Here is a 115,343-nt window from a genome sequence, read left to right as displayed (position 1 = left end):
GACGAAGAATGTCTACATGGCGAGCGTGTCGAGCTACTTCACATTCTATGTCATCGACAGATTCCAGCTCGATGTGCAGCAGGCCCAACTGATGCTGTTCCTCTTCCTCGGTTCGGTCGCTGTCGGCACCTTCCTCGGCGGGCCGATCGGCGATCGCTTCGGCTCCCGTTTCGTAATCTGGTTCTCGATCCTTGGGGTTATTCCCTTCGCGTTGCTGCTGCCTTATGCAAACCTCTTCTGGACTGGAATCCTCAGTGTCGTGATCGGCCTTGTCTTTGCCTCTGCGTTCTCGGCGATCGTCGTCTTCGCGCAGGAACTCGTGCCGGGTCGTGTCGGCCTGATCGCCGGCGTCTTCTTCGGCTTCGCCTTCGGGGCGGGGGGACTGGGCGCTGCCTTCCTCGGCGATTTCGCCGACAGTCACGGCATCGAGTTCGTCTACCGGATCTGCTCGTATTTGCCGCTGCTCGGCCTGCTCACGATTTTCCTGCCGCGCATCCCGAGGCACAAGGCCGTCTGATCCGGCCACCCCCAATCTCGACCGCAATGCTTTCCCGCCCCGGTGTGAAAGCCCTAGAGATTTAATTTCCCGGATCAAACCGTAATAGAATACTATTTCTATGGATTATAGTCATTGTTGTTAGGCTTTCCGGATCGCCATTGCCGAGGAGAGCAACATGACCGACATTCGCCGAGAGCTCAAACTTGGAGCCTTTCTCTATCCGACGGGCCACCATGTTGCTGCCTGGCGCCACCCGGACGCACAAGCCGATGCCGGCTCCAACTTCGCCCATTATGTTGCGCTTGCGCGGGCTGCCGAAGCTGCAAAATTCGATCTCATCTTCATGGCGGATGGTGTCGGTACCCGCGGCACGGACATCGAAGCGCTGAGCCGTACCGCCATCCGCTACGTCGCGCAGTTCGAACCGATCACCCTTCTTTCGGCACTTTCCGCCGTAACCACGAATATCGGTTTTGTGGCAACCGCCTCCACGTCCTACAACGAGCCTTATCATATTGCCCGCAAATTCGCCTCCCTCGATCACATCAGCGGCGGTCGGGCTGGCTGGAACCTCGTTACTTCGTCGAGTGAACATGAGGCCCATAATTTCGGTCGCGACGAGCACTATGCCCATGCCGAGCGCTACGAACGAGCCGAGGAATTCGCCGACGTGGTTCGCGGCCTTTGGGATACCTGGGAGGAAGATGCCTTTCCTCGCGACAAGGGAAGCGGCATCTATTTCGACCCCGACAAGCAGCATATCCTCAATCACAAGGGCAAGCATTTCAAAGTCCGCGGGCCGCTGAACGTTGCCCGTGCGCCACAGGGACATCCGGTGCTGGTTCAGGCAGGTTCCTCCGAGCCCGGCCAGGAACTTGCCGCCCGCACCGCGGACGTGGTCTTCACCGCCCACCAAACGACCGAGGATGCGCGCGCCTTCTATGCGGACCTCAAGGGCAGGCTCGCAAAATACGACCGCAACCGCGACGATCTGAAGGTCATGCCCGGCATCTTCCCAGTCGTCGGGCGTACCGAGCAGGAGGCGCAGGACAAGTTTCAACAGATCCAGAACCTCATCCACCCGGCCGTCGGGCTGTCGATGCTCGCTGGCATGGCAGGCTCGATCGATCTGTCGCAATACCCGCTGGACGGCCCAGTGCCGGAGCTTCCCGAAACCAACAGCAGCAAGAGCCGCCAGAAATTGCTGCTCGATCTTGCGCGCCGCGAGAACCTCACCATCCGCGACCTTTATCTTCGCATCGCCGGCGCCCGCGGTCATTACCAGGTCGTCGGAACGCCGGTGCAGATTGCCGACAAGATGGAGGAGTGGTTCACGACGGGTGCTGCCGACGGCTTCAACATCATGCCGCCGCATCTGCCGGTCGGCCTTTACGATTTCATCGAGCATGTTCTGCCGGAGCTTCGCCGCCGCGGCCTTTTCCGCAGCGACTACGAAGGCCGGACGCTTCGTGAAAATCTCGGGCTCGGCGTGCCGCACCATCCGGCCCGCGCCCAGATCGCTGCCGAATAAGGGGCAAACAACATGACCAGTTCGACCCATATCGAAATCCGCAGCGTCACCCGCGATTTCCAGGTGAACGGCAGCAAGCTCACCGCACTCGACGATATCAGCCTCGATGTCGCAGAGGGTGAATTCGTGACGATCGTCGGCGCCAGCGGCTGCGGAAAATCGACGCTGCTGCGCCTTGGCGCCGGACTCGATACGGCCTACGACGGCTCGATCGCCCATGCCGGAAAAAGAGTAACCGGTCCCAGCCTCGACCGCGGCATCGTCTTCCAGGAGCCACGGCTGTTTCCCTGGCTGACCGTCGGCCGCAATGTTGCGCTCGGGCTTGAGAACGCCGGCCTTGGCAAGGCCGAAAAGAAGCGTCTCGTCGAGGAGCATCTGGAGCTGGTCGGCCTGTCGGCCTTCGCCGATGCCTATCCGCACCAGCTGTCGGGCGGCATGGCCCAGCGCGCAGGCATTGCCCGCGGGCTTGTCAACCGGCCGAACGTGCTTTTCCTCGATGAGCCCTTTGGCGCACTCGACGCGATCACCAAGACGCGGCTGCAGGACGAGCTTCAGGACATCTGGGCGAGCGAGCGCATCACCATGATCCTCGTCACCCATGATGTGGAGGAGGCGGCCTATCTCGGCGACCGCGTCGTCGTGATGTCGCCACGTCCCGGCCGCATCCGCGAGATTGTGCCTGTCGATCTGCCGCGGCCGCGCGACCGGACCTCGGCAGCACTTTCTAAAATCCGCAACCGCGTGCTCGAAAGCCTCGGCACCACGACGAAGGCTGGCCCACAGCAGAGCCCCGGTGTTCCCTCGAAGGCCCGCAAGGTGGCTGGACTGCGTTCAGCCATTGCCGCTGCCGGCTAAATCTGTCGAAACGGAGAGAAATCATGAAACTTGCATCCCTTGCCGCAGGCATTGCGCTTGCACTTGGCCTCTTCACTGATGCGCTAGCTGAGGAACCGATCGTCATTCACGTCGGCTATGCGGCAATCGGCGTCGATAACCGGCCTTACTCGGAGGGCACATCGGCGGCTACGGCGCGTGCTGGTGAATACCTGGAGAAGGAGTTCGCAAACGATCCGAACATCAAGATCGAATGGACATTCTTCAAGGGCGCCGGCCCGGCGGTCAATGAGGGCTTTGCCAACGACCAGCTCGATTTCGCCTACCAGGGCGACCTGCCCTCGCTGATCGGGCGGGCAACCGGCTTGAAGACCAAGTACCTGCTGGCAAGCGGTGCGCGCAAGCCACTCTATCTTGCTGCCGCAAAAGCCTCCGGCATCAAGAGGATCGAGGACCTGAAGGGACGCAAGATCGCCCTGCAGCGCGGCACGAACGGTCATCTTGCCGCCATCAAGGTGCTTGCGGCTCACGGACTGAATGAGCGCGACGTGCAGGTCGTCAATCTCGACAGTGCCGGAACGGTCGCTGCGCTGACGAGCAAGGACATCGACGCAGCCTTTGGCGACACGCAGCTCATCAACCTGGCGGCCAAGGGTGCAGCCGACATCATCTACACGACCAAGGGCGATGATCCGCGCTTTGGTCGCAATGCCGGCGTGATCGGCCGCCAAGCCTTCATCGAGGCGCATCCGGAAATCACGCAGCGCGTCGTCGATGCCTTCGTCAAGGCGGCGAAATGGTCGTCCGACGAGCCAAATCGTCCCGCGCTTTTCGAACTCTGGCACAAATCCGGCACGCCGGTTCCGATCCTGGAGGAATATTTCAGCAACGACACGCTGGCTTACCGCAACTCACCGCTCATCGATGACCTGCTGGTGTCGCAGTACAAGGAGCAGGCGGTAAAGGGCAAGGAGTTCGGTCTCATCCGCCGCGATGTCGATCTCAACGGCTGGTTCGAGCCGAAATACTTGAACAGTGCGATCGAACGGCTCGGCCTCAAGGATTTCTGGCAATCTTACGGCGCAGATGGAAAACCTCACGCATCGTGAGCTGACGCAAACGGAGACGGGCATGGCTGCATTCTTCGAGGCCGCCGGCGATGCCGGCATTCGCATGGCGCGACGACGGCGAAGCCGCGTCGTCTTCGGCGTCGCCGGTCTGGTCCTGCCTGCCGCGCTTCTCGGCTTCTGGTGGGTGGCCTCGGCAAAGGGCTGGCTTGCAGAACAAATCCTGCCGCCGCCTTTCATCGTCTATGAGACGGCGCGCGACATGATCGCAAGTGGCGAACTACTCTTTCACGCCGGCGTCAGCCTTCGCCGTGTCATGATCGGCTTTGCAATCGGTTCCCTGGCCGGGCTTTGCCTCGGTATCGCGATCGGCCTGTCGCAGAAAATCGAAGACTATGTGAAGCCGCTCTTCCTTGCCTTTGCGCAAATCCCGACGCTCGGCTGGATCCCGTTGCTGATGCTTTTTGTCGGCATCGGCGAAACGCTGAAGATCATCATCATCGCCAAGGGAGCGCTCGTGCCGATGACGCTGAATACATGTTCGGGCATCCGTGGCGTACTGCCAAAATACGTCGAGGTCGGCGAAGCGCTGTGTTTCGGCCGCTGGCAAAGATTGCGGCTGATCGTGCTCCCGGGCGCCGTCCCCTCGATCTTTACGGGCGTCCGCTACGGTCTAACCCATTCCTGGACCTCGCTAGTCGGGGTCGAACTGCTCGCTTCGTCCGAAGGACTTGGCTATCTGCTCGTCTGGGGCCGGCAGATGTTCTGGCTCGATACGGTCATCGTCGCCATGATTGTCATCGGCCTCGTCGGCTTTGCCATGGACAAGGGCTTGGATCGCACCGAAATGCTGATCCAGCGCTGGAAACGTCAGGAGATATGACATGACCGTGGCACTCTCCGCCCGCTTCCGCCGCGGCGTCACACTGCCGGTCCTTCTTCTTGCTGCATGGGAGGTATCGGCCCGCACTGGCCTTGCCGACCCGCGGTTCCTGCCTTCTCTTAAAGATGTGGCGCTGACGGCCAAGCGTGAGATTTTCGACAACGGCCTCTTTGCCGAACTCGGCTTTTCTTTGATGCGCAATATCGCCGGTTTCTGGATCGGCACCGTCCTAGGCATCGCGTTGGCAACGCTGCTTGCGCTCTCGCGTCCCGCCGACCGGCTGATCTCACCCACCTTCAACGGCATGAAGCAGATTTCGCTGCTAGCCTGGATCCCGCTCATCTCCGTCTGGTTCGGCTTCGGCGAGCAGGCGAAGATCGTCTTCGTGGCACTTGCCGCCTTCATCCCGATTGTGCTCAACACCTATGAAGGAATGCGCAGCGCTCCCGCCGATCTCATTGAAGTCGGCCGGGCGCTGAAATTCACGACCCGCCAACGTATCTTGCGCATCCATCTGCCGTCGGCCATGCCGTCGATTGCCACCGGCGTGCATCTCGGGCTGATCTACTCCTGGCTTGCGACGGTGGGCGCTGAGTACTTCCTCGCCGTCGGCCCGGGCATCGGCGGCCTGGTCATCGCCGGCCGCGAGCGTTTCGACATGGCTCTTGTCATGGTCGGCGTGTTCGTCCTCGGCCTGGTCGGCTTCTCGCTCAACCGTCTCGCCTATGCGCTTGAATCCTACCTCCTGCGCTGGCGGCCGAGACGGACGTGATAGGCGCCACGCTGGACATGGAAATCGCCAGTTTCCTGCGTAAATTATCCGAAGGCCCTATCGCGCCGTATGCGGTTGGAGTGATAGCGTGCGGCCAAAAGGAAATGCCGGAGGAAAACATGGCCAAGAAGACGACCGCGGACTGGGCGGCATTGGCGGAGAAGGAGCTGCGCGCTCCGCCTGAGACGCTGACCTGGCACACCCCGGAAGGCATCGACGTCAAGCCGCTTTACACGGCCGCCGATATCGAAAGGGCGGGGCATCTCGACTCCCTTCCGGGATTTGCACCATTCGTCCGGGGTCCGCGTGCGACGATGTATGCCGGCAGGCCCTGGACAATCCGCCAGTATGCCGGTTTTTCGACGGCCGAGGAATCCAACGCCTTTTACCGTCGCAATCTCGCCGCCGGCCAGAAGGGCCTCTCCGTCGCCTTCGATCTCGCCACCCATCGCGGCTATGACAGCGACCATCCGCGCGTCGAGGGTGACGTCGGCAAGGCCGGTGTGGCAATCGACTCGGTCGAAGACATGAAGATCCTCTTTGACGGCATTCCGTTAAACGAGATGTCCGTGTCGATGACCATGAACGGCGCGGTCATTCCGATCCTTGCCTCTTTCATCGTCGCAGGCGAGGAGCAGGGCTGCGCAAGGGGCGAGCTTTCCGGCACCATACAGAATGACATTCTCAAGGAGTTCATGGTCCGCAACACCTATATCTATCCGCCCGAACCTTCGATGCGGATCGTTGCCGACATCATCGAATATACGGCGAAGGAAATGCCGAAGTTCAATTCGATCTCGATATCCGGCTACCACATGCAGGAGGCGGGTGCGACACTGGTTCAGGAGCTTGCCTTCACGCTGGCTGATGGCCGCGAATATGTGCGCGCCGCAATCGCCAAAGGTCTTAATGTCGACGACTTTGCCGGACGTCTTTCCTTCTTCTTCGGGATCGGCATGAACTTCTTCATGGAGGCGGCGAAGCTGCGCGCCGCCCGGCTGCTCTGGGCGCGGATCATGGAGGAGTTTTCGCCGAAGAAATCGTCCTCGTTGATGCTGCGCACCCATTGCCAGACCTCGGGTGTGTCGCTGGCCGAGCAGGATCCCTATAACAATATCATCCGCACTGCCTTTGAAGCGATGTCGGCGGTGCTGGGTGGCACGCAGTCGCTGCACACCAATTCTTTCGACGAGGCGATCGCGCTACCGACGGAATTTTCCGCGCGCATCGCCCGCAACACGCAACTCATCCTGAGCCATGAGACAGGTGTCACCAGGGTCGTCGACCCGCTCGCCGGCTCCTATTATGTCGAGAGCCTGACGCAGGAACTGGCAGACAAGGCATGGGCTCTGATCGAGGAGGTCGAGGCACTTGGCGGCATGACACGCGCAGTCAACGAAGGCCTGCCGAAGCGGTTGATCGAGGAAGCCGCCGCGCGGCGGCAAGCTGCGGTGGACAAGGGCGATGAGGTTATCGTTGGCGTTAACAAGTACCGCCTCGAAAACGAAGAGCCGATCGACATCCTGGAAATCGACAACAGCGCCGTAAGAGCCGCACAGATCAAGCGGATCGAAGAGACGAAGCGCCGGCGCGACAGCGCCGAGGTCGCCCAAACGCTCGCGTCGCTTGTCGATGTCGCTCGCAGTGGAAAAGGCAATCTCTTGGCTGCGGCCGTCGAAGCGGCCCGTGCGCGCGCCACCGTGGGCGAGATCTCCGATGCCATGCGGAAAGCCTTCGGCGATCACGCCGCGACGCCAAAGGTCATCAAGGATGTCTATGGCGAAGCCTATCGCGACGAGCCGGAGCTTGCGGTCTTGAAGAGCCGGATGTCGGACGTCAGCGCGGCGCTCGGCCGCAGGCCGAAGATCATGGTTGCCAAACTTGGCCAGGACGGCCATGACCGCGGCGCCAAGGTGATCGCATCGGCGTTCGGCGATATCGGTTTTGACGTGCTTGCCGGTCCGCTTTTCCAGACGCCGGAAGAGGCGGCACAAATGGCAATCGGCGAAAACGTCAACGTCATCGGTGTGTCGTCGCTTGCCGCCGGCCACAAGACGTTGCTGCCGCAGCTCGTCGATATCCTGAAAGCAAAGGGGGGCGGAGATGTCATCGTCATTTGTGGCGGCGTCATCCCGCGCCAGGACTATCAGTTTCTGGCTGATCACGGTGTGTCTGCCGTTTTCGGCCCCGGCACGCATGTGCTCGACGCGGCCAACTCCGTGCTGGATCTTATGCAGGGAATCCGGCGCAACCAGTAGTTCCTGCCCGGCATTTGCCCGCTGTTGCAGGCGATCGGCAGGATTTGACTTGCGTGATATTTTTATACGCGCAGGCCAAGCGGGAAGGGAAAATCGCCGAACCTACGTCGCCTGCCGGATGTTGCCGCGCCAATTTTTTTGCCGGCTGCCACCGCGGTGACCGCCAGATGGGGCGCAAAGCTTAGGCTTGCTGCATCGGTTTCGAGGAACCGATGGATCGGCGGCAAGTGGCGACTATCGCCAAGGCAAGAGCCGTTGCTGGACTGCCGGCAGGAGGTTAGCGAAGCAGCCCGGCTGCGCGTAGCGCGTCATTGATGATTTTGCCAACCCGACTGTCGCCGGGCTCCGGTTGAGGGCTTTGTCGCTTGCTCGCGCCAGCCAATTTCCGATCGCCAGATCCCTCGGCAGCGGCGAACTCTGTTGCTTCGACATCGGAATCAGAAGCGAGGCCCCAACTGCGCGCAATGCGTGCGGTTGACGAAATGCCCGCCTCAAGCATGTAGGGCCCCGGTCGGCCGAACGAGGAGCCGCCGTGGGTTGCAAGCGGAAGGCCATGCGCCATGCCTTTGATGGAATAGGTTTCGATGACCGTTCGCCCGTCGGCATCGAACCAGACCTTGTGCTGGTGCCCATTAGACACTTCCGTGCGATCCGGCTCTTTACGTGTCGTGTGAACGGCGCTCCACTGATCCACGATCTGATCTGCATTCCTCGGTCGCACTGTTTGATCATGCGTTCCATGCCACACGGATACAGTCGGCCACGGACCTGCGTGATGTCCGGCACGCCTCAACGCGGACCGCAGCTTCGGGGCGCTCGACGGATTTCGCCCCTGCATTTGTGCGAACGCTTCTGCAACATTGGCGGCCGCGCCATAGGGAAGACCCGCGATGATCGCGCCGCCGGCGAACATCTCAGGATAGGTCGACAGCATCGCGTTCGCCATGGCGCCACCTGCTGAAAGGCCCGTCACGAAAACCCGGTTGGGATCGATGCCCTGTGACTGAACGACATGTGCGACCATTTGGCTGATGGATGCGGCTTCGCCCGCACCGCGTCGTGCATCCCCGGGTTCAAACCAATTGAAACAGAGGTTCGGGTTGTTCGAGTGCTGTTGTTCGGGATAGAGAACCGCAAATCCCCGCCGCTCAGCGAGCTGCGACCATCCAGAACCCAGCGCGTATCCTTTAGCAGTCTGGGTGCAGCCATGAAGTGCTACGACGAGCGGGGTTCGCGTATCCATATGTGTCGGGAGGAACAGCCAAGCCTTGAGCGCGCCGGGATTGGGTCCGAATGCTGCGATCTCGACAAGGCGTTCGTCTGGTGAATCTCGAAAGGACACATGCTTCTCCTTGAGCCAACAAAGGCGCCGAGGATACATATAGGGATGATTGCTGCAGTGCACAAATGCAGGGGGCCAATTGCCGCAGATCCAGGCGGCCGAACTGGACGGAAGCGATGTCAGGCGTGAAGCAGCCCGCGGGCGGCGAGGTTTGCCATCAAAGCCGAAATGCCGAACGTCCATGGGGGGCATTCGGTGGAAAGGCGAACGGTATTGACAAGCGTGCCGAGCCCAGATGAGGAGATCTCGACCACATCCCCGACCTTGTGCGTAAAGCCCTGGTTGGGGGTGTCGCGGTCCTGCGTCGGGGCAAACAGCGTGCCGAGGAACAGCATGAAGCCATCCGGATACTGATGATGAGCCCCGCAGGTCTGCCGGACGAGATCGGTCGGGTCGCGGCTGATCTTCGACATTGAGCTCTTTCCGTTGAGAACGAAGCCGTCCTGGCCGGTGACTTTCAGGTCAAGTTCGGCCTTTCGGACCTCGTCGAGGTCGTACGTGGCGTCGAACAGGCGAACGAAAGGACCGATGGAGCAGGAGGCGTTGTTGTCCTTCGCCTTGCCGAGCAGCAGCGCCGAGCGGCCTTCGACATCGCGCAGATTGACGTCGTTGCCGAGGGTCGCGCCCTTGATTTCGCCGCGGCTGTTGACCGCAAGCACGATTTCCGGTTCCGGATTGTTCCAGGTCGAAATCGGATGCAGGCCAACATCGGCACCCCAGCCGACGGAGGAAAGAACCGGCGACTTGGTAAAGACCTCGGCATCCGGGCCGATGCCGACTTCGAGATATTGCGACCACATGCCTTCGTCAATCAACGCCTGCTTTACCTTTGCCGCTTCCGGAGAGCCTGCTTTGATGTTGGCGAGGCTGCCGCCGATCAGTGTGCCAACGAGGCTCCGGATCGAGGCTGCGCGATCCGGATTGCCGGCAGCTTTTTCCTCAATGACGCGTTCGATCATCGATTGGGCAAAGGTCACGCCGCAGGCCTTCACGGCCTGAAGGTCTGCTGGCGCCAAGAGATAAGGCCTGCCAGCATCCGGCCGGCCGGTGCTGTTTGCTGCCACTGTTTCGAGTGAAGCAAGCCGTTTGCCATCCGCTTCGCGCACGAAACCTGCCGGGTCGGCTTTCTCCAGAAGCGCGCTCAATGTCGGCACTTGCCTGGACGTTATGTCGACTATTTCTCCGTCGCGGATTGTGACAACCGCCGGACCGGCTGCCTGCGGATTCCAGACGCGGCCGACAAACAGGCCGCCCGATGAGGCGTCGTCGAGAAGCTGAGGCATGATGATCTTCCGTCGCAGTTTTTGCTCATGTGATTAGAAATTCGCCGCCCTCCAGCAGCGCCGGAAAATCGATCACATCTGTCGGGGCGGGGCAAGGTCAAAAATACGATCGCAAGCAGTTTGAGAAGTCTTTGGCAAACTGGTGAGGCAGCACATCATTCAGAACTGACCACTGCCCGCGCCGGACCGATACGGGTCTACCGGCGTGCAGCCCAGGCAAGGCCGCGGCGAAGAATGAGACGCATGTACGGATGGTCGAATTCGGCGGCGACATGGCCAAGTGCTGAATAAAAGACGCGGCCCGCGCCAAAATGGCGTTTGAAGACCACCGGCATGACGACATTGCGGGCCGCCTCGTCATATTCGCCGGTGAACGTGGTGGTCGCCAGAATTTCAACGGACGGATCGTAGTGCAGGTAATACTGCTCCGAGTGGTAGTCGAAGTCCGCAATGCCCTGCATCAGCGGATCGTTTTGTCGGCTCACGTTCACGCGAAAGTCGATGATATTGCCCGGATGAGAAACCCAGGTGACGCCCGAAACATAGCGGAACGGTGCACTTTCCTTGAAGGATGTCGCGAGTGCGCCATGATGACCGCCGAGGCCAAGGCCGTCACGAACAGCCATGACCAGCGCATTTGCGTGCGCCTTTTCCAACTGCTCCCCTGTGATGATCGGAACAAGCAGATCGGCTTTAGCAATCACCGGCGAGCCGAAGATGTCGAGATCGCCGGTAATCTCAACTGAAAAGCCGTCTTCCCGCAAAAGTTCGCCGACGACGCTTGCGCATGCTTCCGGTTCGTGGCCCTGCCAGCCGCCCCAAACGATAATCGCTTTGCGCATGCCCTGCCTCCCGGCTTTCGATGGTTAGATCGTGACGTCGTGGCTTTTCCAACCAGATAGCGCCCGATTTCATCGACCGCAAGCCAGGTCGCTTCGATTGCCATCACACGATTTAGTCTTGACGGCGGCGATGGACCGCAGTCAGCTCGAGCATTATCTGTGGGAGGAATTTCGAATGCTGAAATCCTTTGAGCATATCGGCATGACGGTCAGCGATATGGACCGTGCCGTCGCCTTTTATTGCGGTCTCCTCGGCCTTCGGCTGCATCTGCGCAAGACGATGCCGGATGGCTCGCACATTGCTTTTCTCGATGCCGGCGGTGGCATGCTGGAGGTCTTCGCGCCTGCAAGCGGCGCGGTGCGGGCAACCGACATACCCGAGGGTGCCGCCGGTCTGCGCCATCTTACGTTCCTGTTCGGCAGCGTCGCTGAAACCTTCGCAAAGCTCGAAGCGGCCGGAGTTGAGGTGAAGGAGCGCCCGCGTCTTGCTTACAACTCCGAGATTCTGCACAAGGTCGCTTTTCTGCGCGATCCCGACGGCATTCTCATCGAGCTCGCCGAGCGGACCGATTGAGGCAGTTGCTCGGCAACTCCAGTATCTGAGCGGTGCTGCTGTTTCCCGCGTGATACCGCGCTTCCGGTCTGAGGCGAAGTAACAACTCCGTAAGCGAAATCTGGCAACCTCCAGACGAATATTTTTCTCCATTTTAGTTGGGTGTCATGGTTTACAACAAGGAAGATTGGATCAGCCAGCGCGCATATGCCATATGGGAGGCGGAAGGACGCCCCTGCGGGCGCGAGGCCGAGAACTGGCAGCAGGCGGCGGCCGAGTTCGAACAGCTCCAAATGACCAAGGCGTCCGTCGATGGAACTGACCTGATCGAGATGCTGCGCGCCACCGGACGTCTTATGCGCACCAGCGACAATCACCAGGCTCGGATCATTGAAGAGCGCGCCACCATCGCCAAACGCTAGCGATACCAGCACCTATTTCGGGAACAAATTCCTGCTCCTTGCGTTTTGTGCAGTTCGGTTTGCACTCCTGGGAGGGTCATATCGGCAATGCGAGCCATCAGACTGCTGTCGACGATCCTTACCCTCTTCATCGTTTTCGGTCTCGCATTCTTTTTTCTTGCCTGGCGCCCCGAAATCAAGCCGCAAAACCCTTCAGAGGCCATGCGCTTCGATAACGCACTGATCGCCAGGGGATCCAGCCTCGCGGCGGTCGGAAACTGTATCGCCTGTCATACGGTCCCGGGAAAGGAAGCTTTTTCCGGGGGGCTTAAACTGCCGACGCCTTTCGGGATTATTTATTCGACGAACATCACGCCGGACGATGAAACCGGTATCGGACGCTGGAGCGAGGCGGCCTTCCAACGCGCCATGCGCGAAGGCGTGGATCGAAAGGGCGATCATCTTTATCCGGCATTTCCCTATGATCATTTTACCCGCGTCACCGACGAGGACAACAAGGCACTCTATGCCTTCTTGATGACGCGCACGCCCGTCAAGGCGACGGCACCAAAAAACGAGCTACCGTACCTCCTGCATGTCCGCCCGATCCTTGCCGCCTGGAAGCTGGTCTTCTTCGACAAGGGCGCTTTCGCGCCCGATCCGCAGAAAGGCGAGGAATGGAACCGCGGTGCCTATCTTGCCGAAGGCCTCGGCCACTGCGGCGCTTGCCACACCCCTCGCAACGCCTTTGGTGCCGAGGAGCGCGGCAGGCACTTCGGCGGCGGCGAGGCGGAAGGCTGGCAGGCTTATGCGATTAATGCGCAAAGCCCCTCGCCGATCCCGTGGGACAAGGGTTCGCTCGCGTTCTATCTGCGTCATGGCTACCACGCGTTCCACGGCGTCTCGCGTGGTCCGATGGCTGAAGTCACCGGCAATCTCAGTGCGCTTTCCGACAGCGATATCAATGCAATCGCAGCCTATGTCGCCTCGATCATGGGCGAACCGTCTGGCGAACGCGTTCAAAGAGGCGAGGAACTGAAGAAGCAGTTCGTTCCGGAACAGGATGGCGTGGTGACGGCTGCAATCGACGAGACCAAGGCGTCGGCCGAACTTGCGTCTCATCCGGGTGCAGCCATTTATGGCGCGGCTTGTGCGACCTGTCACGAGTCCGGCCGCGCCGCGCCGTTTGGAGGACTGAATTTCAATCTCAGCACCGCCGTCAACGCGCCCAATCCGCAAAATATTGTCAATGTCGTGCTTTTCGGCCTGCCACCGGCCGACGGTGAGCCAAGCGCCGTGATGCCCGGCTTTGCCGGGGCATTGAATGACCAGCAGCTCGCCGATCTGCTCGACTTCATGCGCCGGCGCTTTACGACGCGCGATCCTTGGCCCGATTTGCTGCAACGCGTCAACCGCACACGGTCCGGTGAATATTTTGTCGCCGTCCGCCCCTCGGAAGGAATTGAACGAGCGCCGTCCAATGTCGGCGCGAAGGAGCCGAGATGACAACGCTCAACGTCAACGGACACACTCACGAGGTCGCCAGCGAGCCCGACACACCATTGCTTTACGTGCTCCGCAACGAGCTTAATCTCAACGCCGCAAAATTTGGCTGCGGCCTTGGCCAATGCGGCGCCTGCACCGTCATGGTCGACGGCCAGGCGGTGCTTTCGTGCGTGACGCCGCTCATCGTCGTCGAAGGCAAGGAAATCGTGACCGTGGAAGGGCTTGGAACAGCTGAAAAGCCCGGACCGCTGCAGGCGGCTTTCATCGAGAAACAGGCGGCGCAATGCGGCTACTGCATTCCCGGCATGATGATGAGCGCAGCAGCGCTTCTGAAGCAGAATGCCACGCCGACTGACGAGGAAATCCGATCGGCGTTGCGGACCAATCTCTGTCGCTGCGGCACACATATGCGCATCCTTGCGGCCATCAGGCGTGCGAGTGAACTGATGGAAGCTGCCGGGCTTCCGGCCGCCAAAAGGAGTGCCGGATGATGGATATTCTCACCAGACATGAAATGAGCCGGCGCGGCCTGCTTGCCGGTACCGGCGCTCTTATCGTCAGCTTTTCCGTGATCCGTGCGCTGGCCCAAGAAATACCGACTGCGGCGCCCGAAAAGCCGAAGTTGCCGGGCAGCCTGGATAACGACGGCTATCTCGATAGCTGGATAAGGATCGAATCTGACGGCAAGATCACCGTGTTTACCGGCAAGGTGGAGCTTGGACAGGGGATCGGCACGGCCCTCATCCAGGTCGCCGCAGAGGAACTGGAAGTCGATCCCTCAGACATCACGCTCGTGACCGCCGATACGGGGCGCACCCCCGACGAAGGGTTCACGGCAGGTAGCCAGTCGATGCAGAACAGCGGTACTGCCATCCGCAATGCAGCCGCGCAGGTTCGCGAGCTGCTGATCGCCGAGGCAGCGCGCCGATTTAACCTGCCCCCGGACCAGCTCAGGGCGAAAAAGAAAAGCGTCTCCGGACCGGACGGCAGATCGGCGACCTATGGCGCGCTGGTGTCGGGCCAGTTCCTGCACGTCGAAGCCCAGCCGCAATCGAAACTGAAACAGCCCGACGCGCTGAGCATCATCGGTCGTGATGTGCAGCGCATCGACATCCCGGGCAAAGTCACCGGTGCTGCAGCCTATGTGCAGGACCTGCGCCTCGAAGGAATGGTGCACGCGCGCGTAATCCGTCCGCCGAGCTATGGTGCAACATTGAAAGACATCGACGCCACGGCGGCCGCCGCCATGGCTGGCGTCATCTCGGTCCTCCGCGACGGCAGCTACCTTGCCGTCGTGGCGGAGAAAGAATGGCAGGCGATCAAGGCCATGCGCGCCGTCGAAAAAGCGGCGCGGTGGGACGAACCTGCAACGCTACCGGAACAGAGCGATCTTGCCGGCGCTCTCACAGCTCTGGAAAGGGAGGTCGGCACAGTGGCCGAATCCGGCCATCCGAGCTTCCCGAACGGCGCGATCTACGAGGCAACCTTCACGCGGCCCTACCAGATGCACGGTTCGATCGGTCCTTCCTGTGCGGTCGCGCATCTGAAGGCCGACGGCAGCCTCGATATCTGGTCGCACACGCAGGGGGTTTTCCCCGATCGGAGTGCGATTGCCCAGATGCTGGCGATGCCGGAGGAGAAGGTGCGTGTCATCCACATGGAAGGGTCCGGCTGCTACGGGCACAACGGTGCTGACGACGCAGCTGCCGACGCAGCACTCATCGCCATGAAAATTCCCGGCCGTCCTGTGCGTGTCCAGTGGATGCGCGAACAGGAGCATATGTGGGAACCTTACGGGCCTGGCATGGTGTCCAAGGTCCGGGCATCGCTTGATGCAAGCGGCAGGATCGACAACTGGACCTATGATGTGTGGAGCAATAGCCATAGCACGCGCCCCGGCAATGCCGGCTCGTTGCTTGCCGGCCGCGCCAAGGAACAGCCGACGCCCTTAGAACCGTCGAAACTCAGCATCAGTCCCAATGGCAGCGGCGATCGGAATGCCGATCCTCTCTATGCGATCCCGAACCGCCGGGTGCTGTGGCATTTCCTGCCCGACATGCCGCTACGGGTTTCGGCGCTGCGCGGCCTTGGTGCTTATGCCAATGTCTTCTCGATCGAAAGCACCATGGACGAGCTGGCAATTGCCGCCAAAGCCGATCCTGTCGAATTCCGCCTGCGTCATCTGGAAGATGATCGTGCCAGCGACGTCGTGAAGCTCGCGGCCGACAAATTCGGCTGGGGGAGGGGCGAAGTGCCTTCCGGTCATGGTCGCGGCTTTGCTTTTGCGCGGTACAAGAATCGTGCCGCCTATCTGGCGGTCGCACTGGAAGCGAAGGTCGAGCGCGAAACCGGGCGCGTGCAGGTGCTGCGCGCCGTTGCCGCCATCGATGCCGGCCAGGCCGTCAATCCCGACGGGATCCGCAACCAGACGGAGGGCGGTATCCTGCAATCGATCAGTTGGACGCTCTATGAAGCCGTCACCTTCGATCGCACCCGCATTACCAGCACCGATTGGTCGAGCTATCCGATACTGCGCTTCGGGAGCGTTCCACAAAGCGTGGAAGTGCATATTCTCGATCGGCCCGGCCAGCCCTTCCTCGGCACAGGCGAGGCGGCGCAGGGACCGACCTGTGCAGCACTCGCCAACGCACTTCGCAATGCGACGGGAAAGCGCCTGGTCGATCTGCCATTATCGCGCAACAGGGTAAGAGAGGCGACCCGTCTCGGCTGATAAGAGCTTTAGCCGCTTCTGGTTGTACGGACTGCAGGACTGCATACCCTTCAGCCGCTGGCGATCGCTGGCTGGCGCCTGGAGGGTTTCAGCGACGTGGCCGGTGGTCTTGGTTTGAACCGGACCAGCACCTCGCGCCCGTCCACAGAAGCCTGCGTGCGCTCCAGCTCGTCGCGCTCTCGCACTGCCTGTGCCCAGTGCTCGGCATCGCGGCCATGTGGGCGCCCGGACGCTTCCCAAAGTGCATAGGCCCTCTTGGCGATCCATTCGTTCCTGTCGTGGCGGCTCATTGCTGGGCACCCTTGCTAGTGTAACGAGGCTGCTTCGGACGATTGCGTCTCGCCGAGCATTTCCAGAAGATGGTTGCGAGCGCGGCTCACCCGGCTCTTGATGGTGCCCACTTGGCAGTCGCAGATCGCAGCCGCTTCTTCGTAGCTTGTCCCGTTCACCACGAGCAGCAGTGCATGGCGGTGCGGTGCTCCAAGCTTGTCGATCGCTGCCTGAACGTCACGGGCTCTCAGCGACCATTCCTGCGTCGATTTGACCGGTATCTGATGGTCGGTCAGGTCGCCGACGCAACCGACAGGTTCGCGCTTGCGGCGCTTGTAGCTGCTGCAATAGGTATTGCGCATGATCGTGAAGAGCCAGGATTTGAGGCTCGTGCCGTCCTGGAACTGCTCGATATGACAAAGCGCCTTGGAGACCGTCTCTTGAACGAGATCGTCGGCGTCGCTTTCAACACGCTCGAAACGCCTCGCAAAGGCTTTGAGAGCTGGAAGAAGCGAGATGATTTCTGCCTGAGCGCTGCAAGGCTGTGCAACGGAGACTGTTGGCATGGCGTCCTCCTTCTACGGAGGAATTAATGCCCTCGCACTCGGTGGGGTTCCCGATAAACTTCATAGGTCCGCAATCGTACAATGGGGCCGTCTGGGCCTGAAGTTTGAGGCAGTCTCGTTACGCACATGCCTCAAGACTCAAGCATACTGCGTGGTCGCTCAAGTCGCTCGTATATGGTCTTTTTCCTCTTCAACACGCCATGATGGAAGATGCGGTCTTTAGAAGCACAGCTGCGGCCGTTGAAATCTTGAACCTTGGGGCACTTGCTCCATCATTCGAATTTATCAGGAGCGTTGAAACCCATAGCGGTCAAAACGCCAGCGCGGTCTTGCATGGGAGATCATCCATGAAGAAGATCATCATTGTCGTCCTTCTTCTCATCCTTGTTGCAGGCGGGTGGATATTCGTCTTTGAGCGTGAATCCGCCACCGTCCCGATCGAGCAGGGATACGGTCCCTCACCGATGCTACCCGCGCCGAACCCGACGTTGATCCCGACAGTCAATGTCGCGGAAGCGGCCAGCTGGCCAGAAGGAGCCACACCAAAAGCCGCAGAGGGGTTGAAGGTGGAAGCTTTTGCAAGGGGCCTCGACCACCCGCGCTGGATCCATGTCCTGCCGAACGGCGATGTCCTTGTTGCCGAAAGCAACAAGCCGCCAAAAGGTGAAGACGCCGGGTTCAGCATCCGCGGCTGGTTCGAAGGTGTGCTCATGAGGCGGGCCGGCGCCGAGGTCAAAAGTGCAAACCGCATCACCCTGCTGCGCGATGCCGACAAGGACGGTGCAGCCGAGACCAGCACCGTCTTCCTGAAGGATCTCAATTCGCCCTTCGGCATGGCATATTCCAAGGATACGCTCTACGTCGCCAATACCGATGCGGTCATGGCTTTTCCCTATAAGCAAGGTGAAACGGTGATCACCGCGCCGGGCGCAAAAATTGCCGATCTACCAGCAGGCCCGATCAATCAGCACTGGACGAAAGACCTGATCGCGAGCCCTGACGGCACCAAGCTCTATGCCACCGTGGGCTCCAACAGCAATGTCGGGGAAAACGGGATGGATGCGGAAAAAAACCGTGCCTCGATCCTCGAAATCGATCTTGCCACAAAGGGTGTTCGCGTCTTCGCAAGCGGCTTGCGCAATCCAAATGGTCTTGCCTGGCAGCCGCGGACGGGCGCACTTTGGGTGGCCGTCAACGAACGCGACGAGCTCGGCAGCGATCTCGTTCCCGACTATATGACCTCGGTGAAGGAAGGCGGCTTTTATGGCTGGCCCTACAGCTATTTCGGCCAGCATATCGATAGCCGGGCAAAGCCGCAAAACCCTGAAATGGTTGCGAGCGCCATCGTCCCCGATTATGCCCTTGGTCCGCATACCGCCTCGCTTGGCCTGACCTTCAACACGAGCAACCTGTTTGGTCCGGATTATGTCGGCGGTGCCTTCGTCGGCCAGCACGGCTCCTGGAACCGCAAGCCGCGCAGCGGCTACAAGGTGATCTTCGTGCCTTTCGTCGATGGCAAGCCCTCCGGCCCGCCGCGCGATGTCCTGACGGGTTTTGTCGGGGCGGACGACAAGGCCTTCGGCCGACCTGTCGGCGTCGCGATCGACATCAAGGGTGCGTTGCTTGTTGCCGATGACGTCGGCAACACGATATGGCGGGTCTCACCGGCTTCGGCACAGTGAGGGCGTCAGCGCCCAATCATTCAAAAGCGCCGAGCAAAAATCGCCGAAGCAAATGCAAGCCTTGCTTTCATTGTCGGCGCTTTGGCCCTATTTTGAGGCATCGCTGTCAATCTCAAAGGCTTCTTTTGTTTCTGGAAATCATAATCGTTGTGCTGCTCACTATCTTGAACGGTGTGCTCGCAATGTCCGAACTTGCCGTCGTTTCATCACGTCCCGCCCGTCTGAGGGTCCTGGCCGATCATGGGAGCGGCGGGGCTGCCCAAGCCATCAAACTTGCCGAACATCCCGGCCGCTTTCTCTCAACCGTTCAGATTGGGATTACACTCGTCGGCGTTCTCTCGGGTGCCTTTTCAGGCGCAACGCTGGGCGGCCGTCTTTCGGCCTGGCTTAGCGCACAGGGCGCTTCCCCCGCCGTCTCCGATGCGCTTGGCGTCGGCACGGTGGTCGTTGCCATTACCTATCTTTCGCTGATAATCGGCGAACTGGTTCCGAAGCAGATTGCGCTTCGCGAACCTGAAGTGGTGGCAAGCAAAGTTGCTCCGGCCATGGCCCTGCTTTCCAAGCTTGCCTTGCCGCTCGTCTGGCTTCTCGACGCGTCCGGCAAGCTTGTGCTTACGCTTCTTGGTCAGTCAGGAAAGGGCAGCGAGGGCGTCACCGACGAAGAGATCAAGACGGTGCTCGCCGAGGCGCAGAGTGCCGGCGTGATCGAGAGCGAGGAATCGGCGATGATATCCGGCGTCATGCGCCTTGCCGACCGCACGGCGAGAGCCTTGATGACTCCTCGCCGCGACGTCGAAGTCGTAGACATCGAAGACAGCATCGAAGACATTCGCAAGCAGCTGCACCAAACCCGCCGCTCGCGCCTGCCTGTGCGCCGTAACAGTTCTGACGAGGTGCTTGGCGTGCTCTTCGTGAAGGACTTTTACGATGCACTCGATGCGCATGGCCATGCAGACATCCAGTCGCTTGCCCATGAAGTTCCGGTGATCTCAGACCTTTCGACGGCAACGCATGTCATCCAGGCAATCCGCAAATCACCGGTCCACATGGTGCTCGTCTACGACGAATATGGCCACTTCGAGGGCATTGTCTCTTCCGGCGACATCATGGAAGCGATCATGGGCGCACTGCAGGAGGGACCTACTGACGAGCAGGCAATCGTTCGCCGCGGCGACGGCTCCTATCTTGTTTCCGGCTGGACGCCGATCGACGAGTTCGCCGAATTCATGAACTTCAAGCTGGCGGATGACATTGAATTCCAGACCGTCGCCGGCCTTGTGCTGGAAGAGTTGAAACACCTGCCGGATCTCGGCGAAAGCTTCGTGAAGGATGGCTGGCGCTTCGAGGTCATCGATCTTGACGGCCGCCGCGTCGACAAGATCCTCCTCTCGCCGGAACCTGTAGAAGGTGAAGAGCCGACGGCGTAATCCGCCCGCTGCATGTGGAAATCTTTATCCGGCTTTCCAACCGTCTTCCGATTTGTCCAAAACGCAGCTACGTTCCTGCAATCCTGAATGCGGGAAGTGAGCTCGATGAAGCAGATGGAAGGCCTGATCGCAAAGCCTGTCGCGATCGCTATCGTGCTGTTTGCCCGCGCGATCACGGCTGTGCGGGCGATCTGGGCGAATGACGGTTTGCCACCCCGGCGCTGCGTCTATTTTGCCAACCATTCGAGCCACGGCGATTTCATTCTGATCTGGACGGTCCTGCCGCCGCGTCTGCGCGGGCAAGCAAGGCCTGTGGCCGGCGCAGACTACTGGCTGAGATCGCCGCTTACCACGTTCATTGGCCGCGAAGTGTTCAATGCCGTGCTGATCGAGCGCGACCGTGAAAGGCGCACGCAGGATCCGGTCGAGCAGATGGCGGCGGCAATCGATGCCGGCTCGTCGCTGATCCTGTTTCCGGAGGGCACGCGCAACCAGACCGACGAGCCGCTTTTGCCCTTCAAGAGCGGCCTCTTCCATCTTGCCGCAGCTCGCCCGGGGATCGATCTGGTGCCGGTCTGGATCAACAATCTCAATCGCGTCATGCCAAAAGGCGAGATCGTGCCAATTCCCCTGATCTGCACGGTAACCTTCGGCAGCCCGATACGGCTTGAACCCGGCGAGACCAAGGACGGCTTCCTGGCAAGGGCGAGGGCCGCCTTGATTTCCCTTTCTCCAAGACATTCAGGCGGCAGTGAATGAACGACGCGCGGTCCGATCTTATTACGCTCGTGCTCGGCATTTTCGCCGTGCTGATCTTTGCCTCGCTGGTTGGCTATGTCCTGCATCGGCGTCTTTCGCCGGATGGCTCCAATAGCGCCGTCGAGAACCTGAATGCACGCATCAAGGCCTGGTGGATCATGGTGATCTTCATCGGCGTCGCGTTTCTGGCGGGTCGCGCCGGTGTCATCATTCTTTTCGCCTTCTGCTCCTTTGCGGCACTTCGCGAATTCATCACGCTGACAAACACGAAGCGGGCCGATCACTGGGCGCTTGCCTCGGCCTTCTTCGTGGTGCTCCCCATTCAGTATTATTTGCTGTGGGCTGAAGAGTACGGGATCTACTCGATCTTCGTACCGGTTTACGCGTTTTTGCTGATGCCGATCATTTCGGTGCTACGGGGCGATACCGAACGGTTCCTCATCCGCATTGCCGAAGTGCAATGGGCCCTGATGATCTGCGTCTTCTGCGCTTCGCACGTGCCGGCGCTGCTGACCTTGAACATCCCCGGCTATGAGGAGCGCAACGTTCTTCTCATCGCATTTTTGGTCATCGTCGTGCAGCTCAGCGACGTCTTGCAGTATGTCTGGGGCAAGCTTTTCGGGCGAACGAAGATTGCCCCGAAACTCTCGCCGTCGAAAACCGTTGAGGGCTTTGCGGGCGGTGTCGCCAGTGCGACTTTGATCGGGGCGTCGCTCTGGTGGATCACACCGTTTACGCCCTTGCAGGCGGGCCTGCTTTCTCTGGTCATCACGCTAATGGGTTTCTTCGGCGGTCTGGTGATGTCGGCTATCAAGCGCGACCGAGGCGTGAAGGATTGGGGCAATCTCATCGAGGGTCACGGCGGATTGATCGACCGGCTCGATTCCGTGGTGTTTTCGGCGCCGATCTTCTTTCATCTTGTCCGCTACTGGTGGTCGCTGACATGAGTGGTTGGGTCGCACGGCTTGGACGCAGCAGCACCGTTCATGTGACCTTCGCCTTTCTCGCCATGGGAGGCTGGGCGCTGTTTGCCAATCGCGTCCATCCGCTGCCGCGCATGCTGCTTGCCGGCGTCGTTCAGGGCGCGCTGTCTGCCTGCCTCACTTTGTACTTGAAATCGGCGGTCGAACGATTTTCGAAGCGCTTCAAAGGCTCTGCCGCATTCGTTGCGCCGCCTCTCATCGCCTGCCTCGGTTCTGCAAGCATTCTCATCGCCATCCACGCACTCGCCGCAACACCCGAAATATTTAGGACCGTTGCGGTGCCGCTTGCCGTCTCCACAAGCTATGCGGCGATTTACAACTATTCTCTTTTGACCGGAAAAGGTAAGTGATGACGGACACTGAAGATCGCCGGCCGTTGAACAGCCGGAACAGCTGGTGGGCAAAGGCGATCGCGCAGAAGATCGCGGCGAGATCCGTCACGCCGAACCAGATATCGCAGGCAAGCATCGCCGCCGCCTTCATCGCCGGTCTCCTGTTCTTCGTCGCCGGACGCGACGCTAGCTATTCGCGCATGGTCCTTCTCGCTCTTGCGGCGTTTTTTTGCCAGGTGAGGCTTCTGTGCAATCTCTTTGACGGCATGGTGGCAGTCGAAGGGGGCAAGGCAGAAGCCGACGGGCCGTTCTGGAACGAATTTCCAGATCGCGCCGCCGACATGCTGATTTTTGCCGGCATCGGTCTTGGCATCGGCCATCCCGGCCTTGGCTGGGCGGCTGCAGCATTCGCAGTTCTGACCGCCTATGTGCGCGAGCTTGGCCGGGCCACGGGCCACGGCAGTGATTTTTCAGGCCCGATGGCCAAGCAGCACCGCATGGCGGTCGTCACCGTGGCTGCTGTCGTTTCGATCGGCGAACCTTACTGGGATCTGCATAACCATGTCCTTTGGCTCGGGCTTTGGATCGTGCTTCTCGGTGCCGCCGCAACTGCAGTCCGACGCAGCTTGCGCTTGATCCGGTCGATGAAAACTCCGCTCTGACAAGGGCTGCGCCGTGGGCGGCAGTTGCCGCGGCTTCAAAATTGTCATCCGTACAATTCCACTCTTGCGGCGTGCCAGGGGCTCCTTCATCACTAGGCGATCGAGCCGGAGATCCGTCATGCCCGAACTTGCAAGTCTGCTTGCCTTTGCCCTTATCGCTCTCGGCATGGTGCTGACGCCCGGGCCGAACATGATCTATCTCGTATCGCGCTCGATATGCCAGGGACAGGCGGCCGGATTGATCTCGCTTGGCGGTGTGGCACTCGGTTTCGTCGTCTACATGCTGTCGGCAGCGCTCGGGATTACCGCATTGGTCTTCGCCGTGCCACTCGCTTATGATGCGCTTCGGTTGGCAGGCGCCGCCTATCTTGCCTGGCTTGCCTGGAATGCATTAAAGCCCGGCGGCCGCTCGGCCTTTCACGTTCGCGACCTTCCGCGCGATACCAATCGCAAGCTCTTCGCCATGGGCTTCGTCACCAGCTTGCTCAACCCGAAGATCGCCATGCTTTATCTCTCACTGCTGCCGCAATTCGTGAACCCGCAGGTCGGCAGCGTCTTTGTGCAATCGATCGCGTTCGGCTTTACGCAGATCGCGATCAGCGTCAGCGTCAACGCACTCATTGCCCTCTTTGCGGGGTCCATCGCGCTTTTTCTCGGCGAACGGCCGGTCTTTATGCGGGCGCAGCGCATGCTGATGGCAACCGTCCTTGGAGGACTTGCCGTTCGCATGGCGCTTGAATCGCGCCGCTGATACGCTTTAAGCTTCACCCTGACCTTGACATCGGCGCCGTTAAAGCGGAAGCCGCGCCTGGCTGCCTCGCGGTGTCGTATCAAGGAATCTCAGCATGAAACGCAGTGCCGTCGCCGTCAGTTCGAACGTGATCCTGACGGGCGTCTTGTTGATGCTGCTCGGCGATTTTCTCTTTGCGCTCAACGATGCGATGGGCAAATGGCTGGTTGCGAGTTTCGCCGTCGGCCAGGTGCTGGTGATCCGCTCGGTCGGCGCCTTCATCGTGCTCGGTCCGATGATCATCCGGCAAGGGACGCGGCAGCTCTTCAATGTCGAGCATAAGGGGCAGCAGGTGATGCGCGTCATCATGACGACCTGCGATGTCAGCCTGTTTTATGCGGCCGTCGCCTACCTGCCGCTTGCCGATGTCATGACCTTTTATATGGCGGGGCCGATCTATGTCGCCGCGCTTTCGCACTTTTTCCTCGGCGAGAAGATCGGTTGGCGCCGCTGGCTTGCGGTTTTCATCGGCTTTGCCGGTGTCGTCGTAGCGCTGCGTCCATCATCTGCGATGTTGTCCCTGCCATCTCTTTTCGGTCTGACGGGCAGTCTCGCCTTCGCGGTGACGCTGGTGATGAGCCGCTCCTTGCGCGCGACAAGCGACACCACGCTCGTCACCTGGCAGACGATCGCAGCTCTCATTGCCGGAATCATTCTCAGTATCGGCCATTGGCGTCAGGCGACACTTCTCGACTACTCAGGCATGCTGCTTCTGGGCGTCGTCGCCTCCTGCGCCCACCTGCTGATTACCCGATCGCTGAAGCTTGCGCCCGCATCGCTGCTGGCGCCGCTGCAATACACGCTGCTCATATGGGCGATCGTGCTTGGCATGATCTTTTTCGATGACGTACCCGACATGCAGATCCTCATCGGCGCCGCGATCATCGTCGTTGCAGGGCTTTTCATCTTCCACCGGAAAAACCTCAGGGACACGATCACGCCGGATGCCGTTCCACCGGACGGACATTGAGCGTTCAGTCGAAGGATTGTCCCGGCAGGATCAGTCGGTTTTGATCCGCAGGCCGGTTTCATCGAACAGATGCCAATGGCCCGAACGGGGTGCGATGTTGAGGATATCGCCGCGCGCGACCCGGCTCTGGCCTTGCTGGTGCACCAGGATTGGCTCGCCGTTTGGAAGGGTGCAATGCAGATAGCTGTTGGCGCCGTGCTGTTCGGCAACGGCGACCTCGGCTGGCCAGCCGCTTTCACCAACCAGGAAATCTTCGGGCCGCACACCGAGTGTTGCTTTCCGTCCGGCTGCAAGCCCGACTTCAAGGGGCAATTCCAACGCCGGCAATCCGGCGCACTCGAAGGCGAGCGTCCCGTTGGTCGAAGTGCCGATTGTCCCTTCGATGAGGTTCATGCGCGGCGAGCCGATGAAGCCGGCAACGAAAGTGTTGTGCGGGCGATTATAAAGATCAAGCGGCGCACCGACCTGCTCGATGACGCCCTTGCGAAGGACAACGATCTTATCTGCCATTGTCATCGCCTCGATCTGGTCATGCGTCACATAGATCATCGTATTGCCGAGCCGCTCGTGCAGCTTTGTAATCTCGACGCGCATCAGCACCCGCAGTTCCGCATCGAGGTTGGAAAGCGGCTCGTCGAAGAGGAATATCTTCGGATCGCGGGTGATGGCGCGACCGATTGCGACGCGCTGGCGCTGACCGCCGGACAGCTGGCGGGGGCGCCGGTCGAGCAGCGTGTCGATCTGCAAAAGCTTGCCGGCTGCTTCAACGCGGCGGTCGATCTCGTCTTTCGGCATCCGGATATTCTCAAGTCCGAAGCTCAGGTTCTGGCGAACGGTCATGTGGGGATAAAGAGCGTAGGACTGGAAGACCATGGCGACGCCGCGATCGGCCGCCGGCGTGTCGATGACGCTTTCGCCGTTAATGCGGATGTCGCCGCCCGTTGCCTCTTCGAGCCCAGCAATCATTCTAAGCAGCGTCGACTTTCCACAGCCGGACGGGCCGACGAAGACGACGAATTCGCCGTCCGCAATATCGAGATTGATATCGGGGATCACCTGCAGCGTGCCGAAGGATTTGTTGACATTTTCCAGTACGAGGTTTGCCATGAACGAAACTCACTTGATGCCCGTGGATGCGATGCCGGTGGTGATGTAGCGCTGCAGAAAGATGAAGGCGCAGGCAAGCGGCAGCGCCGTCAGGGTCGTCATGGCGAGCATCAGATCGTAACGGACTTCGAACTCGCTCTGGAAAGAGTTAAGCGCCAGCTGCAGCGTATAGACCTCGCGGCGATTGAGCACGATCAAGGGCAGCAGGAAGTCGTTCCAGCGCGACAGGATCGAAAAGATCGCCACAACGGCAAGCGCCGGGCTGGAAAGCGGCAGGACGATCCTCCAGAAGATGCGCCACTCGCTCGCATGATCCATGCGCGCTGCCTCGATCAGTTCGTCAGGGATCGTCAGCATGTATTGGCGTAGCAGGAAGACGCCGGTCGGCGTCGCGACGGTCGGCAGGATGACACCCCAGAGATTTCCGACAAGGCCGAGTTCGGCAACGATGAGGTAAGTCGGCACGAGAACCACGGTGGCCGGGATCATCAGCGTCGACAGGATCGAGATCAAGGCGACGCTGCTGCCTGCGAAACGGTACTTCGAAAGCGCAAAGGCAGCCATGGAATTCATCACCAGCGTGATAATGGTCGCAACAGTGGTGATGAACAGGCTGTTATAGACATAGCGGCCCATCGCCTGGCCGGAACTTGCGACCAGGTTGCTGTAGTTTTCGGTCGCAAGCCGCACCTTGCGGACGGGGACCGCATCGGTCACGGCAACGGTGACACGGCCGGCACCAGGGTTGTCGGGATTGATCATCTGCGCATTCCTGCCAACACGGCGGATCTGCGCAAGCCGCGCCTTCGTGCCGTCCTTCAAGGTTACGTCGAAGAGCGGCAGCGGCTGCTCGAAACCTTCAACCGCGGCTGTTTCGCTGGAATAGGGCAGAAGGCTCGGGGGAAATTCCTGCAGATTGGCTTGCGTTTTGAAAGAAGACAGGACCACCCAGGCAACCGGCGTGAACATGATGAGCAGTCCAAGGACGAGGAAGCCATAGGTGAGCCAATCGGTAACGTCGAGCCTGTTGCGCCCGCGCCGGGCAAAGAGCAAGCCGCGCATGGGAGCTCCGGGTTTGGACAGGGCAACGTCAGCCATGTTGCGAATTCCTCGACAGGCGCAGCTGCAGGCCGGTGAAGATCAAGAGCACGACGCCGAGCAGCAGCGAGGCCGCGGCCGCAAGACCGAAATTGCGAGGCTGCACGGCGAAACCGACCTCGTAGATATATTGGACGATCAGCATCGTCGCAGATCCGGGGCCGCCGCCTGTCAGCACGTAGAGCTCATCGAAGGTCTGGACCGAGCGAATGACGCAGAGAACGAAGACGACGAGCAGGACGGGCTTTAGAAGCGGCAGCGTGATGCGCGTGAAGACCCGCCAGTTGGTGGCGGAGTCCATCTTGGCAGCTTCGTAGACATCGCGCGGGATCGACTGCAGCCCGGCAAGCAGAATGATCGTGTAAAAGCCCATATGCGCCCAGACGGTGACAAAGACCGACCAGAAGAAGGCGGTATTTGGAAATACCAGCCAGTTGACGGGTGAAAGTCCGAGCCAGGTCAGGATGCCGTTCAACGCGCCGTTGCGCTGCAGGATCCACTGCCAGGTCAAGGCCACGACGACAGGCGAAAGCATGACGGGAAAGAAGAAGACGGCGCGAAAGAAGCCGCGGCCGCGGATCTCGCGGTTGAGGCAGACAGCGGCAAGCAGCGCGACGCCGATCATGCAGATCACCTGGATCGGCACGAAGACGAGACTATTGCGGAGGGCCCGCCAGAAGAGATCGCTCGAGCAGGTGGATGCATCGAGGTAGTTGGTGCAGTCGAACAGCGTTTCGTAATTGCCAGAACCGATGAAGGGTCGCTCGCTCGGATAAAGGCGGTCGCTGCCGGTGATCGAATAGAAGATGTTGATCGCGACCGGAAGGAGCGAGAAAAACAGAACGGCGAGGAGGTTCGGCAGAAGAAAGACCCACGGCATGCGCCGGATGCCCAGGATCTTTTGCAGGCCCGTCATCAAAGGTTCGGCGAGCCTTGCCGGCAGGAGGATGATGCCGCCGGCAACTGTCGCAAGTCGAGCCCTTGTGGCCATACCGCTCTCCTTGCCGATCAGCCGGTCTATTGGCCGGCCGCCTTGATGGCGAGCTCGACATCCTGCTTGACACGGTCAAGTGCAGCGTCGACCTCCAATTCGCTGTTCAGGACCTGGCTGATGCGCGTCGTCAGTGCATTCATCATGGCACGCTGATAGCGCCAGCCCTGGAAGCGATAGGCGGCCGGCGCCATTTTCGGGATCTGGGCGATGAAGGTCGAAAGTGATTGTTGCGTGCGCTCAGAGGCGCCCGGATAGGTCACGCCATTTTCGATGAGTGATTTTGCCGCCGGAATCTCGACGGCTGCCGAGACGATTTCGGCATTGTTCTTCGACTGGGCGATATAGTCGATCAGCTTGCCGACCGCTTCGGGCTGTTTGGTATGCTTGAAGCCGACGAGCGCTCCACCGCCCGGCATGACGGTGCACGAAGAAGGCCCGCAGGGCGCAGGTGAAACCTGCCAGTCGAAGAGGTCCCCTACTTCCTTGTCCATCTGGCTGAGCGTCCAGGAACCGCCGAAGTAAAGCACGGTCTTGGCATTCAGGAAATCCGAGAAGAGTTCGCGATGCGTCGCGCCGCCGACCGCTCCCCAAAGGTCCATCGGCATTGTTCCGTCCTTGTGCCATGCGACGAACTGTTCGACGGCGTCCTTCAGCCCCTTGTCGATAACCGGTTTGCCCTGGTCATCGACCAATTCGGCGCCGTAACTGATGGCAAGGCTTGCAAAGCGGTGGCCAGAGCGGTCCATCTCCATGGCGTATTCGGTATTGGTCGCCTTGGCCACCTTGCGTGTCGCTTCTGCCCATTCGGCCCAGGTTGCGCCCTCCTTGGGAACCGGAACGCCCGCCTGCTCGAACAAGGTGAGATTGACATAGGCGCCATTGACGGTGAGCGTCGTCGGCATGCCGTTGATCGCCTTGCTCGTCGGATTGGAGCCACGCAGCCATTGTAGGGTCTGGCTGTATTCCTTCTCGAAATTCGCCGCGTTCACATAAGGCGTCAGGTCGAGATAGTAACGGCTGAGGCCGCCGAGGTCGGTGATGATCGCCGCATCGGGGCCCTCGCCGGATTCGAGTTGCACCGGCAGGCTTTCGACGAGCGACTGATAGGGAACGGTCTCGAGCTTGACCTTGACGCCTGGATTCTCGGATTCGTATCGTTTGACAACGGGATCCATGGTCAGGCAGCCGAAGCCGATATCGTCGCACAAAACGGTGAGTTCCTGCGCCTGGGCAATACCCGTCAGCGCCGTGGCTGCAAGCAGCGTCGAGGCCGCCCACAAGCCGATGCGGGTGCGTTTCATATCCAGATCCTCCAGCGATCGCGACGGGCCTCCCGCCCAGGGTGGCGATCTGCGATAAACTTGTCTGGACTTACCAGATTGTCAACCGGCGAGCCGAAAGATTTTTTGCCAGGACCATAGCTAATGTGGCTGGTTTGGCGCAGTTCCCGTTGCAAAAACATTCTTGACAGGTTCGAGCTTTGAGTGTCTGGTTTGACCAATTATGAGGAGACGAGAAGCCGCAGCTCCCACGGCTTTTGCAGGAGGACGAGACTAAAATGCCGAGATTTGCCGTCGTCGGAATCGATCATCCGCACACGTTTGATCATGTGAAGGGATTGCAAGCGGCGGGTGGAGAATTCGTTGGTTATTGCCCGAAGACCTCTGTTCCGGCGCTGCTCGAAAATTTCAAGAAGACATATCCGGATGCGCCGCAGATCGATCGCGAGACGATTTTCGCCGATCCGTCCATCGACGTCATCTGCATCTCCGCCATTCCGCGCGATCGCGCCGGTCTTGCGATCCGCGCCATGAGGGCCGGCAAGGACGTGATGACGGATAAGCCGGGCGTCACGACGTTTGCGCAGTTGGAGGAGGTCAAGAAGGCCGTCGCCGAGACGGGCAGGATCTTCTCGATCTGCTTTTCGGAGCGCCATTGCGTTCGTTCGGCGGTCAAAGCAGCCAAACTCGTCAAGGAAGGCGCGATCGGCAAGGTCATACAGACGCTCGGCATGGGACCGCACCGGCTCCAGCTTCCGACGCGGCCGGACTGGTTTTTCGATCCCGAAGCCTTTGGCGGCATCATCGTCGACATCGCCTCGCATCAGATCGACCAGTTTCTCTTCTATACCGGCTCGACGAGGGGCGACGTCGTCGCAAGCGCAATCGGCAACTTCGGCATGCCGGAGAAACCGGCATTCCAGGACTTCGGCGAGGTATTGCTTCGCTCCGACAAGGCGTCTGGCTATGTCCGCGTCGACTGGTTTACGCCCGAGGCGCTGCCGACCTGGGGCGACGGACGTCTGACCATTCTCGGCACCAAAGGCTATATCGAGCTTCGCAAATACATCGATATTTCCGGCCGCCCCGGCAAGGATCATCTATTCCTCGTGAACGGCGAGGAAAATACCTACATCGACTGCAGCAGCGAGAAGCTCGACTATTTTGAAGCATTCACCGCCGATGTGCGCGATCGCACGGAAACGGCGATGACGCAGGCGCACGTCTACGAGGTCTGCCGCCTTTCGCTTGAGGCGCAGGCCAAGGCTTCCCGGCTCGGCGGACGATAGGAGGAGATATCATGACGAAGAAATTGCGCGTTGGCGTAATCGGTGCGGGCATCGCGTCGCGCCATCTGATCGGCTACGACTGGAACAAGGATCTTTTCGACGTGCCGGTGCTTTGCTCGCTGGACGAAGAACGCGGCCGCGAACTTTGCCAAAAGCATGGCATTGGCGAGTATACTCAGAATGTCGACGACCTTTTTGTCCGCAACGATCTCGACATCATCGATATTTCGACACCGCCGGATTCTCATTTCGAACTCTGCAAGAAGGGCATCGAATCGGGAAAACATGTGATTTGTGAAAAGCCGCTCTTCGGCTCGATTGCCGACGTCGACGAGATGAGTCGCATTGTCGCGCGTTCCGGCGGCAAGAAACTCATGCCGATCTTCCAGTATCGCTACGGCTCCGGTCTTCAGAAGCTGAAGCTGCTGATCGAGCTTGGTCTGACCGGGCGCCCCTTCCTGACAACGATCGAAACTCATTGGTGGCGTGGCCCTGCCTATTACGAAGTTCCGTGGCGCGGAAAGTGGAAGAGCGAGCTCGGCGGCGGCCTGCTTGGCCACGCGATCCATGCGCACGACATGCTGAATTATGTGCATGGCGCCTGCGCCGAAGTCTTTGCCTATGGCGCGACGCTGGTAAACAAGATCGAAGTCGAAGATACGATGGCGCTTTCCGTCAAGATGCAAAACGGATCGCTGGCGGTCCTTTCCATGACGCTCGGCTCACGCAAGGAGATCTCGCGCCTGCGCTTCTGCTTCCATGATCTCGTCGCCGAAAGCATTCTCGAGCCTTATACGATGGGTCGCGATCCGTGGAGCTTCATCGCAGGCACCGAGGAGCACCAGAAGCGTGTCGACGAAGCACTGGCCGGCTACGAAGTGAAGGAAGACGGCTACACCCGCCAGTTCGAGCTGTTCCATCAGGCGATCGTCGAAGACAAGGAGCCGCCGGTGACGCTGCAGGACGCGCGCAATTCGCTGGAACTGGTGACGGCTGCCTATCATTCGCAGCGCACCGGCAAGCCGACGCCGCTGCCGATCACCGCCGAGCATCCGCTTTACCACTCGTGGCTTCCGGACGAGGAGCGGCGTATGGCCGCCAGCGCCTGAGCGCCAAACAGACATGCGCCACCCATCTTAAGGGTGGCGCCGCAAGGAGGTATCATGGGGGCAGCCGTACCAGCGCTTCGGCTTCAGGGGGAGCAGCGGCTTTATCAGATCGTCGCACGCCGTATAGCGCGCATGATCGAGGCAAACGCCAAGAACCCGGACTGGCGCATGCCTTCCGAACGCGAGCTTGCCGAAGAACTCCAAGTCAGCCGCCCGGTCGTGCGCGAGGCGGTTATTGCTTTGGAGATGCGCGGACTGGTCGAGGTCAAGGGCAGGGCAGGCATCGTCGTTTTGCCGGTTCGCGGCAATCAGGTCAATTTTGACAAGATCAGTGCGGATGCCGGACCCGGTCCCTTCGAGCTTCTGGAAGCCCGGCTTGCAGTCGAGGCGAGTGCCGCCGCCATGGCGGCCGAACGCGCCACGAACTACGATATTGCCGTGCTCGAGGACTGTATCGCTCAGATGGAGCATGAGACCGATGTCACCTTAAACAACGAAAAGGGCGACCGAGATTTCCATGTGACGATTGCGCGCATGACCGGAAATGCCATCATCGTTTCAATCGTCGAGGCGCTTTGGGTTCAGCGCGACGAGTCGCTGATGTGGAAAAAACTGCATGAGCATATCCACGCGCCAAGCGTGCGCCCGCTCTGGATCGGCGATCACCATGCAATCCTGACAGCTCTGCGTCTGCGCAATCCCGACGCCGCCTATAAGGCGATGGCGCGCCACATCCGCAACGTCAGTAACGAATTGATGGAAGCTGACGAAAGGGGACGATTTGCGCCGGACTTCATGCAGGCCGATGATGGAAAATCGCGCTAGCCGTATGGTCCCAACGGTCGCGCATGCGACGCACATCGGGTAGACCGGATGATTCCTTCCTTCGCCAGTCGCATGGGGGCGAAGTCGAAGAGTGGCGAGAGCCGAATGGTCCCACCAGAATACTTGTTCAGCGCCGAGTTTCGTCCGTGATTGTCAAGATTGTCGAACGCCAGATTTGCGATGTCACGTCTTAGATACGCAGCGATGCCGGCAAAGGGATCAGACGAGAATTGTTTCAGGATTGCCGACACAAGGCCGCCCGGAGCAGGAGGGGAAGATCGGCTTCGTGCGAAGCTTCGTTCAGCTCAAGGTGTTCGGCAAGTTTCCGGCGCGCATGTCTTTGTGGCATTAGATCCAACAGGAAGTGCGGCCAGTGACGACCGTATCGGTTTTCAAGGTCTACGGGATAGCGGATGGATAGGGCGCGATGGTCGCAAGCCGCCCTTCCATTGGCAAAATCGACAGAAGCTGCCTCAACAAAGTAATCAAAATCGTAGTCAATGACCGAGGCACCCGCATAGCCAGCTGCTTCGCCTTGGGGTTGTAGGGTCGCGGCCCCAGGCCATTCGCCATTAGCGCATTAATTGACGCATTAAAGATGGGGTGTTGCCGCCCTCCCCAGACGGCATCGCAGTGTGCCAGGATGTGGTCGGATAGGCCACAAAGCGGAGAGGACGGCACCGGCCAGCGGCCTCTGAAAGCGGCGCGCAAAAAGGCCTGACAGAAGACCGCACTCGATCACACGTTCAGACAGTCAAAAAACTTCTTGCGCAACGGGCGGCAACCACAGAAGGGGATTAAACATGCGCCTGACGTAAGAAAATCAACCTCCTGTGATGGTACAATAGAGAGCGCAGTGGCCAATGGAGGGCGGGTTTGGTCTCAATCCAAGTGGCTCGGCAGGACGCCAAGACCGCCCACGCCAGCCATAGCATCCGTGCCGGATTCGAGCCGCAAGAGGTACGTTTCCCGCACCCCCTTTCATCGCGCCGAACTCTCGGTGAGGCAAACGAGGAAAAGAACCTCCGAAAACGGAATGGCGGCCCCTCGACCGCTCTCTCACGGTCAGGATGGTTTGGCACCGAGCGCGTGCAGGATACCGCGCAGTTCCGCCAATCCGCGCATGCGGCCGATCGCGGGATAGCCTGGCGTGACGGTCTTGTTCAGGTCGTCCAGCATACGGTGACCATGGTCGGAGCGAAACACGATTTCGCCTTCCGGGCTGCGCTTGCGGTCCTCGGCCACGAGTTCCTTGAGAACTGCGACCATATCGACATCGCCTTCCAGATGTGCGCTCTCATGGAAGGAGCGGCCGTCGCCTTCGCGCTTGGTGGCGCGCAGGTGTGCGAAGTAAATGCGCGAGGCAAAGCGGCGGGCGATCGCCGGCATGTCGTTGTCGGCGCGCACTCCGAGGCTGCCGGTGCAGTAGCACATACCGTTTGCCTGTGATGGTACGGCCTCGAAAAGGGCAGCGTAGTCGTCTGCCGTCGAGGCAATGCGCGGCAGGCCGAAGAGCGAACGCGGCGGATCGTCCGGATGGAGCGTCAGCTTGACGCCGCGCGCTTCGGCGGCAGGTGTGACGGCCTGAAGGAATTCGATGAGGTGCTGGCGAAGCTTGGCGGCGTCGATGCCGGCATAGGCGGCAAGCTTTTCGCGGAAGCCGGGAATGGTCAAAGGCTCGGTGGTCGAGCCCGGCAGCGCCGAGGTTATGATGCGTGTGATCTCGGCGATCTCCGCTTCCGGCATAGCCTCGTAGACATCGCGGGCGCGTTGCCGGTCCTCCGCTGAATATTCCTTTTCGGCGCCCTGACGCTGCAGCACGAAGAGGTCGAAGGCAGCAAAGCGTTCGTGGTCGAAGCGCATGGCGGTCGCGCCCGTTGATATCTCGTAGTCGAGCTCGGTGCGTGTCCAGTCGACTACGGGCATGAAGTTGTAGCAGATGATCGGGATCCCGCAGGCGGCGACGGCTTCGAGGCTTGCAATCCAGGCCTCGATTTCGGCCTTGGCCTGGCCACCCTTGCGCTTGACTGCGTCGGGGATCGGAATGCTCTCGACGACGGACCACGTGAGGGACGAGCGGCCGGGCGGCGTATTCTCGATCATCGATTTGCGTTCGCCGACTTCGCTTTTCGTCCAGGCGCGGCCGATCGGTATCTGATGCAGCGAGGAAACGATGTTCGTCGCGCCTGTCTGGCGTACATCGTCCAAAGTGACGGGAGCCTCAGGCCCAAACCATCTCCAACCTTGCCGCATCTGTTTCCTCCTTGCTGTCTCGTTGTTTATGGGTTCTGCCGGCTGCTTCAGCAGAAATAATCGGGATAACGTGTGCGAAGCTCCGCGACGTCGGGAATGACGGCGCTCAGATGGTGAAGCATCGCGTTGCGAGCGGCGTTCTCATCGTGGGCTGCGATCGCATCGCGGATAGCACAGTGTTCGGGAACTACGTTGTCCATGCGGCCCAAGGCTGGAAGCGTCAGCCGCCGGGCTCGGTCGATCTGCACCTTGACCGTTTTCAGGATGGTCCAGATACCGGGATAGCCCGCGATCTGGATTATCGCCTCGTGAAAGGCCTCGTCTTCTTCATGGAAGCTGGACACGTCGCCGAGGGCGGCAAGCGCCTTCTGCCGGGAGATGATGGCATCGAGCCGGGCAATGTGATGCGGCTTGGCCATTCTGGCAGCACTTTCGATAGTCGTGCCCTCCAGTGCTTTGCGAACGACAACCGCTTCTGGGATTGCCGATATGGGGATACGCGAAACGACGGTGCCGGACTGCGGATAAATCTCCACGAGCCCGCCTTCGGCAAGACGAAGCAGCGCTTCACGCACCGGCGTGCGGCTGACGCCGAATTCCTCGGCGATTCGCTTTTCCTGAAGCGCAATTCCCGGCGGCATGCGCAGCGAAACGATGTCGGCATGAAGCCGCTCGAAAATCGCATCCGCCGCCGTTACGCGGCGAAGCTTCGCCGGTCTTTCCAAAAGAGCCGGAAAGTCGATCGCTTCGGAACCGGACGCCTGCCGCATGGACTGCCTGAAATGTCTTCGTTTGCATACTAGTATATCAATTGCAGCCTGTTGCCAAGGCGCGCCGAAAGGAGCGGCGCCGACAGCAACCGTGCACTGGCCCTTGCAGGCCTTCTGACTGCTGATGCGCATGATGCCGACACAGACGAATCACAGTACGACGCCAAGACCGAGAAGCACGGGGCGATCAGGTACTGAACCGGAGCGGAAACACACAGGTGATCGAACCCAGCACCGGCGCAATCGTGGGTGCTTTGAAATGCGAATGCCCAACCCTGTCGCGTAAAAGCACGAGCGCGGCGATATTGACGACGGCGAAGAGCGAATGCAGTTATTGTCGGACCCCTCTGAAAAGGAGGAGCATGAGCGGGATAGCGTTGGAGACGCTTGCGGATCAGCCGGGATGAAATCGGGTCATGGGACCGGTCTGCTCTTGCTTTTCATCGTCGGCGATATTCTCGGAACGTGTATTTATGCGGTGACAGGACGGGGCGCCCAATCTCTTGGCAACTACAGCGGGAAACGGGAAAGGAAAGCAGTATTTTGAGCGTTGGGCTTGAATTTGCTGCGTTGCAGCATTACCTTTTAATGGTCCGAAGCGATTCACCCTCCTCCCGAGCCGCTTCGGTCCGACGGGCAGCACTCCTCCTCCCAAGCTGCCAGTCATTATCGAAGCCCGGCGCACCTCCTCCCGCGCCGGGCTTTTTATTGCGAAGCGAACGCTTGCCGCAATGCCCCGGACGCAAGCTGGAAAGGGGCCGGCATCGCCCAGCAGCTTCGGCTATCCAAGGGTGAAGTACCCCTCCGACACTGTCGGTATACAAGGCTTGGCGAGTGCTTTTTCCCGGTGGATGCGGTATAGTGTTTTCTTGAGGGTTGTCCTGGGGAGGGCCCCCGATGGTTATTTCTTCCTGGCTGGAAAGCTTGGGATGTGGGCAGTACGCCTCGGCCTTCGAGATCAATGCGATTGACGCGGAGATGCTGCCGAAGCTGACCTCCGACGACCTTAAAGAGATCGGGGTGGCTCCCCTCGCGCACAGAAAGAAAATACTCGAGGCAATTGCTGGACTTGACAACGGCCAAGCGGCCCCGCGTCTTTGTCTTCAGGCGGATTTGACCGCCGTTCCTCCTCGTCCCCAACCATTGTCCGCGCGGCCCCGAGAGGCGGAAAGACGCCAGCTGACCGTGATGTTCGTCGACCTGGTGGGTTCTACTGGCTTTTCCACCCATCTCGATCCTGAGGAAATGGGCGCGCTGTTGCGTGAGTTCCAAAATGCCGTGGCGGGCGACGTCGTCCGCTTTGACGGCTACGTGGCGAAGCTGATGGGCGATGGCGTGCTTTGTTATTTCGGCTGGCCCCAGACCCACGAGGACGAAGCCGAGCGAGCCGTCAAGGCAGGTCTTGCGGTTGTAGAAACGGTCAAGGGCTTGTCGACCAAGGGCGGCCAGCAACTCTCCGTTCGTGTTGGGATAGCGACCGGTCTGGTGGTCGTCGGCGATTTAGTCGGGTCCGGCGCCGCTCAAGAGAATGCAGTTGTCGGCGAGACACCAAACCTCGCGGCCAGACTGCAAGCTCTCGCTGAACCGAACACGGTGCTGATTTCTGAACTTACATTCCGACTGACAGGTAAGCTCTTCGAGGTGAAGCGTATCCGTCCGCAGAAACTGCACGGTTTCGATACCCCCACGAATTCCTACCAAGTAATCGGGGAGGGCCGGGCGGAAAGCCGTTTCGACGCTCTCCACGCGGGAGGCACTGCTGCGCTGGCGGGGCGAGATCTTGACCTGGCCTTGTTGACCGAGCGATGGAATCTCGCGACGTCGGGGGAAGGTCAGGTTGTCGAGCTCTTTGGCGAAGCAGGGATCGGAAAGTCACGCATCCTCGAGGAACTTCGCGAACGGTTGAAGGAGGAGAACGTCACATATTTGCGTTATTTCTGCTCACCTTATCATACGCAGAGCGCGCTTTTCCCAGTGATTGACCAGTTGCTGCGCGCTGCCAGCATTTCACGGACGGATCCGCCCGAACGGCAGCTGGCGTTTCTAGAAGGAGTGCTTGCAGCGACCAATAATCCGCAGGAGGAAGTGCCGCTGATCGCCACCCTGCTGTCGATTCCCACGGGAGACCGTTATCCCAAACCCGATCTGATGCCGCAAAAGTTGAAAACGCGCACATTCGAGGTCTTGGTCGACCAACTGGTGGCCCTCGCGGGAGCAAAGCCTATTCTCATGCTGCTTGAGGATGCTCATTATCTTGATCCGGTATCGGCCGAGCTCTTCGATGTGATTGTGGATCGGATTCAAAAGCTTCCAATCATGCTCGTCGCCACATCCCGGCCGGAAGGCCTGGTTCGGTGGAATGGCCTTCCGCACGCAACTTTATTGACACTGAACCGATTGAGTCGTGCGCAGGCGGCCTCGATTATCATGGCCATGACAGGAGGAAAGCGTCTTCCACCCTCGGTTCTCGACCAAATTCTTTCAAAAACCGAGGGCGTGCCGCTTTTCATCGAGGAATTGACCAAGGTCATCTTGGAATCAGGCATGCTTAGCGACACCGGCGAGGATTACGAACTGTCAGGTCCCTTGCCTCCGCTTGCGGTACCCGCAACGCTGCACGACTCCTTGATGGCAAGGCTCGATCGGCTGGCGTCTGTCAGGGAGGTGGCTCAGATCGGTGCAGTGATCGGCCGGGAATTCAGTCACGAATTGCTGGCTGCTGCCGCTGGGCTGACAGAACCCGAGCTGGAGAGGGCGACTGACCAGCTTGTGGCCGCAGGCCTGGTATTCCGCCGTGGGGGAGGCGGCGATGTCACCTACGCCTTCAAACACGCACTGGTTCAAGATGCCGCTTACGGGAGCCTTTTATTGAGCCGACGCCAACAGCTACACGCGCGAATTGCACACATCATGGAGGAACACTTCCCTGAAAAGGTGGAAGCTGAGCCCGAGCTGCTTGCTCATCATTTCAACCAAGCCTGTCTTTTAGACAAGGCCGTCGAGTACAACGAATTGGCCGGACGGCGCGCGCTTTCGCGCTCCTCGATTTCGGAAGCCCTTGTCCGGTTCCGGAATGCCCTGAACGGATTGGCGGCCCTCCCGCCTTGCCAGGAGCGATCGCGGCGAGAACTAGCGATTCAGGTCGCGTTCGGCAGCGCGCAAGTGGCAGCGCATGGCTTTGCCGCACCGGAAACAGGAGCGGCGTACCTGCGGGCACAGGAGCTGTGCGAAGAGCTGGATGAGGTGCACCAGCTGTTCCCGGTCCTCTACGGCCTCTGTCTCTACCATCTCTATGCGGCCGAGCTTGCTGAAGCGCGTCGCGCCGCCGACAAGCTGCTGGAGCTGGCCGGTCAGAATAATGACCGCGGCCTGTCTTTCTTCGCCCATCGGGCGGCCGGTGTCAGCGCGCTTCCCGCGGGCGAATTTTTGCGTGCTCGCGCCCATTTGAAGGAAGCGCTGTCGCTTTATGACCCGCAGGAGCATCGGTCTGAAGCATTCGTGTATGCCTTTGACCCCCGCGTCGTCTGTCTCGACTACCTGGCCCGCACTCTATTGCCGCTTGGTTTGCCCGATCAGGCGATTGCGGCCAATGATGAAGCGGTGCGGGAAGCGAGAAGCTTAGGACACCGCAACAGTCTCGCCCTGCCTTTGTTTTTCGGGGGTGTCGTCCATCAGATACTAGGCAATCGGGAGGCTGTGAAGAGTCGGGCCTATGAACTCCTGGAAATCTCGGAAGAGGCGGGATTTCGCTTTTGGCAGGCAGGAGCAATGATCCTGCATGCCTGGGCAATTGCCGAGGAGGGCGAAACAGATCGTGGCAGATCCGATTTGTTGAGGGGTATTGAAGAGTGGCGTCGCACCGGGGCGAAGTATATGTCGCCGTACTTCTCGGCGGTTCAAGCCCAGATCGCCATGAAAGCCGGACATCCGGGTGCGGCCCTCACGCTCCTTGTGGAAGCACAGCAGGTCATCGAACGTACCAATGAGCGTTGGTTCGCGGCCGAGGTTTTCCGTCTTCAGGGAGAGGCCATGCTGCAAATCGATCCCGAACGGAAAACGATGGCTGCGGAGCGTTTCGGCGAGGCACTGGCCACTGCCCGAGCACAGGGCGCACGCTTTTGGGAATTGAGGGCAGCATTGAGCCTTGCGCGGATTGACAACGAAGTTTCTGCGCGTGAACAGCTTGCCCGAATTTGTGAAAGTTTCACAGAGGGTACGGCACTGCCAGACCTTAAGAACGCACAATTGCTAAGCGGACACACCGCAGGAGCAGCTTAGCCCACGGGAGGTGACCATGCCGGAGCCGAATATCCGCGAAATAGTCAAAGACGCTAACGACCGCTGGAATGCAGCTTTCAACAGCAAAGATTCAGCTTCGATAGCGGCTCTATACACCGAAGACGGAACCGTGCTGCCGCACACACATGCAATCGTAAAAGGCCGCACGGCAATCGCCGATTTCTGGGCCGGAATGATCTCGGCTGGGATCAAAGGCCACGGCATAGAATTGCTTGATGCCCAGGATGCGGGCGACATCGCATATTCCAGCGGCAAGTGGTGGGCGTCAGGTTTGGGAGAAGACGGGAAGGCGATGCGCTACGAGGGCACGGTCGTCACGATCTTGCGAAAACAAAGCGACGGTTCCTGGAAGACGTGCCTGCACACGTGGAACTGAAGCGGCTTCAGACGGGGCCCTTTCAGCGAATTCTCACCGGGTGTGTCGCTAGTTGACGCGTTTTGCCGAACGCAAGAGGAAGGCGCAGGTGCGAACCGGCGGTGCTTTCCGATCAATGGCCGTCCGTTGCCAGAACATTTGAAGGTACCGATCGGGACGAACCGATCGGCTGGAGCTGTTGCTCGAGCAGATCAAGGCTGTCGAGGCTGCCCGCGACGCCAGCACCGGCGATGCTGCCCACCTTGAAAGGCATCGGACCGGAATTTACCGCCGTGCTCTGGTCGCAGCGTTGTCGCGTCACGTCGACAACCGACGACAGGTTACCGCCCATGCCGGACTTGGCCGACACCTTGGCAAAGTGGCTCGGTCGGTCATGACCAGGGTCTTACAATCCGGCAATCCAAGGCTGCGGATGACGATGATCCAGATGGCCTGGTTGTGGGTGCCCCAAGCAGAACAGTGGCCGTCTCAAGTGCAAAAATGTCACCCTGACGACAGTCCCGCGTTGACCCCCTCCTCATATAAGCAAATGCCACCAACAGCAGCTTTCGGCCCGATTGTCCGAACGTCGCAAAAAAGTTTCTCCGTGCCGCTCAAAGGCTTCTGGAGTATGCTGTAGGCACGCGGTCCGAGCAGATGGAGGAGGAGCCATGCAGGTCGGTTCCTGGCTGCGCGATCAGGGCCTGGAACAGTACGAGGAAGCGTTCAGGCAAAACGACATCGATCCCGAGATACTTCGGGATCTTACCGCCGAAGACCTGATTGGGCTCGGCGTCATATCAGTAGGGCACCGCCGTAGACTGCTCGCCGCGATTGCAGCGCTGCGCGAGACCGTTCGACAGTCGCCCAGGCCAGGGGATACATCAGCCGCCACCGGGGCGGAGCGCCGCCAGCTCACCGTGATGTTTGTCGACCTCGTCGAGTCGACTGCGCTCTCGTTACGCCTTGACCCGGAGGAGATGAGCGAATTGCTGCGACACTATCAGGGTGCAGTGGCGGGCGCGATTGCGCGGTTCGAGGGACACGTTGCAAAGTACATGGGCGATGGCGTGCTTGCATACTTCGGCTATCCGCGTGCTCACGAGGATGAGGCCGAACGGGCCGTGCGGGCGGGGCTGGCGGCAGTCGAGGCAGTGCGGGATCTGCGACCACCGCACGGTGGGGCGCTTCAAGCTCGGGTTGGCATCGCCACCGGCCTGGTGGTTGTCGGCGAGCTGGTTGGTGAAGGTGCAGCGCGTGAGGAGACGGTCGTCGGCGACACGCCCAATCTAGCGGCGCGGCTGCAAAGTCTGGCCGAACCTGGAACCGTGGTGGTGGCATTCCGCACGCGGCAGTTAATCGGTGCTCTGTTTGATCTTGTCGAACTCTGTTTCGAGCCGCTGAAGGGTTTTCCCGGTTCAGTACGCGCTTGGCGCGTACTCGGTGAAAGCGCTGCAGAAAGCCGTTTCGAAGCCTTGCACGGGTCGGCGCTGACCCCGCTCGTCGGTCGCGACCATGAGATTGGGCTCCTGCTCAAGTACTGGGAAGCAATCAAGGAAGGCGAGGGCCAGGTGGTGCTGCTTGCGGGGGAGCCCGGCATCGGCAAGTCGCGCCTTGTCCGGGCCCTTCGGCGGCGGTTGGAAAGCGAACCGCATATGGCAGTCAGTCACTATTGCTCGCCGTATTATCAGAGCAGCCCGCTTCATCCGGTGATCGGCCTCCTGGAGCGGGCGGCCGGGTTCGCCGCAGGCGATGCCGCCGAAGCGAGACTGAGTAAACTCGAGGGGTTGCTTGCGCTTTCAACGGAAGATGTCGCCGGCGTAGCCCCTTTGCTCGCGGCGCTGCTGTCGATACCGGCGGGCGACCGCTATCGGCCTTTGGAGTTGAGTCCGCATCTGCAGAAGGAGCAGACGCTGGAGGTGTTAGTCGACCAACTCATGGGGCTTGCGGCGCATCAGCCTGTCTTGGCCGTGTATGAGGACGTCCATTGGGCGGATCCGACCTCGCTGGAGCTGCTCGATCTTGTGATTGACCGCGTGCAGGGCTCGCGGGTATTGGTGCTCATCACTTTCCGTCCCGAGTTCCTGCCACCGTGGCTGCGCCATGCTCATGTCACTGCGATGACGCTTAGTCGTTTGAGCCGACGGCAGGGCACAGCTATGGTCGAGAGGCTGACCGGTGGCAGGGAGCTGCCCGCCGAAGTACGAGACGACATCGTCGCAAAGACAGACGGCGTGCCTCTATTCGTTGAAGAGCTGACGCGGGCAGTGATCGAGACCAACTTGCTCAAGGACGAGGGCGACCATTATACGCTCGCCAATCCGCTGTCAGCTATCCCAATTCCAGCCACGCTTCAGGAATCGCTGTTGGCTCGGCTCGATCGACTGGCCTCTGCTAGGGACGTCGCGCAGCTTGCAGCCGCTATCGGACGAGAATTCTCACACGAGTTGCTCGTCGCAGCCGCGGCGTTGCCGAAGGGCGAAGTTGAGGATGCGCTGGCCGCCCTTATTACGTCGGGATTGGTGTTCCGCCACGCGATTTCTCCGCAGGTGACCTACAGCTTCAAGCACGCGCTTGTACGCGATGCGGCCTATGCGACGCTTGTGCGGACGAAACGGCTGCGCTTGCATGCCGCGATTGCCAGGGCGATCGAGCACCGCTTCCCCGAAACCGTCCAGGGGCAACCCGAACTTTTAGCCCGGCACTACTCGGAGGCGGGACAGCCCGCACTGGCGATCAATTACTGGCTCAGGGCCGGACAAGCCGAGATTGCACGCTCGGCAACGGCGGAAGCGATTACCCATCTGACAAGAGGGCTGGAACTGCTTGAATCCCTACCTGACGATGCCGCACGTTGGCGGCAGGAACTCGAGCTGCAGGTCGCTCTCGGCGTCGCCCTGATGATTTCCAAGGGTTGGGCAGCGCCGGAGGTCGGGCGTACCAACGCGCGAGCGCGCGAATTATGCGAGCGGCTCGGTGGCTCTAATCGGCTCTTGCCTGTCCTTTACGGGGACTGGGTCTTCCACGTCGTTCGCGCGGAGTTGGAGGCGGGGCGAAAGGCCGGAGAGGACCTGCTCCGTCGCGCCCGAGAAGAAGTGGATGTGTCGGCTGAGACCGTCGGCAACCGCATCGTTGGAACCGATGCCTTCCTTCGCGGCGAGTTGATCATCGCACGAAAATATCTGGAGAGGTCGCTCGCCCTTTATGACCCGCAGCAACACCGCTCGCTCGCCTTCCTGTTCGCCCAGGACCCCAGGGTATCAGGAATGTCCGTCCTATCCTGGACCCTGTTCACTCTTGGTTATCCGGAGCGAGCCCAGACGAGGAGCAACCAGGCGCTGACGGACGCAGCAGAACTGTCCCACCGCAACACCCTTGGCTATGCCTTGCTTTACGGCTGCATCCTGTCGCAGCTTCGCGGCGACCGGCGAGAAGCGCGGGAACGGGCAGATTCGCTGATCACGCTCGCGAGAGCGCAGGGCTCTCCACACTTTCTTGGGGCAGGCATGGTCATTCGAGGCTGGACGCTGGGAGAGACAGGCGAGTTACAGGCGGCCATCACGCAGGTCCAGGAAGGATTGGGGTCGTGGCAGGCGACGGGAGCGAGGTTCCTGGTTCCATTTTTCCTCAGCTGTCTCGCATACCTCGAAACCCAAGCCGGCAGAGCGAAGACGGGGTTGGATTTGCTGAGCGACGCGCTGGATCGGGTGCGCGGAACCGGCGAGCGGTGGTTCGAGGCGGAGCTGCATCGGCTGACAGGCGAACTGATGCTGCAGTTGCCGATGGCTGATCGAGCCGGGGTGGAAGCACGGCTCCGGCACGCGATTGAAGTAGCCAGAGCGCAACACGCCGATTTGTGGGAGTTGCGCGCGGCGACAAGTCTCGGCCGGCTACAGATCGCGCAGGGTCGAGGCGACGAAGCTCATGACCTGCTCGCACCCGTCTATGGCAAGTTTATCGAAGGATTCGCGACATCGGACCTGCAATCGGCGCAACGGGTCCTTTGCGAGGCCGACGGCTGCCGAGGGTGATCACAAACCTCGGCAGCTCAAGGGTGCCGGCTCCAACCAGCGTTCATGGACTATCAGGATCGGTCTTTGTTGTCGGTCGGTTCGAAACCGGCCTTGGCTTGAGCGCGGCGACACAGGTCCGAATATCTGCGTTTTTTTCCGTTTGGGAACGAATGAGAATTTCGTCTTTCCACCCTTTGCGCAGTTCCGGGTCATCAGGACAGACATGGCGCCATTCTCAAATATAGCCCGATCTCGACAGCTTCACGTCTTCAGGAAAACTTCAATGACCGGCACCGTGACAGATGGTCTGCGTACCGGCAACACGAAGCTGACGGCATCTTCGCCGACGGGGAACTGGCTGTTCTTCCAAAGCGTATTTCCGGATGGTTTGAGCCAGGCTACCTCGCTGCCGTCATGCAAAAACTGGGCATACTCGATCTTGCCCGCCAGCGCGTCGAAATGCAGGTGCCGGAACGGCCAGTTGAAGAGGTGGATGTAGAGCCGGCTGCCATTCTGCGTCAGCCTGCAGTCGATCGGCGCGGAGAATTCAGACTGGGTGCAGCCATAGATGCTGCGCCCATGCAGCGCAATCCATTCTTCGTAGGCGCTGAGCGCAGCCTTGGCGCGATGGTCAAGCGTGCCGCGCGCCGTCGGCCCGACGTTCATCAGCAGGTTGCCGCCCATCGCCACACTGCCGATCAGGAGCTGGACCAGCTGCTCGGGGCTTTTCCAACTATCCTCGTCTCGGTGATAACCCCATGAGCCGCTGAAGGTGTGGCACGCCTCCCAGGTCATCCGTTTGCCGTCTCGTTCAGGCCAGGCACGAGGCACATATTGCTCCGGCGTTACGATATCGGGCACGAGATCGGCGAGATCGAGCCGGTTGTTGATGATCGTATCCGGCGCGAGTTCGCGCACCAGGCGCACCAGTGGTTCGCTCTCCCAGTCCTTGTGCCCTTTGCCGACGAGGTCGCCCTGCTTCCACTGCGGGTAGGAGAAATCGAACCACATGACATCGACCCGACCGAAGTCGGTAAGCAGTTCGCGGACCTGCTCGCGCATGACGGCGGCATAGCGTCGAATGTCGCGCGCTTCATTTATTTTAACGGCATCGGGATGGTTGCGCTGGGGATGACGCGGGTCGATCGTAAAATCTGGATGGTGCCAGTCGATCAGCGAATAGTAGAAGCCAATCTTCAGTCCTTCGGCTCGAAATGCTTCCACGAACGGAAGGAGCAGGTCTCGTCCGTAGGGCGTGTTGGTCACCTTGTAGTCGGTCGTCTTGGTATCCCAGAGACAAAAACCTTCATGGTGCTTGGAGGTCAGCACGACATATTTCATGCCTGCGGCGCGGGCGCGCCTGGCCCAGTCGCGGGGATCGTAGAGATCCGGATCGAAATGATCAAAATAGTTCTGATAGTCGGCGTCGCTCAGCTCTTCGCGGCTTTTCACCCATTCGTGCCTCGCCGGCAGCGCGTAGAGCCCCCAATGCACGAAAAGACCGAAGCGGTCATGCACGAACCACGCCTTCTTTTCATCCGGTAAGGTCAAAGCTTGCAGGTTCTGGACATTCATCAAAAACTCCTCCTGTCTGTCGATCAGGTCGTCTCGCGGACCATGAGTTCTGGCTCGATTACGACCCCGTGCTGCTTATTCTTCGTGACGATACGGCTGAGTAGAAGCCTTACGGCCGCTTCGCCCATCTCGCGCTTGTGCACGCGCAGGGTAGTCAAGGCCGGAGACATCAGCTCGGCAATCGGTATGTCGTCGAAGCCGACCAGGGCCATTTGCTGCGGTACGGTGATGCCCGCCGCCCGGCAGGCCTTCATGGCGCCGATGGCGTTGAGATCGTTGTAGCAGACAAGGGCGTCGAAGCCCGACTTCGCAGCTAACAGCTCTTCTGCCGCGATGCGCCCGCCGGCAACCGTTGGGTCGCAGTAGATCGGCTCGGGCGCCTGGAGACCGTGTTCGGCTAAGGTCTTGCCGATGCCGATCAGGCGACATTTACCGCCATAGGAATTGCGAGGACCGGCAATGATTGCAATCTTGCGCCGGCCACGCGCCACGAGGTGGTTGATCGCCCGCGAAGCGCCATGCTCATAGTCGGTCATTATCGTGCCGGCGACATCCTTCGGCGCCTCACGGTTGATAAGCACCGCTGCCCGATGTGGGCTAAGCGCCTTGTGCAGCGCCGCGTCCGGCAGTCGCGCGCTGCACACGATGATTCCATCGACACGATGCAACAGGAACGCATCGATTAACTCGGCCTCGCGCTTGCTGCTTTCCACGACGTTCGACAGCAGCAGATTGTAGCCGGCGGCGTTGGCCGCGTCTTCGGCACCGCGGATAATCTCGGGGAAGAACGGGTTGGTAATGTCTGGAACCAGAAATCCAATGGTTCTCGATCGGTCGGACCGCAGCCCGCGTGCGAAAGGATTGGGCCGGTAGTTCAGCGCGCTGGCAGCCGAGACAACGCGCTCGCTGGTTTCGGCACTGGCGCCGCCATGGCCATTCAATACGCGTGAAACAGTCATCGGCGACACGCCCGCCGCGCGGGCCACGTCGGCAATTGTGGTCTTCGATTCGAAATCCTTATGCCGGGTCAAATGCTCGTCTCTCTGCAAATAGATGGTAACGATATCGCACATATCTGAGTTCAAAGCCAAGCAAAAATATCGGTTATTCTAGGCGCGAGGAGAATCCATTTGACAGAAAATTACGGTAACGATAACGTAACTCAAGACAAAGAAGGACTAAGATAACGACAGCGTTCTGCGGGTTCACATTGGGAGGAAATGATGAAGCTCGTCCGAGATCTGCCACGGCAAGCCGCGTGTGCTGCCGTTCTCGCACTTGTTGTGGGCGCCGGCTGGGCCGGGGCTGCAGTTGCTTTTCAGGAGTCTCCGCAGCTCAAAGCGCTCGTCGATGCAAAAAAATTGCCTCCTGTTGACAAGCGCCTGCCGGCAAAGCCCCTCGTACTTGCGCCGCTCCAGTCGGTTGGCAGCTACGGCGGCACCTGGCGCACCGCCACTTTCGGCGGCGGCGACAGCGAGATCGAGCGCTCGATCGGCTATACCCGGCTTGTCCGCTGGAACCCCGAATGGACCGAGGTCATTCCCGATATCGCCGAGAGTTTCGAGGTTAATGCCGACGCCACTGAATACACGTTCACCCTGCGCGAAGGCACCCGCTGGTCGGACGGCGAGCCCTTCAGCGCCGACGACCTGATCTTCTGGGACGAGCATGTCCTGCGCAACAAGGAAATCACGCCCTCGCCCCCGGCATGGCTGACGGCAGGCGGCGAGCCAGTCAAAGTCGAAAAGCTTGGCGACTACAAAGTCGTGTTTAGATTCAAGGCGCCCAACGGCCTGTTCCTGATGAACATGGCCACCATCCGCGGCGCCGATATCCTTGCCGCCTCGCCGGCGCACTACCTCAAGAAATTCCACAAGGATTTCAATCCAGAAGGCATTGCCGCGCTGGTCAAGCAGGCCGGTGCGGCAGACTGGGTGCAGCTCTTCAACAACAAGATCTCGTTCCCCGGCCGCTGGCGCGATGTCGGCCGCCCGGTGCTCGACGCCTGGATGCTGGCCGCCCCCTATGTGGGCACATCGCAGGTCGTGGCCGAGCGCAACCCCTACTATGCGAAAGTCGACACCGCCGGCAACCAGCTGCCCTATCTCGACAAGGTCACCATCGACGTGATGGAGGACACACAGGCGATCATTCTGAAGGCGATCAATGGCGAGATCGACATGCAGAACCGTTTCATCGAGACCACGGACGCCCGGCCGGTCATCGTTCAGAATCAGGAAAAGGGCGGATACAGGCTTTTCATCGCGCGGCCGGCTTGGTCAAACGCCTTGCTTATCACGCTGAACCAGACCCACAAGAACAAGGTGCTGCGCAAGGTCTTCTCAGACAAGAACTTTCGCATCGGTCTCAGCCACGCGATCAACCGCGAGGAGCTCAACCAGCTCATCTACGCCGGCCAATCGAAACCATACCAGGCCGCTCCGCGTGAAGGCAGCGCGCTCTATGACGAGCAGATGGCGACCCAATACCTCAAGTACGACGTCAATCTTGCCAACCGGTATCTCGACAAGGCGGGACTGACGACTCGCGACGCCGAAGGGTACAGACTCGGGCCGGACGGCAGGCGGGTAACCTTCGCCATAGACGTACTGACGGGGAGTCCGATCCAAAGTGACGCGCTCGAATTGATCCAGCGCTACTGGAGGACCGTCGGCATCGATATGCAGCCGCGACCGACGGAGCGCTCGCTCATCTTCGCCCGTCTCCAGACCAACGAGAACGATGGCATCGGCTGGGTCGGCGGCGGAGGCTACGATTTTCTGGGACTGCTCGATCCCAAATGGTACTTCCCGCATGAATATGAATCGAGCTTCGCGACCGCCTGGGGTCTTTACTACCAGAACCCCAACGATCCGAATGCCGAGGAGCCGAGCGAGGAAGCCAAGAAGCAGATGGATCTGTACCGGAAGGTGCAGCAGAGTGCGACACTTGAGCAGCAGCTCGCGGCCATGAAGGAACTGCTCGCCATTACACGCGACCAATTCTACATCATCGGTACCAACCTCGAACCCGACCGCGTCGGGATCGTCAAGAAGAATATGCGCAATGTGCCCGACGTCATCCCGAGCACCTCTTTCTACATGATCCCCGGGCCGGTGAAGCCGGAGACCTTCTACTACGAAAACTGACCTTCCGAACCGGGCGGCGACAAGTCCTGCCGCCGCCCTTGTTTCGTGTCGCAGCAGATCTGCCCACATACACGGCAAGGAGCGAGGAAATGGCCGGATTCATGATCAGACGCCTGCTCTACATGATCCCGATGATGTTCGTGATTTCGATCGTCACATTCATCATCATCCAGCTTCCGCCGGGTGATTTCCTGACTGCTTTGACCGCCCGGCTGGCGTCGCAGAACGAAACCATCGATCCCGGGGTGCTCGCGGGCCTGCGCGAGCGCTATGGACTCGATCAGCCCTTGATCGTCCAATACTGGAAGTGGATCAGCGGCATTTTGCTGCGCGGCGATTTCGGGCAGTCTTTCGACTGGAACAAACCGGTCAGCGAGCTTATCTGGTCGCGCCTGAACCTGACGATGGTGGTTTCGCTCATCACACTGATCTTCGTGTGGGCGGTGGCATTCCCGATCGGCATCTATTCGGCAGTGCGGCAATATTCCGTCGGCGACTACGTCGCCACCTTCTTCGGCTTCCTCGGCCTTGCCATTCCAAGCTTCCTGCTGGCGCTGGTGCTGATGTATTTCAGCGCTCACTATTTCGGGCTGAGCATCGGTGGACTGTTCTCACCCGAATACATGAATGCGGCCTGGAGCTGGGGCAAGCTTTGGGATCTCATGAAGCACATGTGGATCCCGGTCATCGTGCTCGGCACCGGCGCGACGGCAGCGCTTATCCGCATCATGCGAGCAAACCTGCTGGATGAGCTTAACAAGCCCTATGTCGACATGGCGCGCGCCCGCGGTCTCAGCGAAACCAGGCTGCTCTTGAAGTATCCGGTGCGCGTGGCGCTCAACCCGTTCGTCTCAACGCTCGGCTGGGTCTTGCCGCATCTCGTTTCCGGAGCGGTCGTGGTGTCCATCGTGCTCAGCCTGCCGACAACCGGGCCGCTGCTGCTCAGCGCGCTCTTTGCCCAAGATATGTATCTGGCCGGCAGCATCATTCTGCTCATGAGCATCCTTACCCTCATCGGTACGCTGATCTCCGACCTGCTTCTTGCATGGCTCGATCCGCGCATCCGCAACGGTTAAAGAGGAGGCAAGCGCAATGGCCGATCAAACCGTGGCAACGGCCATCCCCGAGATTCGGCCCGCCAAGAACGCAAACGCTTCTGCGGGGCAATGGCGGTTGATCTGGTGGCGCTTTTGTCAACACCGGGTGGCTTTGGTTTCCGGCGCCGTCATCGTACTCGTCTATCTGATTGCCGCCTTCGCCGAGTTCCTGGCGCCGATGTCGGAGCAGGCTTACGATCCACGCTTCACCTATGCCCCGCCGCAGCGAATCAGGTTTGCGGGCTATGACGCCAACGGCGCGTTCCACATGCTCTATGTGAACGGCTACTCCGCCAAGGTCGACCCGATTGCACTCAGCCGTATCTACGAACCCGATCCGAACACGCTCATCCCTGTTGGTTTTTTCGTCAAGGGCGAGCCTTACCGGTTCTGGGGCCTGTTCGAGACGAACCGTCACTTGATCGGTCCGCTCGAACCGGGCCAACCCTTTTACCTCTTTGGTGCTGACCGGCTGGGCCGTGACGTGCTCAGCAGAACCATCCATGGCACCCGTATCTCGATGTCGGTGGGCCTTATCGGCGTCACCATCAGTCTGATCCTCGGCATTCTTTTAGGGGGCATATCGGGCCTCTACGGCGGTTGGGTGGATGATGTCATCCAGCGCGGCATCGAGCTTTTGAAGTCGATACCGACCATCCCGCTCTGGATGGGGCTGGCGGCGGCCGTTCCGATCAGCACCGACCCGATCGTTGTCTACCTCTGGATCACTGTCATCCTGTCGCTGATCGGCTGGACTGACATGGCACGCGTGGTGCGTGGTCGCTTCCTGTCGCTCAAGTCTGAGGACTTCGTTATCGCCGCCCAGCTCGACGGCTGTTCCAAGATGCGCATCATCTGGCGACATATGGTGCCGTCGTTCATGAGCCATATCATCGCCTCGGTGACGCTGGCGATCCCCACCATGATCCTGGCCGAGACGGCGCTGTCTTTCCTGGGCATTGGGCTCAGACCTCCGGTGGTGAGCTGGGGTGTCTTGCTGCAGGAGGCGCAGAACATCCTCGCTGTCTCCAACGCGCCATGGTTGTTCCTGCCCGGACTGGCGGTGATCATCACGGTCCTTGCGCTCAACTTTCTTGGGGATGGAATACGCGATGCTGCAGATCCCTATGAGTACTAAACGCATGCCCGCTAAAGAGCCCGACCGGAGCGCGGCGCCGGACCTGCTGATCGAGGTCGACAACCTCCACACCCATTTCTTCGGCAATGCGGGATTAGTGCGGGCGGTCGACGGTGTGTCTTTCTCGATCCCGCGCGGCAGGACGGTGTGCGTCGTGGGCGAATCCGGCTCCGGCAAAAGCATTACCGGGCGCTCGATTCTGAACCAGGTTCCACGCGGCGGGCGCGTCGTGTCCGGCGCAATCCGCTACAGGCCAGACGCCGGCAAGCCGCCGGTGGACATTGTCGCGCTCGATCCACGCGGCAAGGAAATGCGGGCGATCCGCGGCGCTCAGATCGCCCTGATCAGCCAGGAGCCGATGGCCGCACTCTCGCCGGTCCACACGATTGGCAATCAGATGATCGAAGTCATTCGCCTGCATCTGAACATGGGCCGACGCGAAGCGAAAGAGCATGCGATCGAGACGTTGGCGCTTGTCGGCATTCCCCGCCCGACGGAGCGTATGGAGAGCTACGCTTTCCAATTTTCCGGCGGCATGCGCCAGCGCGTCTGTATTGCGCTTGCGCTTTCCTGTCGCCCAAAGCTCCTGATCGCCGACGAGCCGACCACGGCACTTGACGTGACGACGCAGGCTAATATCCTCGACCTGCTTTCGACGCTGCAGGCCGACTTCAATCTTTCGGTGCTGTTTGTCACCCACGATCTCGGCGTGGTGTCTGAGATCGCCGATGATGTGGTCGTCATGTATCTGGGCAAAGTCGTCGAGACCGGCGACGTCGACACCATCTTCCACGCGCCGGCACATCCCTACACCAGGGCGCTCCTGCAATCGGTTCCGCGGATGCATGCCGGTGGGACAAAGCGGCTCCCGACCATCGAGGGCATGGTGCCTTCGCCCTTAGACCGTCCTCAGGGATGCGGCTTTCACCCGCGCTGCGCAAAGGCGGTGGCAGGGCTTTGCGATCGAAAGGCTCCCGAGCCGGTTACGATTTCGAAAGGCCACGTTGCAAGCTGCCTCCTGCACGGAGAGACCCGATGACGGCTGACGCACCCCGGCGACAGGACCCGCTGCTCCAATTGCAGAATCTCAAAATGCATTTCCCGATCCATCGAGGTGCATTCCGGCGTGTCGTCGGCCATATCAAGGCCGTCGACGGCGTGTCACTCAGCGTCGATAGCGGCGAGACGCTGGGCATCGTCGGCGAATCCGGTTGCGGAAAGTCGACGCTCGCACGCACCATCCTGCGTGTTTACCGCCCGACGGCAGGCGAGATCGTCTATACCGGGCGCAGCGGTGCGCCCATCGATCTTGCGACATTGTCCGGACCGGGGCTGAAAGAGATCCACCGCGATATCCGCGTCGTCTTCCAGGATCCGCAATCCTCCCTTAACCCGCGCATGCGTGTCATCGACATCATCGGCGAGGTGCTGAAGGTGAATGGGATCGCAACCGGCTCGGAACTGGTGGATCGGGTCGCCGAGCTGCTGCGCAGCGTCGGACTTCGACCCGAATTCATGCGCCGCTATCCGCACGCCTTTTCGGGCGGAGAAAGGCAGCGCATCAGCATCGCCCGCGCGCTGGCGCCCGAACCGCGTCTGGTGATCGCCGACGAGGCTGTCTCGGCTCTGGACGTGAGCGTCCAGGCGCAGACAATCAACCTGCTGCAGGATCTGCAGGAGCGTTTCGGGCTGACCTACCTCTTCGTGGCGCACGACCTTTCGGTCGTTCGTCACATCTGCGACAACGTCGCGGTCATGTATATGGGGAGGGTCGTGGAAAAGGCATCGACCAACGCCATTTTCGCCAGCCCTCGCCACCCTTATACCGAGGCCCTTCTTTCGGCCGTTCCGATCCCGGATCCACGGCTGCGCCGCCGAGGCCGCCGCATCCGGCTCGCCGGCGAAGTGGCGGATCCGGCGAACCCTCCTTCAGGCTGTCCGTTCCACCCCCGCTGCCGCTACGTTACAGACCTCTGCAAGAGCCACGTACCGCCACTGCGGCCAGTCAAGATGGATGGCCATTCCGTCGCTTGCCACCACGCCGAAACCTTGAAGCTCACCCCCTTCGACGAGCACGCACTTGCGGAGTTGCATTGAATGCCCGAACTCATTTCCCTTAGCGAGATCCGCGCCCGTCCGCTCGTCGACCAATCGTCGGCCACCCTGGAGCTGATTTATTTCGACCTTCTCAAGCTTTGCGCCGGCCGTCAGGAGCGAAGGCGGCTGCCGGCGCATGAAAGCCTCTATGTCGTGCTCTCGGGCAGGGTCGACATCGAAGTCGACGGCATTCGCTTCGAAGCAGTCGGCCAACGCGCCGACATCTGGTCAGGTGACGCGGATTCCGTTTATGCGCCCGTCGATGCGGAGGTCGTCGTCACGGCAATAAGCGAGAGTGTCGAGATCGCCGTCGCCGGTGGGATCTGCGAGAGGCGCTATGCAGCTTTCCGCGTCACGCCTGAAGAGGTCGACGCGGTCAATGTCGGCTCCTCGGAGACGCATAGTCAGCGCCGCATAGCCCATCTGCTCGGCCAACGCCAGAACGGGCGCTGCGGTCATCTCCTGGTGAGCGAACTCTACGCCGGCGATGGCTGCTGGTCAGGCTACCCGCCCCACAAGCACGACACCGAGTGCGGCGATGTCGAAAGTCGTCACGAAGAGCTCTACCATTACCGTTTCTGGCCGGAGACCGGTTTCGGTGGACAGATCGTCTATGAGGAGCACGGGCCGGTCGAGACATTCATGACCCGCAGCGGCGATACGTTCCTGCTCGACCGCGGTTATCATCCGACGGTCACCTCGCCCGGACACCGCAGCTATATCTTCACCATCCTTGTCGGCAAGCACCGACGCGGCCTTATCCAACGCTTCGACCCGAAGCATGAGCATCTGACCGGGGTCATTCCAGGCATCGACGCAATGCGCGCCAAGTTCAAATAGCCTCTTCGATCAACCAAGGAGATTGCGCGAATGCGCCAGCGCACACAGATAAATGTTGACGTGAGTAAGCCGGTGCGTCCTTTCAAACGCTTCTGGCGCGGCACGGGCTTTTCTCCCGCAGAACTGCTGCTGGAGCCGGAAATGCGCCAGATGGTCGCCTATCTCGGCGGCGTACCGCATGAAGGCGTCCGCTATCTACGCATTCACTATCTGCTCAACCTGCTGACGGTGATCGGAGGCATTGCAAACCCCAGATATGACTGGTCGCTGCTCGACCGCGCTCTCGACGTGATGGTCGAGCATCGGCTCAAACCGTTCTTCGAGTTGATGGGCAATCCATCCGGCATCTTTACCGACTATGAGAACATCGACCAGGTCAAGGCGTGGCGCGACCTGGTCACGGCGGTGGCGGACCGTTATGCCGGGCGCTATGGCATGGAGGAGCTTCGCAGCTGGTTTTTCGAGACGACCAATGAGGCGGACTCCGGCTGGTGGACCTACGGTGAGAGGGGCTACACAAACTACTACGATGCCTGCGTCGCCGGGCTCGACGCCGTCGATCGCGCCTTGCCGATGGGCGGTCCCGGGACCGCGCGCACGCTCTCGCCGATCTTTCGCGCCATCGTTGCGCACTGCGATAAAGGCGTGAGCTGCCTGACCAACGACGGCCCGCCGCGGATCGACTTCATTTCCATCCATGAAAAGGGCGTCAACGGCAGCATCGAGGATCTGACGCCCAACAGCAACGGCATCATCGACCGCACGCTGCTCGTCGTCGACTATTTGAGGCAGCATCATCCACGGCTCGCTGAATTGCCGATCGTCAATGATGAATGCGATCCGCAGCTTGGTTGGTCCGACCAACACTCGTGGCACGGAAGGGCCTATTATGCCGCCATCATCGGCAAGATCATCGAGCAGCACGAGCGCCGCATCATCGCGCCCAAGGCGGCCGACTTCACGTTTCTGAGCAACGATCACGCCTTCATCGGCGGCTGGGGGCAGAGAACGATCTTTGCTTACTTCGGACCCCGCAATTTTCGGCGGGCGCAATGGGAGCACAAGACCGATCTTAGCACGCTGGCAACTGACGTCGACGCCGCCCCGCCTTTCGAGCAGATCAAAAAGCCCGGCCTGACGTCGCTCGAACTGCTGGCAACGCTGGGCGATACACTCTGCGAGGCGACAGCATATCCGAAACTCGATCCGGATATAGACGGACTGGCCATCCTGCCTACAAAACTTGCCGATGGCGGCGCCTCGATCGCGCTGATCCACTCCGTCGATGCAATCACACAGTCCGGCCGCACGTCGGTGCGGCTTCAAATCGACGGACTGGAGCCGGGCCGTCATGGCGTTTGCCTGCTGCGCATCGACGATGAGTTTACCAATCCCATGGAAGTGTGGGAGGCGCAGCGCGACGAAAGCAATCCGCGCGGTCCGTGGGAGCCGGTCGGCGCGCCGCGCGAGCCCACCGCCGATCAGTTTGCCGAATTGCGGCGAGCCCAGGAACCTGCGCTTTTGCACCCGATCAGTATCGTCGACGCGCAGGACGGCCGGATCAGTCTCGACCTTGACGTGCCATTGCCCTCCCTCACGCAGATACTGGTGGTGCCCGACACGGGTGCGGCGCCGTCCGCTCCGACCGGGCTGACGGCGAGGCGCTATCGCGGTCTTGGAGAGCGGCCGCAACGGATGCTGTTTTGGGCCGCAGGCGATGCCCGTCCGGGCATTTTCTACGACGTTTTGACCAGCACCGATGGAAAGATCTTCGAGAAGGTCAATCCCGTTCCTCTGATCTCGACGGCCTACTTGCATGTATCGCCGCAATCGGGCGTGCGCTATGCCGTGCGGGCGCGCGACGCCTTTGGACGGGAGAGCCCGCTCTGCACCATCGGCGACTGATGCTGGCGCCGCGGGCGTTTACGCGCGTGAAGGTTTATACTTCGAAGGTGTAGTGACGCGCTTTTCCGGATCCCACAGGATGATCGGCGACGACGAATTTCAGAAGCAGCGATTGAGGGGCCGGCCAGGGGGAACCGGTGGCAAACTGGCACCGGGCTTCGTGATAGGCGAGGTCGGAAGCGAGCGCACGCAACGTGTTCTCGCCCATGCCTTCGTTGGCAAGATGCTTCAGCGTGGCGGCGTCATCGTCGGTCAAGAGCCCCGCCAACTGGTCACGGCGATCCAGCGGCAGGATGGCATCGAGCTCCTCGGCGCGTTTGAGCAGAACGCAGTCGGACGGGGATTTTATTCGCGATGTTTGGTGCCTTTTTGATGGATTGTTGAATAAAGTCCGGAAATCCCGTATTTTACGGAAAATAGGATATGCGCCATGACATCGACCGTGACTGCTGCAGCCGTATCGAAGAATTTCGGTGCCTATCAGGATGCCGCCGTGCGTGAGCCGGTCATTATCACCAAGAACGGGCGTCCGCGGACCGTGTTGATCGCCTATGAAGATTATATGCGTTTGGCCAGGCGTGACCGTCGCGTCGAGGCGACAACGGTGTTGAGCGATGCTGATATTGCTGCGGTCGAGCAAGCCGAAATGGAACCGGGTTCCGATCATCTTAATGCCGAGCTGACGACGGGCAAGCATGCTGCCGACTGAAACCAAAGGTCGGCTGGATCTTCCGCTATTCCTATCTCTGGTACTGGCAGCATCTTGAAGGACGGGAAGAGGGTGACAAGGATAGTCCGGCGCTCGTTCTGGCCATCGTTGCGGCCCTGGAGGACGGAACTCCGGTGGTGCGCGTTTTGCCAGTGACGCACTCTCCGCCGTCCAAACCCGAAGAAGCAATCGAGATTCCGGCAGCCACCAAGCGGCGCCTTGGATTGGATGACGAACGCTCGTGGATCGTGTTGACGGAGAGCAACCGCTTTGTCTGGCCAGGGCCAGATATCAGGCCGTCGGAGAATGAAAGCGGCTATTGCGGCCCTCTGCCGCCGGCACTGTTCGAGGAGGTCAAGCGCCGGTTTGTCGAACTGGCGCGGTCCCAGCGTCATCGAGCGACGGCCCGCAGCGAGTAGCCGCCGGTTCCTCGTCGGCATGAACATCAACTTCGCCATCGTGCGTGTCGTTTCAGAGGCCAATGGCCACGATAACTTACCTTTTTGGGTCAAAAGCTTACCCTTTTTTGCCAAAGTAACTTACCCTTGGCGCTTCAAGCCCGTTTCCTGGTTGGCGATCAGCCATTGCGACTCCGGTGTTCTCGCGCCACCCAATCGATCAATGTCATGGCTGTCGTCCATATGATCACGACGCTTTTCTTGTGATCGCGTCGCAGTTCGTCAATCCGGCGCAGATCATTGCATCGGCCAAACAGCCACCGGTATTGGCCGTGGCCAGGTGTCGGCTTTGCGAAGATTTTCCCGACGCCGGCGTGTTGCCGAGCGTTGCGGCGGGCCCTGGACAAATAAGCCTGGCAACTGCTTCCCTTTCTTTACACGATAGCAATTGCCGCTACAGTCTTGGCCGGATCACTGATATTCAGGCGAGGCGAGGATCGAGAGGAGTTTCATGCCATTGCGATCAAAAACCGGTTTGGCTGGCAGGGCGATGGCATGCTTGCTCCTGGTATCATCACCGATCGACATTGCCCGTGCCGACGACGCCAGCGCAACAAAGTCGGACCCGCGATCGCGCGCCAAGGAAATCATCGCGCGGCTTCTGGACCGCAGGAGTGATTTTCGCGATCGGAGGCTGCGCTTCGAGGAGGCGATGAGGGCCACGCCTGAGCCAACCCGGGTGCAGATACGCCAGGTCGATGCCGATGGCGTTGACGGCGAGTTGATCTGGCCCGCTCGCCTCCACCACCCGCTTGGCAAGCGGGCGATCCTCTATCTCCACGGTGGAGGCTTTTATGCCGGCTCCTTGCGTAGTCATCGCAACATCGCCGCGTCGTTCGCGAAGGCCTCGTCTGCCGATGTGCTGCTGATCGAATATCGGCTTTTGCCTCAGTACCGCTTTCCGAGGCAGGTCGACGATTCCGTCACCGCATTTCGCTGGCTCCTTGAATCCGGCTACGAGGCGGCAAACATTGTGGTAATCGGAGACTCCGTCGGCGGAACCTTGGCGCTTCAAATGTCCCTTCGCCAGATCGCCACGAACGGCGAGAAGCCCGCTGCCGTGATCGCTATCAGCCCGGTTGCCGATTTTGGGGGTGCGGGGGTTCCGGCGCATGGCGAAGACGAGGTTTCCGTCAGCCGCGAATGGCTGCAACAGGTGGGGAAGGAGTATGCGGGGAAGGGTAGTCCCTCGCTTCAAACGGTCTCGCCGATAAACAGCGATTATTCAGGTTTTCCTCCGACCCTGCTGCAGGTCGGCGAAAAGGAGGCTTTGCGGGGGGATGTCCAGCGTCTTTTCGAAAAGCTGAAGGCTGCAAATGTCGATGTGCGGCTCGACGTCGTGCCGGGCCTGTTCCACGAGGCGTCGTTGTTTCCGTTCTGGCTCGACGAAGCCAGGAGATCCAACCAGAAAGCGGCGGAATTTGGCATGTCTCATTTCGCCGATAGACCACGGCAATGAAACCGAGTTGGCGATGCTCCGACAGCCGGTAATGGCCTTCGTCCGCCAAGCTGGCTGGATCCTAGATCGCAAACGCCTCCTTCAATCCGAAGCTTTTGCGTTCGCGCAGATCCAGATCGGCTTCGATATGGGAAATATGGTGCACCATCAGGCGGCAGGCGGTATCGAGATCGTCGTGTTCAATAGCCGCAACGATATCGCCGTGCTCTGTGTGGCCGCAGCTCGATACGGTCGACTGACCGTAGAGCGCGATGACAAGCGAGGAGCGGGCGACGAGCTCTTCCATGAAGCGCTGCATGATGGCATTGCCGGAAATCTGTGCGAGCATTAAGTGAAAATCGCCGGAGGCCTTGATTTCCGCGCGTCGCGCTGATTGGCCGCGCTCGCTCATCAGACGGCCCTCTTCCAATAGAAGCTGCCTCAGATGCTGGATTTGCGAAGGTGTAATGCGCGCGGCCGCTTCGCGCAGGATTCCGGGCTCCACGAGCCGGCGGGCAGCGAAAATCTGACGGGCTTCGTCCGGGGACGGATAGGCGACGAAGGCGCCACGGTTCTTCTCGACGCTGACGAGGCCCTCATAGGACAGAGCCTGGAGCGCGGCGCGGGCAAGCGTGCGGCTGACGTTGAAGAGATTTCCGACATCGGCTTCGGAAAGTTTCGTACCGGGAGAAAGGCGCCGCTCGACGATCGCATCGCGGATGGCATCACGAATTTGCTGCGTGCTTGTCTCGGCTGAATCATCTGCCGAAAGAACGGCGTCAGAGGTGGACTTCATGAAATCGGATACCTGATTATCGCCCCGATGATAGACAGCTTCGGAAGAAAAGTTAAATGGAATTTGCGAGCAAAATACAGTCCAAATTGTATACGATTATCTGCATAAATTGCAGACAAAAGCCTATTTCCTGTGCAGGTCGATGAAAGACCCAGTTGGGCGCGCCCCTTGGATGTTCCAAAAAGCCCAGTGATTCTTCGGGTTTGACGCTGGCGACGAAACTGGCACGGCGGATGCATTGATCTTTCTCGAACAGGGGAAGACATGATGTCGAAAGCGGCGGAAATCGATATAGCATCCGTTTCGAAGGTTTATGGCGCGACGACTGCTGTGCATGCCATCAGCTTGAAGATTCCGGCTGGATCATATTGCTGCTTCCTCGGCCCATCCGGCTGCGGCAAGACCTCGACGCTTCGCATGATCGCTGGCCATGAAAGCATCTCGACGGGCGATATCCGCCTCGGCAATACGGTTGTGACCGACTTTCCTCCCGCCAAGCGCGGCACGGCGATGATGTTTCAGTCTTATGCACTCTTTCCGCATCTGGACCTTATCGACAATGTCGCCTTCAGCCTGAAGATGAAGGGGGTCGGCAAGGACGAGCGCCGGGCCAAGGCGCTGGAGATGCTGAAGCTGATGCAGATGGAAGCCTACGCGAGCAGGCGTCCGGCGCAGCTTTCGGGTGGCCAGCAGCAGCGTGTGGCGCTGGCGCGCGCGCTGATCACCGATCCGGAAGCGCTCTTGCTTGACGAGCCTTTGTCGGCCCTCGACCCGTTCTTGAAGATCCGGATGCGCGCGGAGCTCAAGAAGCTCCAAAAGACGCTTGGCATCACCTTCGTCCATGTGACGCATAGCCAGGAAGAGGCGATGGCGCTTGCTGACATGATTGTCGTCATGAATGAGGGCAAGATCGAACAGGCGGCAGCACCGCGCCAGCTCTTCGAACGGCCGGCCACGGCTTTCGTCGCCCGTTTCATGGGCGACCACAACGTTCTATCTGGTCGTGTCGTGTCTGCCGAAGGCGGCGTGATCACCCTCAAGGTGCCGGAAGGCCAGACATTTTCCGTGCGTGGTGAGGGCAGGAAGGTGGGCGATCCTGTCGATATCGGCATCCGCACCGATCGCGTCCGCCTCGAACGGCCGGCGGAAAAGACGCTCGGCTTCCACGGCGTGGTTTCCAACATCGAATATCGCGGCGCTTCGGTGAAGATCACCGCAGTCGGCGCGGGCAGTGACGACTTCACGGTCATCGCGAGCGACGGCGATTACTTCGCCAAACCCGTATCGATCGGCGATGCGGTGTCTTTGAGTTGGACCCTGGAGGATGCCGTCCTCCTCGGCCGTCCATGAATTTCGCAATCAAAAAAGGGGAACTGACATGACGACTGAAACGAAGACAACCAAGACTGAGAAGGGCATTTCCCGCCGTTCGCTTTTGAAGACGGGCGCTGCGGCCATCGGCGCAGCCGCCGGCTCAGGCCTGATCACCGGCTTTCCGACGATTTGGGCGCAGTCCAGCATCACGCTTCGCCAGTTCGGCACGGGCGTTTCCAACATCAATGCGATCGCCGAACAGTGCAAGAAGGACCTCGGCATCACGCTTGAGATGACGGCAACGGACTCGGACGCTGCTGCGCAGCGTGCCGTCACCCAGCCGGACAGCTATGACATCGCCGACATCGAATACTGGATTGCCAAGAAAGTCTTTCCGACCGGCGTCCTCCAGCCGATGGATACGTCGAAGCTGAAATATTTCGACAAGATCGTGCCGCTCTTCATCAACGGCAAGATGAAGCCAGACAGCGTCATTGCGCAGGGTACCGCACCGCATACGGTCGGCTTCGTCGAAGGCGCCGAATCCAAGTCCTTCGCCAAGGAGCCGACGAAGTGGATGACGATGGTTCCGACCATTTACAACGCCGACACCCTGGGCATCCGTCCGGATCTCGTCGGCCGCGAGATCACCACTTGGGCCGACATCATGGATCCGAAATTCAAGGGCAAGACCTCGATCCTGAACATCCCCTCGATCGGCATCATGGATGCGGCGATGATCATGGAAGCCATGGGCAACATCAAATATGCCGACAAGGGCAACATGACCAAGGAAGAGATCGACAAGACGATCGAATTCCTGATCAAGGCAAAGAGCGAAGGCCAGTTCCGCGCCTTCTGGAAGAGCTTCGACGAGTCGGTCAACCTGATGGCGTCGGGCGAGGTCGTCATCCAGTCCATGTGGTCGCCGGCCGTTGCCGCTGTCCGTTCCAAGGGCATTTCCTGCAAGTACCAGCCGCTCAAGGAAGGCTACCGCGCATGGGGCGGCGGTCTCGGCCTTGCCTCGCACCTCAAGGGCGCTCAGCTCGACGCCGCCTACGAGTACATCAACTGGTACACGTCCGGCTGGGTCGGCGGCTATCTCAACCGCCAGGGCTACTACTCGGCCTGCATGGAAACCGCCAAGGGCTTCATGTCAGCCGACGAATGGGGCTACTGGATCGAGGGCAAGCCGGCGCAGGGCGATATTCTCTCGCCGGAAGGCAAGGTCATGGAGAAGGCCGGCGCCGTCCGCGATGGCGGCTCCTTCGAGGCCCGCATGGGCGCTGTTGCCTGCTGGAACTCCGTCATGGACGAAGACCGCTACATGGTCCGCCGCTGGAACGAGTTCATCGCTGCATAAGCTGCTCGCCGCGTTCGTCTCCTCAACGCTCCAGACAGGTGGAGCGGACCGGAGAGGTTGCGTCAGAAACGCCCTCCTTCTGCGCGAGGGCTGGGAAGGGGTCTTTCGGATCCCTTCCAATTTGGCTTCCGCGAATGTCTAAGAGGATGGCAGATGGCAACGATTGCTTCCGCACAACCCAGTGAGAAGGCTGAGCGCGTTCGACGTGGCGGCTTTCGCGTGCCGCTGGCTGCGATTTCCTATCTCCAGGCCCTGCCGCTCTTTCTGATCCTCGGTTTGTTCTTCCTGCTGCCGATTGCGATGATCGCGGTCGTGAGCTTCTGGGATTACGACTTTGCGGGGCTCTATCCCGCCTTCCTCACCATGAATTATACCGAGACGCTCGGATCATGGGTCACCTGGAAGATCTACCTTAACACGCTCAAATTCACCGTCATCGTCTGGGCGCTGACGCTCCTCATCGGCTTTTGGGTCGCCTATTTCCTGGCTTTCCATATCCGCAAGACCTCGACGCAGATGATCCTCTTCCTTGTCTGCACCGTCCCCTTCATGACGTCGAACATCATCCGCATGATCTCGTGGATTCCGGTGCTCGGCCGCAATGGGCTCGTCAATACGACGCTGATTGAGATGGGTCTCATTCCGCAGCCGATCGAGTGGTTGCTCTATTCCGATTTCGCCGTCGTACTCGCCATGGTGCACCTTTATACGCTCTTCATGGTGACGCCGATCTTCAACACGCTGATGCGCATCGACCGCTCGCTCTTCGAGGCGGCGCGCGATGCCGGTGCCAGTGGCTGGCAAATCCTCTGGAATGTCGTCATCCCGCTTGCAAAACCCGGCATGGCGATCGGTACGATCTTCGTCGTGACCCTGGTGATGGCGGATTTTTCGACCGTGCAGGTCATGTCCGGCGGCCAGAGCGCTTCGGTCGCATTGATGATGAAAAACCAGATGTCGCTGCTGCAGTATCCGGCCGCTGCCGCCAACGCTGTCGTGCTTCTGGTCGTCGTGCTGTTGATGGTCGCCGCCATCCTGCGCGTCGTCGACATCCGCAAGGAGCTTTGAGATGAACCATGAAAAGCGAAGCGTCGAATTCTATGTGCTCGCGGCCTTTTTCGCCGTCTTTGTGGTTTTTCTCTACGGCCCGCTCTCGGCGGTGCTGATCCTGTCGTTCCAGGGGCCGGACGGTGGTCTGACCTTCCCGCTGAACGGGGTTTCGGTTCACTGGTTCTTCAACCTTTTCGAAAAGCAGGCCGTTGGCGACTTCGGCGCATCCTTCAAACGGTCCTTTACGCTCGGCCTGATGGTGATGATCGTCACCGTCGCCGTCTCGCTGCTCGCAGGTCTTGCCTTCCGCCGGAAATTCCGGGGCTCGACGGCACTGTTTTATGCGACCGTTGCGAGCCTCGTTGTTCCCTCGATCATCATTTCGCTCGGCATCGGCGTCGTCTTCCAGCAGGGCGGTCTGAAGCCTGCCTGGTATTCCTCGGCTTTCGGGGCGCACCTCACCTGGACGCTGCCGTTCGGCGTGCTGATCATGTTTGCCGTCTTCAACCGCTTCTCTCCGGCCTATGAGGAAGCGGCGCGCGATCTCGGCGCAAGCTCATGGCAGACCTTCCGGCACGTCGTTTTGCCGATGATCCTGCCGAGCCTGATCGGCGTCGGCCTGTTCGGCTTCACGCTCTCCTATGACGAATTCGCCCGCACGCTGATGACGTCGGGCACCTACAACACCCTGCCGCTCGAAATCTACGGCATGACGACGAATGTCACGACGCCCGTGCTTTATGCACTCGGAACGGTGACGACGCTCTTCTCCTTCACCATTATCCTCGTCGCGCTCGGCATCATGATGATGCTCAGCCGGCGGCAGGCAAAGATCAAATGACATGCGCATATTGCTGGTAAACCCCAACACGACGGCCTCGATGACGGAAAAGGCTGCTATCGCCGCACGCGCCGTCGCTGCAACGGGAACGGACATCATCGCTGCCACGTCCCCGATGGGACCGGTTTCGATCGAAGGCCATTATGACGGGGCGCTGGCAATCCCGGGACTGCTGATGGAGCTGAAGGAGCGCCAGGGGGCCGGCTATGACGCGGCGGTCGTCGCCTGCTTCGACGACACCGGCCTTGATGCGGCGCGCGCCTTTGCCGACGTGCCGGTGCTCGGCCTTTGCGAATCTGCGGTAGCGACGGCCGGCTTCCTGGCGCAACGCTTCACGGTCGTTACAACGCTGGAACGCTCCCGCGTGCTCATCGACAATCTTGTCCGCCGCTACGGCATGGGCGGCCGGGCGAAGGTAAGGGCGTGCGACATCCCGGTGCTCGAACTCGAAAACGAGGCCTCTGGTGCCATCGGAAAGCTTCGGGCTGAAATCGAAAAGGCCCTTTCCGAGGATGGTGCAGAAGCAATCGTGCTCGGCTGTGCGGGCATGACCGATCTCGCGCGTGATTTGCAGGAGATCTATGGTGTTCCGGTCGTCGATGGCGTTGCCGCGGCCGTGAAGCAGGCCGAAGCGCTGGTATCGCTCGGGCTTTCGACCAGCAAGCGCGGCTCCTATGCCTCGCCGCTTCCCAAGGCCTTCACGGGCGCGATGAGCAGATTTGCGCCGATGGGGACGCCAAGCTGAGATGAGCATCTCCTTCGACTTTACGGCATTGAGCGAGCGCGAGCGCTACAAGCTGATGATCGGCACGATCATTCCGCGTCCGATCGCGCTGGTGACGACGGTGGATGAGGATGGCCGCATCAATGCCGCACCCTTTTCCTTCTTCAATTGCCTTTCGGCCGATCCGCCGATCCTGGCGCTGGGCGTCGAGAACCATCCGGACATGTCCTTCAAGGATACCGCCCGCAATATCCGCATGACCGAGGTTTTCACCGTCAATATCGTCTCGTTTTCAATCGCCGAGGCGATGCATGTCTGCGGAGCGAAGTATCCGCGCGGTGTCGACGAACTGAAGGAGGCGGGTCTGACGGCCATGCCCGGAGAAAAGGTCGGTTCGCCGTGGATTGCGGAGGCTCCTGCCGCCTTCGAATGCCGCAGGCATGTGACGCTGGAGCTTGGCAAGTCGCGCCAGGTTATCCTCGGTGAAATCGTCTTTGCGCACTATCGTGACGGGGTTGTCGATCCGGAGCGTTTTCATGTTGAACCGGGAGCAGTCGATGCGATCGCCCGCCTTGGCGGCGACCTCTGCTCCACCGTCCGCGACCGCTTCGAGATGCTGACGCCGAAGCTTTAGAGCGCCGGTCATTTTGCCAGAAGCAAGCCCTGCTCGTATCTCAAGACTCTGGCGGCAATCTGGAACCGCCCATTGCGGGATAAAGCCGAAAACAAGTCCGACCATTGCCGCTGACGGCTCTTTGATGTCGACCGGGCGAACTGTCTGACGTTATTCGCCTTTGTAGCCAATCATATCGTCACCTGGATGCCGAGTTCGACGACACGCCCGGTCGGCAGCCGGAAATACTCGGTTGCGTTGCTGGCATTGTGCGCGAGTGCGATGAACACCCGATCCTGCCACAGCGGCATGCCGCCTTTCTCGGACGGCAAGATCGTCCTGCGCGACAGGAAAAAGGTCGTCGACATGATATCGAATTTCAGGCCGAGCTTGCGCGCCAGGATAAGGGCGCGGGGAATGTTGGGGGTCTCCATATAACCAAAGGTGATGACGATGCGGCTGAAAAGGGGATGCAGGCCCTCAAGGAAGATTTTCTCGTCATCGGCAACATAAGGTGACGGGGACGTGAGAACGCTGAGGATGATATTGTGCTCGTGCAGCACCTTGTAGTGCTTCATGCTATGCAAGAGAGCAGTAGGCGCACCTTCGACGTCACTTGTCAGAAACACTGCAGTTCCCGGCACGGTTGATGGCCTTTTTCTTGTCAGATTGTCAATGATCATCGTGAGGGGGACCTCGTCTGCCCTCGTTCTAATTGTCAGCAAGCGACGCCCGGAAATCCAGGTTTGCATCAAGAACGCGGCGGTGAGGGCCACGGCGACGGGAACCCAGCCGCCTTGTCCGAACTTTGCGACGTTGGCGACGAAGAAGCTGGTGTCGATCAAGATCAGCGGAGCGATTACCATTAATGCAAGTGTCCGTCGCCATCTCCAGACGCGTCGCGCGACGACGAAAAGCAAAATAGCGGTAATGAGCATCTCACCGGTGACGGCGATGCCGTAGGCGGCGGACAGACCGCTGGAATTTCGAAATGTGATCACCAATGCGATGACGGCGACGAACAACAAGGCATTGATCTGGGGCATGTAGATCTGTCCGGCCTGAGTTTCCGAGGTATGGCGGATGCTGAAGCGCGGCAGAAGATTGAGATGCATCGCTTGGCGAATAAGGGAATATGCCCCCGATATGACCGCTTGGCTGGCAATGACGGTTGCAGCGGTGGCGAGAACGACCACAGGAAACTGCGCCCATTCGGGCTGCATTGCAAAAAAAGGATGTTCGATGTCCTCAGGATGGCTGAGGACATATGCGCCCTGACCGAAATAGTTCAAAAGCAGGCTTGGAAACACCAGCGCGAACCAGGCAAAGACGATCGGCTTGCGCCCGAAATGCCCAAGATCCACATAGAGCGCCTCTGCGCCGGTTACCGCCAGGAACACTGCACCCAGAACCGGCACCGAAATTCCAGCATGCGTGCCGAGAAATTGTATGGCGTGAAGTGGATTGATGGCCGAGAGGATCAAGGGCTGTTGGAGGATGTGCGCAAGGCCGGAGACGCCAAGGGTCAAAAACCATAATGCGGTGACGGGACCGAATACCGATGCGACACCGCCGGTCCCGAACCGTTGAACGAGAAACAGTACCGTTATGATGGCAACCGTGGTCGGGACGACCCAATGCGAAAGCTGTGGGGCGACCACCTCGAGGCCCTCGACGGCCGATAATACCGATATCGCAGGCGTTATTATTGCATCGCCCAGAAACAGCGACGCGCCGACAATGCCAAGCACAAGGACCCAAACCGGCCTGCCTTCAAGGCTCTCTCGAGCGAGCGACATCAGTGAAAGTGTGCCGCCTTCTCCTTTGTTGTCGGCTTTCAAGACGAAGCCGACGTATTTGATGGCGACGATGGCGGTCAATGCCCAGACGATCAGGGAAAGCAAACCGAGAATTTGCTTGCCATCGACCATTCCTGACACCTGACCGGAGACCGTCAGGGCTTCGCGGAATGCATAAATCGGGCTTGTGCCGATATCGCCGTAGACGACGCCGAGGGCTCCGAGCACGAGGAGGGGAAAATTCGCCGGTCGGTGATCGTTTCCGGCTTGGGGTCCGTTCCCGGGTGGCTTCGTCGAGGTCACGGTTATTTCCTGGTTGACGATCGCTGTTCCATAGCCGCCGACACGCCGCCGTCCCGCCGCCAAAGAAGTCCTCGAAGAGGAAACGACGCGAACGTGAAAAGAGATCCTTCCCTCGGATTGTCCTGGTGACGGTTCACCCGATCTGGCGCTCATAATCGCAGCTTCTGCGGTCAATGTCACGCCAGGGCAGCGATCCTCCAAGTGGATCAAGGCCGGTCGATGACGACCGAATGCGAAGCTCAAATGCGCAGGTGGCCAGGATAAAGCAAGGCACAACACATACTGGAATCAGCGTTAAGGATCACGCCAAATACCTGCGCCCATCGCACACGACCGCCATATGAAACTGATTTTTTGATATAAAACAAAATACTTGAAATAAAAAATTTCCGAGTCTAGCTTGCGGAAAAATCAAATTCAATGAACGAGGAAGATTCATGCGGGCAAAAGCCACCCTCAACCGGGAATTCACGATTTCGACCGTCGACAAGCGGGTCTACGGCTCCTTCCTTGAGCACATGGGCCGCGCCGTTTACACCGGGATCTACGAACCGGGCCATGCGAAGGCGGACAAGGACGGCTTTCGAACCGATGTTCTTGATATGGTGCGCGATCTCGACATGCCGATCGTGCGTTATCCGGGTGGCAATTTCGTCTCGGCCTATCATTGGGAAGACGGTATCGGCCCGCGGGACCAGCGTCCCACCCGGCTTGATCTTGCGTGGCGAACACGTGAAACGAACCAAGTGGGCATCAACGAATTCGCCGACTGGTCGAAGCTTGCCAACACCGAGATGATGCTTGCCATGAACCTCGGCTCGCGCGGCCTGAACGATGCCCGCAACTTCCTCGAATATTGCAATCATCCGGGCGGAACCTACTGGAGCGACCTGCGCGCCAAGCACGGTTACAAGAACCCGCACAATGTCCGTATCTGGTGCCTCGGAAACGAGATGGACGGTCCCTGGCAGGTCGGCCACAAGAGTGCTGCCGAGTACGGCCACCTCGCCAACGAAGTCAGCAAGGCCTTCAAATATTTCGACAAGACCCTGGAGACGGTTGTCTGCGGCTCGTCCAACGACAAGATGAAGAGTTATCCCGAATGGGAGGCGACGGTTCTCGATGCGAGCTATGACAGCGTCGACTACATTTCGCTGCACAAGTACTTCGGCAACGAAGAAAACGACACGCTGAACTATTATGCCAAGGCGATCGAGCTCGATCGCTACATCGTCACCATCGGCGGCGTCATCGACTACATCAAGGCGAAGAAGCGGTCGAAGCGCGACGTGAAGATCTGCTTCGACGAATGGAACGTCTGGTATCACGACCGCAAGGAAGACGGTGAGCGTATCGCGAGCTGGGATTGGCCGGAAGCGCCGCCGCTCCTCGAAGAACTCTATAATCTCGAGGATGCGATTTTCGTCGCTTCGCTGATCAATGTCTTCATCCGCCGCTCCGACCGGGTCAAGATCGCCTGCATGGCGCAGCTCGTCAATGTGATTGCGCCGATCCTCACCAAGGCCGGCGGTCCGGCATGGCGCCAGTCGATTTATTATCCGCTGCAATTTGCCTCGAAATACGGTCGCGGCACCGCGCTGACGGTGTCGTCATCCGGCCCGACTTACGACTGCGAGGTCGCGCAGGACGTGCCCTATCTCGATCTGTCGGCGGTGCTGCACGACGATGGCAAGACCATAGCGCTCTTTGCGATCAACCGCAGCCTCGACGAGGCGATGGACCTCAGCGTCGACCTGCAAGGCTTTAAGGGTCTCAAGATCGTGCAGCATCACGTCATGACGGGCGAGGATCTGAAAGCCAGGAACGCGGTCGAGAACCAGGAGCGCATCGTCCCAAGGCCGGGCACAGGTCTTTCCATCACCGACGAGGGTGCGCTCATCGGGGCCCTGCCGGCAAAATCCTATCATTTCATTCTGCTGTCTGTCGCTTCGGCGTGAACTGATTGCCATCGGGGCGGCGCAGGAGCCGCTCCGATGAAAACGACAATCGGGAGGATGCATGTCTGGTATCAAGCTGACGAATGTCAGCAAGTCGTTCGGCTCGTTCAAGGTCATTCATGGCGTCGATATCGAGATCGAACAGAGCGAGTTCGCGGTTTTTGTCGGTCCCTCGGGCTGCGGAAAGTCGACGTTGCTCAGAATGATTGCAGGGCTGGAGGAGACGAGCGGCGGACAAATCCGCATCGAAAACGACGACGTGACGCACAGGGAAGCCTCCAAGCGCGGCGTGGCGATGGTCTTCCAGTCCTATGCGCTTTATCCGCATCTGTCCGTTTTCGAAAACATGGCGTTCAGCCTGTCGATCGCTCGTCGGCCGAAAGCGGAGATCCGGCAGAAGGTCAAGGCGGCGGCGGACATTCTGCGTCTCGGTGACTATCTGGATCACAAGCCAAGCCAGCTTTCCGGCGGCCAGCGCCAGCGCGTGGCGATCGGCCGGGCGATCGTGCGCGAGCCGCGCGTCTTCCTTTTTGATGAGCCGCTGTCCAATCTTGACGCCGAATTGCGCGTAAAGATGCGCATGGAGATCGCCCGCCTGCACCGGCAAATCGGCGCGACCATGGTCTATGTCACGCATGACCAGGTCGAGGCGATGACGCTTGCCGACAAGATCGTCGTGCTGAAAGGAGGCGTCGTCCAGCAGGTCGGCGCGCCGCTTGAGCTCTATCGCGATCCGCAAAACATGTTCGTCGCAGGCTTCATCGGCTCGCCGGGTATGAACTTTCTGAAGGCAAAAGTCGTAAACGCGGGGCAAGGCTTTTTGCGGGTCGAGCTTGAAGACGCGCCCGGCCAGCCGTTCGATCTGCCGACGCGTACGGGTGTTGCTGCCGGCACCTGCGTTTATGTCGGCGTCCGTCCGGAGCATATCGGGCTCGGGGCGGGCGAAGGCACTGTGACGCTTGCGGCCGTGGCCGAGTTCACCGAGGAGCTCGGCGGCACCGGCTATCTGCACATACTGACTGCGAGTGGCGCGGAAATGACGGTCGAGTGCCGAGACAGCCGCCCGCAGCCCAAGGAAAAGATCAGCCTCTCTTTGAGGGTGCCCGAAATGCTGGCCTTCGACAGCGAAGGCAGGAGGCTCAGCTGATAGCCGCAATTCGGGTGCCTGAGCCCGGATTTCGGAAGTGAATGCAAGATGAGGATGCGGGCCTTGGAGGAGGTCTGCGGCCAAGACCGTTCCGTACCGCGGGATGGTCACAACCCATGAATTTATCGAGGAGGACCCGACATGAAAAGACTATTGAAACTGGCCGTTTCGGCGGCAATCGCATTGCTGCCTTCGGCAGCGGCATTCGCACAGACGGATATTACCTGGTGGGATTTCTTAAGCGGAGGTGACGGTATCCGCATGAAGGCGCTCATCAAGGAGTTCAACGATACCCACCCGGACATCAAGATCAACGCGACGACGCTTGAATGGGGCGTTCCCTTCTATACCAAGGTGCAGACGTCGGCAGCCGTCGGCCAGCAGCCCGACATCATGACCTATCATATGTCGCGTTATCCGCTCGCCGTCCCGACCGGCATCCTGCGGCCCTTCTCGGAGGAAGAGCTCGCTTCGGCCGGTATCAAGAAGGAAAACTACGTCGATGCTGCCTGGAAGCAGGCGACGTTTGACAACAAGGTCTATGGCATTCCCTTCGACGTTCATTCGATCGTCCTTTACTACAACAAGACCATTTTGAAAGAGGCCGGGCTGCTGGGCGACGACGGTCTGCCCAAGGGTCTCGAAGGGCTCGACAATTTCAATGCCGCGCTCGAGAAGATCAAGGCAACCGGCAAGGTCGAGTATCCGTTGTCGCTGCATACCGACGAAGGCGGTTCGATGTGGCGCGTCTTTTATACCCTGCTTTCACAGCAGGGCGCGAAGTTCATCGACGCAGACGAGATCCTGCCCGGCGATGCCGGCGTCAAGGCGCTGCAGACCATGGCGCACTGGGTCTCCACCGGCTATTCGCCGAAACTGATTTCCTATGAAGCCTCGATTGCGCTTTTCACCTCCGGCAAGGCCGCCATGCATATCAACGGCGTCTGGGAGGTGCCGACCATGGTCGACCTGCAGAAGAACGGCAATCTCGGTTTCGAATGGGGTGCCATCGAAATCCCGAACCTCATGGGTACGCAGGCGACCTGGGCGGACTCGCACTCCTTCGCGATCCCGAACAGCGATTCCAGGCCGATCGCTCCGGAGAAGGTGAAGATCGTACTCGAGATCATCAACTGGATGAACGAGCACAGCATCTCCTGGGCGAGCGCGGGTCACATTCCGGCCTATAAGCCCGTGACCGACAGCAAGGAATTCAAGGAAATGCAGCCGAATGCAACCTATGCGAAGCTCGCAGACACGGCTGTCTTCGATCCGGTCTCCAAACTCGCAGGCGTCGCAGGCCCGATCTACGAAGCGACGCAGAACTTCGTGGTTCCGGCATTGAACGGGCAGCTCGAACCGGAAGACGCGATCGAGCAGATGCGCGAAGAACTGCAGAGCCAGATGTGAGAATTCGCCGGCCGGAGCGACCCTCCGGCCGGCGTTTGCGCTTGAAGGAGATGCTTAGTGTTCAGCAGCGAAAGACGAGGCAAGACGCTGACGGCGATCATCATGATCGCCCCGTTTCTGACCGCCTATCTGGTCGTGTTTGCCTACCCGGTCTACAAGATGTTTGCCTTGAGCTTCACCGACGCGCCACTGATCGGCGTGGGGCAGTGGGTTGGCTTCGGCAACTATGTGAAGCTTTTCGGCCAGAAGCTCTTCTATACGTCCGTATGGAACACCGGCTATTTCGTCTTGTTGACCGTCATTCCGAATACGCTGATCGGCCTTGGTCTGGCGCTGATGGTCGTGCGGCTGAAGGGCTGGCTGCAGAGCCTGATACTCGTGCTTTTCTTCATTCCCTATATCCTGCCGGTTTCTGTCGTGACCCAGATATGGCAATGGGTGCTCGACCAGCAGTTCGGCATCGCGCAGTACATCATCGAATTCTTCACCGGCAAGCGCATCAGTGTTTTCCGAGATCCCGTCTGGGCCATGCCGATGGTGGCCCTCGTCACGGTCTGGTGGACGAACGGCTTCAACCTTTTGCTTTTCATCGCCGGCCTGCGCAATATTCCGCAGGATTATTATGAGGCTGCGATGCTCGACGGTGCGACGCGCCTCCAGTGCTTCCGCCGCATCACCTGGCCGCTGATCTGGCCGGTCACGGCGCTCGTTCTCACGCTCCAGCTCATCCTGCAGCTGAAGATCTTCGACCAGGTCTATCTGATGACCGAAGGCGGACCGTTCAATTCGACCTACGTGCTGCTGCAGCTCGTTTATCGCGAGGCCTTCCGCCTCAATCATGGTGGTGTCGGCTCGGCGGTCGCCGTGATGCTCTTCCTGATCATCGTCGTCGTTTCGGTGCTGCAATACCAGCTTCTGCGCGTAAGGGGGCGCTGACACATGCCCGGCAAGACCATCGGCAACGCGCTTCTTCTCGTCCTGACCCTGTGCATCGCCTGCATGTGGGCATTCCCGATCTATTGGGCGATCGTTACATCGATCAAACCGGAGCAGGAGGTGGTATCGAAAACGACCTTCATTCCGGACGTCTTCAACTTTTCGGCCTATTACTTTGCGCTTTTCAATACCAATCTCGCCACTTGGTACATGAATTCGATCGTGACGTCGGTCACGGTCACGATCGTCGTGATCGTGATCAGCGTGATGTGCGCCTACGCGTTGTCGCAGATCGTCTTTCCGGGCCGCAAACTGCTCTACGGCATCATCCTCGCGAGCTTCATGGTGCCGTCGCAGGCTCTTGTGGTATCGCAGTTCGTGCTCATGCACCGGCTGGGCCTGATCAACACCTGGGGTGGCATCATCCTGCCGCAACTGATCGTTCCGGTGGTCGTCATAGTCTACAAGCAGTTCTTCGATTCCGTTCCAAAGGAACTGCGCGAAGCGGCAAAGCTCGACGGCTGCGGGGAATTCCAGATCCTCTTCAAGCTTTATCTGCCGCTGAACTGGGGAATTACCACGGCACTTGCGATCATTACCTACATCATGGCCTGGAACGCCTTCTTGTGGCCCTTCCTTGTCACGAGCTCGGAAGACATGATGACCGTTACCGTCGGCATTACCCAGATCAGCGATGCCTTCGGCGTCAAATATGCCCGTGACATGGCCGTCGCGATCCTCGCCGCCATGCCCGTCGCAGTTGCCTATCTGCTTTTCCAGAAGCGCGTCACACAGGCGCTGATGCTCTCTTCGGGCATCAAGGGGTAGACGAGTGAAGAACACCTTTCGGGCCGAGGTGAGAAGGCCCAGCCGGTCCGCGGCAGCTCTCCCGAGACGCGGGCCGGCACCTATAGAAAAGGCGGCGACACCGGCAACCCTGCATGGTATCAGCGAAGTACAGCCGAGAAAGACTGGAGAACCAGTAGTAGAGCATGGAGACTAAGCTTCTAACCGTCGATCCGATGAAGGATGCCGAAGTCGTACAGGCCCTCGGTTCACCGACGCGTATCGAAATCCTCAACCTGCTGCGCCAGAAAGGTCCGTTGAATGTGAACGACATCGCCGGTCACATGGGCTTGCCGCAATCGACGGCGGCGACCAACTTGAAGGCGCTGGAACAGGCAGGGCTGATACAGACGCAGACGATGAAGGCGACGAAGGGTAATCAGAAGGTCTGCTCCTGCATCTACGACGAAATTCTGATCCGTTTTGACGCCAGTGGCACAAAGTCTGCGGAAGACGTCGTAACCGTCAGCATGCCGATCGGACTTTTCACGGAGTTCGAAGTGGAGGCGCCCTGTGGCCTGTGCTCCGTCAACAATGTCATCGGCATGCTGGACGTGCAGGAAGTCTTCCTCGACCCGCAGCGCATGCAGGCCGCACTTTTATGGTTCACCCGCGGCTATGTGGAGTACAAATTTCCGAACAATGCCAAGGTCACGGGCCGAAAGATCCGCAAGGTGGATTTTTCGGCGGAGCTCAGCTCCGAGACGCCGGCGACCAATGCCAACTGGCCATCCGACATTTCGATCTGGGTGAATGGCATCAAGGCCGGCCACTGGACGTCACCGGGCGATTTCGGCGACCGGCGCGGCATGTACTCGCCGGCTTGGTGGAAGCTTAGCGGCTCGCAATACGGCAAGCTCAAGACCTGGACGATCGATGACAAGGGAACCTGGATCGATGGTGCGATGGTCTCGACACAGACGATTGCCTCGCTCGGCATTGCCGATCATCATTCCATTCGCTTTCGTATCGGCATTGACGAGAAGGCGGACAATCCGGGCGGCATGAATATTTTTGGCAAGGGCTTCGGTGATTTCGACCAGGACCTGGTGATGTCGATCTATTTTTGAGCAAACCACGGAAAAGGAAGAAGCTCGCCTCCTGTCATGTCGGCGAGCCCCATGAATGTCATCGACTTGGTCGAGTTCGGTGACAGCAGACAAACGCCGCTTTCGGCAAAAAGTTCCCCGCCTTGAGCGCGCGATCGATGCCGGCGTGAAGAAGAATGGGCAAGGCGTTGAGACCGGTATCGAGCAGATGTGTATCTGGGGACGTCGGAGAAGAACGGCGATATCGTACATCTACACCTCAAGCGACTGGAATAATCGCGAACCGGCCAGGTTCATGCCGTTTCCCTTCAGAAATTGCGGTGGCGCGCAGGTCAGTGGATGCGCTAAGAAAATGATTCAACGGGAGTTTTACCCTTGATGAAGTCGAGCCTCGATCATCTGCCGGAAAAGAAGCAGCGCGAACTGGCGCGTGTTGTCGAGATCATTCATGAGGAATTCGAGAACGCGTTGAAGGGAGGGGAGGCGGAATTCAAGAAGAAGGGCCGCATCTGGAAGATCATCCTCTTCGGCTCTTACGGTGCGCCGTGAAGGCGCGGGAGGTTATCATGCAATAAAGGCAACCTCCCAAACTAACTGGTTCTTGACCGGTGACTGGAATGTCACCCCTCTACAGAGAGTAGTAGACGGAAGGGGATCGAAAAGCTCGGCCGGGTGTCGCCGGCGGAGTGTCATCAGCAGATCGATCTTAAATGAAACGGATACGGCCCATCAGCCGTAGGCCGGGCTACCGCAGTGTCTATGGTGAGGCAACGAAGTGAGTGCTGGAAGCCTCTGTATTTACCGAACCACGCCCTTACATCGTGATGGCGAGAGGGCCAAGCAATCTGAAGCGGCGGGGCTTGTAATTCTTCGCTGCTGGATGCGCCGAGGGCGCACCCGAGGAAGGGGCACTCTCCATAACCTTTCCTCCCGCATTGTCAGGGGTAGAGCTCACCACCTACCGACACAAAGGTTAGGAACCGGAACACGGGAACTCGGATCGCCCGCCCAGCAGGAACTGGGCTAGCCGCGACGGCCGGAGAAGGACGAACCCGAGGGCGGAGCTTCCGTAGTAGTCGGAGTGCGGGAAAGCCGCGCACAGGGCGAAGGGAAGCAGGAAGACGATAGACTTGCACGACGGAGGAAGGATCTGTGGACATGGATCGCCGGGCGGATCTCGCCTGGATACTCGGCGTTCAGCGCAAACTCTATCAGTGGAGTAAGGCACATCCCGACGAAGGATGGCGCGATATGTGGGGTTGGCTAACCGATCCGCGCACGCTGCGCCACGCCTGGCGACGCGTCGCCTCGAACAAAGGTGGACGAACAGCTGGCATCGACGGGTTAACTGTGGGTCGCATCCGGAAAAGGGGCGAAGATCGCTTTCTCAAAGAGTTGCAAGCCGAACTGCGCTCCGGCGCATACCGGCCCAGCCCGGCGAGACGCAAACTCATCCCAAAGCCCGGAAAACCGGGGCAATTCCGGCCCTTGGGCATCCCCACGGTCAAGGATCGCGTCGTGCAAGGCGCCATCAAAATACTTCTGGAGCCAATCTTCGAGGCGCAATTCTGGCGGGTCTCCTACGGGTTCCGGCCCGGACGAAGCACGCACGGCGCCTTGGAGAATATCCGGGCGACTATCCAGCCGCGCAAGCGCGACGGCGATGGTCACCGGACCCGGCTGCCGTATCCATGGATCATTGAGGGGGACATCAAGGGCTGCTTCGATAACATCAACCATCACCTTCTGATGAACCGGGTTCGCTTACGCGTGGCCGACCGTCGGGTGGTCAGGCTGATCGGACAGTTCCTGAAAGTCGGCGTCATGGCGGAGGACCAGTTCATCCGCACCGAAGCCGGCACTCCTCAAGGCGGGATCATCTCACCCCTGCTGGCCAATATCGCGCTCAGCGCGATTGAGGAACGCTACGAACGGTGGGTCGAGCACCGCAGCAAGATCCGAGCACACCGGCAAGGTGATGGAGTGGCAGCGGCGCGGGGTGCGCGGCAGCGAGATGACAGAGCTGGGCTCTGCATCTGCTATCCGGTACGCTACGCCGACGACTTCGTGGTGATGGTGTCGGGTACGGAGGACGATGCCAAGGCGGAAAAATCCGCACTGGCCGAACACCTCCGCCTGACCACGGGCCTCGAATTGTCGCCGGAAAAGACAAGGGTTACGGCTGTGACGGAGGGATTCGAATTCCTTGGCTTCCACGTCACGATGCGATGGGACAAACGCTACGGCTACGGCCCCCGCGTTGAAATACCCAAAGCCAAGGCCGCCGATCTGCGTCGAAAAGCCAAACTGTGCACCACACGAAGAACAGCGCGCAGTCTTGGCGAAACACTCCAGGAAATCAATCCCATCCTGCGCGGATGGGCGAACTACTACCGTTACTGCGCCCGAGCCGGGCGCGTCTTTACCGATCTCGATTGGTATGTCGGCAAAAGGCTCTGGCTCTGGTTGCGGCGGAAACGCCCAAAGACGCACGGACGCAACATCTTGCGGGATCATCGTCTCCGCAGTCTGCGGCGTCCGACACGGCGGCTCTGGCGCGAAGGCCACGTCGAACAACATCTGCTCGCGTGGACCTCGGTCTGCCGGTACCGCTACGATTGGATGGACTCGCCTGACTTTGCCATGTCTTCTGGAGAGCTGGATGCATAACGAAAGATGCACGTCCGGTTCGGCGAAAGGCGACTAGAAACCGACTGCCGAGAGGCAGCACGGCGCTAGTCGCCTATTCTACCCCGCGGCACCTGGGTTGATGAACCCCATACGATGAAAGGATACCGTTCGGACTACGATATCCTTATCATCGTCAGCACGAAGAAATCGACCCATCCCGAATATTGGTATGCTGCCAAGCACCGGTTGATGCGCGACCGGGGCATAAAGACTCTCGTCAATCCGATCATCCATTCACGGCGCGAGGTTGGCGACGCCCTACATCAGGGGCAGCATTTCTTCTCGGATATTCGGCGAGATGGCATCGTTCTTTATGAAGTCGACCAAGAGCCGCTTCCTGTGGCGAAGATTTTGGCTCCAAGCGCTGCTCATGAGGCCGCCGCTCGACATTTCTCCGAAAAATTTTCAATGGCGAAGAATATGGCGAGGCTAGCGGACACAGCCTACAGGGATCGTATGCTGAACGAGGGCGCGTTTTTGCTTCATCAGGCAATAGAGCAGTCTTATTCTTGTCATTTGCTTGTCATGACGAATTACAGTCCCGCATCTCACAATCTAACGTTCTTGCGAGGTCTCGCCGAGGAGCAAACGCTGCAATTAGCAGAAGTCTGGCCGCGGGACCGCGCCCGCTACGAGGCTTGGTTCAACGTCATCAATGAAGCCTACGTTAAGGCCCGATATTCAAGCCACTACAGCATCACGGGAGAGGCGTTTGAGTGGCTGCTAGAACGCACTCGATCACTTCAGAAGGCTATAGAGGACCTGTGCCAAGGACGAATTGATCAGCTCAAAATTTTAGCGCTGAAAGCCCAGTGACGAAGGGCTAGCACGCAAGCGGACGCCAAATCAATCAACCATCGATAAGCGATAGTGATCGTTCGCCGCGTCCGCGATGTTCGAACCCGGGATATTCGCTTTGGCACGATCATCATCGCTCGATCACCTTTTCAGCAGACTTTCCACCACCTCGGGGCCGAGAACCTTTTCGAGGGCTTTCACCCCGTTCTTGGGCAGTCTCGATAGGCCGCTGACGATCCCCTCTTTCCACGCATCCCCTCGCTCCCATGCTTCTTCCCAAGCATCGGCCAGCTCGTCGCCATGGCGCGTCTCCACGAGGGCCTCGAAGAGCAAGGCGGCCTGCGACAGGTCCTTGTCCGCCTTCACACGTCCTAGCGTGTCCGTGAGCCTTCTGGACGACACGATCAGCTTGTGGACGGCATACCTCTCGGGAGCCGGGACGAGGACGTTCACGCCTTCGCGGAAGAGAAGCACCGTGCGAACGGGCTCGTAGATCAGGTAATCGAGGAAACGCAGGTTTTCCGCCGACGCGCCGCCGAGGGCAGGCATGGGAGACGGCTTGCCCGTGTATTCGTCCGATCCCCGGTTTCCCGTCAGGAACTCCACCCGGTAGCCCTTCGCATTCTGGAAGGCGACCACTTTGGCTTTGTCCGCCTGGTGCGGAACCGCTCGGAATTCTGGATCGACTGATTGAAGGATTTCGAGGATCGGCGGCAGGCTGTCTTGGACCCCAGCCGAGACCGCGAAATCCTGCGCGAAATCCGCGTCGCCTGTTTGCATTACAGCCGAGGGCAGCCGAACGCCGAGCATCCCCGCATAGGTGCTGAATGCCACCGACTCGATCAGGACGGCCCGCAGCCGGAACAATCCGGCGTCGGCGAGGGCCTTCGTGACGTCGCCCGCAACGGGATCGGGACCGGGGAGGCCAGCACGTCGCAGCGTGCTAACCATGCGCCTCCGCTCCCGGATGTTGTCCTTGATCTCCTTGTGGGCCTTCACCCGCTGCGTGATCGCCTCGTCGGAGTGTGGGCCGACATAGCTTCGCTTGTCCTTGCTCTCGGGGGTAGGGAGATCGAAATACCAGTAGTCGCGATCTTTGACGGTCACGGTCACGAACCATCCCTCCAAGGGGAAGTCCGCCGCGAATTGCGGATCGAGCGTCCGCTGCGTTAGCTCCGCGAACATCGTCCGGTAACTGATGTCGATCTCTCTAAACATTGACGTTTCCTTCTCGAGTGCGGCGGCCCTCTCGCCGGCAAGTTCGGTCATCAGCTCTTCGAAGCGCCGTTACCTTCTGCGAATGACATCGTCTTCGCTCATCTCACACACCGCCGTTATAAGTGTCTGCCAAGACCTTATAACTATGCTCGCTGTGTCAACGTTATAAGTCTCTGCCAAAAACTTATAACGGGTGGCTGCTACGAAAAATCCCGGAAAACCGGGGTTAAAGATGGTTGTCGTGTTCAATTAGTCCGATGGCTGATCGGCCCGCTCGTCGGCGTAGTCCAATGTCATCGGCAGCACAGCGTCGTTTGCCCGGAACCTTTCGATCAAGCGCCAGCTATTAGTGTCTGCCAAAACCTTATAACGGGGTGCGGGGAAGCTTGCGCGCGTAGCCGAAACCATCCATCGTGTCGCAATTGATGACCACACCGACGCTATCGCGATGGTCTGCTCTATTAGACGAGGCGGTGGAAGAGAAATGGCGTGAGGCCGCCGAGGCTTATTCTGCCGCGAAGGCGCGTGTCGGGGCGTTCGAGAAGGAAGTAGCTGTCCTGCAGCGGTTGACTGTAGCATTAGAGACTGCCCGGTCCGAAGCCCGCGAACTCTGTCTCAAGCCCGACATGGCAGAGCGGGGCCGCTTCTCAGACTGCTCTTCGACGACGTTTCCATCACCTTCGATGACAAGACGCTTCTGCCGCAGACTATCTTGCGCAACGGACAGGAGGAGGACGTCGATCGTCTGAGCGGTGGTATGCGTGAGCAGCTCTCTGTGGAGACACGGCTCGCCTTTGCGAGGCTTCTTGCGCGCGACGGACGACCGGCGCCGGTCATCCTTGACGACGCGCTCGTCTATTCGGATGACGATCGCATTGAGAAGATGTTTGGCGCACTCCATCGACAGTTGAGAGACCAGCAGATCATTGTTTTTCCTGTCGCCAACGGGCTTTCCAGAAGCTCGGGAGAAACATACTCCACATGTCAGAGTGGCAGCCGAGGCTTTGATCAGCAGCTCTGATTTATGGAATGAAATCAATGCTTCGTGGGCGAAGCGTTGTGTTACGCACTTCATGCAATTTTCTTATTAGCACTTTCTGGCCTCGGAGCACTTCTGGTTCGAGTCCTTTCAAGGCGAGGAGTTCGCCTCTCACCCTGCCTTTATAGTAGCCGCTTTACTCCTGGACACATAGACTGTCGCAGCGCCTCCGAAGACAGAAAATCATGATCGCAGCTTACATTGACGAATTCATCATGTTTTGCGCCGGCCTGTGGATGACAGCCGTTGGCTTTGAGTATCTGCCGCTATCAAAGAACCCGCGCAACAGATTGCCCGTAGTTCGCCACTTCAAGTGGATGGGTCCCCTGCTACTCGCGATCGCCATCATTCTGGCCGCCGCTGAACCAATGGCAGTCGACGCTTACTGACACAGACTCTGAATCACCGGCCATTACAAATAGCGACTGCGGGACATCAAGGGGCTGACGCTATAGTGCGTACGAAACTGAAGCGTCAGGTATTCGGCGCTTCCAACTCCGGTCACGCTCGCGATGTCGCCAGGTGCGAGGCGCGGTTGCGGGATAAGCGCGCGGACGATGGCGACGCGCTGAAGCTGGCCGCCGGACAATTCGTGGGGAAATTGGCCTTTCACTTCTTCAAGGGTCAAGCCGACCTGCATCAGGGCGGCATCCGCCATCCACTCCGCCTGCCGCCGGTCTGGACGATTTCCCGGCGCCGACAGATTGCGGGGCCGTCTCGAAGATAACGCTTCATTTTCTTCCGCCTGATCATGCCGGATACTTTTTCTGCGGCTTTGCAGACGATGCCGTTTGCCACCTGGTTACCAAAAAACCATAATTGCCTCACCTAGATCATACGTCGACAACAGGCATAAAGAATTGGATCAACGCTGAATGCGCATACCCAACGTTTTTCTCGGTGCATTTCTTGCAATCGTACAGTCCGCATATGCTGAAGTCGCACCACCGCCTCTTTTGAAGCCGCTGACGCGACAGGCGCAAGCCGCCCAGTTAAGTGCGCAATTTCTTACGCGGTATAGCTACAGGCCCATTCCACTCGACGACACCTTGTCGGCCAGGGTCATGGATCGGTTCATCAAGTCACTTGATCCCGACCGTATGCTCTTCCTGCAAGCGGACATCGACAGGTTCATGTCTGACCGCAGCGCGTTAGACAATGCGATAGAACGGAAGGACTTGAAGATCCCATTTGCCATCTTCAACGCCTATGAACAGCGCGTTGTTGATCGCATGAACTACGCGCGCAACTTGCTTAAGCAGGACTTCGACTTCGGCGCACAGGAAAACTATTCCGTGCTGCGCGAAAAAGAGCCTTGGCCACAGTCGGAAGCGGAGAGCAATGAGCTTTGGCGCAAGCGCGTCAAAAGCGACTGGTTGCGGCTGAAGCTGGGCGGCAAACCCGACGCGGTTATTCGCGAAACGCTCGATAAACGTTATGAAAACACGCTCGAGCGCGCTTATAAGTTTAAAAGCGACGATGTTTTCCAGTCGTTCATGGACGCCTATTCAACGTCGATTGATCCACACACGGACTATTTCGGCGCGGCCGCTTCAGCCGACTTCAATGTCTCGATGAAGCTTTCGCTGTTTGGTATCGGTGCTGTGCTGCAGGAACGCGACGACTACACGACGATCCGTGAGCTCGTGCCTGGCGGGCCGGCGCAGCTGTCCGGCAGCCTCTCGGTCGGAGACCGCATTACCGGCGTTGGTCAAGGCAAGGATGGGGCGATCAAAGAAGTGGTGGGCACGCGCCTTGATGAAGTCGTGCAGATGATACGCGGGAAAAAAGGCTCCGTCGTGCGGTTGGACATCCTGCCGGCAGACGCTGGAGCAGATGGCACGCATCGCATTATCAGCCTGGTGCGCGATAAAATCAGTCTCGATAAGCAGGCTGCCAGGAAGGCTGTGCTGTCCGTGAAGGCGGGCGACGCCACGCGCAAAATCGGGATCATTACTTTGCCGGTATTCTATGAGGATTTTGAAGCCAAGCGCAAAGGAGACAAGGATTACAAAAGCGCAAGCCGCGACGTCGCCAAGCTTCTCGACGAACTGAAGCAGGAAAAGGTCGACAGTGTTCTCATTGACCTGCGCAACAATGGCGGCGGTTCATTGGACGAGGCGATTGATTTGACCGGTCTCTTCATCGGCAATGACCCGGTTGTTCAGCAACGCAGCAGCAACGGCAAGATCGAAGTCAAAAGCGCTGAGTTTGCAGCGCCTGTCTGGACAGGTCCGATGGGTGTCCTGATCAATCGCGGCTCGGCGTCGGCTTCGGAGATTTTTGCCGCGGCCATCCAAGACTACGGTCGAGGCGTGATCGTCGGCGAACCCAGTTTCGGGAAGGGCACCGTTCAAACCGTCATTGATCTTGACCAGACGGTTCGCAACAGCAAACCTGAATTCGGGGAGCTGAAAGTGACGATTGCCCAGTTTTTCCGGGTCAACGGCGAGACTACGCAGCTGCGCGGCGTGAAGCCTGATATCAGCTTGCCGGGCCTTTCCGATCCGACGAGCTTCGGCGAGACCAGTTATGACAATGCGCTGCCGTGGGCGCAGATCAAGCCCGCGAACTACGCTCCCGATGACACGGTCAAGACTTTGCTGCCGACATTGCAAAGCCGCCATGATGCGCGGGTTAAGGGTGATCCGGACTTCCAACGTCTGCTGCAAGACATTGCCGACCTCAAGGCGCAGCGCGAGAAAGGGGTTGTTTCCCTGAATGAAGCGGAACGTCGCAACGAAGCGACTGCTCGAAAAAATCGGTTCAAGGCTCGAGCGCAGGCAAGCGATGGCGAGGATCCTGGTGGAGATGATGGTCTGGAGGCAGATGAGCGTAGCCTGAGCGCTGCTATTGCCATCGAGAATGCCCGCAAGAAGGCAAAAGACGTCCTGCTGGACGAGGCCGTCGCCATTCTTGCAGACGAGACGGATTTGCAGGAACACGTCGTAGAGGCAGCCACAAAGCAATCGGGAGACGCGAACGGAAAATAAGTCGCACCGACCGGGGCAGCGGTATGGGAAGCTTCGCAATCGTATCTTCCGCAGCGGCATGATAGCAGAGGAAGTGCAGCGCGCGACGCCATGGCCTAATCTAATGCGCCGAAAAAGCAGGCAGGAATGCGTAACGACGATATCTTTACGACAGTTGTCATCATCCCATTTTGTCGGAATCGCCGTTGATCAGGCGTAAAGGCTGAAATAAATTAAATAAAAACAATGCGATGAGGACTGTCGTCGGGTTTGAATAATATCACCGTTATGTCGGAAACCCGCGTGAAGATCACACGCGCGAAATCGCCTTATCTCCCGCTTCGCGGGCGAAAGCCTTGAGATCAGTATCACCCAAATCGATCTGCAAAGAGATAAGACAGCATACTACCAATTATACAGTGATGCACCTCTTGGAACGCCGAGAGCAACAAACTTCCTCACATCAAGGAAGGCGCCAGATAGAATCAAATTTGACCGGCCGATCAGTGTCAGATTGCATTCTTATTCGCCGCTGCGATGAATCAAAATTCGTTCGGGTTCAGTCTCGCCCACAGATCAATTCCCGCGAGCCGCCTCAGGTAGCCTTCTAACGCTATTAGCGGTGGCCCAGCGACGCTGAGGACAGCGGTCCCCTCCCACGAAGTTTGTCGGATTAGGGTCGTCAATTTCCGAAGCGTGCTGTCTTATTTCTTTCCAGCCAGAGAATATCAAGTGAACCGTCGGAATAGTGAAGCGGTTGTGCATTTGCACAGCAACCTGGCCTGACTCCCACCTGATTCTGCTGCCGCGCTTCACCTTTATCGACAGGGCAGGGAAACTACCGTCGATCGGTGTTTTTACGTGAGCGGCACACACGAGCTCACGGCTTGGCGGTTGTATTGTTCACCGCGAATCCGAATGTCGTCGCGGGCAGCCTCCACAGCACAGGATTTTACGGCCGAAGCCGTACACCAGCTGATTGTCCTGCGGCCTTTCTAACAAAGATGGTTGGAAGGTTTCGCCGCTGGCGTGCCACCATAGCCGCAAGCAGAGAATGCCGGCCGTTTCGTCGCCATTCTTTCACACGTTTTGCAAGCATTATTTATTGACAGTTGCATCTTTAAGGCCCTGTTTTCAGTAGGTCGGAAGTTCGATTCCTTTCAAGGCGAGGAAGCTAACCCGGCATCGTCCTCCATGCCAGCTGCGGTTTGGGCTTATAGCTGCTTCGCGTCCCCTTCATAAGTCTTCGTTTATGCCGGCGAGCCGATCTACAAGTGTACCGGATTCCCCTGTGTAACCGCTCACATTCAACGTCACCATATCGTGCCCGGCCATCCGGGGATGTTCGGCAATGGCCTGTGTGAATGCCACGCCCTCCATGACTGAACGCTGTGCGGCTTCGTACAGAAGATGATGTGCGTGGTGACGGCCAATACGATCCGAGAGCTGCATCATGGCTGCTTCGGACACAATCAGGCCATTTGTGATCCCGGCGTTCTTGCTCATTGCCTCGACATGCACGTCCAGGCCATCGATCAGTCTGTCGAGTGTCGCTGCGATCGAAGCGCCGAGGATCCCGACTTCGGGGATTGCGACGTCGCTGACGTTCGAGGCTGAAGAGTCACCTTCGTCCATCCGCACCATCGAGCCGACTACAAGGGGAAGGCGAGCCGACGTCATGCGGCAAAGGCTGATCAGCATTAGGGCTGTGGAGGGATTGCGTTTCTGCGCCATCGTCGAGCTACCCACCTTGCCCATATGGAAGGCTTCCTCGATCTCGCCAATCTCAGTCCGCTGCATAAACACAATATCCTGCGCGATCTTTTCAGCCGTTCCAGCGAAAAGGGCCAAGGCACAGACATAATCGCTGACGCGGTCGTAAGAGGATCGCATCGGCAAAATCGCGGGTTCCAGGTCAAGGATTGCGGCCATTTCCGCCTCCACGGCCGGTCCTTTTTCCCCCATCGCGGCAAACGTGCCAATGGCGCCGCCCAAGCTTGCGACGAAGGAGGACTTCAGTCGGTCCTGTAGACGCTGGCGATCGCGGCGGACTTCTTCCAGCCAGCCGGCTACTTTGAAGCCGAAGGTCATCGGTAGAGCGTGCTGACCGTGGGTACGGCCGGCTTGCAAGGTGTCGCGATGTTTGGTCGCCATTTTCGACAGCGCGCTCTCAATCCGGACGAGACTGCTATCGATCAGGGCGTGCGTCGCCTTCATTTGCAGGGATGCGGTGGTGTCGAAGATGTTCTGCGTCGTCGCACCCCAGTGGATGTATCCAGCAGCAGGCTCACCAGTGAATTCTTCCAACTGGCGCAGAACCGGAACAAACGGATGCTGGGCATGGGAAATTTCACAGCTCAGACGTTCGGTATCGAAGCGCTCGTGACGGCAAGCTTCTTTGATGACAGGCGCCACGTCGGCTGGAATAACGCCCAGTCGCGCTTGCGCCTCTGCTAAAGCAGCTTCAACGTCCAACCAGGTTTGGAGGGTCTGGATATCACTCCAAATTTCCTTCGCTTCAAAGCTGAACCAGTAGCGCGTGATGAAGGAGTCGAACATTCCCACGGTCATGATATATCCGTCTTCTGACGATGATGAAGTGGCGCTCTGAGCGCGTCGGAGCGCCGTTGCTTTCACTCTATCGAGATCGCCGAATCCTTGACGATTTGACGATAGATCTCAGCTTCCTTTTCGATGAACCCGGTGAATTCACCCATCGGCATCGGCGCCGCTACGAAACCACCGTCGGCCAATCGTTTTTTGACGTCTGCATGTCCAAGGGAAGCGACGATAGCGTCGCTAATTTCCTTGGCGGCAGCAGTGTCGGTACCGGCCTTGACGAAAATGCCCTGCCAGAGAGGGAGGGCGAGCCCGTTAAATCCTTCGATTTCCGTCAGGGCCGGGACGTCGGGAAGCGCGGCTGAGCGCGCCGCGCTGGTTACGGCGAGAACGCGGACTTTTCCTTCCTTCACGAACGGAAGTGCAGTCGATGTCGTAAAGACGGCCGAATTCAAAAGCCCCGCCAGAATGTCGTTCGAAACCTGAGCGCCGCCTCGATATGGTGCGTGGAGCAGCTTTACGCCTGCACGATGGCTGATCATCTCGCCCACGAAGTGCTGGGCAGTGCCGATTCCGGGTGTGCCATAGGTGATGGATTCAGGGCTTTCCTTTGCCGCGGCGACCAGATCCCCCAAGGTTTTATATGGGGAGTCGGCGGGCACGGCGATCGACATGGACGTCAAAGCGGTACGGCCAACAGGCAGCGTCGCTTCTTTCCAGTCAATGCCGACCGACTTGTTGAGCATCGGTACCGCGACAGTGTCATGGCCACCGTAATAGAGCGTCGAGCCATCTGCCTTGCTATTGACCAGTTTTTGCAACGCGATCATTCCGCTGCCACCGGTGGCATTTTCGACAATCACGGATCGTCCGAGTTTCTTGGAAAGTTCCGACGCCACCACGCGGGCAGCATAATCGGCACTTCCGCCAGCGGAGTAGCCTACGAGCAAGGTCATCGGACCCGAGCCCTGGGCCACTACATGCAGCGGCATGGCGGTAAGCGCGGCCACGGTGGCCATGGCAGTTAGAAAGCGACGTCGGAACATATAAGCCTCCCTTGGCAATTAGCAATACAATTTGTATTGCTCTTCATTCCTCGCAATGTTATGTACAGCAGGCTTGATGGCAGCTCAAGCGGCAGAGTTAAAATAATTCTTGCCGAATTGTATTATATTGTAATAGGAGTCGTTGCATGGGAGAGACCAGTAAATTACAGTCCTATCTGAGATCCGTCGCCTTGGCGGCGGAGGAGGGAGATCGCTTGCCCACCGTGCGGCAATTGATGCGCGACTTTTCGCTTAGCCAGCAAGTCGTCCAACGCGCGGTCAACGATCTGAAAGCAGAAGGGCTTGTCGATGCCCATGTCGGTCGCGGAACTTTTTTCACAAAGAGCAAGCAATCTGACGTGGGCGTATCTGTGCCGAGCCCGTCCAGCAAAAAGCATGATAACGCGCCTCGCAGCGTCATCATGCTTCGCCGATCCTCCAGTAATCTGCGCGGCAGGGTGGTCCTTGAATCTTTGCAAGATCGCTTAAACAGTGATGGGCATGTCACGCTCGAAGTCGGATATTCCGATCCCGAACATGCCAAACAGGTACTCCACACGCTTCCCCGTTTTGATGCTTGCATCGTCCAGAACTCTTTCGACATCATGCCTGTCGACATGATCTCTGCCATCCGTCGCAAAACCGATACGATAATCGTCGACGGCGCCTGGTTGGTCGGAACGGATATAGACGCCGTCGGCTTTGAATGGGGACAATCCGTTGAAACTGCCGTGCGCCGTTTGGTGAGTTCAGGGCACGACTGCATCCACTACATCACCACCGCAAGCTTTTTCCTTGCGAACGAGATGGGCCTCCATCGGTGGCGCAATCTTCGCGAGACCGTCGAACTCGCAGATGTCATCCGGCCTGAAATCAAAATCCCCAAGCTGCCCGCCAAAGACTACGAGGAGGCGGCCGTTGCTGCGCTCGTTTCGGGGATCTCTGAAAGCCCGAACTCCCAAGCCCCGGCGGTCGTCGTCTGGGGCGTCGAAGACGGCGCTCGGTTCAAGAATCTTCTGGAACAAGAAGGGCTCGCAATCCCTGCCGATCTTTCGGTGATCTTGCTGGGGCGCACCGACCTCGATCCGGAGGCGGGAGGCTTCTTTCATATGGTCGGCTACACCACCGCTGACCAGGTTGATGGCGTATACGGCCGTCTGATTGAGCGCTGGCAGAAGCGAAAGGAGCCTTACGGGCTGCGGCTGCTTCCCATGAGAGAGCGAGAAGGCCTGTCAATCGGCGGCCCCCGCTCGAGAGAGTAACTCACTATCTGGAGGATGACGGATGATCCGCATACGGGGAGAAAAGGACCTTGGGATAGGGGTAATCTACCTCACCCTTGGACTGGTCGGTTTTGCCGTCGCCCGAAACTACAGTTTCGGCACGGCTGGCGGCATGGGGCCGGGGTATTTCCCGACGATCATTTCGTCGCTCTTGATCATCTTCGGCCTCGTCACGATCGCCAAAGGCTTCGTGCGCGATGGCGAGCGGATCGGCACGATCAATTGGAAAGCTCTGACACTCGTCACGCTTTCTGCATGTGCGTTCGGCTTCCTGCTGGAGACCACCGGTTTGGCTGCCGCATTGACCGCTCTGATACTCATCAGTGCGGCTGCAAGTGAAAGGTTTCGCTTCGAGATCCGACCACTCATCGGTCTCGTAGCGCTCAACATTTTCTGCCTGGCCGTCTTTGTCGAGGGGCTGGGACTTCCTATGCCGATCATCGGCGAATGGTTTAAGTAGGGGCCTTGAAACATGGACATATTCGCAAACCTCTGGCTCGGCCTCTCAATCGCTGGCACGTTCTATAACCTGTTCTATTGCCTGGTCGGCGTATTCCTGGGAACTGCAATTGGCGTACTGCCCGGTCTCGGTCCGGTGGCGACGATAGCCATGTTGCTCCCGATTACGTTCGGGCTTCCCCCTGAATCTTCGCTCATCATGTTGGCCGGAATCTATTACGGGGCACAGTACGGCGGTTCGACAACTGCTATTCTTGTGAACCTGCCTGGGGAGCCATCCTCAGTCGTGACAGCCCTCGATGGTTACCAAATGGCCCGCCAAGGTCACGCCGGTCGGGCGCTATCGACGGCCGCCATCGGATCATTTATCGCGGGAACCATCTCTACCATCCTGATCGCGGTCTTTGCCCCGGCGCTCGCGGCGGTTGCCTTGCAGTTCGGTCCCGCCGAGTATTTCTCGCTGATGGTTCTGGGTCTGATCGCCTCGATTGTGATGGCATCCGGGCAGCTTCTGCACGCTCTCGGCATGATCCTTGTGGGACTGCTGCTTGGGATGGTCGGAACCGATGTCAATTCCGCGGTGCCACGATACACGTTCGGAATGACCTCGGTAGCCGACGGCCTGAATTTCGTCGTTATAGCCATGGGTGTTTTCGGACTTGGCGAGATCATTGCTAACCTGGAAGACGAGACCGATCGTTCAGTCGTGACCAAAAAAGTGACCGGCCTCATGCCAACTAAAGAGGATTGGGGGCGCATTATCGCGCCCATCCTTCGCGGAACGGCTCTAGGATCTCTGCTTGGGATCCTTCCGGGTGGCGGCGCGGCTCTTGCCTCGTTTGGCTCCTATGCTCTTGAAAAGAAGATGTCGAAGCATCCAGAGCAATTCGGCAAGGGGGCGATCGAAGGCGTCGCTGGTCCGGAGTCCGCCAATAACGCGGGCGCTCAGACCTCTTTCATTCCAATGCTGACGCTTGGACTCCCTTCGAACGCCGTGATGGCGTTGATGATCGGCGCCATGATTATTCAAGGTATCCAGCCCGGACCTTCGGTCATGACTGACCAGCCGGAACTGTTCTGGGGGCTGATTGCCTCGATGTGGATTGGCAATCTCATGTTGCTGGTGCTCAACCTGCCACTGATTGGACTTTGGGTCCGGATGATCGCTATTCCGTACCATTTTCTGTTTCCGATCATCATCCTGTTCTGTACGATCGGGGTGTTCAGCGTCAACAACAACGTCTTCGACGTCTATGGAATGGCTCTGTTCGGTGTGGCTGGCTACATCTTCCGACGGCTCGATGCGGAGCCGGCACCGATGTTGCTGGCGTTCATCCTTGGGCCGATGATGGAGGAATTCCTGCGTCGAGCCCTTCTGTTTTCGAAGGGCGACGCGACGGTACTCGTGACCAGGCCTGTGAGCGCTGGGTTGCTTTTCGTCGCTGCCGTTCTCCTGTCCGCCGTGCTGCTCCCAGCCATCCGCCGGGGCCGCAAGGTAGCGTTCCAAGAAGATTGAATGCAGGTTTCTACCTGTTTGCAGACGAGCCGGCGAAGTTCCAGAACTCGGCGCCGCTGTAGCCGTTAGAATTTACGCTGGTATTCGGCTAAGTCTAACAATGGGACGTCACCAAGCCATGTAGGGAGAGCGATGGGCGACACCGCTCCATCTCCCCTGCCTCAGGTCGTTAGATTGCGTCGCGGATGCGGCGGCGATTTCAGCCAACAGAAAGAGGGAGATGGCTTCTGACGGCCGAAATGAGGCCGGAGGCGCTCTTGGCCAATGTGCCGCTAAACGGCAGCTATCTCAGAACGGGGCCGCGAAGCGCGGGTTCGTAGGTTCTGATCCCATCAGGGCGGGGGGGGCGTGCCAGGCTCGTTTGCGGCTGATCGAACGGAGCCCACGGCTCCTTAGAGACGTGGGCTAAGTCGACTAGGCGCCGGCTCTTTCTCGAAAAGTGGGACGCAGCGCCAGCGCGCCATCGCCGCCGAGAACGACCGCTGCCAGGCCGACGATCCATAAGGCCGGGAATTCCCATCCGCCATTCGGATTGGTGAAGAAAAAGCCAGCTGCGCCGTGAACCGAGACGATCCCACCGAGCAGAATTGGGAGTAGTGCCAACGCGGCAAGCCGCGCATAAAGCCCTACAATAAGGGCGATCCCCCCTGCCATCTCGAGAGTCATCGTCAGATATGCGAGGGCAGGAGGCAGTCCAAGGCTTTCGAAGTATTGCGCTGTTCCGGCAGGCGTGAAGACGAAGATCTTCAGACCTCCATGGGCGAGGAACAGCAAGCCAAGTGCTAGCCGCAATATCAAGAAAGCGTAAGGGGCGGTGCGTTGATCGATCAATGGGATCTCCTGTAGATTGTGAGGGTTGAAGGGACTGCAGCTTCAGAGGACAATTCCACAGCCCGAATGCAGGCAGACCGAAGCAGGGGAAGGGCAGGGCGCCGGTGTAACCGGCACCCACACGGAGCTTAACGGTTACTCGTGTGTATCTCCTTCGAAATCCAGGACGCCGCCGACCGGGACGTATTTCTGCCCATCAAACTGATAGAGCTGAAGTGCCTCGATCGGGTATAAGTCCGATTTCTCTTTGGTCGAAATCTTGATGCCGTCGAAAAGCAACGGGTTCTGCCAACCGTCCATATTTTGGACGACGTTCATCAGTTCCTCCCGAGTCGGTTCTTTAAGCTTTTCAAGCGACTGAATAAGCGCATCACCGATAGCGTAGCCGGTCTGGCCGATGGTGTTGGCGAAGACGAAGTTTACTTTGGCCGCCTTGATGGCATCGAGATAGCGATCGACGCCTTCATCACCGGACTTCTGGTCGCTAATGATCGGCTTCAGAAAGTCCGAGGTGATGATGCCTTTTGCGTTTTCCAGGCCAACGGACTGGAGTACCGGATAGGCAGACGAAAGATTGGTCACCAGGGTCAACGGTTTCCAGCCGCTCTCGGACTGGAAGCGGATGGCCTCGCCGCCCTGGCGAGGAGCGGCGATGACAATCAGCGTATCGGCGCCAGATGCCTTCAGCGTGTTGAGCTGAGTCTCGACTGTCGGATCCTGGGACGTCACGGGTTGACGTTCGAGCACCTTGATCGTCGAATCCTCGATCGCGCGGTCGAAGGCCTTCATGAAGGTTTGGCCCGTTTCCGTATTCAGATACAAAAAGGCGACCTTGGCGTCGGGCTTGTTGTTTTCGAGATACTTGGCGAACGCATCCGCTTCGGTCGAGAACGATGGCACAAAGCCAACCTCCCACTCGGGAGCGTTCAAGGAGACAACCCCGGAATACATGAAGACGTTCGGAACCTTCTTCTGGGTGATGTAACGTCCGATTGCGAGGTTGTTCGGGGTGGCAGCCGTGCCGACCAAGGCGAAGACCTTGTCTTTTTCCACCATCTTGCGGACATTCGCCAATGTGCGCTGCGGATCAAGGCCATCGTCCTCGATGACGAGTTCGATCTTGCGTGTCTTGCCGTCGCCCATCTTGACGCCGCCTTCGGCGTTGCCCTGCTCGATACGCGCCCGAATGCCTTCAGCGACACCCCCGACGACTGCGACCGGACCCGTGAGTGGTCCTGTCACACCAATCTTGATCGTGTCGTCGGTGATGCCTGGCGACGGTTCCGCGGCGCCTGCGTGGGAGGCTGCGAGCAACGCGGCCGCGCCCAGCTGCATCTTACATCCCTTCAGTATAGAGATCAGTCTCATTTCAATTCCTCCCAGTTCGATGGCGGGCATTTCAGCCGGCCGCCCTCCGAAAAATCACCGAAAGCCATTTTTCGATGAAACCAGTCACCCCGTTGCGTGCGACCATCATGATGAGGATCAGCGCGAGGCCGTAAATCAGATTGCCGAGGCTCAGGTTGATGTCGGATGCCCAACTCGGAACGAACACCATGAACAGGCCGCCGACGAAGGCGCCGACGATGCTGGTGACGCCGCCAACAATGCTGCCGATCACGATGTTGATCGACAGGATCGCCAGGAAAGACTCCGGGCTGATGAAGCCGCTGACGATCGCGAACACCCCACCGCCCAGTCCCGCGAGCGCCGAGCTGACCGCGAATGCCCACAGTCGAGCACGCGTCAGGTTCACACCGAGCGCTTGGGCAATCTGAGGGTTGTCGCGCTGCGCCCTGAGAGCGCGGCCGACATCGCCGGACAGCATTCGGGAGACAAGCAAGGCACCGACACCAGCGCAGGCCAGCGAGATGAGGTAAAGCCACAGCTCCGGGGCATCCGCCATGACATCAGGCATTTCAGGCGCGTCGATGGGAAGCCCGGACACGCCTCCGGTCAGGCCTCCCATCTTGAGCAGCAGTTGTGGAAAAGCTGCTGCGATCCCGAACGTAACAATGGCCAGCTGCAGACCCTGGAGCCTGAGCGCCGGAAGGCCGATGACCAGGCCGACTGCGGCGGCGACTGCAGCCGCGACCGGTAACGTAGCCAGCGGGGAGACGCCGTAGGTGGCGTTCAGGATCGCGGTAACATAGGCTCCGACACCGAACAACGTCCCTTGGGCAAGGCAAATCTGCCCGGCATATCCCATCAGCAGGTTCAGACCGAGGATCGCGATGGCATAGGCGATCGCTATGGCCACTTCCTGGAGAGCGTAGGCGGGGGCGGAGACCGGGATCAATATCGCGACGATCGCGAAGAGACCGAACTTGATCGCGGTTGAGAGGAAGACGTCTCTCATAGTTTTGTCACCTTGTAGGAGCCGAACAGGCCGACGGGCTTGACGAGCAGGATGATCAACGTCAGCGCGATCGGGACCGCGATACGCATGTCGGCTCCGATGAACGAAAGGTAACTTGCACCCAGGCTCTCGGCGACGCCAACCGCAAGGCCGCCGACGATGGCGCCCAGCGGACTGTCCCAGCCGCCAAGGGTCGCGGCCGCCAGGCCATAAAAGAGGATTGGCGTCATCATCGTCGGGCTTAGAAACAGGCGGGGTGCGATTAGAATCGCAGCGAGTGCACCGATGACGGCCGCGAAGCCCCATCCGAGCATCAACATTCGTTCGACATTGACACCGACGAGAACGCTGCGTGTATGGTCGAATGCGGCTGCGCGCATAGACAGGCCAAGCTTGGTGAAGCGGAAGATAAAGCCCATCGCCAGAGCAATCGCCAGAAGGATCGCGAGCGTCCCGACGGCGGAGGCAAGCACGCGAACGTCGCCGATGCTAAAGCCGCCATGCGGGAAAAGGCTTGGGAAGGAGAGCTGTTCCGCCCCCCAAATCCACATGCAGGCAGCCTGGAACAATACGAGGATGCCGAGCGTGATGACGACGATTGCTTCCACAGGAGCGTCCATCATGGGTCGGATGATCAAACGGAATGTTACAATCCCGGTGGCGAATGCCGCCGCGAGACTCACAAGAACGGCGATCCAGAGCGGCACACCCCACTGCATCAGTTGCCAGGCTCCATAGGCCGAGAATGTCGCCATCTCGCCCTGGCCAAAATTGACGACGTTCGTCGCCCTGAAGATGAGGACGAGCGCCAAAGCGAGGGCGGCGTAGATAGCACCCGTGGTCAAGCCGCTGACGACGAGCTGGAAGAAGAGGCTCATCAGGCGACTCCCAGATATGATTTCTTGATGTCTTCATTGCCGATCAGGTCGCTCGCCGCGCCACTCGCGACGACCTGCCCGGCCTCTATGACAAAGGCTATGTCGGCGTATTGAAGGGTGGTATCGACGTTCTGCTCGACGACGAGCAATGTCATTCCCGCCTCTTTGTTCAGGGACTTGAAGATCGCCAGGATTTCCTGCGTGATGGACGGCGCCAGCCCGAGAGACGGCTCATCGCACATCAAGAGTCTCGGCCTAGACATCAGCGCGCGGGCCACGGCGAGCATCTGCTGTTCGCCGCCGCTGAGGTTTCCGGCGAGTTGGTTGCGCCGTTCCCGCAATCTCGGAAACGTCTCATACCAGCGTTCCTTGTCTTCCTTCACTTGCGAGCGGCTGCCCACGATGGTCGCGCCGAGTGACAAGTTTTCTTCCACGGTGAACTCGGTGAAGGTGCCGCGACCTTGCGGTATGTGCGCGACGCCGCGTGCAAGGCGCGTCTGGGCGGAGATCTCGTCGAGGGCTTTGCCGGCATAGGAAACTGAGCCCTTGAACGGCAGCAGACCCGAGACCGCGCGCAGCAGCGTCGTCTTTCCGGCTCCATTGGAACCGAGCAAGGCAACGAATTCGCCTTCGCCAACCGAGAACGAACAGTTAAACAGAGCCTGCGTCTTGCCGTAGAAAACGGACAGGTCTTTGATATCCAGAAGGGTCATGCCGCCTTCCCGAGGTAAGCGGCGATCACCGCATCGTTTGACTTGATTTCGGCAGGCGTTCCCTCGGCCAGGTTACGGCCCAGGTGGAAGACAACGATCCGGTCGCAAAGGCTCATCACCAAGCCCATGTGATGCTCGATAAGAAGGATGGAGAGATTGCGTCTGCGCCTGATCCCGTCGACGAGCTCCCCGAATTCGTGGACCTCGCCGTGGGTCAGTCCGCCGGCGGGTTCGTCGAGCAGGAGTATCTTCGGCTCCGCGGCCAGTGCCCGGGCAATTTCCATGCGCTTCTGCAAGGGATAGGGCAGCGAACCGGCCGCACGGGCGGCAAGGTCCGCCATGCCGACCTCCTCGAGCACTGCCGTTGCCTTTTCGCGAGTATACCGCTCCAGCGCCCTTACGTGGAACGGGGCGAAGATTGCCTTTCCGAAATTTCCGCCAAGTCGATGATGGGCGCCTAGCATGACGTTTTCGAGGACCGTCATCGATGCATAGATGCCCAGATTCTGGAACGTCCGTGCGACGCCCATTCCAATCATGTCGCGCGTTTCCACGCCTTCGAGCGGCTGGCCGTCGAGCATGATCGATCCAGTTGCGTAGTTTACGAGGCGGGTTGCCGCGTTGAGAAAGGTCGATTTTCCGGCGCCGTTGGGCCCGATCAGACCACAGATTTCACCCCGCCTTACGGAAAGCGACACGTCTGTCAGCGCTTTTACGCCGCCAAACTGCACGGACACATCCCGCGCCTGGAGCACCGGGCGCACCTCTTCGATGCTGCTGTCGTTCACTGAATTCCTCCCTTCCGAAGCGGCTTCTCCTTTGTCCGTCAATTTCTGTTGTTGACAGCCAACCCCGCTTTAGATACCAATACGTATTCGAAGACGTTGCGGTATGTCAAGTCTCAATCTTATTCGATTGCTTCCCCGAAACGTCTAGAGATGCGTGCCCCCGGCTGGAGACCGGCGGCGAGATTGGCGACAACTCCCTAAGCGGGAGTGCTGGGAGGAAATCGATGACGGGATCACACACCGAACTGACGGGCGAAAACCTCTACCGGGATCCGTATCCCGTCTATTCGCGTCTGCGCTCAGAGCAGCCCGTGGCATTCTTTGAAGGAACGAAGGAATATTTCATCACGCGGTTCGACGACTGCCGAACCGTCGGCGGCAACGACAAGGTGTTTGGACCGTCAGGATCGACAGACCGCCCGGAAGCCCGCGTGATGGGCATGCCGAACGTCCTGACCATGTCCGGCGAGGACCATCAATGCCTTCGCGAAGGCATTGATCAGAACCTTACGCAGGAGCGCGTGCGCTCTTTCGTTGAGGGTCTGACACGGCCGGTCGTGCAGCGTTATATCGACTCCATCAAGAAGAATGGAGAAGCGAACCTCACTGTCGAACTCTTTGAACCGATCTCGGTGCGCTGCATCGGCGACGTCATCGGTCTGACGGAGACTCCCAACGAGACCCTCGTCGAGTGGTTTCACGCCATGGCGCTCGGCTTGCAGAATGTCAGCAATGACGCGGCAATCTGGAAGCGGCTCGATGATGCGCTTGCAGAAATCGACAGGCAGATGGGCGATCTTTATCAAGCCTGCCTCACCAAGCCCAACAATTCCCTTCTCAGCCACGTCATGTATGGCGGCATGCAAAAGGGCGAGGTCCGCAGCTGGGAAGAAATTTCGCCAACCATGCGCGTCATCATCCTCGGCGGCCTGCAGGAGCCGGGCCACGCCGCGGCTAATGCCTGCGCGGGTCTTCTTTCAAGTTCCGATCAAGCGAAGATCATGGCCGAGCAGCCGCAGGAAAATGCGATGCGCGCCTTCGATGAGGGCCTGCGCTGGATCGCTCCGATCGGCGTAACGCCACGCGTCGCCAGAGAGGACTTTGAGATCGCGGGGACTGTCATTCCGCAGGGAGCGTCGGTGGCGATCGTCATGGGCTCCGCCAACCGCGATGCGACCCGCTTCGAAGACGCCGACAAGTTCGACATGTTCCGCAAGAAGAAGCAGCACCTGTCGTTCGGCTTCCGCCCGCATTTCTGTTCCGGCCATTTCCTGTCGAGGGCCATGGGCGAGATCGCACTGGCGGAGGTATTCCGGCAACTGCCTGAACTCCGGCTTGACCCCTCGCGCGAGATGAAGGGCAAGGGTTGGCGGTTCCGCGGCATCTCCGATCTGCCCGCGAAGTGGAACGCATAATGTCGCTCATCATCGACTGCCACGGCCACTTCACCACGGAACCGCCGGAGCATCATGCCTTCCGAACGGCGCAGGTCGCTTATGCGGAAGGCAAATCCTTAGAGCAGCCCATCTATCCTGCCATCCCGGACAAGCAGCTCCATGACATCATCGAGGCAAACCAGCTGAAGATACAGCGCGAGCGCGGTTCGCATGTGACGCTCTTAAGCCCGCGCGCCTCCGGCATGGGCCACCACGTTCCAGGTCTGGCAGTGGCCAAGGACTGGTCGCGTCTGTCGAACGACAATGTCGGCCGGATCGTCGACATGTTCCCCGACAACTTTGCTGCCGTCTGCCAGCTTCCGCAGACCGTCGACGGCGACCTTTCTGCGGTCATCGACGAGTTGCAGCGATGCGTCGAAAACGGCTTCGTCGGCTGTAATCTCAATCCCGATCCCTCGGGCGGACGGTGGAGCGCCCCTCCGATCTACGATCCGTGGTGGGACCCGATGTGGGAGGCCATGGTCGCCCTCCAGGTTCCCGCGATGATCCACGTGTCAAGCTCCTGCGAACGCTGCCTTCACATGACGGGAGCGCATTACATCAACGCCGACACCGCGGTATTCATGCAGCTCATCCAGGGAGATCTGTTCGAGCGTCACCCGGAGCTCAAGCTGATCATCCCGCACGGCGGCGGGGCTGCCCCTTACCATTGGGGCCGTTACCGCGGACTGTCGATCATGCTCGAAAAGCCCAGCCTCGACACGCATCTGATGAACAACCTGTTCTTCGACACCTGCGTCTACCATCAGGCAGGCATCGACACGCTATTCAACGTCGTCGACGTCAAAAACATCCTCTTCGGCTCGGAGCTGCTCGGCGCGGTCAAGGCGATCGATCCCGAGACCGGGCATCCGTTCGACGATACCAAGAGATACATCGATCAGCTCGCGCTCGACGACGACCAAAGACATGCGGTCTTCGAAGGAAACGCGCGGCGAGTCTACCCGCTGTTGGACAAGAGACTACGCGAGCGCGGCCTTTGAAGCCTCGCAACTATCAGGGAGAAATCAAATGGCTTCGAGCCAACATCTGAGCCTCGCGGGCGGGGCGCAAGGGTTCAACTGGCTACCGATCTTCGTCGCCGAAGAACTCGGCATTTTTGCCAAACATGGGCTGTCCATCGAATACAAAAAGATGGGTACCGTCGACAAGGCGACCAGTGCCGTACTCGAGGGTGAAGCAGACCTCGCCATCACGCCGCCGGAAGGCGCGGTCGCCGACTTCGTCAAGGGCGGCGAATTGCGTGTGATCGCTTCGAACTCGAACCGCCTGCCGATGTCGCTCGTCGCGCAGCCTTCGATCAAGTCGATCAAGGACCTCAATGGCAAGAAGGTCGGTACGTCGTCGCTCACCGAAGGCACCGCGATCTATACGCAGATGCTGCTCGCCAGGGATGGGCTGCATTATCCAGGAGACTATGAATTCGAACTCGCCGGCATCCACACCAAGCGCTGGGAAGCACTCCAGGCAGGAGAGATCGACTGCGCGCCGCAGCCGGCACCCTGGAATTTCCTGGCCGAGCGGGACGGCTTCAACCTGATCGGCGAGATCAACGACGTCATCCCTGAAATCGTCTTCGCCGCCGTTATCGGCCGCAAGAGCTGGCTTGATGGCAACCGCGACATCGTTATCCGTTTCCTGCGGGCGCTCATCGATGCCTATGCGATCACCAACGATCCCAGTCGAGAAGATGTCACGCTTCCGATTTTCCAGCGGATCACCACGAAGGACGACGCCGATCTTGCGACACATGGCCTTCGCTATATGCGCGACATGGGTATGTGGCCGAGTGACCTGGCCATTCCACAAGCTGCGATGGACACCACCATCGACCTTATGATCCGCGCGAACCTGCTTGACGAAGCCGCCAGGCCTCTAGCGGGGGACGTGTTCGATCGCGGTCTCCTCGAAGCTGCATCCAGCTAAGCGATCTGTTGAGGCGCGTTCCATGGTCACACCAGGAGATTTTCGATGAAAGTAATGACAAAGACCCCGCGGACTGACCGCGAAATATGTGAGGCGCTGGGTAAGCTCGGCGTCGCCACGGTTCATGAAGCTCAGGGACGGAAAGGGCTGCTGGCGCCGCACCTGCGTCCGGTAATCGACGGCGCGCGCATCGGTGGCACGGCGCTGACCTGCGAGGTTCCGCCCGGCGACAACTGGATGATTCATGTGGCGCTCGAGATGGCCCAGCCGGGGGACATCCTGGTTGTCGCACCGACCTCACCATGCACCGACGGCTATTTCGGCGACCTGCTCGCCACCTCTTGCAAGGCTCGAGGAATTCTAGGTCTGGTGACCGACGCCGGCGTCCGAGATGTGGCTGACCTGCGCGCGATGAAGTTCCCGGTATGGGCCAAGGCCATATCGGCGCAGGGCACCGTCAAGGAAACGTTGGCGAACGTCCAGGTGCCCGTGGTCTGCGCCGGAGCATACATCGAACCCGGCGACGTCATCGTCGCCGACGACGACGGTGTCTGCGTCGTCAAACGCGGCGAGGCAGCTCAGGTGCTTGAGAAGGCCCGCAAGCGACAGCAGATGGAAGACGAAAAGCGCGGCCTTTACGAGTCCGGCAAGCTCAGCCTCGACATCAACAACATGCGTGTGCAGCTCGAGGCGAAAGGCCTGATCTATGAATAGGGCTACTGAACTGCGCATTCCTCGCCGCGTCGTCACCGGCATCAGGAACGGCAAGTCGGTGTTTGTCAGCGATGGCCCGACGCCCAACGCCCACGCCTACGATTCTGTGCCGGGACATTTGACCTCGGTTCTTTACGCCACCGGCGCGAAACCCGCCCTGCCGCAGGACCATGCGGAGCAGGCACCGCCGCAAATGCTGATCACGCCTGAGCACGGCGCGACGAAACTCATGATCGTCGTCTTCCCGCCGGATTCGGTATTTGCGACCGTCGATCCAGCCTCCGCGTTCGAGGAGCAGGCCGTCCACATCCCCGGCCTGATTCAGGCATTCGAGCCTGACGCACCGGGCATGCACACCACCGACACAGTCGACTACGACATAGTTCTCGACGGCGAGGTCTGGCTCGAGCTCGACGACGGCGCTGAAACCTTGCTGAAGCAGGGCGACGTCGTGGTCCAGTGTGGCACCCGCCACGCCTGGCGCAACAAGGGCGACAAGCCTGCCACGATGTGCTTCGTCCTCATCGGTGCCGAAAGAAGGTCGTGACATGACACCGGACAACCTCACCCGATCTTTCGACTGCGTGATCGTCGGCGCCGGACATGGCGGTTCGCAGACGGCGGCCGCACTCAGGCAGTCCGGCTTTACGGGAAGCATCGCGCTGATTGGCGCTGAACCGGAAATTCCCTACGACCGCCCCTCGCTTTCGAAGGACTACCTGGCCGGCAAGAAGACGTTCGACAGAATGCATCTGCGCCCGCAGGATTTCTGGGGTGCGCGTGAGGTTGAATTGTTGCTTGGCCGGCATGTGAGCGCGGTCGATCCCACGGCCCGCACCGTGATGACCGATCGCGGCGAGTATTTCTCCTACGGCCAGATGGTCTGGGCCGCCGGCGGCGATCCGCGGAAGCTATCCTGTCCCGGCAGCGACATGGCAGGAATTTTCTATATCCGCAGCAAGGCGGATTGCGACGCCCTGATCAACGTGCTTCCGGACGCCCAGAGGATCGTGATCATTGGCGGCGGTTACGTCGGCCTGGAAGCGGCGGCAGTGTTCCGGGAGATCGGCAAGGACGTGACCCTGGTCGAGTCCCTTGACCGTGTGCTGGCCCGTGTGGCAGGGGAGCCAATATCACGCTTTTACGAAAACGAGCATCGGGCGCGCGGCGTCGACATCCGCCTCAACAGCAATGTTGCTTCTTTGGAGGGCGTGAACGGCCGCGTCTCGAATGTCATTCTTGCATCCGGGGGGAGGATTGCAGCCGACATCGTCGTCGTCGGAATCGGCATCATCCCGTCGGTCGGCCCTCTGATCGCCGCCGGAGCTGAGGGCGCAAACGGTATCGATGTCGATCCGTTTTGCCGTACGTCCTTGCCCGACATCTATTGCATCGGCGACTGCGCCCGCCTCAAAAACGGTGCGGGTATCCGCATTGAATCGGTGCAGAATGCGACCGATCAGGCGACCACCGCTGCCAAGGCTATCTGCGGTGAGCTCAGGGCATACGACGCAATGCCGTGGTTCTGGTCCAATCAGTACGACCTGAAGATGCAGACCGTTGGCCTCAATTTCGGCTTCGACAGCGTTGTCACGAGAGGTGATCCCGTCTCCCGAAGCTTCAGTGTCATCTATCTGAAAAACGGAGCAGTTCTCGCCCTCGATTGCATCAACTCACCACGCGATTACGTGCAGGGGCGAAAGCTTGTCGACAGCGCGGCGAGGATCGATCCCGCCGCTTTGGCGAACACATCGAGACAACTCAAGGAAATCGACCTCGTCACCTCGTGAGACGTCAAGGCGCAGAAAAGTGGAGGAAAAATGGCTACCATATCAGTACGAACCCGGGACGGAGAGCTCCATAGCTTCGAAGGACGGGTAGGCGCCTCGCTCATGGAGAATATCCGGAACGGTGGGTTTGATGAACTTTTGGCGATGTGCGGTGGCTGCCTGTCCTGCGCAACCTGCCACGTGTTTGTCGAGGAGCTTCCGGCGAGCGCAAGTCTACCGATTCCCTCTATAGATGAGACAGAGCTGATCGAGGGATCCGATTACCGCCAGGAGAACTCCCGGCTTTCCTGTCAGATACCGTTCGATGAGACACTCAGTGGTATCGTCATCGGAATTGCACCCGAAGACTAGAGGGAGGTCCCTTTCGGACAGAGGATGTCGCACGCTAATCTCGCAACAGCCCGGGCGGTTGAACAACGCCCGGGTAACGGACCCGGCGACAGCTGGGTGTGACTGACCCTATGCTCTCACATTCATGCTGTGACGACGGGTGCTGCCTCTGAGATATGGTAATGGGAAGGCGTCCTTTCCCCGCAATTTGCGACCGGACGACACGGCGCAATAGGCTCCAACCCTCGCCAATCAGGCACCGTGAAATAACCTCTGCAGTTTTTGCGTTCGTCGCCGACCAAAATTCCGTGTTCGCATCGCCGTCGGATTATTGCCAGTTTACGACAATTGCGGATCTGCATCGTGGTCGGTTCTAGATCTGCTCAGGCTCGAGGAGATTTCCCTCTGGATCGCGAGCATAGGCAATGAGAAATGGCTTATCCGCGGTCCCAAAGTCCGTGACTTCTCCAATTTGCGCGCCTCCCGCTGAAGCAATCAGAAGCCCCTCAAAGGGTAATGTTGGCATTTTGCTGCCGAATTGCTTGAGCTGTCGCCGCAACCGGAATGATGAATGGTGAGCCGTCCTTACGATTCTGCAATGCGGCAGTTGGATCGCTATCGGGTTCTGGCAATCCGCGCATTGCGCTCCCGTGGGGAGTGAAGCCGCCATGCGGGCAAAGCATCCCACCCTCCAGGAAAAACGAGAACGGGTCAGTTGATTATCGGCAGCAGCTTGTTGATCGAATCCTTTGCATCGCCGTAATACATTCGAGTATTTTCCTTGTAGAACAACGGGTTCTCGATGCCCGAGTAACCGGTGCCTTGGCCACGCTTGGAAACAAACACCTGCTTGGCTTTCCACACTTCCAGAACCGGCATGCCGGCGATCGGCGAATTCGGATCTTCCTGTGCGGCCGGATTGACGATGTCGTTGGAACCGATGACGATGACGACATCCGTATTCGGAAAATCGTTGTTGATTTCGTCCATTTCCAACACGATGTCGTAGGGCACCTTTGCCTCGGCCAGAAGCACGTTCATGTGGCCGGGCAGGCGGCCAGCAACCGGATGAATGGCGAAGCGTACGTCCTTGCCGGTTGCACGCAGCTTCCGGGTAAGCTCGGAGACTGCACTCTGCGCCTGTGCGACCGCCATCCCGTAGCCGGGCACGATGATGACTGAATCGGCATCGTTAAGGGCGGCGGCAGCGCCTTCGGCGTCAATCGCAACTTGTTCGCCCTCGACAGCCATCGCCGGGCCAGAGGCATTGCCGAAACCGCCGAGGATCACCGACAGGAACTGCCGGTTCATGGCTTTGCACATGATGTAGGAGAGGATTGCTCCGGAGGAGCCGACGAGGGCGCCGGTGACGATCAGAAGATCGTTTCCGAGCAGGAAGCCGGTCGCAGCCGCTGCCCAGCCCGAATAGGAGTTGAGCATGGAAACCACGACCGGCATGTCGGCCCCGCCGATCGCCATGACGAGATGCGCGCCGATGATGAAGGCAATCAACGTCATCAGATAAAGCGTCCATGAGCCGGCACCGCTCATGTAGAGCAGCAAGAGGACGAAGGAGGCTGCGACCATCGCGCCGTTGAAGGCATGGCGGCCGGGCAGGATCAGCGCTTTACCGCCGATACGGCCCGAAAGCTTGCCATAGGCGATGATCGAACCGGTGAAGGTCACGGCACCGATGAAGACTCCGAGGAAGATCTCCACCTCGTGGATGATCTGTTCGGCATGCGTCGCGAATTCATGCACCGTCATATCGGAGTTAAGGCCGATAAAGACCGCGGCGAGGCCGACGAAGGAGTGAAGGGCCGCCACGAGCTGCGGCATGCCGGTCATTTCGACACGCCGCGCCATGACCGCGCCAATGACCGCACCGAACACGAGCATGCCGATGAGCACCGTCGAAAGGCCAACGCCCGGCCCGAAGACCGTCGCAATGGCGGCGATCGCCATGCCGACGATGCCGTACCATACGGCGCGCTTGGCGCTTTCCTGGCCCGAAAGCCCGCCAAGCGCGAGGATAAAGAGAACCGAAGCCGCTATATAAGCGGCGGTCTGGATACCGATAGACATTGTAAAATCCCCCGCGCCCCGATCAGGACTTCTGGAACATGTTCAGCATGCGGCGCGTCACCATGAAGCCGCCGACGATATTGATCGTCGCGATCGCCACGGAAGTGGCCGCAAGAGCGGTCACCAACCAACCGCCCGCCGTGATCTGCAAGAGCGCGCCGATGATGATGATGCCGGAGATGGCGTTGGTGACGGCCATGAGCGGCGTATGCAGCGAGTGCGAAACGCCCCAGATCACCTGGAACCCGACGAAGCAGGCAAGTGCGAAAACGGTGAAATGGCCCATGAATGCCGGCGGCGCAAAGGCACCGATGAGGAGCATGGCCAGCCCGCCGACGATCAGAAGCCCGACCTGATTTCGCGTCGCAGCCTTGAAGCCGGCGGCCTCTGCGGCCCGCTTTTGTTCAGGAGTCAGCTCCTTGGCCTTTTCCTTGGGTTTCTGCGCCGCGATCGCCTGGATCTTGGGCGGCGGCGGCGGATAGGTAATTTCGCCCTGGAAAGCGACCGTCGCACCGCGGATCACGTCGTCTTCCATGTTGTGGACGATGACGCCATCCTTCTTAGGGGTCAGATCCGTCATCATGTGGCGGATGTTGGTCGAATAAAGCGTCGACGACTGTGCAGCCATGCGGCTTGGGAAGTCGGTATAGCCGATGACGGTGACGCCGTTGTCCGAGATGATCTTCTGGTCCGGTACGGTCAGGTCGCAATTGCCGCCGCGCTCGGCGGCAAGGTCGATGATGACCGAGCCCGGCTTCATCACGGCCACCATGTCGGCAAGCCAGAGCTTCGGCGCGTCGCGGCCGGGGATCAGCGCCGTTGTGATGACGATGTCGATGTCAGGCGCGATTTCGCGGAACTTCTTCAGTTGCGCCTCGCGGAACTCGGGCGAGGAGGGCGCGGCATAGCCGCCCATCGCAGCGCCGTCTTGCTGCTGTTCCTCGAAGTCGAGGAAGACGAATTCCGCGCCCATGGATTCGATCTGCTCGGCGACTTCCGGCCGCACGTCGAAGGCATAGGTGATAGCGCCGAGCGAAACGCTGGTGCCAACCGCGGCAAGACCGGCAACGCCCGCACCGATGACCAGGACCTTGGCCGGCGGGATCTTGCCGGCGGCCGTCACCTGGCCGGTGAAGAAGCGGCCGAAATTGTTAGCCGCCTCGATCACGGCGCGATAGCCAGCGATATTGGCCATGGAAGAGAGAGCGTCCATCTTTTGGGCGCGAGAAATGCGCGGCACCATATCCATGGCAATCACGTTGGCACCGGTCGCTTTCGCCTGGTCCAGAAGATCTTTATTCTGTGCCGGATAGAAGAGCGAGATCAGCGTCGTTCCGCTCGAAAGCCTCGCCACTTCGCTCGGTTCCGGCGGCCGCACCTTGGCGATCACGTCGGCGCTTGCAAAGAGCATTTCGGCGCTGTCGACAACCGTCACCCCGGCAGCACGGTAGGCATCGTCCGAGAAGCCCGCACGTTTGCCGGCGCCGGTTTCGATGGCGCATCGATATCCGAGTTTCTGAAGCTGTCTGGCGCTGTCGGGCGTCATTGCAACGCGCGCCTCTCCTTCGAGCCTCTCTCGAGGCGATCCTATCAGCACGTATCCCTCCTTGATTATAGAAAGTCACTTGATGTCTAAGCGACGCTTGGTGTCGGTGCGGCTGAGGCCGAACCAATGAAAACCTTCGCGTCGCAATCTGACGATTGGCCTCAATAAATCACGACGCCGCGGATGCTTTCGCCCTTGTGCATGAGTTCGAAGCCCTTGTTGATGTCTTCGAGCGGCATCGTCTGGGTGATCATCGGATCGATCTGGATCTTGCCTTGCATGTACCAGTCGACGATCTTCGGCACGTCGGTGCGGCCGCGCGCGCCGCCAAAGGCGGTGCCCATCCAGCTGCGGCCGGTGACCAGCTGGAACGGGCGGGTGGAGATTTCCTGGCCGGCACCGGCCACCCCGATGACGACCGACTTGCCCCAGCCGCGATGGCTGGCTTCCAGCGCCTGGCGCATCACCTTGGTGTTGCCGGTGCAGTCGAAGGTGTAGTCGGCGCCGCCGATCTGGTCGGCGCCACGCTTCGTCATGTTGACGAGATAGGGCACGATGTCGTCGCCGACCTCCTTGGGATTGACGAAATGCGTCATGCCAAACTTTTCGCCCCACACCTTGCGGTCATTGTTGATGTCGACACCGATGATCATGTCGGCACCGGCAAGCTTCAGGCCCTGGAGAACGTTGAGGCCGATGCCGCCGAGGCCGAAGACGATCGCCGTTGCGCCGATCTCCACCTTGGCGGTGTTGATGACGGCGCCGATGCCGGTGGTGACGCCGCAGCCGATGTAGCAGATCTTGTCGAAGGGAGCGTCCGCATTGACCTTGGCAACGGCGATCTCGGGCAGCACCGTGTAATTGGCAAAGGTCGAGCAGCCCATGTAGTGATGGATCTTGTCCTTGCCGATCGAAAAGCGGCTCGTGCCGTCCGGCATCAGCCCCTGGCCCTGGGTGGCGCGGATCGCCGTACACAGATTGGTCTTGCGCGACAGGCAGGACGGGCATTCACGGCATTCCGGCGTGTAGAGCGGAATGACGTGGTCGCCCTTCTTGACCGAAGTGACGCCCGGGCCGACATCGACGACGATGCCGGCACCCTCATGACCGAGGATTGCCGGAAACAGGCCCTCCGGATCGGCCCCAGACAGCGTGAAATCGTCCGTGTGGCAGATGCCGGTCGCCTTGACCTCGACCAGAACCTCGCCGGCCCGCGGGCCTTCCAGCTGCACGGTCATGACTTCCAGCGGTTTTCCAGCCTGAACGGCAACGGCGGCGCGAACGTCCATTTAGAATTTCCTTTCGATGAAAACCAAGCCCGCCTCGACGGAGCATTGATCAATGTCCAATGTCGGAGGAATAGGGAGCGAGGTGGAGTAGCCGCGCCCGGACAAACATAGCGGGAGCAACCGTGATCGAGTTCGCAATCGTGAAAATCGTAGCTCTCCCTCAGGTCGGCGCGGCAACTTCTTCAACACCCTCCAGCCGCACCGGCCTTCGTTAACATACCGAAACGCATCTGCATACTAAAAAGTATCTTTAGTAACGCCCGATGCACCAATCGGTCGATCACCAGATTTGGCCGGTCGCGAGCAGCCTGAGGTCCCCTCAACGGAAAAGGCGTCGCGATAATACGACGGCGCCTTTGTCGGGAGGCGACCTGACGGTCTTGTATTATCCCTGGTGTTCGCGACCTTCCACCTGGATCACGAGATCGACCTCGTCGCCGATCATGCCGAGTGCAGCCTTCATGCCGAAATCGCTGCGTTTGACTTTGGTCGTGGCGCTGAAACCGACAACGTGGCTCTTATCCCAGGGGTTCTGGCCTTCCTTGTTGAACGTGACGTCCAACGTCGTGGATTTCGTGACCCCCGCTATCGTCAGGTCTCCGACGATCTGTCCCTTGTTGCCGGTCGTCTTTTTGAACTCCTTGCCGACAAAGGTGATCTCCGGAAATTCGGTAGCATTGAGCCAGTCGGCTCCCTGAATGTCCCCATCACGCTGCTTGTTGTTCGTCGAGATCGAAGCGACGCTGACCTTGACATCGAGGCTGCTGGCGTCTGGCTTGGAAACGTCGAAATCGAACGCGCCGGAGAACTCTTGCGCGACGCCGATCACTTTCGAGAATCCCAGATGGTCGATGTAGAACGCAATGCCCGAATGGACCGGATCGATGTCGAATTTCGCAGCCCGGGCGGGCGACACTGCGCCAGCGAGCGCCGTCATCGAAAGTAGCAATGCTGCAAGTCGGTATTTCATTTTCATTCTCCTCCTGGTGTTAAACTGGAAAGCTTGATCCATAATCGACCAATGCGATGGCAAAGGCCGCGGCGGCCGGCAGTGCAGCCAAGACGACATGGATGAAAAGGCGCGGAAATGGCCGAGACAGCCCGAACATTTGGTAGACACGCTCCGAAAATGCCGGCAGCACGACGCAGAGAGCGAGAGCCGCAAGTGCGATGAGATCGGCTTTGCGTGTGATCAGCACGACGGTATCGGCAATGGCGATCATGCCGCCCAAGGCGCCGATCGACGAGGCGCCGCCAAAACGGAAGGCAGGTTTTGCGGCGTGGATGACCAGGATTCCGAAACATCCACCCGCAAACATCAGGCAGAGCTGAAACGAGGAAGACGATGCGCCCAGAAGGGCGATCGGTGCAAAGCCGAGAGCAAGTACGGCAACGATGCCGCCCCGCTTCACGTCGTCTTCTGCGCCCGTTGCCCGGCGCAAGAAAACCATCCCCATGACCGCCACTCCGGCGACGGAGGCGAGCGCCACTTCCCAGGACGCTGTCCCCAATCGCGGCGCACCGACATAGAATGCGGCCGCGACTGGCTGCAGCAGCGCGAGAAAGCGCACGGCGCGTGGGGCCGCTATCTTAGCGGCAAAACCGATCGCCGTCCCGACAGCGATCACGTAAAACACCTTGTTGACCGCACCGACAGGCGGGAATGTCGGCACCTTGTTGTAGGTGAGCCAATAGGCTGCCACCAGCGCTGCGGGCATCAGGAGGTCGGTGAGACGGGCCAGGCCGTGCCAACGCATCAGGCTCGATGCTAAAACGCCGACCAGCGCCAGGGCGAGCAGGGACGCGACCAGCGCCTCCTGCGGGGAGTTGCCAAATCCAAGCATGCAGTGATTTCCGAACTGTGAGTGTTTAATGGCGCGTCGCCGACGTGTGCGACCTGCAAACCGGGCAGGTTCTTACCCTCGGGCTTACGCGCTCCGAAAGGTTGTTATCGCGATGACTTTGTCCATGATCCCCCCATAACCCGCTGCTCCTCAACAGCGGTCGCCACGTGCGGGTTAAATACTATCTAGTTTTCGAATACTAGATAGTTTCTGGATTAACGCTAGTCTTTGAAATTGACGATGTCAAGTTGCTTTGCGAAGAGACCTTTGTCTTTCGCACGCACACAAAATTTTTGGCGTAAAACCATAGGTCATGCTTAGCGCACGCGCTGGCGCCGTGCGCTTCTCACGGCATTTTGGCCCGATAATTTAGGCTAGGCAGTGGCCCGCGCGGCTGGCGTTGCCGCTCGTGAAGATCGGTACATTTCCCGCAGCACGACCCGGACCATGTCCCCGGATGCCCCGTCCTTGAGGAAGCTCGAAATACCGCCATAGGTGAGTTCAAGAACGATACCGCCGATGTAGAATGGGCTCGCCGGCGGCTGCAGAACAAGGTTCAGCTTGTCGATCAGAATCTTGCCGACACCTTCCCACTGATCCCTGAACAGTTTTACATGCCGGTCTCCAAGTGTGTGGTCATGCTGGGCCATTCGAAGAAGCTCTATCGCCAGCATGCCCCACCGGCGGTCGTCGCCGCGGTCGTTAGCCCACGCCGCCAAGACATCGATCAGTCCCATTGGGTCATCGTGTTTTCCGAGAAGCTCGGTTAGCTGAACGACGTCGCCACCCGCGTTGCCAGCAAGAAGCTGTAAGAAGATATCTTCCTTGTTGGCGAAATTCGAATAGAACGCCCCCTTCGAGTAGCCTGCCTCTTCAGCGATGCGTTCAATCGAAGCCCCGGCATAGCCGTACCGTGCCATGACTTCATAAGCGGAGGCCAAAAGCTTTTCCTTTGTTCGAGCCTGACTTTGCTCACGTGTCAGTCGTGCCATTCGCGAATCCGTTTCGTGCGTATCCAGACACCGAGGCGTACCTCAAAGGTGGTCGTCACACAAGAGCCGTTAGAAGACAAACGAGTGCCCAGAAAATCGGATACTCGGGACCCATCTTCTGCCAGCGCCAATTTTTGCCATTGATTTTCACAACTGCGTAGCCCGCGCCCAGCAATACCAACACGCCGAAAAGGGCTGCGACCCGGGGGTATATCGAGAAAACCATGCCAACGGCCGCGCACACCTCCGCAACCATTGTAAGCCCAACGAACAGCTTCCCAGGCCTAAAGCCAGCCGCTTCAAATGTTCCGCCAGCCTTCTCGTAGTGCAGTCCCTTGCCGATGAGATGAGGAATAAACCAGGCGCCGCAGAGAATGCGGAGCCAGTCAATCAATACGAAGTCCATGTCTCCTCCTTGAAGCGACCTTTGCCGCGTTCGCGAGGATAGTTGACAATCCCCGCTTGCTTTTTCAGATACTAAACGGTATTCACAATCCATATAGGATGTCAATACGTTGCGATCTCTGAGTTTGGGAGGGTAAAGCTTATGGAAATGATGCGTGCTGCGCGCCTGCATTCCGTTGGTCAACCGATGAGGATTGATGAAGTTGAGCGGCCGAAGGCAACAGGAAGCGACGTCGTCGTCCGCGTGAAAGCCTGCGGAATGGTTCCGAATTTGGCGAACGTCCTGGCCAACTGGGAAACCTGGTATCCGCAGATGCCACTCCCGCCGCGCCCGGCAATCCATGGCCTCGATCCCAGCGGGATCGTCCATGAGGTCGGCCCTCAGGTCGTCAACATCAAGCCTGGCGACAGGGTGTATGTGAACCCGGGTCGATTCTGCGGCACTTGCCACCATTGTTCGTCGGGCAAGCCGCAGGCCTGCGAACATTGGACCCTAGGCGGCTACTTCGGCTACAATCAGAAAAGCCTGGAGATGTTCGCGCGCTATCCTTACGGCGGCTTCGGCGAATTCATGCTCGCTCCGCAGGCGCAGGTTATCAAGATCCCCGATAGTATGAGTTTCGTTCAAGGCTCTCGCCTTGGTTATCTTGGCACCTCCTACGCCGCCCTCAAGAAATGCGGGCCGCTAATGGGCAAGACCCTGATCATTAACGGCGCGACCGGCACGCTGGGGCTCGGGGCCACGCTGTTCGCGCTGGCCATGGGCATCGCAAAGGTCTTCGCCGTCGCCAGGGGCGAGAAGCTCCTTGAGCGGCTGAAGGCGATCGCTCCCGACCGGATCGTCACCTTTTCGAATGTCAATGGATCGTCGGGAAGCTTCGTCAAAGAGCAGACCAACGGAAGCGGCGCCGACCTCATGCTCGATACGCTCGGCGCGAAAGCACCTCTCGACTCCATGCTGGACGCGATGGGCGGCGTCAAACGGGGCGGTCGCGTCGTCAACATCGGCGGAACGTCTGGACCTTTGCCTGTCGACGTCAAGTGGTGGATGGACGAGCAGATGGAACTGATCGGCTCCGTCTGGTTCACTGCCGCGGAAGGCATGGAAATCGCCGCAATGGTCGAGGCGGGCATCATCGACATGTCGGTCATGTCGCCAATGGTGTGGCCGTTGGAAAAGATCAATGAGGCGATCTCCGGCGTTGGGAAGGACGAGGGCGGGTTCACTTACTACGCCGTCGAACTGTAAGGAGGCGCCAATGGCTCACAATTACCGGGTCACGGTGGAGCGGCTGGAGGGCGACGTCCCTTCCACTGCCGACGAAGCTCTCGTTTTCCAAACCACCAATCACGACGACCTGTTCAAAATCATCTCGGCAGTTCGCCAAAAGCAGCTGCTGCCTGACGATGAGACGGCGGAGTTCACCATCGGATTGAAGCTGTTCGCAGAGGTTCTCATGAGGCACCGAGCGGATACGCCCTTCAAGGAACTGTTCCCGCATATCGGCAGCTTTATGAAGTCTCTGAAGCGCTGAAACCGCTTCCGTGCGGACTGCGGCGCAACCGGAGGCAATTGAGGACTATGACATGAAGACAATTTCGCTCGAACGGTCGTATGGCGGAACCCAAGGTGTCTACGCCCATCGCTCCGACACCTGCAACTGCGATATGACCTTCGCCGTCTATCTGCCGCCGCAAGCGCAAGAGCGTCCGTGCCCGGTGGTCTGGTATCTGTCGGGACTGACCTGCACCCATGCCAATGTCATGGAAAAAGGCGAATACAGGCGGGCCGCTGCACTGCTGGGACTGATTGTCGTCTGTCCTGATACAGGCCCCAGAGGCGACGACGTACCGGACGATCCCGGCAATTGGCAGTTTGGAAGTGGCGCCGGCTTTTACCTCGACGCGACATGCCCGCCGTTCGATGTGAACTACCGCATGTATTCCTACGTCTCGGAGGAACTTCCCCATCTTATTGCGTCGGAATTCCCGGCGGACATGGACCGCCAGGGCGTGTTTGGACATTCCATGGGGGGCCATGGTGCGATTACGCTCGCCCTGAAGCATCCCGATCGCTTCCGCAGCTGCTCTGCATTCGCGCCAATTGCGAGGCCCACGGTGGCTGGGTGGTCTCGACCCGCCTTCGAGCGTTATCTCGGCACTGACGAAGGCGCCTGGCGGCAGTACGACAGTTGTGCGCTCATCGAAGATGGCTTCCGTTTTCCCGAGCTCCTCGTCGATCAGGGCGCGGCAGACGCGTTCCTCGAGGACGGGCTGCGTCCCTCTGAGCTGCAGAGAGCCTGCGAGCAAGCGGGCATTCGCCTGAACCTTCGGATGCAGGAGGGCTATGGCCATTCCTATTATTTCATTTCGACTTTCATGGAAGACCATTTGAAGCGGCACCCTGAGCGGTTCAACCGCTGATCTGCCGCAAAGCCGTCAGAAGGCCGGGCATGGTGTCCGGCAAAACCGAAGGAAGAAGCAATGGCAAATATCGGCATACACCCCCATCTCGATGGCGGATTGAAGAACGGTGCGGTGCCCTTTGCGGGAGGCACGCTGGTCTGCGAATGCACGAAGAATCCGGTGAAAGTGAAGATCATGGGCGATATCGCCCACAATCACGCCTGCGGCTGCACCAAGTGCTGGAAGCCAAAGGGCGCGGCCTTTTCGATCGTTGCAGTCGCTCCGTCTGAAAACGTTGAGGTGATCGAGAATGGCGACAAGCTTGCCGTCGTCGACGCCAATGCCCTCATCCAGCGGCATGCCTGCAAGGAATGCGGCGTTCACATGCATGGACCGGTCGAGCGCGAACATCCGTTCAAGGGTCTCTCGTTTCTGCATCCGGAGCGCTTCGAGGAAGAGCGCTGGGCGGCCCCTGGTTTTGCGGCATTCGTGTCTTCCATCATCGAGAGCGGTTCCGATCCGACGCAAATGGACACTGTCCGCGCTCGCCTTCGCGAGCTGAACCTCGAGCCTTACGATTGCCTCTCTCCCAGCTTGATGGATTACATCGCCACTTGGACGGCGAAGACGAACGGCGTTCTGGCAGCATAGATGATCAAGAGCCGGGCCGCCGCCAGGCATGCTCTTCGATCAGTTCGCGACGATGACACAAGACGCGATCTCCGGTCTCGGTGTCGCTCTTCTTCCGGATTATCTCGCCGGCAGTGAAATCGCCGAAGGACGGCTGGTGCCGATCTTGGAGAGATCGGTGCCTGGGTCGGGGGTCTATTGGTCGGTCTGGCCGCAATCGCGTGCCAATTATCCGCTGCTGGAGGCTTTCCGCGCCTGACTGACCACAGAAGTGCGTCGAGAATTCATCGAATTTTCGGAGCGGACTGGAGAACGCATGCAGGGTTCTTCGGCGGAGTGACTAAGCCTCGTTGCAATCCCGGAGGCCGCCAATGTGTCCAAGATTATGTTGCGGGCCTTCGACCGCTACAGGACGCAAACGCGACGATGGGCGCCCACAAAAGCAACGGATCCACCATAAAATCCTTCGCAAATCCAAGGTTCAGTGAATATGTCCGCAGGGGGCCGCACGCTCCGAGGTTTCCCGGAATCGCATGGCGCCCCAGCACTCTCTTCGCCTGATTCCTGGCGTCGGCAGGCCGGGCGCGCAACGATCGACTGTTTAAATTAGTCCGAAGAGCAATCCATCCTTGGCAGTCGCTTTATCGGGGCCATTCCGCCCCCTTCATCAAGATGGTCCTACCGCCTTGTCCGATTTGGAATTGCATCAGGTCTTCGCCGATCACGAGTTCTCCAGTATAGCTCTCACGCACTTGCGCGACGACTTCATCCCAACTCGGAAGACCATTCTTGCCCGGCAGCAATCCCTGATGAGAGAAGACGACAAGCTTAGCTGCGGACTCCGCAAAAACCTTTCCCGCCTCGCGCGGCGTCGTGTGGTGGTCAAGAATTTTCTGATAGACGGGATCGTCGAGCATATCCTGCGGGGACGCCGCGAACTCGTGGATCAATAAATCCGCGCCTTTCGCGTTTGCAACGACCTTCTCGTCGTATTTCGTGTCGCCGCTAAAGACGACGGAATGTCCGTTGTAGTCGATGCGATAGCCAAAAGCCGACTTAATCTTCTCCCCGTGGTTCACGGGAAAGGCGGTCACCCTCAGTCCGTTCTTCTCGAACACCAAGCCGGCCTCGATCTCGACCGCATTCACACCCATTGCTTCAGCCTTCAGTCCTTCGTCGGCGGAACGGATTGCGGAATCTGCGGCGAAGAACATCGAGAGGCCCCTAGACATCTCGGCGGTCCCTTTGGGTCCGTAGATGTTCAAGCCCGACTTTCTGCCGCCAATGAGCTTCCAACCCAGATAACCCGTCGCGAGGATATCCGGCAGGCCAGTGATGTGATCGGAATGGAGGTGTGTGAGAAAGATCGCCTCAATGGCTCCAGGCGACACGCCGGCTTGGAACAGGCGTATTCCAGCGCCCCTGCCACTGTCGATCATAATGTTCATGCCACCGGCCTGTACAAGATTTGCAAACCCGAACCGCCTGATGTTGAATGTGGGAGTGCCGGTTCCAAGTAAAGTGACTTTCAGGTCATCGTCGGTAGGTGCGGTTGACTGAGCCCACATGGGCGATCCGCTAGTAGCGAACGTGACGACCAAAGTCAGCGCGATGGCGATTCTTCTAAACATACTCTCCTCCTCCAATTACGACTTTTGAACGAGGTAGTCGCGGCCTCTTTTGTGAGTTTTTCTGTGAAGCAGAAGTCGTCGAACTGGTTTGTGTGTAGCGGTGTCCCAGGCTCTCCTCCACTTTCAGATACCAAGTAGTATTCATAAACCCAGCAGTATGTCAATGCGTCGCGCTCAATGAGGATGGCAGGACTCTCTATGCAGAGCTCGCATCCGCATGTTACGGGCGGCATTCCAATCGACGGGGTTGCGGATTTT

Annotated in this window: 100 protein-coding genes and 6 pseudogenes (1 of these 106 cut by a window edge); 71 read left to right on the top strand and 35 right to left on the bottom strand. The window is 59.3% G+C overall.

The features are described from left to right. The 7 genes from RGR602_RS34735 to scpA all read left to right on the top strand — a co-directional run. Positions 1–517, top strand: partial view of an MFS transporter gene (locus RGR602_RS34735; protein WP_040116389.1) — the 3' end only. Its footprint begins 686 nt before the window's first position; only the last 517 of its 1,203 coding nucleotides appear in the window; its start codon lies off the left edge, out of view; it ends in the stop codon at positions 515–517. Between the two features lie 157 nt (positions 518–674). Further along, positions 675–2,030: an LLM class flavin-dependent oxidoreductase gene (locus tag RGR602_RS34730; protein ID WP_040116388.1), complete on the top strand. Its 1,356-nt coding sequence runs from the start codon at positions 675–677 to the stop codon at positions 2,028–2,030. A gap of 12 nt (positions 2,031–2,042) precedes the next feature. Continuing rightward, positions 2,043–2,885 carry an ABC transporter ATP-binding protein gene (locus tag RGR602_RS34725; RefSeq protein WP_052451908.1) on the top strand — a complete coding sequence of 281 codons (843 nt, stop codon included), beginning with the start codon at positions 2,043–2,045 and terminating at the stop codon, positions 2,883–2,885. Between the two features lie 23 nt (positions 2,886–2,908). After that, the gene (locus RGR602_RS34720; RefSeq protein ID WP_040116387.1) at positions 2,909–3,973 is read left to right on the top strand and encodes an ABC transporter substrate-binding protein; all 1,065 of its coding nucleotides are present in this window, start codon (positions 2,909–2,911) and stop codon (positions 3,971–3,973) included. A gap of 22 nt (positions 3,974–3,995) precedes the next feature. Beyond that, positions 3,996–4,814 carry an ABC transporter permease gene (locus RGR602_RS34715; protein WP_040116759.1) on the top strand — a complete coding sequence of 273 codons (819 nt, stop codon included), beginning with the start codon at positions 3,996–3,998 and terminating at the stop codon, positions 4,812–4,814. A 1-nt stretch (position 4,815) separates the two neighbouring features. After that, entirely contained in the window at positions 4,816–5,586 is a 771-nt protein-coding gene (locus tag RGR602_RS34710; protein ID WP_040116386.1) for an ABC transporter permease, read from the top strand. Between the two features lie 119 nt (positions 5,587–5,705). Further along, complete coding sequence (scpA, locus tag RGR602_RS34705; RefSeq protein ID WP_040116758.1) at positions 5,706–7,844, top strand: methylmalonyl-CoA mutase; 2,139 nt, start codon at positions 5,706–5,708, stop codon at positions 7,842–7,844. A 277-nt stretch (positions 7,845–8,121) separates the two neighbouring features. On the opposite strand, the gene RGR602_RS34700 is transcribed toward scpA, so the two are convergent. From RGR602_RS34700 to RGR602_RS34690, 3 genes are all read right to left on the bottom strand, one after another. Continuing rightward, entirely contained in the window at positions 8,122–9,186 is a 1,065-nt protein-coding gene (locus RGR602_RS34700; protein WP_223844108.1) for an extracellular catalytic domain type 1 short-chain-length polyhydroxyalkanoate depolymerase, read from the bottom strand. A gap of 119 nt (positions 9,187–9,305) precedes the next feature. Continuing rightward, positions 9,306–10,472: a fumarylacetoacetate hydrolase family protein gene (locus RGR602_RS34695; RefSeq protein WP_170250243.1), complete on the bottom strand. Its 1,167-nt coding sequence runs from the start codon at positions 10,470–10,472 to the stop codon at positions 9,306–9,308. 194 nt (positions 10,473–10,666) lie between these two features. Then, positions 10,667–11,311, bottom strand: coding sequence for a ThuA domain-containing protein (locus RGR602_RS34690; RefSeq protein WP_040116383.1), 645 nt, complete (start codon positions 11,309–11,311; stop codon positions 10,667–10,669). 175 nt (positions 11,312–11,486) lie between these two features. On the opposite strand from RGR602_RS34690, the gene RGR602_RS34685 reads away from it, so the two are divergent. The 5 genes from RGR602_RS34685 to RGR602_RS34665 all read left to right on the top strand — a co-directional run bounded on the left by RGR602_RS34685 (position 11,487) and on the right by RGR602_RS34665 (position 16,502). Beyond that, on the top strand, positions 11,487–11,885 hold the full coding sequence (locus tag RGR602_RS34685; protein WP_040116757.1) for a VOC family protein: 399 nt from the start codon (positions 11,487–11,489) through the stop codon (positions 11,883–11,885). Between the two features lie 146 nt (positions 11,886–12,031). Beyond that, on the top strand, positions 12,032–12,286 hold the full coding sequence (locus tag RGR602_RS34680) for a DUF2934 domain-containing protein (RefSeq protein ID WP_040116382.1): 255 nt from the start codon (positions 12,032–12,034) through the stop codon (positions 12,284–12,286). A gap of 87 nt (positions 12,287–12,373) precedes the next feature. After that, positions 12,374–13,771 carry a c-type cytochrome gene (locus RGR602_RS34675; protein ID WP_170250241.1) on the top strand — a complete coding sequence of 466 codons (1,398 nt, stop codon included), beginning with the start codon at positions 12,374–12,376 and terminating at the stop codon, positions 13,769–13,771. Beyond that, positions 13,768–14,262 (top strand): (2Fe-2S)-binding protein, encoded by a 495-nt coding sequence (locus RGR602_RS34670; protein WP_040116381.1) that lies wholly within the window; start codon positions 13,768–13,770, stop codon positions 14,260–14,262. Before RGR602_RS34675 ends, RGR602_RS34670 begins: the two co-directional genes overlap by 4 nt. Further along, positions 14,262–16,502 carry a xanthine dehydrogenase family protein molybdopterin-binding subunit gene (locus RGR602_RS34665; RefSeq protein WP_040116755.1) on the top strand — a complete coding sequence of 747 codons (2,241 nt, stop codon included), beginning with the start codon at positions 14,262–14,264 and terminating at the stop codon, positions 16,500–16,502. Before RGR602_RS34670 ends, RGR602_RS34665 begins: the two co-directional genes overlap by 1 nt. Positions 16,503–16,552: 50 nt before the next feature. Here RGR602_RS34665 and RGR602_RS34660 read toward each other — a convergent pair whose 3' ends face one another. Both RGR602_RS34660 and RGR602_RS34655 read right to left on the bottom strand, forming a co-directional pair. After that, positions 16,553–16,792, bottom strand: a complete 240-nt coding sequence (locus tag RGR602_RS34660; RefSeq protein WP_040116380.1) for a DUF2934 domain-containing protein — start codon at positions 16,790–16,792, stop codon at positions 16,553–16,555. A gap of 15 nt (positions 16,793–16,807) precedes the next feature. Further along, entirely contained in the window at positions 16,808–17,338 is a 531-nt protein-coding gene (locus RGR602_RS34655) for a sigma-70 family RNA polymerase sigma factor (protein ID WP_052451907.1), read from the bottom strand. Positions 17,339–17,685: 347 nt separating this feature from the next. On the opposite strand from RGR602_RS34655, the gene RGR602_RS34650 reads away from it, so the two are divergent. The 8 genes from RGR602_RS34650 to RGR602_RS34615 all read left to right on the top strand — a co-directional run bounded on the left by RGR602_RS34650 (position 17,686) and on the right by RGR602_RS34615 (position 24,943). Continuing rightward, positions 17,686–19,020, top strand: a complete 1,335-nt coding sequence (locus RGR602_RS34650) for a PQQ-dependent sugar dehydrogenase (protein ID WP_040116379.1) — start codon at positions 17,686–17,688, stop codon at positions 19,018–19,020. A 125-nt stretch (positions 19,021–19,145) separates the two neighbouring features. Continuing rightward, the gene (locus RGR602_RS34645) at positions 19,146–20,447 is read left to right on the top strand and encodes a hemolysin family protein (protein WP_040116378.1); all 1,302 of its coding nucleotides are present in this window, start codon (positions 19,146–19,148) and stop codon (positions 20,445–20,447) included. A gap of 114 nt (positions 20,448–20,561) precedes the next feature. Then, positions 20,562–21,206: a lysophospholipid acyltransferase family protein gene (locus RGR602_RS34640; protein WP_040116753.1), complete on the top strand. Its 645-nt coding sequence runs from the start codon at positions 20,562–20,564 to the stop codon at positions 21,204–21,206. Beyond that, complete coding sequence (locus RGR602_RS34635) at positions 21,203–22,153, top strand: phosphatidate cytidylyltransferase (protein WP_040116377.1); 951 nt, start codon at positions 21,203–21,205, stop codon at positions 22,151–22,153. Before RGR602_RS34640 ends, RGR602_RS34635 begins: the two co-directional genes overlap by 4 nt. Next, entirely contained in the window at positions 22,150–22,539 is a 390-nt protein-coding gene (locus RGR602_RS34630) for a hypothetical protein (protein ID WP_040116752.1), read from the top strand. The genes RGR602_RS34635 and RGR602_RS34630 overlap by 4 nt, the downstream gene beginning before the upstream one ends. Beyond that, a complete protein-coding gene (locus RGR602_RS34625) occupies positions 22,539–23,183 on the top strand; it encodes a CDP-alcohol phosphatidyltransferase family protein (protein WP_040116376.1) in 645 nt (214 codons plus the stop codon). Before RGR602_RS34630 ends, RGR602_RS34625 begins: the two co-directional genes overlap by 1 nt. A 118-nt stretch (positions 23,184–23,301) precedes the next feature. Further along, a complete protein-coding gene (locus RGR602_RS34620; RefSeq protein WP_040116375.1) occupies positions 23,302–23,934 on the top strand; it encodes a LysE family translocator in 633 nt (210 codons plus the stop codon). 94 nt (positions 23,935–24,028) lie between these two features. Next, positions 24,029–24,943, top strand: a complete 915-nt coding sequence (locus tag RGR602_RS34615) for a DMT family transporter (RefSeq protein ID WP_040116374.1) — start codon at positions 24,029–24,031, stop codon at positions 24,941–24,943. A 30-nt stretch (positions 24,944–24,973) separates the two neighbouring features. On the opposite strand, the gene RGR602_RS34610 is transcribed toward RGR602_RS34615, so the two are convergent. The 4 genes from RGR602_RS34610 to RGR602_RS34595 all read right to left on the bottom strand — a co-directional run bounded on the left by RGR602_RS34610 (position 24,974) and on the right by RGR602_RS34595 (position 29,443). Then, positions 24,974–26,050, bottom strand: coding sequence for an ABC transporter ATP-binding protein (locus RGR602_RS34610; protein ID WP_040116373.1), 1,077 nt, complete (start codon positions 26,048–26,050; stop codon positions 24,974–24,976). A gap of 9 nt (positions 26,051–26,059) precedes the next feature. Further along, a complete protein-coding gene (locus RGR602_RS34605) occupies positions 26,060–27,148 on the bottom strand; it encodes a carbohydrate ABC transporter permease (protein WP_040116372.1) in 1,089 nt (362 codons plus the stop codon). Beyond that, complete coding sequence (locus tag RGR602_RS34600) at positions 27,141–28,064, bottom strand: carbohydrate ABC transporter permease (protein WP_052451943.1); 924 nt, start codon at positions 28,062–28,064, stop codon at positions 27,141–27,143. The genes RGR602_RS34605 and RGR602_RS34600 overlap by 8 nt, the downstream gene beginning before the upstream one ends. A 101-nt stretch (positions 28,065–28,165) precedes the next feature. After that, positions 28,166–29,443, bottom strand: coding sequence for an ABC transporter substrate-binding protein (locus tag RGR602_RS34595; protein ID WP_040116370.1), 1,278 nt, complete (start codon positions 29,441–29,443; stop codon positions 28,166–28,168). Positions 29,444–29,700: 257 nt separating this feature from the next. Between RGR602_RS34595 and RGR602_RS34590 the strand changes: the two genes are divergently transcribed. The 3 genes from RGR602_RS34590 to RGR602_RS34580 are packed head-to-tail and all read left to right on the top strand — an operon-like array spanning position 29,701 to position 32,645. Beyond that, a complete protein-coding gene (locus RGR602_RS34590) occupies positions 29,701–30,711 on the top strand; it encodes a Gfo/Idh/MocA family protein (protein ID WP_040116369.1) in 1,011 nt (336 codons plus the stop codon). Between the two features lie 11 nt (positions 30,712–30,722). Beyond that, a complete protein-coding gene (locus RGR602_RS34585; RefSeq protein WP_040116368.1) occupies positions 30,723–31,820 on the top strand; it encodes a Gfo/Idh/MocA family protein in 1,098 nt (365 codons plus the stop codon). 54 nt (positions 31,821–31,874) lie between these two features. Continuing rightward, positions 31,875–32,645 (top strand): FadR/GntR family transcriptional regulator, encoded by a 771-nt coding sequence (locus RGR602_RS34580; RefSeq protein WP_040116367.1) that lies wholly within the window; start codon positions 31,875–31,877, stop codon positions 32,643–32,645. Here RGR602_RS34580 and RGR602_RS39100 read toward each other — a convergent pair. The 3 genes from RGR602_RS39100 to RGR602_RS34570 all read right to left on the bottom strand — a co-directional run bounded on the left by RGR602_RS39100 (position 32,642) and on the right by RGR602_RS34570 (position 35,668). Beyond that, positions 32,642–32,896: a HipA domain-containing protein gene (locus tag RGR602_RS39100; protein WP_223844107.1), complete on the bottom strand. Its 255-nt coding sequence runs from the start codon at positions 32,894–32,896 to the stop codon at positions 32,642–32,644. The two genes, RGR602_RS34580 and RGR602_RS39100, sit on opposite strands and share 4 nt — an antisense overlap. 814 nt (positions 32,897–33,710) lie before the next feature. After that, entirely contained in the window at positions 33,711–34,898 is a 1,188-nt protein-coding gene (gene uxuA, locus RGR602_RS34575; RefSeq protein ID WP_040116366.1) for a mannonate dehydratase, read from the bottom strand. Between the two features lie 47 nt (positions 34,899–34,945). Continuing rightward, positions 34,946–35,668: a GntR family transcriptional regulator gene (locus RGR602_RS34570; protein ID WP_040116365.1), complete on the bottom strand. Its 723-nt coding sequence runs from the start codon at positions 35,666–35,668 to the stop codon at positions 34,946–34,948. 897 nt (positions 35,669–36,565) lie between these two features. On the opposite strand from RGR602_RS34570, the gene RGR602_RS34560 reads away from it, so the two are divergent. The 4 genes and pseudogenes from RGR602_RS34560 to RGR602_RS34545 all read left to right on the top strand — a co-directional run bounded on the left by RGR602_RS34560 (position 36,566) and on the right by RGR602_RS34545 (position 44,353). Beyond that, positions 36,566–39,946 (top strand): adenylate/guanylate cyclase domain-containing protein, encoded by a 3,381-nt coding sequence (locus RGR602_RS34560; protein WP_040116363.1) that lies wholly within the window; start codon positions 36,566–36,568, stop codon positions 39,944–39,946. 16 nt (positions 39,947–39,962) lie between these two features. Further along, on the top strand, positions 39,963–40,343 hold the full coding sequence (locus RGR602_RS34555) for a YybH family protein (RefSeq protein WP_052451906.1): 381 nt from the start codon (positions 39,963–39,965) through the stop codon (positions 40,341–40,343). 114 nt (positions 40,344–40,457) lie between these two features. After that, positions 40,458–40,788, top strand: a pseudogene (locus RGR602_RS39095) (transposase); the annotation flags it as partial. Positions 40,789–40,993: 205 nt separating this feature from the next. Next, a complete protein-coding gene (locus RGR602_RS34545; protein WP_040116361.1) occupies positions 40,994–44,353 on the top strand; it encodes an AAA family ATPase in 3,360 nt (1,119 codons plus the stop codon). A 243-nt stretch (positions 44,354–44,596) separates the two neighbouring features. Here RGR602_RS34545 and RGR602_RS34540 read toward each other — a convergent pair whose 3' ends face one another. Next, positions 44,597–45,910, bottom strand: coding sequence for an alpha-L-fucosidase (locus RGR602_RS34540; protein ID WP_052451905.1), 1,314 nt, complete (start codon positions 45,908–45,910; stop codon positions 44,597–44,599). A gap of 23 nt (positions 45,911–45,933) precedes the next feature. Next, entirely contained in the window at positions 45,934–46,983 is a 1,050-nt protein-coding gene (locus tag RGR602_RS34535; protein WP_082046759.1) for a LacI family DNA-binding transcriptional regulator, read from the bottom strand. 150 nt (positions 46,984–47,133) lie between these two features. On the opposite strand from RGR602_RS34535, the gene RGR602_RS34530 reads away from it, so the two are divergent. From RGR602_RS34530 to RGR602_RS34500, 7 genes are all read left to right on the top strand, one after another. Next, a complete protein-coding gene (locus tag RGR602_RS34530; protein ID WP_040116360.1) occupies positions 47,134–49,059 on the top strand; it encodes an ABC transporter substrate-binding protein in 1,926 nt (641 codons plus the stop codon). Between the two features lie 89 nt (positions 49,060–49,148). Further along, positions 49,149–50,135: an ABC transporter permease gene (locus RGR602_RS34525; protein ID WP_040116359.1), complete on the top strand. Its 987-nt coding sequence runs from the start codon at positions 49,149–49,151 to the stop codon at positions 50,133–50,135. 16 nt (positions 50,136–50,151) lie between these two features. Further along, positions 50,152–51,294, top strand: a complete 1,143-nt coding sequence (locus RGR602_RS34520) for an ABC transporter permease (RefSeq protein WP_040116358.1) — start codon at positions 50,152–50,154, stop codon at positions 51,292–51,294. Next, positions 51,284–52,333 (top strand): ABC transporter ATP-binding protein, encoded by a 1,050-nt coding sequence (locus tag RGR602_RS34515; protein ID WP_052451904.1) that lies wholly within the window; start codon positions 51,284–51,286, stop codon positions 52,331–52,333. Before RGR602_RS34520 ends, RGR602_RS34515 begins: the two co-directional genes overlap by 11 nt. Beyond that, entirely contained in the window at positions 52,330–53,391 is a 1,062-nt protein-coding gene (locus RGR602_RS34510) for an ABC transporter ATP-binding protein (RefSeq protein ID WP_040116356.1), read from the top strand. Before RGR602_RS34515 ends, RGR602_RS34510 begins: the two co-directional genes overlap by 4 nt. Next, positions 53,392–54,231: a 5-deoxy-glucuronate isomerase gene (locus RGR602_RS34505; RefSeq protein WP_040116355.1), complete on the top strand. Its 840-nt coding sequence runs from the start codon at positions 53,392–53,394 to the stop codon at positions 54,229–54,231. A 30-nt stretch (positions 54,232–54,261) separates the two neighbouring features. Next, positions 54,262–56,136 (top strand): GH39 family glycosyl hydrolase, encoded by a 1,875-nt coding sequence (locus RGR602_RS34500; protein ID WP_040116354.1) that lies wholly within the window; start codon positions 54,262–54,264, stop codon positions 56,134–56,136. A 27-nt stretch (positions 56,137–56,163) separates the two neighbouring features. Here RGR602_RS34500 and RGR602_RS36800 read toward each other — a convergent pair. Next, positions 56,164–56,485, bottom strand: a pseudogene (locus tag RGR602_RS36800) (integrase); the annotation flags it as partial. 81 nt (positions 56,486–56,566) lie between these two features. Between RGR602_RS36800 and RGR602_RS34490 the strand changes: the two are divergent. From RGR602_RS34490 to RGR602_RS34480, 3 genes and pseudogenes are all read left to right on the top strand, one after another. Then, positions 56,567–56,845, top strand: coding sequence for a type II toxin-antitoxin system Phd/YefM family antitoxin (locus RGR602_RS34490; protein ID WP_040116352.1), 279 nt, complete (start codon positions 56,567–56,569; stop codon positions 56,843–56,845). Further along, positions 56,832–57,264, top strand: a pseudogene (locus tag RGR602_RS34485) (plasmid maintenance toxin (PemK-like)). Before RGR602_RS34490 ends, RGR602_RS34485 begins: the two are co-directional and overlap by 14 nt. Before the next feature lie 529 nt (positions 57,265–57,793). After that, positions 57,794–58,762, top strand: a complete 969-nt coding sequence (locus RGR602_RS34480; RefSeq protein ID WP_052451903.1) for an alpha/beta hydrolase — start codon at positions 57,794–57,796, stop codon at positions 58,760–58,762. 61 nt (positions 58,763–58,823) lie between these two features. Here the strand turns inward: RGR602_RS34480 and RGR602_RS34475 are convergent, their stop codons facing one another. After that, on the bottom strand, positions 58,824–59,537 hold the full coding sequence (locus tag RGR602_RS34475; RefSeq protein WP_040116350.1) for a GntR family transcriptional regulator: 714 nt from the start codon (positions 59,535–59,537) through the stop codon (positions 58,824–58,826). Between the two features lie 267 nt (positions 59,538–59,804). Here RGR602_RS34475 and RGR602_RS34470 point away from each other — a divergent pair, with 267 nt between their 5' ends. From RGR602_RS34470 to RGR602_RS34445, 6 genes are all read left to right on the top strand, one after another. Next, positions 59,805–60,887, top strand: a complete 1,083-nt coding sequence (locus RGR602_RS34470; protein WP_040116349.1) for an ABC transporter ATP-binding protein — start codon at positions 59,805–59,807, stop codon at positions 60,885–60,887. Positions 60,888–60,915: 28 nt separating this feature from the next. Continuing rightward, positions 60,916–62,214, top strand: coding sequence for an ABC transporter substrate-binding protein (locus RGR602_RS34465; RefSeq protein WP_040116747.1), 1,299 nt, complete (start codon positions 60,916–60,918; stop codon positions 62,212–62,214). 153 nt (positions 62,215–62,367) lie between these two features. Next, positions 62,368–63,282, top strand: a complete 915-nt coding sequence (locus tag RGR602_RS34460; protein WP_040116348.1) for an ABC transporter permease — start codon at positions 62,368–62,370, stop codon at positions 63,280–63,282. A gap of 1 nt (position 63,283) precedes the next feature. Beyond that, on the top strand, positions 63,284–64,105 hold the full coding sequence (locus RGR602_RS34455; protein WP_040116347.1) for an ABC transporter permease: 822 nt from the start codon (positions 63,284–63,286) through the stop codon (positions 64,103–64,105). A gap of 1 nt (position 64,106) precedes the next feature. Next, positions 64,107–64,850, top strand: coding sequence for an aspartate/glutamate racemase family protein (locus RGR602_RS34450; RefSeq protein WP_040116346.1), 744 nt, complete (start codon positions 64,107–64,109; stop codon positions 64,848–64,850). A gap of 1 nt (position 64,851) precedes the next feature. Beyond that, a complete protein-coding gene (locus RGR602_RS34445; protein WP_040116345.1) occupies positions 64,852–65,463 on the top strand; it encodes a flavin reductase family protein in 612 nt (203 codons plus the stop codon). A gap of 170 nt (positions 65,464–65,633) precedes the next feature. Here the strand turns inward: RGR602_RS34445 and RGR602_RS34440 are convergent, their stop codons facing one another. After that, positions 65,634–67,469, bottom strand: coding sequence for a potassium transporter Kup (locus tag RGR602_RS34440; protein WP_223844168.1), 1,836 nt, complete (start codon positions 67,467–67,469; stop codon positions 65,634–65,636). Positions 67,470–67,981: 512 nt separating this feature from the next. Here RGR602_RS34440 and arfA point away from each other — a divergent pair. From arfA to RGR602_RS34395, 10 genes and pseudogenes are all read left to right on the top strand, one after another. Continuing rightward, positions 67,982–69,502: an arabinosylfuranosidase ArfA gene (gene arfA, locus RGR602_RS34435; RefSeq protein WP_040116344.1), complete on the top strand. Its 1,521-nt coding sequence runs from the start codon at positions 67,982–67,984 to the stop codon at positions 69,500–69,502. A gap of 61 nt (positions 69,503–69,563) precedes the next feature. Continuing rightward, positions 69,564–70,649 carry an ABC transporter ATP-binding protein gene (locus RGR602_RS34430; RefSeq protein ID WP_040116343.1) on the top strand — a complete coding sequence of 362 codons (1,086 nt, stop codon included), beginning with the start codon at positions 69,564–69,566 and terminating at the stop codon, positions 70,647–70,649. Positions 70,650–70,790: 141 nt separating this feature from the next. After that, entirely contained in the window at positions 70,791–72,059 is a 1,269-nt protein-coding gene (locus RGR602_RS34425; RefSeq protein ID WP_040116342.1) for an ABC transporter substrate-binding protein, read from the top strand. A 102-nt stretch (positions 72,060–72,161) separates the two neighbouring features. Further along, complete coding sequence (locus RGR602_RS34420; protein WP_052451942.1) at positions 72,162–72,995, top strand: carbohydrate ABC transporter permease; 834 nt, start codon at positions 72,162–72,164, stop codon at positions 72,993–72,995. Between the two features lie 3 nt (positions 72,996–72,998). After that, the gene (locus tag RGR602_RS34415) at positions 72,999–73,823 is read left to right on the top strand and encodes a carbohydrate ABC transporter permease (RefSeq protein ID WP_022712997.1); all 825 of its coding nucleotides are present in this window, start codon (positions 72,999–73,001) and stop codon (positions 73,821–73,823) included. Positions 73,824–73,987: 164 nt separating this feature from the next. Beyond that, positions 73,988–74,911, top strand: coding sequence for an ArsR/SmtB family transcription factor (locus RGR602_RS34410; protein WP_040116340.1), 924 nt, complete (start codon positions 73,988–73,990; stop codon positions 74,909–74,911). Between the two features lie 79 nt (positions 74,912–74,990). After that, positions 74,991–75,269 (top strand): hypothetical protein, encoded by a 279-nt coding sequence (locus RGR602_RS34405; protein WP_133939326.1) that lies wholly within the window; start codon positions 74,991–74,993, stop codon positions 75,267–75,269. Beyond that, a pseudogene (locus RGR602_RS36795) lies at positions 75,269–75,427 on the top strand (nucleotidyltransferase); the annotation flags it as partial. The gene RGR602_RS34405 and the pseudogene RGR602_RS36795, both read left to right, overlap by 1 nt. A gap of 621 nt (positions 75,428–76,048) precedes the next feature. After that, positions 76,049–77,560 (top strand): group II intron reverse transcriptase/maturase, encoded by a 1,512-nt coding sequence (gene ltrA / locus RGR602_RS34400; protein WP_210263535.1) that lies wholly within the window; start codon positions 76,049–76,051, stop codon positions 77,558–77,560. A 114-nt stretch (positions 77,561–77,674) separates the two neighbouring features. Next, complete coding sequence (locus RGR602_RS34395) at positions 77,675–78,397, top strand: HEPN domain-containing protein (protein WP_052451901.1); 723 nt, start codon at positions 77,675–77,677, stop codon at positions 78,395–78,397. Between the two features lie 123 nt (positions 78,398–78,520). On the opposite strand, the gene RGR602_RS34390 is transcribed toward RGR602_RS34395, so the two are convergent. Next, entirely contained in the window at positions 78,521–79,597 is a 1,077-nt protein-coding gene (locus tag RGR602_RS34390) for a nucleotidyltransferase family protein (protein ID WP_040116743.1), read from the bottom strand. Between the two features lie 464 nt (positions 79,598–80,061). On the opposite strand from RGR602_RS34390, the pseudogene RGR602_RS39090 reads away from it, so the two are divergent. Together RGR602_RS39090 and RGR602_RS34380 are read left to right on the top strand one after the other, a co-directional pair. Then, a pseudogene (locus RGR602_RS39090) lies at positions 80,062–80,605 on the top strand (ATP-binding protein); the annotation flags it as partial. Positions 80,606–80,821: 216 nt separating this feature from the next. Continuing rightward, a complete protein-coding gene (locus RGR602_RS34380) occupies positions 80,822–81,025 on the top strand; it encodes a hypothetical protein (protein WP_040116337.1) in 204 nt (67 codons plus the stop codon). 125 nt (positions 81,026–81,150) lie between these two features. Here RGR602_RS34380 and RGR602_RS39085 read toward each other — a convergent pair. Further along, a pseudogene (locus RGR602_RS39085) lies at positions 81,151–81,396 on the bottom strand (ATP-binding cassette domain-containing protein); the annotation flags it as partial. 115 nt (positions 81,397–81,511) lie between these two features. On the opposite strand from RGR602_RS39085, the gene RGR602_RS34370 reads away from it, so the two are divergent. Beyond that, positions 81,512–83,629: a carboxy terminal-processing peptidase gene (locus RGR602_RS34370; protein ID WP_040116335.1), complete on the top strand. Its 2,118-nt coding sequence runs from the start codon at positions 81,512–81,514 to the stop codon at positions 83,627–83,629. A 1,215-nt stretch (positions 83,630–84,844) separates the two neighbouring features. On the opposite strand, the gene RGR602_RS34365 is transcribed toward RGR602_RS34370, so the two are convergent. Next, positions 84,845–86,179, bottom strand: a complete 1,335-nt coding sequence (locus tag RGR602_RS34365) for a class-II fumarase/aspartase family protein (protein WP_040116334.1) — start codon at positions 86,177–86,179, stop codon at positions 84,845–84,847. 62 nt (positions 86,180–86,241) lie between these two features. Further along, positions 86,242–87,213 carry a Bug family tripartite tricarboxylate transporter substrate binding protein gene (locus tag RGR602_RS34360; RefSeq protein ID WP_040116333.1) on the bottom strand — a complete coding sequence of 324 codons (972 nt, stop codon included), beginning with the start codon at positions 87,211–87,213 and terminating at the stop codon, positions 86,242–86,244. Between the two features lie 146 nt (positions 87,214–87,359). Between RGR602_RS34360 and RGR602_RS34355 the strand changes: the two genes are divergently transcribed. The 3 genes from RGR602_RS34355 to RGR602_RS34345 are packed head-to-tail and all read left to right on the top strand — an operon-like array spanning position 87,360 to position 90,471. Continuing rightward, positions 87,360–88,475, top strand: a complete 1,116-nt coding sequence (locus tag RGR602_RS34355) for a GntR family transcriptional regulator (RefSeq protein WP_052451900.1) — start codon at positions 87,360–87,362, stop codon at positions 88,473–88,475. Between the two features lie 22 nt (positions 88,476–88,497). Next, positions 88,498–88,956, top strand: coding sequence for a tripartite tricarboxylate transporter TctB family protein (locus RGR602_RS34350; protein WP_040116332.1), 459 nt, complete (start codon positions 88,498–88,500; stop codon positions 88,954–88,956). A 12-nt stretch (positions 88,957–88,968) separates the two neighbouring features. After that, entirely contained in the window at positions 88,969–90,471 is a 1,503-nt protein-coding gene (locus tag RGR602_RS34345; RefSeq protein WP_040116331.1) for a tripartite tricarboxylate transporter permease, read from the top strand. 414 nt (positions 90,472–90,885) lie between these two features. On the opposite strand, the gene RGR602_RS34340 is transcribed toward RGR602_RS34345, so the two are convergent. From RGR602_RS34340 to RGR602_RS34315, 6 genes are all read right to left on the bottom strand, one after another. After that, positions 90,886–91,302: a DoxX family protein gene (locus tag RGR602_RS34340; protein ID WP_040116330.1), complete on the bottom strand. Its 417-nt coding sequence runs from the start codon at positions 91,300–91,302 to the stop codon at positions 90,886–90,888. Between the two features lie 135 nt (positions 91,303–91,437). After that, a complete protein-coding gene (locus RGR602_RS34335; RefSeq protein ID WP_040116741.1) occupies positions 91,438–92,670 on the bottom strand; it encodes an ABC transporter substrate-binding protein in 1,233 nt (410 codons plus the stop codon). Between the two features lie 31 nt (positions 92,671–92,701). Further along, complete coding sequence (locus RGR602_RS34330) at positions 92,702–93,601, bottom strand: branched-chain amino acid ABC transporter permease (RefSeq protein WP_223844106.1); 900 nt, start codon at positions 93,599–93,601, stop codon at positions 92,702–92,704. 56 nt (positions 93,602–93,657) lie between these two features. Next, complete coding sequence (locus RGR602_RS34325; RefSeq protein ID WP_040116328.1) at positions 93,658–94,539, bottom strand: branched-chain amino acid ABC transporter permease; 882 nt, start codon at positions 94,537–94,539, stop codon at positions 93,658–93,660. Then, positions 94,539–95,252 carry an ABC transporter ATP-binding protein gene (locus RGR602_RS34320; protein WP_040116327.1) on the bottom strand — a complete coding sequence of 238 codons (714 nt, stop codon included), beginning with the start codon at positions 95,250–95,252 and terminating at the stop codon, positions 94,539–94,541. Before RGR602_RS34320 ends, RGR602_RS34325 begins: the two co-directional genes overlap by 1 nt. Then, positions 95,249–96,040, bottom strand: a complete 792-nt coding sequence (locus RGR602_RS34315; RefSeq protein WP_040116326.1) for an ABC transporter ATP-binding protein — start codon at positions 96,038–96,040, stop codon at positions 95,249–95,251. The genes RGR602_RS34320 and RGR602_RS34315 overlap by 4 nt, the downstream gene beginning before the upstream one ends. A 224-nt stretch (positions 96,041–96,264) precedes the next feature. On the opposite strand from RGR602_RS34315, the gene RGR602_RS34310 reads away from it, so the two are divergent. Genes RGR602_RS34310 through RGR602_RS34280 form a run of 7 tightly spaced genes read left to right on the top strand, consistent with a single transcriptional unit; the run spans position 96,265 to position 102,278 of the window. Continuing rightward, a complete protein-coding gene (locus RGR602_RS34310; RefSeq protein WP_040116325.1) occupies positions 96,265–97,455 on the top strand; it encodes a cytochrome P450 in 1,191 nt (396 codons plus the stop codon). Beyond that, positions 97,455–98,480 (top strand): amidohydrolase family protein, encoded by a 1,026-nt coding sequence (locus RGR602_RS34305; RefSeq protein WP_040116324.1) that lies wholly within the window; start codon positions 97,455–97,457, stop codon positions 98,478–98,480. The genes RGR602_RS34310 and RGR602_RS34305 overlap by 1 nt, the downstream gene beginning before the upstream one ends. 28 nt (positions 98,481–98,508) lie before the next feature. Beyond that, positions 98,509–99,423 (top strand): ABC transporter substrate-binding protein, encoded by a 915-nt coding sequence (locus RGR602_RS34300; protein WP_040116323.1) that lies wholly within the window; start codon positions 98,509–98,511, stop codon positions 99,421–99,423. A gap of 45 nt (positions 99,424–99,468) precedes the next feature. Further along, entirely contained in the window at positions 99,469–100,137 is a 669-nt protein-coding gene (locus tag RGR602_RS34295; RefSeq protein ID WP_040116322.1) for a 4-carboxy-4-hydroxy-2-oxoadipate aldolase/oxaloacetate decarboxylase, read from the top strand. After that, positions 100,130–100,684 carry a cupin domain-containing protein gene (locus tag RGR602_RS34290; protein ID WP_040116321.1) on the top strand — a complete coding sequence of 185 codons (555 nt, stop codon included), beginning with the start codon at positions 100,130–100,132 and terminating at the stop codon, positions 100,682–100,684. The genes RGR602_RS34295 and RGR602_RS34290 overlap by 8 nt, the downstream gene beginning before the upstream one ends. A 1-nt stretch (position 100,685) precedes the next feature. Then, positions 100,686–101,927, top strand: a complete 1,242-nt coding sequence (locus RGR602_RS34285; protein WP_040116320.1) for an NAD(P)/FAD-dependent oxidoreductase — start codon at positions 100,686–100,688, stop codon at positions 101,925–101,927. A 30-nt stretch (positions 101,928–101,957) separates the two neighbouring features. Beyond that, positions 101,958–102,278 carry a 2Fe-2S iron-sulfur cluster-binding protein gene (locus RGR602_RS34280; RefSeq protein WP_040116319.1) on the top strand — a complete coding sequence of 107 codons (321 nt, stop codon included), beginning with the start codon at positions 101,958–101,960 and terminating at the stop codon, positions 102,276–102,278. A gap of 690 nt (positions 102,279–102,968) precedes the next feature. Here the strand turns inward: RGR602_RS34280 and RGR602_RS34270 are convergent. The 7 genes from RGR602_RS34270 to RGR602_RS34240 form a co-directional block, all read right to left on the bottom strand. Beyond that, complete coding sequence (locus RGR602_RS34270; RefSeq protein ID WP_040116317.1) at positions 102,969–104,342, bottom strand: NAD(P)(+) transhydrogenase (Re/Si-specific) subunit beta; 1,374 nt, start codon at positions 104,340–104,342, stop codon at positions 102,969–102,971. 22 nt (positions 104,343–104,364) lie between these two features. Then, on the bottom strand, positions 104,365–105,939 hold the full coding sequence (locus tag RGR602_RS34265) for a Re/Si-specific NAD(P)(+) transhydrogenase subunit alpha (RefSeq protein ID WP_040116316.1): 1,575 nt from the start codon (positions 105,937–105,939) through the stop codon (positions 104,365–104,367). A 110-nt stretch (positions 105,940–106,049) separates the two neighbouring features. After that, the gene (locus RGR602_RS34260) at positions 106,050–107,177 is read right to left on the bottom strand and encodes an S-(hydroxymethyl)glutathione dehydrogenase/class III alcohol dehydrogenase (RefSeq protein ID WP_040116315.1); all 1,128 of its coding nucleotides are present in this window, start codon (positions 107,175–107,177) and stop codon (positions 106,050–106,052) included. A 385-nt stretch (positions 107,178–107,562) separates the two neighbouring features. Continuing rightward, positions 107,563–108,147, bottom strand: a complete 585-nt coding sequence (locus tag RGR602_RS34255) for a YceI family protein (RefSeq protein WP_040116314.1) — start codon at positions 108,145–108,147, stop codon at positions 107,563–107,565. A 19-nt stretch (positions 108,148–108,166) separates the two neighbouring features. Then, complete coding sequence (locus RGR602_RS34250) at positions 108,167–109,021, bottom strand: hypothetical protein (protein WP_040116313.1); 855 nt, start codon at positions 109,019–109,021, stop codon at positions 108,167–108,169. Between the two features lie 374 nt (positions 109,022–109,395). Beyond that, positions 109,396–110,013, bottom strand: a complete 618-nt coding sequence (locus RGR602_RS34245; RefSeq protein WP_052451899.1) for a TetR/AcrR family transcriptional regulator — start codon at positions 110,011–110,013, stop codon at positions 109,396–109,398. Positions 110,014–110,068: 55 nt separating this feature from the next. Continuing rightward, on the bottom strand, positions 110,069–110,419 hold the full coding sequence (locus RGR602_RS34240) for a DoxX family protein (RefSeq protein WP_040116312.1): 351 nt from the start codon (positions 110,417–110,419) through the stop codon (positions 110,069–110,071). Positions 110,420–110,560: 141 nt separating this feature from the next. Here RGR602_RS34240 and RGR602_RS34235 point away from each other — a divergent pair, with 141 nt between their 5' ends. The 5 genes from RGR602_RS34235 to RGR602_RS34215 are packed head-to-tail and all read left to right on the top strand — an operon-like array spanning position 110,561 to position 113,713. Next, positions 110,561–111,667: an alcohol dehydrogenase catalytic domain-containing protein gene (locus RGR602_RS34235; protein ID WP_040116311.1), complete on the top strand. Its 1,107-nt coding sequence runs from the start codon at positions 110,561–110,563 to the stop codon at positions 111,665–111,667. A gap of 10 nt (positions 111,668–111,677) precedes the next feature. Beyond that, entirely contained in the window at positions 111,678–111,953 is a 276-nt protein-coding gene (locus RGR602_RS34230) for a DUF3861 domain-containing protein (RefSeq protein ID WP_040116310.1), read from the top strand. Positions 111,954–112,005: 52 nt separating this feature from the next. Next, positions 112,006–112,842, top strand: coding sequence for an S-formylglutathione hydrolase (gene fghA / locus RGR602_RS34225; protein ID WP_040116309.1), 837 nt, complete (start codon positions 112,006–112,008; stop codon positions 112,840–112,842). A gap of 60 nt (positions 112,843–112,902) precedes the next feature. Continuing rightward, the gene (gene gfa / locus RGR602_RS34220; RefSeq protein ID WP_040116308.1) at positions 112,903–113,475 is read left to right on the top strand and encodes an S-(hydroxymethyl)glutathione synthase; all 573 of its coding nucleotides are present in this window, start codon (positions 112,903–112,905) and stop codon (positions 113,473–113,475) included. 28 nt (positions 113,476–113,503) lie between these two features. Further along, positions 113,504–113,713 (top strand): LysR substrate-binding domain-containing protein, encoded by a 210-nt coding sequence (locus RGR602_RS34215; protein WP_040116307.1) that lies wholly within the window; start codon positions 113,504–113,506, stop codon positions 113,711–113,713. Positions 113,714–114,095: 382 nt separating this feature from the next. Here RGR602_RS34215 and RGR602_RS34210 read toward each other — a convergent pair whose 3' ends face one another. Beyond that, the gene (locus RGR602_RS34210; RefSeq protein WP_052451898.1) at positions 114,096–115,085 is read right to left on the bottom strand and encodes an MBL fold metallo-hydrolase; all 990 of its coding nucleotides are present in this window, start codon (positions 115,083–115,085) and stop codon (positions 114,096–114,098) included. Between the last annotated feature and the right edge of the window lie 258 nt (positions 115,086–115,343).

The organism is Rhizobium gallicum bv. gallicum R602sp (genome assembly GCF_000816845.1).
Lineage (GTDB): Bacteria > Pseudomonadota > Alphaproteobacteria > Rhizobiales > Rhizobiaceae > Rhizobium > Rhizobium gallicum.
Note: the sequence above shows the minus strand (reverse complement) of the source record. Positions and strands in the feature narration are given on the sequence as shown.

Bases quoted from the DNA above. Each gene is read 5' to 3' on its own strand.
- RGR602_RS34730 (WP_040116388.1), top strand. From the start codon at position 675: ATGACCGACATTCGCCGAGAGCTCAAACTTGGAGCCTTTCTCTATCCG.
- RGR602_RS34725 (WP_052451908.1), top strand. From the start codon at position 2,043: ATGACCAGTTCGACCCATATCGAAATCCGCAGCGTCACCCGCGATTTC.
- RGR602_RS34720 (WP_040116387.1), top strand. From the start codon at position 2,909: ATGAAACTTGCATCCCTTGCCGCAGGCATTGCGCTTGCACTTGGCCTC.
- RGR602_RS34715 (WP_040116759.1), top strand. From the start codon at position 3,996: ATGGCTGCATTCTTCGAGGCCGCCGGCGATGCCGGCATTCGCATGGCG.
- RGR602_RS34710 (WP_040116386.1), top strand. From the start codon at position 4,816: ATGACCGTGGCACTCTCCGCCCGCTTCCGCCGCGGCGTCACACTGCCG.
- scpA (WP_040116758.1), top strand. From the start codon at position 5,706: ATGGCCAAGAAGACGACCGCGGACTGGGCGGCATTGGCGGAGAAGGAG.
- RGR602_RS34690 (WP_040116383.1), bottom strand. From the start codon at position 11,311: ATGCGCAAAGCGATTATCGTTTGGGGCGGCTGGCAGGGCCACGAACCG.
- RGR602_RS34685 (WP_040116757.1), top strand. From the start codon at position 11,487: ATGCTGAAATCCTTTGAGCATATCGGCATGACGGTCAGCGATATGGAC.
- RGR602_RS34680 (WP_040116382.1), top strand. From the start codon at position 12,032: ATGGTTTACAACAAGGAAGATTGGATCAGCCAGCGCGCATATGCCATA.
- RGR602_RS34675 (WP_170250241.1), top strand. From the start codon at position 12,374: ATGCGAGCCATCAGACTGCTGTCGACGATCCTTACCCTCTTCATCGTT.
- RGR602_RS34670 (WP_040116381.1), top strand. From the start codon at position 13,768: ATGACAACGCTCAACGTCAACGGACACACTCACGAGGTCGCCAGCGAG.
- RGR602_RS34665 (WP_040116755.1), top strand. From the start codon at position 14,262: ATGGATATTCTCACCAGACATGAAATGAGCCGGCGCGGCCTGCTTGCC.
- RGR602_RS34660 (WP_040116380.1), bottom strand. From the start codon at position 16,792: ATGAGCCGCCACGACAGGAACGAATGGATCGCCAAGAGGGCCTATGCA.
- RGR602_RS34655 (WP_052451907.1), bottom strand. From the start codon at position 17,338: ATGCCAACAGTCTCCGTTGCACAGCCTTGCAGCGCTCAGGCAGAAATC.
- RGR602_RS34650 (WP_040116379.1), top strand. From the start codon at position 17,686: ATGAAGAAGATCATCATTGTCGTCCTTCTTCTCATCCTTGTTGCAGGC.
- RGR602_RS34640 (WP_040116753.1), top strand. From the start codon at position 20,562: ATGGAAGGCCTGATCGCAAAGCCTGTCGCGATCGCTATCGTGCTGTTT.
- RGR602_RS34635 (WP_040116377.1), top strand. From the start codon at position 21,203: ATGAACGACGCGCGGTCCGATCTTATTACGCTCGTGCTCGGCATTTTC.
- RGR602_RS34630 (WP_040116752.1), top strand. From the start codon at position 22,150: ATGAGTGGTTGGGTCGCACGGCTTGGACGCAGCAGCACCGTTCATGTG.
- RGR602_RS34625 (WP_040116376.1), top strand. From the start codon at position 22,539: ATGACGGACACTGAAGATCGCCGGCCGTTGAACAGCCGGAACAGCTGG.
- RGR602_RS34620 (WP_040116375.1), top strand. From the start codon at position 23,302: ATGCCCGAACTTGCAAGTCTGCTTGCCTTTGCCCTTATCGCTCTCGGC.
- RGR602_RS34615 (WP_040116374.1), top strand. From the start codon at position 24,029: ATGAAACGCAGTGCCGTCGCCGTCAGTTCGAACGTGATCCTGACGGGC.
- RGR602_RS34610 (WP_040116373.1), bottom strand. From the start codon at position 26,050: ATGGCAAACCTCGTACTGGAAAATGTCAACAAATCCTTCGGCACGCTG.
- RGR602_RS34605 (WP_040116372.1), bottom strand. From the start codon at position 27,148: ATGGCTGACGTTGCCCTGTCCAAACCCGGAGCTCCCATGCGCGGCTTG.
- RGR602_RS34600 (WP_052451943.1), bottom strand. From the start codon at position 28,064: ATGACGGGCCTGCAAAAGATCCTGGGCATCCGGCGCATGCCGTGGGTC.
- RGR602_RS34595 (WP_040116370.1), bottom strand. From the start codon at position 29,443: ATGAAACGCACCCGCATCGGCTTGTGGGCGGCCTCGACGCTGCTTGCA.
- RGR602_RS34590 (WP_040116369.1), top strand. From the start codon at position 29,701: ATGCCGAGATTTGCCGTCGTCGGAATCGATCATCCGCACACGTTTGAT.
- RGR602_RS34585 (WP_040116368.1), top strand. From the start codon at position 30,723: ATGACGAAGAAATTGCGCGTTGGCGTAATCGGTGCGGGCATCGCGTCG.
- RGR602_RS34580 (WP_040116367.1), top strand. From the start codon at position 31,875: ATGGGGGCAGCCGTACCAGCGCTTCGGCTTCAGGGGGAGCAGCGGCTT.
- uxuA (WP_040116366.1), bottom strand. From the start codon at position 34,898: ATGCGGCAAGGTTGGAGATGGTTTGGGCCTGAGGCTCCCGTCACTTTG.
- RGR602_RS34570 (WP_040116365.1), bottom strand. From the start codon at position 35,668: ATGCGGCAGGCGTCCGGTTCCGAAGCGATCGACTTTCCGGCTCTTTTG.
- RGR602_RS34560 (WP_040116363.1), top strand. From the start codon at position 36,566: ATGGTTATTTCTTCCTGGCTGGAAAGCTTGGGATGTGGGCAGTACGCC.
- RGR602_RS34555 (WP_052451906.1), top strand. From the start codon at position 39,963: ATGCCGGAGCCGAATATCCGCGAAATAGTCAAAGACGCTAACGACCGC.
- RGR602_RS34545 (WP_040116361.1), top strand. From the start codon at position 40,994: ATGCAGGTCGGTTCCTGGCTGCGCGATCAGGGCCTGGAACAGTACGAG.
- RGR602_RS34540 (WP_052451905.1), bottom strand. From the start codon at position 45,910: ATGAATGTCCAGAACCTGCAAGCTTTGACCTTACCGGATGAAAAGAAG.
- RGR602_RS34535 (WP_082046759.1), bottom strand. From the start codon at position 46,983: ATGTGCGATATCGTTACCATCTATTTGCAGAGAGACGAGCATTTGACC.
- RGR602_RS34530 (WP_040116360.1), top strand. From the start codon at position 47,134: ATGAAGCTCGTCCGAGATCTGCCACGGCAAGCCGCGTGTGCTGCCGTT.
- RGR602_RS34525 (WP_040116359.1), top strand. From the start codon at position 49,149: ATGGCCGGATTCATGATCAGACGCCTGCTCTACATGATCCCGATGATG.
- RGR602_RS34520 (WP_040116358.1), top strand. From the start codon at position 50,152: ATGGCCGATCAAACCGTGGCAACGGCCATCCCCGAGATTCGGCCCGCC.
- RGR602_RS34515 (WP_052451904.1), top strand. From the start codon at position 51,284: ATGAGTACTAAACGCATGCCCGCTAAAGAGCCCGACCGGAGCGCGGCG.
- RGR602_RS34510 (WP_040116356.1), top strand. From the start codon at position 52,330: ATGACGGCTGACGCACCCCGGCGACAGGACCCGCTGCTCCAATTGCAG.
- RGR602_RS34505 (WP_040116355.1), top strand. From the start codon at position 53,392: ATGCCCGAACTCATTTCCCTTAGCGAGATCCGCGCCCGTCCGCTCGTC.
- RGR602_RS34500 (WP_040116354.1), top strand. From the start codon at position 54,262: ATGCGCCAGCGCACACAGATAAATGTTGACGTGAGTAAGCCGGTGCGT.
- RGR602_RS34490 (WP_040116352.1), top strand. From the start codon at position 56,567: ATGACATCGACCGTGACTGCTGCAGCCGTATCGAAGAATTTCGGTGCC.
- RGR602_RS34480 (WP_052451903.1), top strand. From the start codon at position 57,794: ATGGCATGCTTGCTCCTGGTATCATCACCGATCGACATTGCCCGTGCC.
- RGR602_RS34475 (WP_040116350.1), bottom strand. From the start codon at position 59,537: ATGAAGTCCACCTCTGACGCCGTTCTTTCGGCAGATGATTCAGCCGAG.
- RGR602_RS34470 (WP_040116349.1), top strand. From the start codon at position 59,805: ATGTCGAAAGCGGCGGAAATCGATATAGCATCCGTTTCGAAGGTTTAT.
- RGR602_RS34465 (WP_040116747.1), top strand. From the start codon at position 60,916: ATGACGACTGAAACGAAGACAACCAAGACTGAGAAGGGCATTTCCCGC.
- RGR602_RS34460 (WP_040116348.1), top strand. From the start codon at position 62,368: ATGGCAACGATTGCTTCCGCACAACCCAGTGAGAAGGCTGAGCGCGTT.
- RGR602_RS34455 (WP_040116347.1), top strand. From the start codon at position 63,284: ATGAACCATGAAAAGCGAAGCGTCGAATTCTATGTGCTCGCGGCCTTT.
- RGR602_RS34450 (WP_040116346.1), top strand. From the start codon at position 64,107: ATGCGCATATTGCTGGTAAACCCCAACACGACGGCCTCGATGACGGAA.
- RGR602_RS34445 (WP_040116345.1), top strand. From the start codon at position 64,852: ATGAGCATCTCCTTCGACTTTACGGCATTGAGCGAGCGCGAGCGCTAC.
- arfA (WP_040116344.1), top strand. From the start codon at position 67,982: ATGCGGGCAAAAGCCACCCTCAACCGGGAATTCACGATTTCGACCGTC.
- RGR602_RS34430 (WP_040116343.1), top strand. From the start codon at position 69,564: ATGTCTGGTATCAAGCTGACGAATGTCAGCAAGTCGTTCGGCTCGTTC.
- RGR602_RS34425 (WP_040116342.1), top strand. From the start codon at position 70,791: ATGAAAAGACTATTGAAACTGGCCGTTTCGGCGGCAATCGCATTGCTG.
- RGR602_RS34420 (WP_052451942.1), top strand. From the start codon at position 72,162: ATGATCGCCCCGTTTCTGACCGCCTATCTGGTCGTGTTTGCCTACCCG.
- RGR602_RS34415 (WP_022712997.1), top strand. From the start codon at position 72,999: ATGCCCGGCAAGACCATCGGCAACGCGCTTCTTCTCGTCCTGACCCTG.
- RGR602_RS34410 (WP_040116340.1), top strand. From the start codon at position 73,988: ATGGAGACTAAGCTTCTAACCGTCGATCCGATGAAGGATGCCGAAGTC.
- ltrA (WP_210263535.1), top strand. From the start codon at position 76,049: ATGGATCGCCGGGCGGATCTCGCCTGGATACTCGGCGTTCAGCGCAAA.
- RGR602_RS34395 (WP_052451901.1), top strand. From the start codon at position 77,675: ATGAAAGGATACCGTTCGGACTACGATATCCTTATCATCGTCAGCACG.
- RGR602_RS34390 (WP_040116743.1), bottom strand. From the start codon at position 79,597: ATGTTTAGAGAGATCGACATCAGTTACCGGACGATGTTCGCGGAGCTA.
- RGR602_RS34380 (WP_040116337.1), top strand. From the start codon at position 80,822: ATGATCGCAGCTTACATTGACGAATTCATCATGTTTTGCGCCGGCCTG.
- RGR602_RS34370 (WP_040116335.1), top strand. From the start codon at position 81,512: ATGCGCATACCCAACGTTTTTCTCGGTGCATTTCTTGCAATCGTACAG.
- RGR602_RS34365 (WP_040116334.1), bottom strand. From the start codon at position 86,179: ATGACCGTGGGAATGTTCGACTCCTTCATCACGCGCTACTGGTTCAGC.
- RGR602_RS34360 (WP_040116333.1), bottom strand. From the start codon at position 87,213: ATGTTCCGACGTCGCTTTCTAACTGCCATGGCCACCGTGGCCGCGCTT.
- RGR602_RS34355 (WP_052451900.1), top strand. From the start codon at position 87,360: ATGGGAGAGACCAGTAAATTACAGTCCTATCTGAGATCCGTCGCCTTG.
- RGR602_RS34350 (WP_040116332.1), top strand. From the start codon at position 88,498: ATGATCCGCATACGGGGAGAAAAGGACCTTGGGATAGGGGTAATCTAC.
- RGR602_RS34345 (WP_040116331.1), top strand. From the start codon at position 88,969: ATGGACATATTCGCAAACCTCTGGCTCGGCCTCTCAATCGCTGGCACG.
- RGR602_RS34335 (WP_040116741.1), bottom strand. From the start codon at position 92,670: ATGAGACTGATCTCTATACTGAAGGGATGTAAGATGCAGCTGGGCGCG.
- RGR602_RS34325 (WP_040116328.1), bottom strand. From the start codon at position 94,539: ATGAGCCTCTTCTTCCAGCTCGTCGTCAGCGGCTTGACCACGGGTGCT.
- RGR602_RS34320 (WP_040116327.1), bottom strand. From the start codon at position 95,252: ATGACCCTTCTGGATATCAAAGACCTGTCCGTTTTCTACGGCAAGACG.
- RGR602_RS34310 (WP_040116325.1), top strand. From the start codon at position 96,265: ATGACGGGATCACACACCGAACTGACGGGCGAAAACCTCTACCGGGAT.
- RGR602_RS34305 (WP_040116324.1), top strand. From the start codon at position 97,455: ATGTCGCTCATCATCGACTGCCACGGCCACTTCACCACGGAACCGCCG.
- RGR602_RS34300 (WP_040116323.1), top strand. From the start codon at position 98,509: ATGGCTTCGAGCCAACATCTGAGCCTCGCGGGCGGGGCGCAAGGGTTC.
- RGR602_RS34295 (WP_040116322.1), top strand. From the start codon at position 99,469: ATGAAAGTAATGACAAAGACCCCGCGGACTGACCGCGAAATATGTGAG.
- RGR602_RS34290 (WP_040116321.1), top strand. From the start codon at position 100,130: ATGAATAGGGCTACTGAACTGCGCATTCCTCGCCGCGTCGTCACCGGC.
- RGR602_RS34285 (WP_040116320.1), top strand. From the start codon at position 100,686: ATGACACCGGACAACCTCACCCGATCTTTCGACTGCGTGATCGTCGGC.
- RGR602_RS34280 (WP_040116319.1), top strand. From the start codon at position 101,958: ATGGCTACCATATCAGTACGAACCCGGGACGGAGAGCTCCATAGCTTC.
- RGR602_RS34270 (WP_040116317.1), bottom strand. From the start codon at position 104,342: ATGTCTATCGGTATCCAGACCGCCGCTTATATAGCGGCTTCGGTTCTC.
- RGR602_RS34260 (WP_040116315.1), bottom strand. From the start codon at position 107,177: ATGGACGTTCGCGCCGCCGTTGCCGTTCAGGCTGGAAAACCGCTGGAA.
- RGR602_RS34255 (WP_040116314.1), bottom strand. From the start codon at position 108,147: ATGAAATACCGACTTGCAGCATTGCTACTTTCGATGACGGCGCTCGCT.
- RGR602_RS34250 (WP_040116313.1), bottom strand. From the start codon at position 109,021: ATGCTTGGATTTGGCAACTCCCCGCAGGAGGCGCTGGTCGCGTCCCTG.
- RGR602_RS34245 (WP_052451899.1), bottom strand. From the start codon at position 110,013: ATGGCACGACTGACACGTGAGCAAAGTCAGGCTCGAACAAAGGAAAAG.
- RGR602_RS34240 (WP_040116312.1), bottom strand. From the start codon at position 110,419: ATGGACTTCGTATTGATTGACTGGCTCCGCATTCTCTGCGGCGCCTGG.
- RGR602_RS34235 (WP_040116311.1), top strand. From the start codon at position 110,561: ATGGAAATGATGCGTGCTGCGCGCCTGCATTCCGTTGGTCAACCGATG.
- RGR602_RS34230 (WP_040116310.1), top strand. From the start codon at position 111,678: ATGGCTCACAATTACCGGGTCACGGTGGAGCGGCTGGAGGGCGACGTC.
- fghA (WP_040116309.1), top strand. From the start codon at position 112,006: ATGAAGACAATTTCGCTCGAACGGTCGTATGGCGGAACCCAAGGTGTC.
- gfa (WP_040116308.1), top strand. From the start codon at position 112,903: ATGGCAAATATCGGCATACACCCCCATCTCGATGGCGGATTGAAGAAC.
- RGR602_RS34215 (WP_040116307.1), top strand. From the start codon at position 113,504: ATGCTCTTCGATCAGTTCGCGACGATGACACAAGACGCGATCTCCGGT.
- RGR602_RS34210 (WP_052451898.1), bottom strand. From the start codon at position 115,085: ATGTTTAGAAGAATCGCCATCGCGCTGACTTTGGTCGTCACGTTCGCT.